This is a genomic window from Sphingobium sp. TomMM15, assembly GCF_055397045.1.
On record NZ_AP027314.1, the window covers coordinates 1,733,184 to 1,848,526 of the forward strand.

91 protein-coding genes, 2 tRNA genes and 6 pseudogenes (2 of these 99 cut by a window edge) are annotated in these 115,343 nt (G+C 60.8%); 33 read left to right on the plus strand and 66 right to left on the minus strand.

Translation table 11 applies throughout. From position 1 onward, the window contains the following. Together ACZ51H_RS08650 and ACZ51H_RS08655 are read right to left on the minus strand one after the other, a co-directional pair. A protein-coding gene (locus tag ACZ51H_RS08650) for a tyrosine-type recombinase/integrase (protein ID WP_464801570.1) crosses the window boundary here: on the minus strand, positions 1–470 show its 5' portion. Its footprint begins 163 nt before the window's first position; 470 of the gene's 633 nt are visible here — the first part of the coding sequence; it begins with the start codon at positions 468–470; its stop codon lies beyond the left edge, outside the window. 279 nt (positions 471–749) lie between these two features. Continuing rightward, a pseudogene (locus ACZ51H_RS08655) lies at positions 750–1,896 on the minus strand (IS3 family transposase). A gap of 160 nt (positions 1,897–2,056) precedes the next feature. On the opposite strand from ACZ51H_RS08655, the gene ACZ51H_RS08660 reads away from it, so the two are divergent. Beyond that, positions 2,057–2,770: a hypothetical protein gene (locus ACZ51H_RS08660; RefSeq protein WP_464801571.1), complete on the plus strand. Its 714-nt coding sequence runs from the start codon at positions 2,057–2,059 to the stop codon at positions 2,768–2,770. Between the two features lie 243 nt (positions 2,771–3,013). Here the strand turns inward: ACZ51H_RS08660 and ACZ51H_RS08665 are convergent. Next, positions 3,014–3,089, minus strand: a tRNA-Thr gene (locus ACZ51H_RS08665). Positions 3,090–3,276: 187 nt separating this feature from the next. Here ACZ51H_RS08665 and ACZ51H_RS08670 point away from each other — a divergent pair. From ACZ51H_RS08670 to ACZ51H_RS08695, 6 genes are all read left to right on the plus strand, one after another. Continuing rightward, on the plus strand, positions 3,277–4,551 hold the full coding sequence (locus tag ACZ51H_RS08670; protein WP_460986596.1) for a PAS domain-containing protein: 1,275 nt from the start codon (positions 3,277–3,279) through the stop codon (positions 4,549–4,551). 175 nt (positions 4,552–4,726) lie between these two features. After that, complete coding sequence (locus ACZ51H_RS08675) at positions 4,727–9,397, plus strand: NAD-glutamate dehydrogenase (RefSeq protein WP_464801572.1); 4,671 nt, start codon at positions 4,727–4,729, stop codon at positions 9,395–9,397. Between the two features lie 344 nt (positions 9,398–9,741). Continuing rightward, on the plus strand, positions 9,742–10,380 hold the full coding sequence (locus ACZ51H_RS08680; RefSeq protein ID WP_464801573.1) for a PepSY-associated TM helix domain-containing protein: 639 nt from the start codon (positions 9,742–9,744) through the stop codon (positions 10,378–10,380). A 19-nt stretch (positions 10,381–10,399) separates the two neighbouring features. Next, positions 10,400–10,924 carry a DUF2271 domain-containing protein gene (locus ACZ51H_RS08685; RefSeq protein WP_464801574.1) on the plus strand — a complete coding sequence of 175 codons (525 nt, stop codon included), beginning with the start codon at positions 10,400–10,402 and terminating at the stop codon, positions 10,922–10,924. Positions 10,925–10,934: 10 nt separating this feature from the next. Continuing rightward, positions 10,935–11,774, plus strand: coding sequence for a DUF4198 domain-containing protein (locus tag ACZ51H_RS08690; RefSeq protein ID WP_464801575.1), 840 nt, complete (start codon positions 10,935–10,937; stop codon positions 11,772–11,774). Positions 11,775–11,872: 98 nt separating this feature from the next. Beyond that, on the plus strand, positions 11,873–12,745 hold the full coding sequence (locus ACZ51H_RS08695) for an FAD:protein FMN transferase (protein WP_464801576.1): 873 nt from the start codon (positions 11,873–11,875) through the stop codon (positions 12,743–12,745). Positions 12,746–12,759: 14 nt separating this feature from the next. On the opposite strand, the gene ACZ51H_RS08700 is transcribed toward ACZ51H_RS08695, so the two are convergent. The 9 genes from ACZ51H_RS08700 to ACZ51H_RS08740 all read right to left on the minus strand — a co-directional run bounded on the left by ACZ51H_RS08700 (position 12,760) and on the right by ACZ51H_RS08740 (position 22,715). Next, positions 12,760–13,443: a Fe2+-dependent dioxygenase gene (locus ACZ51H_RS08700; protein WP_464801577.1), complete on the minus strand. Its 684-nt coding sequence runs from the start codon at positions 13,441–13,443 to the stop codon at positions 12,760–12,762. A 27-nt stretch (positions 13,444–13,470) separates the two neighbouring features. Continuing rightward, positions 13,471–14,238 carry an energy transducer TonB gene (locus ACZ51H_RS08705; RefSeq protein ID WP_464801578.1) on the minus strand — a complete coding sequence of 256 codons (768 nt, stop codon included), beginning with the start codon at positions 14,236–14,238 and terminating at the stop codon, positions 13,471–13,473. 174 nt (positions 14,239–14,412) lie between these two features. Continuing rightward, entirely contained in the window at positions 14,413–16,845 is a 2,433-nt protein-coding gene (locus tag ACZ51H_RS08710) for a TonB-dependent receptor (protein ID WP_464801579.1), read from the minus strand. 68 nt (positions 16,846–16,913) lie between these two features. Then, complete coding sequence (locus tag ACZ51H_RS08715) at positions 16,914–17,207, minus strand: ribbon-helix-helix domain-containing protein (protein ID WP_449474024.1); 294 nt, start codon at positions 17,205–17,207, stop codon at positions 16,914–16,916. Continuing rightward, positions 17,207–17,929: an acetoacetyl-CoA reductase gene (gene phbB, locus ACZ51H_RS08720; RefSeq protein WP_449474026.1), complete on the minus strand. Its 723-nt coding sequence runs from the start codon at positions 17,927–17,929 to the stop codon at positions 17,207–17,209. The genes ACZ51H_RS08715 and phbB overlap by 1 nt, the downstream gene beginning before the upstream one ends. Then, a complete protein-coding gene (gene hemH / locus ACZ51H_RS08725; RefSeq protein WP_464795083.1) occupies positions 17,908–18,930 on the minus strand; it encodes a ferrochelatase in 1,023 nt (340 codons plus the stop codon). Before hemH ends, phbB begins: the two co-directional genes overlap by 22 nt. Positions 18,931–18,938: 8 nt before the next feature. Continuing rightward, the gene (locus ACZ51H_RS08730) at positions 18,939–21,215 is read right to left on the minus strand and encodes a molybdopterin cofactor-binding domain-containing protein (protein ID WP_464801580.1); all 2,277 of its coding nucleotides are present in this window, start codon (positions 21,213–21,215) and stop codon (positions 18,939–18,941) included. Between the two features lie 39 nt (positions 21,216–21,254). Continuing rightward, a complete protein-coding gene (locus ACZ51H_RS08735) occupies positions 21,255–21,689 on the minus strand; it encodes a CoA-binding protein (protein ID WP_464801581.1) in 435 nt (144 codons plus the stop codon). Positions 21,690–21,755: 66 nt separating this feature from the next. Beyond that, positions 21,756–22,715, minus strand: a complete 960-nt coding sequence (locus tag ACZ51H_RS08740; protein WP_464801582.1) for an Mrp/NBP35 family ATP-binding protein — start codon at positions 22,713–22,715, stop codon at positions 21,756–21,758. 73 nt (positions 22,716–22,788) lie between these two features. On the opposite strand from ACZ51H_RS08740, the gene hflK reads away from it, so the two are divergent. The 8 genes from hflK to ACZ51H_RS08780 all read left to right on the plus strand — a co-directional run bounded on the left by hflK (position 22,789) and on the right by ACZ51H_RS08780 (position 32,272). Further along, positions 22,789–23,916: an FtsH protease activity modulator HflK gene (gene hflK / locus ACZ51H_RS08745; protein ID WP_464801583.1), complete on the plus strand. Its 1,128-nt coding sequence runs from the start codon at positions 22,789–22,791 to the stop codon at positions 23,914–23,916. Beyond that, positions 23,916–24,767, plus strand: coding sequence for a protease modulator HflC (gene hflC / locus ACZ51H_RS08750; protein ID WP_449474034.1), 852 nt, complete (start codon positions 23,916–23,918; stop codon positions 24,765–24,767). Before hflK ends, hflC begins: the two co-directional genes overlap by 1 nt. A gap of 136 nt (positions 24,768–24,903) precedes the next feature. Further along, positions 24,904–26,415, plus strand: a complete 1,512-nt coding sequence (locus tag ACZ51H_RS08755) for a Do family serine endopeptidase (RefSeq protein ID WP_460986608.1) — start codon at positions 24,904–24,906, stop codon at positions 26,413–26,415. A 123-nt stretch (positions 26,416–26,538) separates the two neighbouring features. After that, entirely contained in the window at positions 26,539–28,170 is a 1,632-nt protein-coding gene (locus tag ACZ51H_RS08760) for a helicase HerA-like domain-containing protein (protein WP_464793682.1), read from the plus strand. A gap of 25 nt (positions 28,171–28,195) precedes the next feature. Continuing rightward, positions 28,196–28,600: a hypothetical protein gene (locus tag ACZ51H_RS08765; RefSeq protein WP_464801584.1), complete on the plus strand. Its 405-nt coding sequence runs from the start codon at positions 28,196–28,198 to the stop codon at positions 28,598–28,600. Between the two features lie 106 nt (positions 28,601–28,706). Beyond that, entirely contained in the window at positions 28,707–30,011 is a 1,305-nt protein-coding gene (locus ACZ51H_RS08770) for an MFS transporter (protein WP_464801585.1), read from the plus strand. Then, a complete protein-coding gene (cysK, locus tag ACZ51H_RS08775) occupies positions 30,008–30,937 on the plus strand; it encodes a cysteine synthase A (RefSeq protein ID WP_464801586.1) in 930 nt (309 codons plus the stop codon). Before ACZ51H_RS08770 ends, cysK begins: the two co-directional genes overlap by 4 nt. Positions 30,938–30,955: 18 nt before the next feature. Further along, a complete protein-coding gene (locus tag ACZ51H_RS08780) occupies positions 30,956–32,272 on the plus strand; it encodes a cell wall hydrolase (protein ID WP_464801587.1) in 1,317 nt (438 codons plus the stop codon). Positions 32,273–32,611: 339 nt separating this feature from the next. Here ACZ51H_RS08780 and ACZ51H_RS08785 read toward each other — a convergent pair whose 3' ends face one another. Together ACZ51H_RS08785 and ACZ51H_RS08790 are read right to left on the minus strand one after the other, a co-directional pair. After that, positions 32,612–34,336 carry an ATP-dependent nuclease gene (locus ACZ51H_RS08785; RefSeq protein ID WP_464801588.1) on the minus strand — a complete coding sequence of 575 codons (1,725 nt, stop codon included), beginning with the start codon at positions 34,334–34,336 and terminating at the stop codon, positions 32,612–32,614. A gap of 263 nt (positions 34,337–34,599) precedes the next feature. Next, positions 34,600–35,445, minus strand: a complete 846-nt coding sequence (locus ACZ51H_RS08790; RefSeq protein WP_460986614.1) for a cold-shock protein — start codon at positions 35,443–35,445, stop codon at positions 34,600–34,602. 242 nt (positions 35,446–35,687) lie between these two features. Here ACZ51H_RS08790 and ACZ51H_RS08795 point away from each other — a divergent pair, with 242 nt between their 5' ends. The 4 genes from ACZ51H_RS08795 (at position 35,688) to ACZ51H_RS08810 (ending at position 38,483) form a co-directional block, all read left to right on the plus strand. Continuing rightward, positions 35,688–36,305 (plus strand): ribonuclease D, encoded by a 618-nt coding sequence (locus ACZ51H_RS08795; RefSeq protein WP_464801589.1) that lies wholly within the window; start codon positions 35,688–35,690, stop codon positions 36,303–36,305. 21 nt (positions 36,306–36,326) lie between these two features. Next, positions 36,327–36,974, plus strand: coding sequence for an LPS export ABC transporter periplasmic protein LptC (locus tag ACZ51H_RS08800; protein ID WP_464801590.1), 648 nt, complete (start codon positions 36,327–36,329; stop codon positions 36,972–36,974). Then, positions 36,974–37,519, plus strand: coding sequence for an LptA/OstA family protein (locus ACZ51H_RS08805; RefSeq protein ID WP_464801591.1), 546 nt, complete (start codon positions 36,974–36,976; stop codon positions 37,517–37,519). The genes ACZ51H_RS08800 and ACZ51H_RS08805 overlap by 1 nt, the downstream gene beginning before the upstream one ends. 148 nt (positions 37,520–37,667) lie before the next feature. Continuing rightward, the gene (locus ACZ51H_RS08810; protein ID WP_464801592.1) at positions 37,668–38,483 is read left to right on the plus strand and encodes a hypothetical protein; all 816 of its coding nucleotides are present in this window, start codon (positions 37,668–37,670) and stop codon (positions 38,481–38,483) included. A 119-nt stretch (positions 38,484–38,602) separates the two neighbouring features. Here the strand turns inward: ACZ51H_RS08810 and ACZ51H_RS08815 are convergent, their stop codons facing one another. From ACZ51H_RS08815 to ACZ51H_RS08830, 4 genes are all read right to left on the minus strand, one after another. After that, positions 38,603–39,193 (minus strand): histidine phosphatase family protein, encoded by a 591-nt coding sequence (locus tag ACZ51H_RS08815; RefSeq protein ID WP_464802875.1) that lies wholly within the window; start codon positions 39,191–39,193, stop codon positions 38,603–38,605. A 4-nt stretch (positions 39,194–39,197) separates the two neighbouring features. Further along, on the minus strand, positions 39,198–39,959 hold the full coding sequence (locus ACZ51H_RS08820) for a cytidylyltransferase domain-containing protein (protein WP_464801593.1): 762 nt from the start codon (positions 39,957–39,959) through the stop codon (positions 39,198–39,200). Positions 39,960–40,000: 41 nt separating this feature from the next. Further along, complete coding sequence (locus ACZ51H_RS08825) at positions 40,001–41,008, minus strand: KpsF/GutQ family sugar-phosphate isomerase (protein WP_449474053.1); 1,008 nt, start codon at positions 41,006–41,008, stop codon at positions 40,001–40,003. Positions 41,009–41,296: 288 nt separating this feature from the next. Then, on the minus strand, positions 41,297–42,295 hold the full coding sequence (locus ACZ51H_RS08830; protein WP_449474054.1) for an NAD-dependent epimerase/dehydratase family protein: 999 nt from the start codon (positions 42,293–42,295) through the stop codon (positions 41,297–41,299). 191 nt (positions 42,296–42,486) lie between these two features. Between ACZ51H_RS08830 and ACZ51H_RS08835 the strand changes: the two genes are divergently transcribed. After that, on the plus strand, positions 42,487–43,617 hold the full coding sequence (locus ACZ51H_RS08835) for a GNAT family N-acetyltransferase (RefSeq protein WP_464801594.1): 1,131 nt from the start codon (positions 42,487–42,489) through the stop codon (positions 43,615–43,617). Then, the gene (locus ACZ51H_RS08840; protein ID WP_464801595.1) at positions 43,614–44,474 is read left to right on the plus strand and encodes a cupin-like domain-containing protein; all 861 of its coding nucleotides are present in this window, start codon (positions 43,614–43,616) and stop codon (positions 44,472–44,474) included. Before ACZ51H_RS08835 ends, ACZ51H_RS08840 begins: the two co-directional genes overlap by 4 nt. Here the strand turns inward: ACZ51H_RS08840 and ACZ51H_RS08845 are convergent. The 3 genes from ACZ51H_RS08845 to ACZ51H_RS08855 all read right to left on the minus strand — a co-directional run bounded on the left by ACZ51H_RS08845 (position 44,452) and on the right by ACZ51H_RS08855 (position 46,978). Beyond that, positions 44,452–45,519, minus strand: coding sequence for a GNAT family N-acetyltransferase (locus ACZ51H_RS08845; RefSeq protein WP_464801596.1), 1,068 nt, complete (start codon positions 45,517–45,519; stop codon positions 44,452–44,454). The two genes, ACZ51H_RS08840 and ACZ51H_RS08845, sit on opposite strands and share 23 nt — an antisense overlap. A gap of 58 nt (positions 45,520–45,577) precedes the next feature. Then, positions 45,578–45,943: an Mpo1-like protein gene (locus tag ACZ51H_RS08850; RefSeq protein WP_464771260.1), complete on the minus strand. Its 366-nt coding sequence runs from the start codon at positions 45,941–45,943 to the stop codon at positions 45,578–45,580. Between the two features lie 63 nt (positions 45,944–46,006). After that, complete coding sequence (locus ACZ51H_RS08855) at positions 46,007–46,978, minus strand: serine hydrolase (protein WP_464801597.1); 972 nt, start codon at positions 46,976–46,978, stop codon at positions 46,007–46,009. A gap of 85 nt (positions 46,979–47,063) precedes the next feature. On the opposite strand from ACZ51H_RS08855, the gene ung reads away from it, so the two are divergent. Then, positions 47,064–47,756, plus strand: coding sequence for a uracil-DNA glycosylase (gene ung / locus ACZ51H_RS08860; protein WP_464801598.1), 693 nt, complete (start codon positions 47,064–47,066; stop codon positions 47,754–47,756). Between the two features lie 260 nt (positions 47,757–48,016). Here ung and ACZ51H_RS08865 read toward each other — a convergent pair whose 3' ends face one another. Beyond that, positions 48,017–48,688, minus strand: coding sequence for a spermidine synthase (locus tag ACZ51H_RS08865; protein WP_464793696.1), 672 nt, complete (start codon positions 48,686–48,688; stop codon positions 48,017–48,019). A 139-nt stretch (positions 48,689–48,827) separates the two neighbouring features. Here ACZ51H_RS08865 and ACZ51H_RS08870 point away from each other — a divergent pair, with 139 nt between their 5' ends. Beyond that, on the plus strand, positions 48,828–49,277 hold the full coding sequence (locus ACZ51H_RS08870) for a hypothetical protein (RefSeq protein ID WP_464801599.1): 450 nt from the start codon (positions 48,828–48,830) through the stop codon (positions 49,275–49,277). A 299-nt stretch (positions 49,278–49,576) separates the two neighbouring features. Here the strand turns inward: ACZ51H_RS08870 and rpoZ are convergent, their stop codons facing one another. Beyond that, positions 49,577–49,921, minus strand: a complete 345-nt coding sequence (gene rpoZ / locus ACZ51H_RS08875; protein ID WP_449474068.1) for a DNA-directed RNA polymerase subunit omega — start codon at positions 49,919–49,921, stop codon at positions 49,577–49,579. Positions 49,922–50,044: 123 nt separating this feature from the next. Here rpoZ and ACZ51H_RS08880 point away from each other — a divergent pair, with 123 nt between their 5' ends. Beyond that, entirely contained in the window at positions 50,045–51,247 is a 1,203-nt protein-coding gene (locus ACZ51H_RS08880; protein ID WP_464801600.1) for a phospholipase D-like domain-containing protein, read from the plus strand. Between the two features lie 23 nt (positions 51,248–51,270). Here the strand turns inward: ACZ51H_RS08880 and ald are convergent, their stop codons facing one another. Then, a complete protein-coding gene (gene ald / locus ACZ51H_RS08885) occupies positions 51,271–52,386 on the minus strand; it encodes an alanine dehydrogenase (RefSeq protein ID WP_464801601.1) in 1,116 nt (371 codons plus the stop codon). Positions 52,387–52,611: 225 nt separating this feature from the next. Here ald and ACZ51H_RS08890 point away from each other — a divergent pair. Further along, a tRNA-Ser gene (locus ACZ51H_RS08890) sits at positions 52,612–52,702 on the plus strand. Between the two features lie 329 nt (positions 52,703–53,031). On the opposite strand, the gene ACZ51H_RS08895 is transcribed toward ACZ51H_RS08890, so the two are convergent. Together ACZ51H_RS08895 and ACZ51H_RS08900 are read right to left on the minus strand one after the other, a co-directional pair. Beyond that, entirely contained in the window at positions 53,032–53,295 is a 264-nt protein-coding gene (locus ACZ51H_RS08895) for a hypothetical protein (RefSeq protein ID WP_464801602.1), read from the minus strand. Then, a complete protein-coding gene (locus tag ACZ51H_RS08900; protein WP_464801603.1) occupies positions 53,292–53,501 on the minus strand; it encodes a hypothetical protein in 210 nt (69 codons plus the stop codon). The genes ACZ51H_RS08895 and ACZ51H_RS08900 overlap by 4 nt, the downstream gene beginning before the upstream one ends. Positions 53,502–53,695: 194 nt before the next feature. Between ACZ51H_RS08900 and ACZ51H_RS08905 the strand changes: the two genes are divergently transcribed. Then, complete coding sequence (locus ACZ51H_RS08905) at positions 53,696–54,283, plus strand: TetR/AcrR family transcriptional regulator (protein WP_464801604.1); 588 nt, start codon at positions 53,696–53,698, stop codon at positions 54,281–54,283. Between the two features lie 105 nt (positions 54,284–54,388). On the opposite strand, the gene ACZ51H_RS08910 is transcribed toward ACZ51H_RS08905, so the two are convergent. The 7 genes and pseudogenes from ACZ51H_RS08910 to ACZ51H_RS08940 form a co-directional block, all read right to left on the minus strand. Then, positions 54,389–54,745, minus strand: coding sequence for a c-type cytochrome (locus ACZ51H_RS08910; protein WP_464801605.1), 357 nt, complete (start codon positions 54,743–54,745; stop codon positions 54,389–54,391). 11 nt (positions 54,746–54,756) lie between these two features. Beyond that, the gene (locus ACZ51H_RS08915; protein ID WP_464801606.1) at positions 54,757–56,922 is read right to left on the minus strand and encodes an outer membrane protein assembly factor BamB family protein; all 2,166 of its coding nucleotides are present in this window, start codon (positions 56,920–56,922) and stop codon (positions 54,757–54,759) included. Further along, positions 56,919–58,004: a sugar phosphate isomerase/epimerase family protein gene (locus ACZ51H_RS08920; RefSeq protein WP_464801607.1), complete on the minus strand. Its 1,086-nt coding sequence runs from the start codon at positions 58,002–58,004 to the stop codon at positions 56,919–56,921. The genes ACZ51H_RS08915 and ACZ51H_RS08920 overlap by 4 nt, the downstream gene beginning before the upstream one ends. Further along, positions 58,004–59,146, minus strand: coding sequence for a Gfo/Idh/MocA family protein (locus tag ACZ51H_RS08925; RefSeq protein WP_464801608.1), 1,143 nt, complete (start codon positions 59,144–59,146; stop codon positions 58,004–58,006). Before ACZ51H_RS08925 ends, ACZ51H_RS08920 begins: the two co-directional genes overlap by 1 nt. A 3-nt stretch (positions 59,147–59,149) precedes the next feature. Further along, positions 59,150–60,433, minus strand: coding sequence for an MFS transporter (locus tag ACZ51H_RS08930; RefSeq protein WP_464801609.1), 1,284 nt, complete (start codon positions 60,431–60,433; stop codon positions 59,150–59,152). Between the two features lie 265 nt (positions 60,434–60,698). Further along, on the minus strand, positions 60,699–60,878 hold the full coding sequence (locus ACZ51H_RS08935; RefSeq protein WP_464802876.1) for a ThuA domain-containing protein: 180 nt from the start codon (positions 60,876–60,878) through the stop codon (positions 60,699–60,701). A 194-nt stretch (positions 60,879–61,072) separates the two neighbouring features. Beyond that, a pseudogene (locus ACZ51H_RS08940) lies at positions 61,073–61,730 on the minus strand (IS5 family transposase); the annotation flags it as partial. A 37-nt stretch (positions 61,731–61,767) separates the two neighbouring features. On the opposite strand from ACZ51H_RS08940, the pseudogene ACZ51H_RS08945 reads away from it, so the two are divergent. Then, positions 61,768–63,093 (plus strand): annotated as a pseudogene (locus ACZ51H_RS08945) (sulfatase-like hydrolase/transferase); the annotation flags it as partial. Positions 63,094–63,218: 125 nt separating this feature from the next. On the opposite strand, the gene ACZ51H_RS08950 reads toward ACZ51H_RS08945, so the two are convergent. The 3 genes from ACZ51H_RS08950 to ACZ51H_RS08960 all read right to left on the minus strand — a co-directional run bounded on the left by ACZ51H_RS08950 (position 63,219) and on the right by ACZ51H_RS08960 (position 65,728). Next, positions 63,219–64,688, minus strand: a complete 1,470-nt coding sequence (locus tag ACZ51H_RS08950) for a recombinase family protein (RefSeq protein WP_464801610.1) — start codon at positions 64,686–64,688, stop codon at positions 63,219–63,221. A 144-nt stretch (positions 64,689–64,832) separates the two neighbouring features. Continuing rightward, positions 64,833–65,246, minus strand: a complete 414-nt coding sequence (locus ACZ51H_RS08955) for a DUF2924 domain-containing protein (protein WP_464801611.1) — start codon at positions 65,244–65,246, stop codon at positions 64,833–64,835. Next, positions 65,246–65,728, minus strand: a complete 483-nt coding sequence (locus tag ACZ51H_RS08960) for a DUF3489 domain-containing protein (protein WP_464801612.1) — start codon at positions 65,726–65,728, stop codon at positions 65,246–65,248. The genes ACZ51H_RS08955 and ACZ51H_RS08960 overlap by 1 nt, the downstream gene beginning before the upstream one ends. 518 nt (positions 65,729–66,246) lie before the next feature. Here ACZ51H_RS08960 and ACZ51H_RS08965 point away from each other — a divergent pair. Further along, entirely contained in the window at positions 66,247–68,538 is a 2,292-nt protein-coding gene (locus ACZ51H_RS08965; RefSeq protein ID WP_464801613.1) for a TonB-dependent receptor, read from the plus strand. A 367-nt stretch (positions 68,539–68,905) separates the two neighbouring features. Here the strand turns inward: ACZ51H_RS08965 and ACZ51H_RS08970 are convergent. The 16 genes and pseudogenes from ACZ51H_RS08970 to ACZ51H_RS09045 all read right to left on the minus strand — a co-directional run bounded on the left by ACZ51H_RS08970 (position 68,906) and on the right by ACZ51H_RS09045 (position 92,106). Then, a pseudogene (locus tag ACZ51H_RS08970) lies at positions 68,906–70,030 on the minus strand (acyl-CoA dehydrogenase family protein). A gap of 165 nt (positions 70,031–70,195) precedes the next feature. Beyond that, complete coding sequence (locus ACZ51H_RS08975) at positions 70,196–71,905, minus strand: long-chain fatty acid--CoA ligase (RefSeq protein ID WP_464801614.1); 1,710 nt, start codon at positions 71,903–71,905, stop codon at positions 70,196–70,198. Positions 71,906–71,984: 79 nt separating this feature from the next. Next, positions 71,985–73,250 carry an MFS transporter gene (locus tag ACZ51H_RS08980; RefSeq protein WP_464801615.1) on the minus strand — a complete coding sequence of 422 codons (1,266 nt, stop codon included), beginning with the start codon at positions 73,248–73,250 and terminating at the stop codon, positions 71,985–71,987. A 340-nt stretch (positions 73,251–73,590) separates the two neighbouring features. Next, a complete protein-coding gene (locus tag ACZ51H_RS08985; RefSeq protein ID WP_464801616.1) occupies positions 73,591–75,978 on the minus strand; it encodes a TonB-dependent receptor in 2,388 nt (795 codons plus the stop codon). 287 nt (positions 75,979–76,265) lie between these two features. Beyond that, on the minus strand, positions 76,266–77,027 hold the full coding sequence (locus tag ACZ51H_RS08990; protein ID WP_464801617.1) for an SDR family NAD(P)-dependent oxidoreductase: 762 nt from the start codon (positions 77,025–77,027) through the stop codon (positions 76,266–76,268). A 133-nt stretch (positions 77,028–77,160) separates the two neighbouring features. Next, on the minus strand, positions 77,161–78,825 hold the full coding sequence (locus tag ACZ51H_RS08995) for an AMP-binding protein (RefSeq protein WP_464801618.1): 1,665 nt from the start codon (positions 78,823–78,825) through the stop codon (positions 77,161–77,163). Positions 78,826–78,899: 74 nt separating this feature from the next. Then, the gene (locus ACZ51H_RS09000; RefSeq protein ID WP_464801619.1) at positions 78,900–79,844 is read right to left on the minus strand and encodes an alpha/beta hydrolase; all 945 of its coding nucleotides are present in this window, start codon (positions 79,842–79,844) and stop codon (positions 78,900–78,902) included. 27 nt (positions 79,845–79,871) lie between these two features. Further along, complete coding sequence (gene iolG / locus ACZ51H_RS09005; RefSeq protein WP_464801620.1) at positions 79,872–80,873, minus strand: inositol 2-dehydrogenase; 1,002 nt, start codon at positions 80,871–80,873, stop codon at positions 79,872–79,874. A 62-nt stretch (positions 80,874–80,935) separates the two neighbouring features. Then, the gene (locus ACZ51H_RS09010; RefSeq protein WP_464801621.1) at positions 80,936–82,618 is read right to left on the minus strand and encodes an AMP-binding protein; all 1,683 of its coding nucleotides are present in this window, start codon (positions 82,616–82,618) and stop codon (positions 80,936–80,938) included. A 53-nt stretch (positions 82,619–82,671) separates the two neighbouring features. After that, the gene (locus tag ACZ51H_RS09015; RefSeq protein WP_464801622.1) at positions 82,672–84,204 is read right to left on the minus strand and encodes a CoA-acylating methylmalonate-semialdehyde dehydrogenase; all 1,533 of its coding nucleotides are present in this window, start codon (positions 84,202–84,204) and stop codon (positions 82,672–82,674) included. A 191-nt stretch (positions 84,205–84,395) separates the two neighbouring features. Beyond that, entirely contained in the window at positions 84,396–85,220 is an 825-nt protein-coding gene (iolB, locus tag ACZ51H_RS09020) for a 5-deoxy-glucuronate isomerase (protein ID WP_464801623.1), read from the minus strand. Further along, positions 85,217–86,110 (minus strand): myo-inosose-2 dehydratase, encoded by an 894-nt coding sequence (iolE, locus tag ACZ51H_RS09025; RefSeq protein ID WP_464801624.1) that lies wholly within the window; start codon positions 86,108–86,110, stop codon positions 85,217–85,219. Before iolE ends, iolB begins: the two co-directional genes overlap by 4 nt. Beyond that, on the minus strand, positions 86,107–87,942 hold the full coding sequence (iolD, locus tag ACZ51H_RS09030) for a 3D-(3,5/4)-trihydroxycyclohexane-1,2-dione acylhydrolase (decyclizing) (protein WP_464801625.1): 1,836 nt from the start codon (positions 87,940–87,942) through the stop codon (positions 86,107–86,109). Before iolD ends, iolE begins: the two co-directional genes overlap by 4 nt. After that, on the minus strand, positions 87,939–89,870 hold the full coding sequence (locus tag ACZ51H_RS09035; RefSeq protein WP_464801626.1) for a bifunctional 5-dehydro-2-deoxygluconokinase/5-dehydro-2-deoxyphosphogluconate aldolase: 1,932 nt from the start codon (positions 89,868–89,870) through the stop codon (positions 87,939–87,941). The genes iolD and ACZ51H_RS09035 overlap by 4 nt, the downstream gene beginning before the upstream one ends. Continuing rightward, positions 89,867–91,159 (minus strand): serine hydrolase domain-containing protein, encoded by a 1,293-nt coding sequence (locus tag ACZ51H_RS09040; RefSeq protein WP_464801627.1) that lies wholly within the window; start codon positions 91,157–91,159, stop codon positions 89,867–89,869. Before ACZ51H_RS09040 ends, ACZ51H_RS09035 begins: the two co-directional genes overlap by 4 nt. 86 nt (positions 91,160–91,245) lie before the next feature. Next, complete coding sequence (locus tag ACZ51H_RS09045; RefSeq protein WP_464801628.1) at positions 91,246–92,106, minus strand: MurR/RpiR family transcriptional regulator; 861 nt, start codon at positions 92,104–92,106, stop codon at positions 91,246–91,248. A 259-nt stretch (positions 92,107–92,365) separates the two neighbouring features. Here ACZ51H_RS09045 and ACZ51H_RS09050 point away from each other — a divergent pair. From ACZ51H_RS09050 to ACZ51H_RS09060, 3 genes and pseudogenes are all read left to right on the plus strand, one after another. Then, positions 92,366–93,079, plus strand: a pseudogene (locus tag ACZ51H_RS09050) (IS6 family transposase). Positions 93,080–93,786: 707 nt separating this feature from the next. Then, a complete protein-coding gene (locus ACZ51H_RS09055) occupies positions 93,787–94,368 on the plus strand; it encodes a VOC family protein (RefSeq protein ID WP_449474089.1) in 582 nt (193 codons plus the stop codon). Positions 94,369–94,509: 141 nt separating this feature from the next. Beyond that, complete coding sequence (locus tag ACZ51H_RS09060) at positions 94,510–94,692, plus strand: transposase (RefSeq protein ID WP_464793702.1); 183 nt, start codon at positions 94,510–94,512, stop codon at positions 94,690–94,692. Between the two features lie 111 nt (positions 94,693–94,803). Here ACZ51H_RS09060 and ACZ51H_RS09065 read toward each other — a convergent pair whose 3' ends face one another. The 12 genes and pseudogenes from ACZ51H_RS09065 to ACZ51H_RS09120 form a co-directional block, all read right to left on the minus strand. Further along, entirely contained in the window at positions 94,804–95,313 is a 510-nt protein-coding gene (locus tag ACZ51H_RS09065; RefSeq protein ID WP_464801629.1) for a MarR family winged helix-turn-helix transcriptional regulator, read from the minus strand. A gap of 390 nt (positions 95,314–95,703) precedes the next feature. Next, positions 95,704–98,163 carry a TonB-dependent receptor gene (locus ACZ51H_RS09070; RefSeq protein ID WP_464801630.1) on the minus strand — a complete coding sequence of 820 codons (2,460 nt, stop codon included), beginning with the start codon at positions 98,161–98,163 and terminating at the stop codon, positions 95,704–95,706. A gap of 294 nt (positions 98,164–98,457) precedes the next feature. Next, positions 98,458–99,858: an aromatic ring-hydroxylating oxygenase subunit alpha gene (locus ACZ51H_RS09075; protein ID WP_460986736.1), complete on the minus strand. Its 1,401-nt coding sequence runs from the start codon at positions 99,856–99,858 to the stop codon at positions 98,458–98,460. 68 nt (positions 99,859–99,926) lie between these two features. Next, a complete protein-coding gene (locus ACZ51H_RS09080; RefSeq protein ID WP_464801631.1) occupies positions 99,927–100,718 on the minus strand; it encodes a glucose 1-dehydrogenase in 792 nt (263 codons plus the stop codon). A gap of 52 nt (positions 100,719–100,770) precedes the next feature. Further along, positions 100,771–101,310: a VOC family protein gene (locus ACZ51H_RS09085; RefSeq protein ID WP_464801632.1), complete on the minus strand. Its 540-nt coding sequence runs from the start codon at positions 101,308–101,310 to the stop codon at positions 100,771–100,773. A gap of 235 nt (positions 101,311–101,545) precedes the next feature. Then, positions 101,546–101,713, minus strand: a pseudogene (locus tag ACZ51H_RS09090) (transposase); the annotation flags it as partial. Positions 101,714–101,847: 134 nt separating this feature from the next. After that, entirely contained in the window at positions 101,848–103,965 is a 2,118-nt protein-coding gene (locus tag ACZ51H_RS09095; protein ID WP_464801633.1) for a glycosyltransferase, read from the minus strand. A gap of 6 nt (positions 103,966–103,971) precedes the next feature. Further along, a complete protein-coding gene (locus ACZ51H_RS09100) occupies positions 103,972–105,120 on the minus strand; it encodes an HlyD family secretion protein (protein ID WP_464801634.1) in 1,149 nt (382 codons plus the stop codon). 163 nt (positions 105,121–105,283) lie between these two features. After that, complete coding sequence (locus ACZ51H_RS09105; protein WP_464801635.1) at positions 105,284–107,068, minus strand: pilus assembly protein TadG-related protein; 1,785 nt, start codon at positions 107,066–107,068, stop codon at positions 105,284–105,286. 95 nt (positions 107,069–107,163) lie between these two features. After that, positions 107,164–107,859, minus strand: coding sequence for a TadE/TadG family type IV pilus assembly protein (locus ACZ51H_RS09110; RefSeq protein ID WP_464801636.1), 696 nt, complete (start codon positions 107,857–107,859; stop codon positions 107,164–107,166). Further along, positions 107,832–108,503 (minus strand): TadE/TadG family type IV pilus assembly protein, encoded by a 672-nt coding sequence (locus ACZ51H_RS09115; protein WP_464801637.1) that lies wholly within the window; start codon positions 108,501–108,503, stop codon positions 107,832–107,834. Before ACZ51H_RS09115 ends, ACZ51H_RS09110 begins: the two co-directional genes overlap by 28 nt. Positions 108,504–108,865: 362 nt before the next feature. Next, the gene (locus ACZ51H_RS09120) at positions 108,866–109,711 is read right to left on the minus strand and encodes an SDR family NAD(P)-dependent oxidoreductase (RefSeq protein ID WP_464771295.1); all 846 of its coding nucleotides are present in this window, start codon (positions 109,709–109,711) and stop codon (positions 108,866–108,868) included. Between the two features lie 306 nt (positions 109,712–110,017). Here ACZ51H_RS09120 and ACZ51H_RS09125 point away from each other — a divergent pair, with 306 nt between their 5' ends. Together ACZ51H_RS09125 and ACZ51H_RS09130 are read left to right on the plus strand one after the other, a co-directional pair. Continuing rightward, positions 110,018–111,322 carry an NtaA/DmoA family FMN-dependent monooxygenase gene (locus tag ACZ51H_RS09125; RefSeq protein ID WP_449474109.1) on the plus strand — a complete coding sequence of 435 codons (1,305 nt, stop codon included), beginning with the start codon at positions 110,018–110,020 and terminating at the stop codon, positions 111,320–111,322. Positions 111,323–111,565: 243 nt separating this feature from the next. Then, on the plus strand, positions 111,566–112,012 hold the full coding sequence (locus ACZ51H_RS09130) for a nuclear transport factor 2 family protein (RefSeq protein WP_464801638.1): 447 nt from the start codon (positions 111,566–111,568) through the stop codon (positions 112,010–112,012). A 6-nt stretch (positions 112,013–112,018) separates the two neighbouring features. Here the strand turns inward: ACZ51H_RS09130 and ACZ51H_RS09135 are convergent, their stop codons facing one another. Together ACZ51H_RS09135 and bglX are read right to left on the minus strand one after the other, a co-directional pair. After that, positions 112,019–113,884 (minus strand): ABC-F family ATP-binding cassette domain-containing protein, encoded by a 1,866-nt coding sequence (locus tag ACZ51H_RS09135; protein WP_464801639.1) that lies wholly within the window; start codon positions 113,882–113,884, stop codon positions 112,019–112,021. Positions 113,885–114,066: 182 nt separating this feature from the next. Beyond that, positions 114,067–115,343: the 3' portion of a beta-glucosidase BglX gene (gene bglX / locus ACZ51H_RS09140; RefSeq protein WP_464801640.1), read on the minus strand. It continues 988 nt past the right edge of the window; 1,277 of the gene's 2,265 nt are visible here — the last part of the coding sequence; the start codon falls outside the window, past its right edge; its stop codon occupies positions 114,067–114,069.

The window sequence follows — 115,343 nt, forward strand, 5'->3', positions numbered from 1 at the left end:
GTGCCATAATCCTCGCTTGGCAGGCCGATGCCTGTGACCCATTCATCCAGCAGGCGGGCATACTGGCGGGTGCTCATATGGGTCGCGTGATCGGTGCGGCTCGGGAAGGCATAATCCCCCAGGGAGCCTCCCCTCAGCTCCAGCCATCTTAGCAGACTGGCGCGAGCATCGTCCATCAGTTCGAACTGAACTGGTCGTCCAGTCTTTTGCTGAACGACGATCGCCCGCGTCCGAATTTCCCGGTCACAAACGATATCGCTGATCTTGATCTTCACCAGGTCACAGCCGCGAAGCTTGCTATCGATCGCGAGATCAAAGAGCGCACGATCCCGGGTCCGTCCATGCTGATCAAGAAAGAAGTGGATCGCCCAGATCTGGCGGGGCTTGAGCGCGCGCTTTGCGCCGACTTTGCGTTCCGCGTTCCACGACACCCGCTCGCGAGCGGCGGGATCAAATTCTGATAATCCCATGACACACCTCCAGTGGCCATGATGGCCAAGGGGATGAACGTTCAGACGAGTGGGAGGCAGCAAATCGCGCGCCGTTCTGTAAGGGAGACGAAAGTTAGCGAATTTCGATAAACTCACCAAACTTCCCTATAAATAGCCGCTTTCCCGACCCTTCCCGGCCGTTCAGCTGCCAATTTTTGACTGCCAGGTGCGGAACGGCCGCTTTTCGATCTCGGACACTCGGCACTTGTCGATAGGCGGATTGGACATGTAACGGTTTTGTGCCGGTCACTTATCTCATTATGCCACCTTGGCTTCGAAGGCGAGCGGGCTAATGCCGCCCAGATATGAATGGCGACGACGGGCGTTGTAGAAGCCGTTGATGTATTGGAAGATGGCAGCTTCTGCCTGCCGTCGCGTTGGCCAGCGCTGCCGCCAGATGAGTTCCGCCTTCAGGGATTTGAAGAACGTCTCGACGGAGGCATTGTCGTAACAATTACCCTTGCCGCTCATTGATGGACGCAGGCCATAGGCCTGCAGCTTTTTCTGATAATCGTAAGAACAATATTGGCTGCCGCGATCCGAATGGAAAAGGCAGCCCTCTGGTGGCTGGCGCAGGCGTACCGCCATATCCAGTGCCCTGATCGCCAAATCCTTCTTCATCCTGTCGCTGACAGCCCAGCCCACGACGCGTCGGCTATGCAGATCGAGGATGACAGCGAGGTAGAGCCATCCCTCCGACGTCCAGATATAGGTGATGTCGCCGGCCCATTTACGGTTGGGCGCATCGGCGGCGAAATCGCCGTCCAGCCAGTTTGCCGCGACACCCAGGCGATGGTGGCTGTCTGTCGTAACCTTGTGTTTGCGCGTGCGGACCGGCCTGATCCCGTTGATGTTGGCTACGCCGCCCTTCGGGTCATAAGGCGCCCGACCCGGCGCTCACCCACATCGAGCCCCACCTCTTTTAACTCCATCGTCATGCGAGGACGGCCGTAGCTGCCAAGGCTCAGCCTGTATTGTTCGCGGATATGAGCCAACACCTTCATGTCCGTCCGGTCCCGGCAACTGATCGGGCGCGAGCGCCAGGAACGATAGCCGCGTTCACTGACAAGCATGACACGGCAGAGCAGTGCAACGGGCCAGCGATGCCGCCAGCTATGCACGAAAGCGAACTTCACGGCCTTTGGCTCGCGAAGAACTGCGTGGCCTTTTTTAGGATTTCCCTCTCCTCCCGCAGCACGCGGTTCTCAAGGCGAAGCCGTTCATTCTCGCGCGCCAGATCTGCTTGCGGCGCTGAAACCAGATCACTGGGCCGATACTGCGACACCCACTTGTTCAGCGTCGATTTGCCAACCCCCAAATCCAACGCGACCCGCTCCCGCGGCAACCCACTGGTCAGCGCAATCCGCACCGCCTCCTGCTTGAACTCCTCGCTATGTTTGATCATCTCGTCGGTCTCCTTGAACGAGCTTTAAACTCTCAAGTGACCGGCACAAAACCGTTACATGTCCAATGAGCGACGGTTGGGAACCAGGGCCGCTTGCGTCAGCCTCCTGGCAGGCTTGCTATGGGATGGTGTCGGCCGGCGGATGACACCATCTCACGCTGTGAAGCAACACAAGCGTTACCGTTATTATGTCTCGCAAATCGAGAGTCATGACGATGTCTCAATCCCGGCCTGGCGGGTATCGGCGAGTGAGCTGGAGGCGCTGGTTCTGGACGAGCTCAGGACCGTGATAGCGGCAGCCGTACGGACCGCGGTTGCCGGATGCACCCTGGGGAGCGACACGATCGAGGTGGTGCGCGATAGATGCGGTGCCGCGATCGATGCTCTGTCCTCCAACAGCGCCGTCCAACAGAGACGCCATCTGCTTGACGTAGTCAGGCGCATCGACATCGGCGACGGCAGGCTCGTCATTACCTTTTCACTGGAAGCCATCGACCAGCAGCTGGCCGGTCAACAGGAGCTTGAGGTTGGGATAAATATGGTTCGCACCGGTCGTCAGACCAGAATCGTCATTCCTCCGCCCGCAACGCAATCCCCCCGGCCCAATCCATCACTGCTCAAACTGGTAGCGCAGGCCTTTGCAGCCCGGGCCGAGATGGACAAGGGAGGCAGCTTCCTGGAGGTCGCCGCGCGGCTTGGCTGCGGCCGGGAATATCTCGCCGATCTGCTGCGGACCAACTATCTGGCACCGTCGATTATCAAGGCCATTCTCGAAGGGCGCCAGCCACCTATCCTCAGCCGCAAGCAGGTGATGCAGACCAACCGCATCCCGCTGGACTGGCTAGGCCAGGAGTCGATGTTCGGGTTCAGCTGAGATTCGTCAACCGTACCAACGAGAAGCGGTGCCGATCGGCACCGCTTCTCGTTCAGCCCACGTCGTTTTCGGGTCCACCAAAAGGCCCCTTGGAGATATGGCGCCCGATTGCGCCGCCCGTACCGTTCAGAGCGGTCTCCGTTTTCCAGAGCGCATTTTGCGTGCGGGCAAGCCTCGGAAATCACGACCGATTTCCGCCCTTGGCGAGAGCGTCTCCGGTCTATGGGTATATGTAGGAGAGAATGGTGCCGCTTACGTGACTCGAACACGTGACCCCATCATTACGAATGATGTGCTCTACCAACTGAGCTAAAGCGGCGTTGGGTGGGCCAGATAACAGCGGTTGGTGCGCAGGACAAGCGGGCAATGCATCTTCGTGCACCATCTCTTCCGGGGCAAGGGGCGCGCGCGTTGCGTCAGGCCCGCCGCTTCTTCACGGCATGTTTACCATCCCATGGCAGTGTCGAGTCTCAGGAAAGCTTTTCTTCTGGATTAGGACCGACCGGATGGACACTCTGCGGGGGCAGGAAATCTCCAATGAACAGGATGATTTCGACTATGCCGATCACGAGGCGATGGAGCCGCCGTCCAGCGTAGGCTCCGACGAGCGGCGCATGCAGGTGCGCGCCTATAATTATTGGGCGTCCCTGCTGGGCGACCGCACGCTTCCGTCGATCGAGGATCTTTCGCCCGATCATCTGGAGGATTTCGGCCCCAACAGCGTCCTTCTGGATTTCAGCACCGGACTCGATAACCCGGCGGTCGTGTATCTCGGCACCGCGCTACGGCGTGAGTGCGACGTCACCGGCGCCATCCAGTTCATCAACGACGTGCCGTCGCGCTCGCTGTTGTCGCGCCTGACCGACCATTATCTGCAGATCATCGCCAACGCCGCGCCGATCGGTTTCGAAGCAGGCTTCCTCAACCAGCGCGGGTCGGAAATCCTCTATCGCGGCATCCTCATGCCCTTCTCCTCCGATGGCGAGACGATCGATTTCGTGTTCGGCGTCATCAGCTGGAAGGAACTGGCGAGCCAGGCCGTCGCCGACGAGCTGGGCCGTGAAGTCGATGCCGCCCTGCGCAGCAGCGCCGCTCCGCATGCCGTAGCACCGATCTGGGCCGATGGTCCGGCGGCGGGCGAAGATGACGACACGCTCGACCTGTCCGGCATGGAAAGCCCGGCCGAGGACGCGCCGCTCGCCGACTGGCTCGCCCTCGCCCGCGACGGCGCGGAGCAGGCCCGCACCAGCGAAGCCCGCACCCACGGCGCCCTCTACCGCGCCATTGGCCTCGCCTACGACTTCGCCCTGATGAGCGAGGCGTCACCGGAAGATTATGCCGAGATGCTGGCCGACGCCGGCATCAAGCCCCAGGCGCGCAGCCCCCTAACCGCCGTGGTGAAGCTGGTCTTCGGCTCCACCTATGACAAGACGCGCATCACCGAATATGCGACCGCGCTCGAACATGCGAAGAGCGCAGGCCTCGGCCTCGGCGCGCTTGGCGACTATCTCGGCGAATATCCCGGCGGCCTCAAGGCCCTGATCCGGGACGAGCGAGCCCAGCGCCGCTCGCTCCTACCCCCTCGCCCCGACCCCAGCCAGACCGCGCGCGCCGCGATGAAGGCCGCCGCGCCGATCGACCCTGTCGCCATTTCGACCGATGGAGACGGCCTCGCCGTCGTCATCGCCCGGCGGGAAGCGGACGGCACTCTGGCGATAGTCGGCGCCCTTCCCGATGGATCGGACCTTGGTCAGCGGGTGATCGTCGCGGCGGCCGCCTAACCGAACGACAACGCTCATTATATTTCGACGGCCAGTAACTTTATTTCATTTCTCCAATTGAGCCTCACCGGGCGCTAGCGCATAACAAGGCGAGCCGGGGAGTCGCGTGACAACATGCCAGCGTCGTCCCCGTTCAGGGAAAGCGGCATACAGCCGCAGCGGGAAGAGGTTACGCATGACGGCATTGTCCGAGCCGAAGACCGGCCGAGTAAACGTATCGATCCGCAAGGCGCTTGAGGCAGCGCTTGAAAGGGGCGCACTCCCAGGCGAAAGCGAGGATTTCGATCATGAGGCAGCGGTAACCGCAGCCGCCTTCCTCGGCCGCGCCGCCGACGTCCGCAAATCGGGCCAGCTTGCCATTTCCATCGAAACGCTCGGCGAAGGCGCGACCGGCCGCTACATGCGGATCGCCATCGTCAATGACGACATGCCCTTCCTGGTGGACTCGATCGCCAATGCGCTGGCATCGCATGACGTCACCATCTACCGCCTGCTCCACCCGGTCCTCTCGATCGACCGCAGCGAAGCGGGCAAGCTGACCGCCATTCTGGACGACGAAGCCCCCGGCGCCCGCCGCGAATCCATGATCTATATCGAGGCGGATCGCGCCGACGCGAAGGGCCGCCGCGCGCTGGAAAAATCGCTGCGCCAGACGCTGACCGATGTCCGCGCCGCGGTTGCCGACTGGCCGAAGATGCGCGACGCCATGAGCCGGGATGCGGACGCCATCCCCGACGGTGAAGGGGCCGCACTCCTTCGCTGGTTCCTCGCGCGCCACTTCACGCAAACGGGCCACGAACGCCGCCTGCGCAATGGCAAGGCGGAAGATCAGCTGGGCATCTGCACGCTGGATGACACGCCGCTGCTCGCGCCCGCTTCGCTCGAAGCGGCCTTCACCTGGTTTGAAGAGGGCAAGCGCAACCCGCTCATCATCAAATCGAACAAGCTCTCCCGCGTCCATCGCGCCGTCCTGCTCGACCTCATCATCGTGCCAGTGCGGGAAGGGAAAAAGCTGGTCGCTCTCTCGATCCACGCGGGCATGTGGACCAGCGCGGCGCTGTCGGCCAGTCCCGACAAGGTGCCGCTGCTCCGTTCCGCCCTTTCCGCCCTGATGGACAAGTTCGGCTTCGATCCCGGCGGCCATGCGGGCAAAGTGCTCGTTCACGCGCTCACCGCCCTGCCGCACGACATATTGATCGGCTTCGATCATGAAACGCTGGAACGGCTCGCGCTCACCTTCATGTCGCTGACCGACCGGCCGCGTCCAAAGCTGGCGCTCGGCACCAGCGCCCTCCCCCGCCATCTCTATGCCTTCGCCTGGCTGCCGCGCGACGAACTGACCACCGCCCGCCGCCTTGCCGTGCAGGATATGCTCTCGCAGGCCGCCCATGCGCCCGTGCTCAGCTGGTCGATCGCGCTTGAGGAAAGCGGCCTTGCGCTGCTGCGCATCACGCTCGACCTGCGCGATGGTGGCGTGGTGCCTGACGAAGTTTCGCTCGACCGCCAGTTGAAGCAGATGGTGCGCGGCTGGCTGCCCGCCGTCGAGGAAGCGCTGGCCGAAACCGAAGAGCCCGGCCGCGCCGCCGCGCTTGCCCAACGCTATGCGCCCGGCTTTCCCATGGCCTATCGCAACGGCGCCGGCCCGGCCGAGGCAGCGATCGACATCCGCTTGCTCCACGGTCTTGGCGGCCCCGGCGACAAATCGATCCGCATCTACCGCAACGGCGAGGACACGCCCGAGCAGCTGCGTCTGAAGCTCTACAGCCACGATGTGATCGCCCTGTCGGAAGTCGTTCCGGCGTTCGAGAATTTCGGTTTTCGCGTCATCGATGAAATGACGACGGCGGTCGATGGCGGCGCGCAGGGCCACGTCCAGCGCTTCGTCCTTGAACTCCCCACGGGCGGCAGTGGCGAGGCAGTCGTCGCTCGCGCCGCCATAGTGACCGAAGCGATCGCGCAGGTGCTGGAAGGCCGCGCCGAAAATGACCGGTTCAACGAACTGATCGTGACGGCAGGGCTCGCGCCCCGCGCCGTCGTGCTGTTCCGCGCGCTCTTCCGCTATCTGCGTCAGACCGGCATGGCCTATGGCATGGCGACCTTCGCCGAAACGCTGCGCCGGGAACAGGAGATTGCGCGCCAACTCATCACCCTGTTCGAAGCTCTGCATGACCCCGCCGCAAAGGACGGCCCGACCCGCGCCGAACAGGCACAGGCCGCCATCAACGCGGGCCTCGAAAAGGTCAGCGCGATCGACGAGGACCGGGTGCTGCGCCTGCTGCGCGCCGTCATCACGGCTACCCTGCGCACCAATTTCTTCAGCAACGCCGCCGCCGAAGCGCTCGCCTTCAAACTCGACAGCGCGCAGGTACCCGGCCTGCCCGCACCACTGCCATGGCGCGAAATCTGGGTCTACTCCCCCCGCGTGGAGGGCATTCACCTGCGCGCGGGGCCGATCGCACGCGGCGGCCTGCGCTGGTCCGACCGGCGCGACGATTTCCGCACGGAAATTCTCGGCCTCATGAAGGCCCAGCGGGTGAAGAACGCCGTCATCGTGCCGACCGGCGCAAAGGGCGGCTTCTATCCCAAGCAGCTTCCCAACCCGCAGGTCGATCGCGACGCATGGATGGCGGAGGGCACCGAAAGCTACCGCATCTTCATCCGCGCGCTGCTGTCGGTCACCGACAATATCGTGAAGGGCAAGGTCCGCCACCCCGCGCAAACCGTCATTCACGATGGCGACGATCCCTATTTCGTGGTCGCGGCGGACAAGGGCACGGCCACCTTCAGCGACGTCGCCAACGCGATCGCGCTGGATCGCGACTTCTGGCTGGGCGATGCCTTCGCCAGCGGCGGATCACATGGCTATGATCATAAGGCGATGGGCATCACCGCGCGCGGCGCGTGGATCAGCGTCCGGCGGCACTTCGCCGAAATGGGCATCGATGTGCAAAGCGAGCCGGTCAGTGTCGTCGGCTGCGGTGACATGTCGGGCGACGTATTCGGCAACGGCATGCTGCTGTCCAAATCGATCCGGCTGCTCGCCGCCTTCGACCACCGCCACATCTTCCTCGATCCGGACCCCGATCCGGCGAAGAGCTGGAAGGAACGCGACCGCCTGTTCCAATTGCCCCGGTCCAGCTGGGATGATTATGACAAATCGCTGATCTCAAAAGGCGGCGGCGTCTATCCCCGCACCTTGAAGAGTATCCCGCTAAGCGCTCAGGTTCAGGCGATGCTGGGCGTCACGGAAACCGAAATGGAACCGGCGGCTCTCGTCAGCGCCATACTCAAGAGCCCTGCTGACCTGTTGTGGTTCGGCGGCATCGGCACCTATGTGAAGTCCGCTGCGCAAAGCCATGGCGATGTGGGCGATCCCGCCAATGACCGCTTGCGCGTCAATGCGGAGGATCTGCGCGTCAAGGTCGTCGGTGAAGGCGCCAATCTCGGCGTCACCCAGGCTGCGCGCATCGTCTTTTCGCTTCGCGGGGGCCGCATCAACACGGACTTCATCGACAATTCGGCGGGCGTCGATTGTTCGGACAATGAAGTGAACATCAAGATCGCGCTCAACCAGGAAATGGCGGAAGGCCGTCTGGCCTTCGACGCGCGCAACAAACTGCTCGAAAGCATGACCGATGCCGTGGCCGACATCGTGCTGGAGGATAACCGCCTTCAGGTGCTGGGCCTGTCCATCGCCGAATCCGGTGGAACGGCGGACCTCGCCAGCTATGTCCGGCTGATCGAAACCTTCGAGGAAAGCGGGCGGCTCGACCGGCAGGTGGAGGGTCTTGCCGCCAATGACATGCTGCTTCGGCGTGGACAGGATGGCCTTGGCCTTACCCGTCCCGAACTGGCCGTCCTCCTCTCCACGGCCAAGCTCGCGCTACAGGATGCCATCGAACAGGGGCAACTTGCCCTCGACCCCAGCATGGGTCCGGAACTCGCCGCGGCCTTCCCGCCCGCCATGCAAAAGAAGGAGGCGGACGCCATTGCCGCCCACGCTCTTGCAAAGGAAATCGTCGCGACCAAAGTCGCCAACCGCATCGTCAATCGCCTCGGCCTCATCCACCCCTTCGAACTCGCCGAAGAGGAAGGCTGCTCGCTCGCCGATCTGGCCAGCGCCTTCCTGATTGCGGAGCGTCTCTATGACATCGGCACGCTCTGGGCCGACATCGACGCCGCCGTTATGTCGGAGGCGGCGCGCCTCGCCCTGTTCGCCGACGTCGCCAATGGCGTACGGATACAGATTGCCGACATTTTGCGCAGCCTTCCGACCGGAACGCTGCCCGGCGCCGGTCACGCCCTGCTTGCCAGCGGCGTCGAAAAGCTGGCCCGCGATGTCGATGACCTCCTCACCAGCGAAGCCCTGCGCCGCACCAATGCCGTCATCGACCGCCTCCTCGCACTGGGCGCGCCAGAGGATCTCGTGCGCCGCACCGCCGGTCTGTTCAAGCTGGACGGCGCCGTCGGCATCGCCGCGCTTGCGGTGCGGCTAAAGGTCGATGAAGTCGCCCTTACCCGCGCCTTCACCCATCTGGGCGAAACGGTCGGCATCGACTGGGTGCAGTCAACCGCCGCCCGCATGGCCCCCAGCGACCCATGGGAAAGGCTGCTCATCTCCGGCGTCGCCCGCGACATGCAGCAGGTCCGCCTGGACTTCCTGGAACAGGGCGGCAAATCCAACGGCAAGGACATCCTTGCCCATGTCGACGCATGGCTCGCCGACAAGCAGCCCCGCATCACCCAATTCCGCGCCCTGGTCCACCGCGCCAAGGCGGCTGCGGCACCCAACGTAGCGATGCTCGCCGAAATAGCGGGGCAAGCAAGGGGGCTATTGGGGCGCTAATAGCGCCCCCCCTCAACAGCATTTCATCCCAGCCTCTACCGTCATCCCAGCGAAAGCTGGGATCTCGTGCCCCGCCACGCGCCCTAGAGCTTCGTGCTTTATATCGGCTCCACCCCTATTAATGCCGTTCGCCCTGAGCCTGTCGAAGGGTTCTACTTCTTTTTAGGAAGATGAGGGCTTCGACAAGCTCAGCCCGAACGGGGCTGGGCGATTCAGATTAAAGGCCCGATGCCCTATCCCGCCCCAACCCCTACACTTTAATACAATTTCCTCCCTCTCGACGTTTGCAATTGCGAGTCGTTCGCGTTATCCGGTCCACCTCATCATCAGGACCGACCCTCCCAATGCACGCCCCTGCCCGCCTCCAGCCCAAGAAAAAGAAGAAGACCTTCTGGCTGAAGCAACTGCACAGCTGGCACTGGATCAGTTCCGCGATCAGCCTGATCGGCCTCCTGCTCTTCGCTTTCACCGGCATCACCCTCAACCACGCCGCCGATGTCGAAGCCTCACCGCAGACCATCGAACAGTCCGCGACCCTCCCCGCCCCGCTCCTGAAACAAGTCGCTCCCGACAATCGCCCCGACAGCAAAAAGCCGCTCCCCGCGCCCATCGCCACCTGGGTCGAAAAGGAAATCGGCACTCGCGCAGCGGGCGAAGCTGAATGGTCCGCCGACGAAATCTACCTCGCCCTCCCCCGCCCCGGCGGCGACGGCTGGGTCTCCATCGACCGGCAGAGCGGCGCAGTGACCAGCGAAAGCACCAGCCGCGGCTGGATCAGCTATTTGAACGACCTCCACAAGGGCCGCAACACCGGCACCGTCTGGAAATGGTTCATCGACATCTTCGCCGTCGCTTGTTTCGTTTTCGCAATGACCGGCCTCCTCCTCCTACAGCTCCACGCCGCCAAGCGCCCCAGCACCTGGCCCATCGTCGGGGCAGGCCTCATCATCCCAACCGTTTTAATTCTCCTTTTCCTTCATTAATTCAGGGGACCAGCAGCACATGCAAAGCCGCTACAAACTCATCCTCGGCAGCAGCGCCGCCTTCGGCGCCGCGGCAATCCCCGCCACTGCCCAGACGCTCAACGTCAACGTCACCATCCCGCGCCTCTCCGTCGCCGAATATCACCGCCCCTACGTCGCCATCTGGCTGGAAAAGGAAGGCGCCACTCCCCGCACCCTGTCGGTCTGGTATGATGTCGATAAGGCGAAGGGCGAAGGCACCAAATGGCTCCGCGACCTGCGCCAATGGTGGCGCGTCTCCGGCCGATCGCTGAAAGTCCCCGCCGACGGCATCACCGGAGCAACCCGCGCTCCGGGTGACCAGAAGGTCGCCTTCTCGCCAGGCAAAGGCCCGCTCGGGCAACTCGCACCCGGCAACTACACGCTGGTCGTAGAGGCGGCGCGCGAAGTCGGCGGCCGCGAACTGCTACGCTTGCCTTTCAGCTGGCCAGCAAAGCCAGGCACCGTGGTCCGCGCAAAGGGCAACAATGAATTGGGGCAGGTCAGCCTCAGCGTCAGCAAATAAGGGGACTGTCATGAAAGCCAAATATCTGATCGCAGCAACCCTCGCCGCGCTGATGACCACCAGCGCTGCCCAGGCCCACCGCCAGTGGATGCTCCCGTCCTCGACAACCCTGTCCGGAACGGACAGCTGGGTCACCGTTGACGCGGCGGTCTCAAACGACCTCTTCTACTTCGAACATATGCCCATGCGTACCGACACGGTTGCAGTGACGCAGCCCGATGGCTCGGCTGGCCAAATAGAAAACGCCGCGACCGGCAAGTATCGCTCCACCTTCGATGTTCACCTGACGCAGCCCGGCACATACCGCGTCGCCAGCGTCTCGACCGGAATCATGGGCAGCTACACCCTCAACGGCGAAGTAAAGCGCCTGCCCCGGGGCACGACCAAGGAGAAATTGGCCGAAGCAATCCCGGCCGGAGCCACCAACGTCCAGACGGTCGAAGCCACCAACCGAAACGAGATCTTCCTGACACTGGGCGCGCCTACCACTACCATATTCAAGCCGACCGGCGTTGGCATCGAATTGGTGCCCGTCACGCATCCGAATGATTTGGTGGCAGGCGAAGCGGCGACCTTCCAGTTTCTCCTCGATGGAAAGCCCGCTACGGATCTCAAGGTAACGATAATCCCCGGCGGTATTCGCTACCGTGACACCTTAGGCCAGCAGGATCTGGTCACCGGCAAGGACGGAAAAGTTTCGATCAGCTGGCCGCAGCCTGGCATGTACTGGCTGAACGCCACAGTCGGTGGAAATCGCGAAGGCGGCGAAGGCGCTCAGGCGACGTCGCCCGCTACTCCGGCACCACGCCGCGCATCCTATGTCACCACCTTGGAAGTGCTGGCCCCCTGACCGGCGTTCGCATCGCCATTCCTGACATGCCGCCCCCGCAGCTCCCGTCGGCTCAGCGGGGCGGATCGGGATATATTACAGAGCTTTCCGGACCGACCATGGGCACAAGCTGGTCGGCTCGGATCGTCGACGCTCCGCCCGACTGCGCGAACGCAATCGATGACGCACTTTCTCGCGTCATCGCCCAGATGAGCAACTGGGAAGCACATTCCGACATCAGCCGCTTCAATGCACTGCCGATCGGGACTTGGGCAACGCTTCCCTCCGATATGATGACGGTGCTAAAAGCCGGGTTGACCATGGCTCGCCTATCCGGCGGCGCATTTGACCCAGCGATCGGACAGATAGTCGAACGCTGGGGCTTCGGCCCATCGGGCCTAACAGGTCCGGAAATAGTGCCTGCGCATCCTGCATCCTGGACCATGGTCGAGATCGCGGATCAGAGCGCCCGCCGCCTTGCTGACGTGAAGTTGGACTTTTCCGGCATCGCAAAGGGTTTCGCAGTCGATGCGGTTTCGGAAGGTCTCCGCGATCTGGGCGCTCGCCATTTTCTGGTCGAGATCGGCGGGGAATTGCGTGGCGATGGCTTCAAGCCCGATCATCAGCCCTGGTGGGTTGATGTAGAGGCGCCGCCGGGTCTCGCAGTGCCTACCCTCCGCATCGCCTTGTGCGGCCTGTCTGTAGCTACGTCCGGCGACTATGTGCGCTTCCAGACCAAGGACGGTGCGAACCTGTCTCACAGCATCGATCCGGCAACGGGCAGACCCATCACCAATGATGTCGCGTCTGTCACGGTCCTGCACGAAAGCGCCATGCTGGCCGATGCCTGGGCGACAGCCATCACGATCTTGGGGCATGAACGCGGCATGGCGTTGGCGACACGTCTCGATGTTGCCGCACGCCTTATTCTCCGCACCGAAGACGGCGCCAAGGAATATATAACGCCTGCCCTAGCCTCGATGCTCGATTAGGCAAGCCAGCCGTTTCAGGCGTCTGCCCACCGCCGTAGCAGATTGTGATAGACGCCCGTCAAGCGGATCACCTGGGCATTGTCATGGCCAAGATCGACCGCCAGAGCCTGTATGCTGCTGTCCAGGTCGAACATCATCTGACGCGCAGCATCGTCCCGCACCATTGACTGCAGCCAGAAAAAGCTGGCGATCCGTCGCCCACGCGTGACCGGCTCCACACGATGGAGCGACGACGAAGGGTACAAAACCGCATGGCCCACCGGTAGCTTCACCCGCTGCACGCCGAAGTTCGTCTCGACGGTCAATTCGCCGCCATCATAGCTTTGTGGGTCTTCGAGGAAGATCGTAATCGAGAGATCAGACCTGACTCTTAAGCCGGTGCCTGCCTGCACCCGGACGGCATTATCCACATGCACGCCGAACGCCTGCCCGCCTTCATAACTGTTGAACAGCGGCGGGAATATCTTGAGCGGGAGTGCAGCAGCGATAAGTAGTGGCGAGCGTCCCAATGCTTCTAAAATGATTTGCCCCGCCTGCCGCGCCTCGGGCGCGTCCTCGGGAAGCTGCATGTTGCGCTTGGCAAGTGCCGACTGATGACCTGAGGTCACATTGCCATCGATCCATTGCGCAGCGTCGATGAGCGTCCGGACGCGCTGCACAGTGGCAGGATCGAGCAAGTCGGGGATAACGGTCAGCATATCGGAAACTCTATCAGTGCCGGTTGTTCACGTATCTGCGCTGCGCAGGACGAAGGGGATTTCAACGACGCCCTTAACCCGCACCGGCTGGCCGTCCCGGACCATCGGCTTCCACCGCCAGCTTCGCACCGCTTCGCGCGCCGCAGCGTCCAGACGGGAAAAGCCGCTGCTCTGTGCTATAGTCAGACTTTCAACGGCGCCATCAACGCCCAGCGTCAGAGACAGAATGACGGTTCCCTGTTCACGCTTGCGACGGCTTTCGATCGGGTAGCGCGGCGGCTTGCCCGCCACCATCTGCGTCGCTAGGTCGCCCCCCTGAACGGTACTCGGCGAGGCAGGAACCGTCGGCGCGGCAAGCACAGGCGCCCGGATTACAACAGGCGTTGGAGGGACCGGGACCGGAAAAGGATCAGGCGCAGTAGCGATCGGCGCCGGCGGAACTGGCACTTGAACCAGCGGCGGAGGCGCCACTAACGGAGGCGCAGATGGCGGAGGCGGTGGCGTCTCCGCAGCGGGTGGCGGTGGAGGCGGCATCAAGTTCACGACCGACAGGCGGGCTTCGCGGACGTGCTGAATATGTTGTCGGGCGTGAATGAGCGCGAAGATCAAAACACCGTGAATGAGGATGATGAGCAAGATCGTGGGCAAATTGATCTGGCGTCGTTCACCATAGCGCGAAGCATCGGCTGCCGGAACCTCCGGCACCTGGCTGCTGGGAGATGGTGTCGGGCTAAGTGGCGGAGAAACGGAAGATGCAGCATCATCTGCAATGTACCGCTCCGCTGCATCGAACATGCCACTTTCCCTTTCACGGCGATTCCCCGCAGAACAGGCACATAACGCCGGTCCTAATGCGAATCAATCGCACCCCTCTTATTTCTTCAGCAAGGGGCGGATGGCGATCCGAGGAGGAGTGCATCGCCATCCGCCTTTCCCCCGGCAAGGGACGATGCCGGGGGAGGGTGGTCATTAGAAAGTGTAGTTCAGGCTCAGCACTGCGGATCGGGTCGCTGTGGGCTGCGCCCAGCTGCCGTTCACATTGTTGCGCACAGTCGTCACATACTTCTCGTTGGTGAAGTTCTGGACGTTGAGCTGCGCCTTAAGATTTTCGGTGATCGGGTAGTTCGCCATGAACCGATGGATGGTGTAGCTCGGCACATGATAGCCGACATAGTTGCCTGCCACGAGCTGCGCCAGCGTCGGCTGGTTCAGCAGGAACTTACCCTGGTAGGTTATGCCGTAACCCAGTTCCAGACCGAAGCCGAAGCGATAGGTGGTGAACAGGCTGCCTGAATGCTTGGGAGTATTCGTAAGCGAATAGCCACGAGTGGGATCAAGGAAATCGGCGTTGTTGGCGCAATTGCCTGCCGTCGTGCTGGTCGATCCCGGATTGTCGAGGCAGAAGTCGGACACGCCCTGCCGGATCTTGCTCTTCAGATACATGTAGTTAGCGGAAATCGTCCAGTTGCTGGTGATATTGCCCGATGCGCCCAACGAAATGCCCTCGACCCGCTGGTGACCATCGGTCGCCTGATCGGGAAGGAGGACATTGCCCGACACCACCTTGATCTGGTTACGATCGTTGCGGAAGGCCGCAGCGGTCAGCAGCAGTTTGGCGTCGAACAGGTCAGCCTTGACGCCGATCTCGTAGTTCTTGGTCGTTTCCGGCTTCACGTTGCAGGTCCCGCCCCCGGTGCCCGTGTCGATGGCGCAGGAGCCGTCAACCGACGCCTTCGAAGGCAGCTTCGAATTGCCATAGGCGACATAGAGGCTGGTATTGGACGTGGGCTTCACGACCAGACCAACCCGATAGGACAAGAGGTTATCGTCAAATTTCGCCGGGGCCGATACGCCGGTCGGGTTACCCAGGGTGGCAGAACCAGCAACCGTATCGAAGCTAACGTTCTTGCTGCTTCCCTTCACCTTCTCATAACGGATACCGCCGTTGAGTTCGAGCCAATCCGTGAACTTCATCGCATCGAACAGATAGGCGGCGTAACTTGTCTGCTCACCCAACGCCCTCGTCGCCCGGATGAAGTTGATGGGGCCGACATAGTTGTTGCTGCCATAGACGAAGCCTGCCGGACCCTGCACCACTTCACCGGGGTTGGAGATGCTGACGAGCGGATAGGAGGTCGCGAACGGGTTTGTGCCATCGGCCGCACGCAGGCTGTTTCCGGCAAGCTGGTTATATTTTTCCCACAATGCAGACGCACCGAGGACCAGCGTGTGTTCAATCCCGCCCGTCGCGAAATCTGCGCTGAGATCAATCTGGTTATAGGCAGTTTCGTTGTTGATGAAGCGTGTATTGCCTCGCCCGTTGCCGCGGTTTGGCATGAAATAGCCGGGGGCGACCGTTGCCGCACAAGCGGATCCATCAGGTTGTACGCCCGAAGACAGGCAGAAGTCGCCTGTCGGCTGGCTGGTGATGGTATTCTGGCTGATCTTTTCATATCGCGTCAGGTTACGCACCTTCAAGCTGTCGCTGAACGCATGGCTGAAGATCGCCTGCAACGACTTGGTCTTGCTGTCCTGCTTGTCGATATTGGCAAAGCCATAATAGCCCGAGCGGTCAAACTCATCCAAGATGCCACCCTGCGCCGGATAATAGCGCAGCCCATATTGCGGCATCGCATCGTCATCCAGATACTCGCCCTGCAAGGTCAGGCTGGTCGGACTGTCGATGCCGATCGTGATCGCAGGCGCGATGCCCCAGCGCTTGTAATTTTCGACGTCGCGGCCAGGCACGTCATTTTCATGATACACCGCGTTGATGCGCACCGCGATCAGGTCGTTGATGCGCTTGTTCGCATCCACCGTCGCACGGTAATAATTGTCGGTGCCGATCCCCGCGTTCAGGATCGTCTGGTCATCCGCCAGCGGCCGCTTGGTCACGAGGTTAATCGTACCCGCAACCGAACCGCCGCCGTTCATCACGGAGTTCGCTCCGTTGGTGACTTCGACCTGCTCGATATTATAGACTTCGTTGCGGTTCAGGAATGCGCCCGATCGGACGCCGTCGACGGTAACGTCGTTCTTCGCGTCCTGACCGCGCATGATGATGCGGTCGCCATAACCAAAACCGCCCTCGCCAGCACCGAAGGTGATGCCTGGCACGGTCGACAGCACGTCACGCAGGGTGAGCAGATTCTGCTGTTGAATCGTTTCCTTGTTGATCACTGTGATCGTCTGGGGCGTGTCCAGCAACGGACGCACATATTTGGGGGACTCCGCGCGTTCAACCTTGATCTCCGAGGCATCGATTGCGGTGTCCGTCACAGTCATCCCGCCCAGCTTGGGTGCGGGTGTACCGTCTTGCGCGTGGGCGGCCGAAGCAAAGGCGATTGCGCTCACGCAGCCAAGCGCCAGGAAGGACGGGATCGATTTGGAACTGCTGGACATCAAACGAAAACCCCTTTTCTCACTAATCGTCAGGGGCCAGCTATTGCGAATTGTTCGCAGAGTCAACGCTATTGCGAATAATTATTATTGTCGGGCACCGCATTAGCGAAGAGCCAGCATCGTATGGCGCTGGCCAAATTAGGCGGGCTTGGAGCCGCCAGCCGCGCAAGATCAATCTGTGCGATTAAGGCATTGAGAGGCAAACTCTCTCGCACAGCGACCGTGCGGAGAGCCTGCCAGAATATGGGTTCAAGACTGATGGCAGTCTGATGCCCCGCGATCGTCACGCTTCGCTTGACGGGAGGTGAGAAGGGCGACCCGGTTGGCGGCGCCGCGCCTTCACTGTGGTCGCCCTGCGCCATCAATACATATGCTGCCCGCCGTTGATCGACATCGTGCTCCCCGTGACGAAGCCCGCCTCTTCGCTGCACAAAAAGGCTACGCCGCGTGCGATCTCTTCGGCCTGGCCGAGGCGGCCGACAGGAATCTTGGCGACTATCTTCTCCAGAACCGGAGCAGGCACTGCCGCCACCATGTCGGTGTCGATATAGCCCGGCGCGATCGCGTTGACGGTAACGCCGAACTTCGCCCCTTCCTGCGCCAGCGCCTTGGTAAAGCCATGGATGCCGGACTTGGCGGCGGCATAGTTTACCTGCCCATATTGGCCAGCCTGACCGTTGATGGAACCGATATTGACGATCCGCCCCCATGCTCTTTCCCGCATGCCCCCGAAGGTCGCCTTGGCCATGTTGAAACAACCGCCAAGGTTGATGCGCATCACCTCATTCCAGTCGTCGAAGCTCATCTTGGCAAGCACGCCGTCGCGGGTGATGCCCGCGTTATTGACGACGATATCGACGGGCCCCAGCCTTTCGGCAACCGCTGCACAACCGTCCAGACAAGCCTGATGATCTCCCACATCCCAGCGGAAGGCTTCAATGCCTGTCCTCTCCGTGAAGTCCCGCGCCTTTTCATCGTTTCCGGCATAATTGGCCGCGACTTTGCAACCCAGTTGCTTGAGCGCGAGGCTAATCGCTTCCCCGATGCCGCGTGTTCCGCCCGTTACGATGGCAACTCTGTCCATAATCCCCTCCCATGTTGAACTGGACGAAACGCTTCCTGAACCCAACCAGCCAGTTCGCGGCCGATCAGTTCGCGGTAAAGAATGATAGCTTCTGGCGATGCGTTCAAACAGCGCAAATGGGTGAACGCCTGGCCTCCAGCCGCCAAAAATTCTTCCTGCCCCCGGATAGCGATTTCCTCCAACGTCTCCAGACAATCGGCCGAAAAACCGGGGGTAAGCACAGCAACGGATCGAACGCCCTGCCCGGGAAGCTCCCGCAACGTCTCATCCGTTGCTGGACCGAGCCATTTCGCTCGCCCGAATCGTGATTGGAACGATAGCCTCACTTCTCTGCCAAGCGCTTCCTGCAGCAGATTAGCGGTGGCACGGCACTGATCATAATAGGGATCACCCAAATCGCGCGTTCGTTCAGGCATTCCATGGAAGCTGGCCACGAGCAGGTCCGGTTTGAAGTCCAGTTTAGCCAGTTGGCTTTCGGTCGAACTGCGCAGCGCCTCGATATAGGCTGCTTCCGCAAAATATGGAGGCAATGTGCGGATGGCTGGCTGGGCTCGCAGGTCAGCCAAAGTGGCATAGCAGGCGTCCAGAGCGGTGGCCGTCGTCGCCGCGCAATATTGCGGGTAAAGCGGAGCCAGCAGGACGCGGTCGCATCCGGCGGCGATCATCGCATTCAGCCGTTCGGCGATGGACGGTGATCCATAGCGCATGGCCCAATCCACCCTAACCTCCGACCCGGTAATTTTCTGGAGTGCGGCAGCAGTTTCACAAGTATAAACGGCGAGCGGCGACCCCTTGTCTGTCCACACTTCCTGGTAAGCCTTCGCGGACTTGGCCGGGCGCGTAAGAAGGATAGGACCGCGCAATATCGGCTGCCACAGAAGCTGAGGGATTTCCACCACCCGCGGGTCGGACAGAAACTCACCCAGATAACGCCGCACGGACGCCGCGTCCGGTGCGTCGGGCGTACCGAGATTGATGATAAGGACGCCGATATTTTCCATATTCAATGTCATGTCCGCGCCAAGATCGGCAGCTGGCGGAATCGCTGCCCTGTAACTGTAAAAAGAGCGTTCGCTATGGCCGGAGCAATCGCAGGCGCCCCAATCTCGCTGAGCCCGGCCGGGGGTGCAGTGCTTCGGATCAGTTCCACCGTGACCTCTCCTATATCCTGCAACTGAGGAAGGCCCATCCGGGAGATGATCGAGCGCGTGGGCATTCCCTTCGCATAAGGCACCGAAGCACCCATTGCGGAAGCCAGGCCATAAATTATGCCACTTTCCACTTGTTGACGTGCGATGTCCGGATTGACCTGCTCCCCGCCATCTACCGCAGCGATGATCCGCCCAACCTTGAGCCTGCCACCCTCGATCGCTGCCTCGACCATGACGGCGATATAAGCGCCGTCTATGACATGCGCCGCCAGACCTTGACCGCTCCCCTCGATACCTCCCTGCCATCCCCCCATCGATCCGACGGTCGTCAGGCAGTGAGCCAGTCGCGGGTTGCCGCCCAGCATCTGAATGCGGAAAGAGAGCGCCTCCATCCCGGCAAGATGAGCCAGTTCATCAATGAAGCTTTCCGTAAAGAAGGCGCCATGAAGATGAGCATTGCCGCGTGCAAAGCCTAGCGGCAGTCCAACATCGGCGGGGAAATGATCGACCGCCCAATTCGGCAACGCATATGGCAGTTCCATCCCCGCCACAGCGAGACGGCTGGAAGCGTTGGCAGTGTCACGGCTTGCTTCATGCGGTAATTTGCGATCGGCAATCCGTTTCCACGTCTGGGTCATGGCGCAAGGAGCCGCCACTTTCGCAAGCCATCCTTCAATCGCGCCGTTGCGGCCGAGCTTTGCCGCCATACGGGCATGGGCAGGAGCACTGGGACGATCCTGGATCACATCTTCCAGCCTTGACCAGAGCAGTTGAACGGGCCGCCCAACGTCTTTCGCTATCGACGCAGCCTGGACGCCCACCTCAAAATCCATCTTCCGGCCGAAAGAGCCCCCGGCATGCAGGGGGTATAGCACCACCTGCTGCTCATGCAGATCGAGAGCATCCGCTATCGCGCTACGCGCGAGTGCAGGTGCTTGCGCGGGCATCCATATCTCGGCGAGGCCGTCGGTCACACGCGCCGTCGCGCAAGGAGGCTCCAGCGCCAGATGCAGCCCCGGAGCAACGGTAAACTCGCTGGCGAGGATGGTGGCGTTGTCGAAAAGCGGCTTGAGATCGCCGCGCAAATAAAGCCGCCGACCATCCGAACCCGAAAAGGCGTCTTCGAGCGAAGCATCAATGCTGGCGCTGCTGACTGGCGCGCTCGACAATTCAAAAACCGGATCGCTTAGATCAAGCGCCTTGTTGGCGGCCCACCAGTTGGTTGCGACGGCGGCCACCCATCGGTCGGTGCGCACCAGTTTGATAAAGCCGGTGACGGACTTTGCAGCCTGCTCGTTCACCCTTGTGAGCACAGCATCGCCGATTGGCCCCTGCCGGATGGAAGCGAAAACCATGTCCGGCAGCCGGACATCAGCAGCGAAGTTATGGCTGCCATCAATCTTCGAAGGCGTGTCGAGGCGCGGCAAATCCTGTCCGAAGAGTCGGTCAACCTGATTTTGGCGGAACGGCAATATCTCGGGCAGCTCGAATTCCGCTGCTTCAGCCGCTACCTCGCCGATCTTTAACGTGCGCTGGCCGCCATCAGAAATGATGCCGTTCTGAATGTCGCAACTTTCCCATGACACATCCCAGCGCGCCGCAGCAGCCTGACACAAGAGCACGCGCGCGGCGGCACCCGCTTCCTTATAGGCTCTGTGGAACATCGGCACGGACGTCCCCGCGCCGGTCAACATCAAAGCACGCCGCGTCGCATATTGCTCGATCGCCCAATTGCCGGCGCCACCCGCCAGCCTCGACCAGTCGCTCGCAAGCCACTCGCTGGCTAGCAACGTGTTTGCATAGAGCGGACTGATGGGCGCGCTTTGCACACCCACGGTGCGCCAGTCCGCACCCAGTTCATCCGCCAGTATCTGTGGCAGCAGTGTCGTCACGCCCTGCCCCGTCTCGGCTTGCGGCACGACCACGAGTACCCTGCCTGCCTTATCGATCTTCAGAAAGGCATTGAAGACGGTTTCGCCGGACGCGGTATTCAGATTTGGGCGGTAGCTGCGCGGCCATGCGCCCCAGGCCAGCAGCAGGCCAGCCGACGCTCCAGCGCCTACTAAAAGCGTACGCCGATCAAGCCTCCTTGCCGTGCCGTTATGATTTGCCTGCCTCCGCAGTGCGCGCGTCATGAGGACGTTGATAAAGAGGCTTGCGGCAGCTGGAAAGCGCTAAAGCGTGTGGACCTGCGGGATATTGAAACGAGGAATGTCGATAGCGGGGCAGCGATCCATGACGACCTTCAATCCGGCAGCCTCCGCGCGCTGAGCGGCGGCCTCATCAATTACCCCCAACTGCATCCACACCGCCTTGGCCCCTGCGGCGATCGCATCGTCCACAGCCTCCCCCGCTGCTTCACTGCGACGGAAGATATCCACCATGTCGATTGGAACGCCGATGTCGGCTAGGCGTGCCCAGACAAACTCCCCATGCACATGCTCTCCCGCAATCTGCGGATTGACCGGCAACACGCGATAACCATGGTCCTGCAGGAACTTCATGACGCCATAGCTTGGACGGCCGGGTTGATCAGAGATGCCAACCAAAGCGATGGTCCGCGTTTCCCTTAAAAGGTCGGCAATTTCGTGCGGCAGCGTCAGCGGCATGTCCTTGTTTCCTTCTCGGCCATCCTAAAGACGCGGCATGCGATGAACCGTTCCCAAACGCCACCTTTAGCCCCGCAGCCAGGCCGCCACTTTACTCGCGATTGCAAGAAAAGCCTCGCCAGAGGCATCTTCCGTCGCTGCTGGAGGGTCGCCCGCATCCGACCGGCGCCGAATGTCTATCGCCAAAGGAATACGCCCGAGGAAGGGCATGCCCATGGCTGCGCCAGCCGCTTCCGCCCCACCCGCGCCGAAAGGATCGGATATCTCACCGCAATGCGGACAGCTATACCCGGCCATATTCTCCACCAACCCGATCAAGGGCACCTGCGTCTGCTCGAAAAGGCTGACCGCGCGCGTGGCATCGATCAACGCCAGGTCTTGAGGCGTCGATACGATCACAGCGCCCGCAGGCTTATGCTTTTGCACCATCGAAAGTTGCACATCCCCGGTCCCCGGCGGCATGTCCACGACCAGCACCTCAGTCTCGCCCCAATCGGCATCGATCAGCTGCGAAAGCGCATTGCCCGCCATAGGCCCGCGCCAGGCCAGCGCCTTGCCGGGTTCGACCAGGTGCGCCATCGACAGCATCGGAATGCCTAATGGGCTTTCGACGGGGATCAGATGTTTGTCGCGCGCTTGGGGCTTTTTATCTTCGCTGGCCATCAGTCTGGCCTGCGACGGTCCGTAAATATCGGCGTCCACCAGACCTACCGCAAAACCCATTCGTTTGAGACCAACGGCAAGATTTGCCGAGAGGGTGGATTTGCCCACTCCGCCCTTGCCGGATGCAACGGCAATGATGCGGAGAGCCTTTCTTTCGGCTGTCATGGCGATCCGGACATCCTGCACACCTGCCACCGACAGCCCTCCTTCCCGGATCGCCGCAGCGACGGCATCCCGCCGTTCGGGGGAAAGACCGCCTACATCGAGCGCCAGGCTCATGATTCCATCCTTGATCCGGGGCGTGCTGGCGCGGCCATCGGTCAAGGTCTTCAGGCGGGCGGCGAAACTCTCAAGATCGGTCATGACAGCGCCTCCTAGGCAATAATCGTTGCGAAGGGCACTGTTTTTCGCGACCCAGCCTTCCTATAGAGACGGAATGAAGAGATTTTTCGGGTGGATGCCTGGCATCGCTAGCGCAATGGTCCAAGGCCCTTGGGGCGGCAAAAGCGACGGCCCGGGTGGCGATGAAGGTCCGGGCAAGGGAAGCGATGGCGGCCCCCGGAATCCCTGGATGCAACCGGGGAAGACCTCAGGCGGCAAGGGGCCTTCCGCGATTGAAGAACTGCTGCGCCGCAGCCGGGAAAGCTTCGGCCAGGGCGGTGGCGGCGGGTTTGGCAACCTCCCGCCTCGACCAACCGGAAAGACGCTTTGGCCCGCTGCCGTCGGCATCCTCATCTTGCTGTGGCTCGTGCTCACTTGCTTTCACCGCGTCGGCCCGCAGGAGCGCGGTGTCGTGACGCTGCTCGGCAAATATAGCCGGACCTTGTCGCCGGGGATCAGCTTGACGCTGCCCGCGCCCTTCGAGAATGTAACTACGGTCGATGTGGAGGAAATCCGGGCCATCGATATCGGTTCACCCAGCGCCCAGAGCGAAAATCTGGTACTGACCGGCGACCAGAATATCATCGACCTTGCTTACTCGGTTCGCTGGAATATCCGCAGTCCTGAGCTTTATCTGTTCCAGCTGTCCGACCCTGACGCAACGGTTAGGGAAGTCGCCGAAAGCGCCATGCGATCGGTTGTCGCCAGCGCCAGCCTGGACGACGCGTTGGGTGCTGGGCGCACTGAAATCGAGCAGCAGGTCGAACAGCGGATGCAGGCGATATTGGACGGATACAGATCCGGTATCCGCGTACAGGGCGTCGCGATCAAGCAGGCCGATCCGCCGACCGCAGTCAATGACGCGTTCAAGGCGGTTTCTGCGGCGCAACAGACGGCTCAGACCTATTTGAACGAAGCGCGTGCGGCCGCTCAGCAGGTTACCGCCAAGGCCCAAGGCGAGGCTGCGGCGTTCGACAAGGTGTATGAGCAATATAGGCTGTCGCCCGACGTGACGCGCCGCCGCATGTATTACGAAACCATGGAGGGCGTCCTGTCCAACGTCGATAAGACGATCGTCGAAAGCGGCAATGTCACCCCGTTCCTGCCGCTACCGGAATTGAAGCGGCGCGCGCAGGGAGCGTCCGCTTCTTCCGGCTCCGCCGCTGCGGAAGGGGGCCAATAATGCCGACGCTTATTCGCCATCCCGTCGCTTTGGCGCTATCCGTCATAGCTCTGCTGCTGCTCATCGGCAGCACCGTTGCCATCGTGCCCGAAACCAAGCAGGGCGTGATCGTGCGCTTTGGCGATCCGAAGAAGATCGTGAACCGCTATCGCCCCAACGAAGAGTTCGGCAAGACCGGCGCGGGCGTCATATTACGCTGGCCGTTCATCGATCAGATCGTCTGGATCGACAAGCGCGTCCTGTCGGTCGAAATGGAAAGACAGCAAGTGCTGTCGACGGATCAACTCCGGTTGCAGGTCGACGCCTTCGCGCGTTATCGGATTGTCGATCCGTTGCGCATGTATATTGCGGCAGGGAATGAGGAGCGCGTTTCCGATGCCCTGCGGCCGATCCTGGGTTCGGCGCTTCGGAATGAGCTTGGCAAACGTCCTTTCGCTGCGTTGCTGTCGCCCGAGCGCGGTCAGGTCATGGACAATATTGAGGCCGGTCTCAATCGCGTGGCACGTCAATATGGGGCGCAGATCGTCGATGTACGGATCAAGCGGGCAGACCTGCCCGACGGCGCTCCGCTGGAAAGTGCTTTCACCCGGATGCGCACCGCCCGTGAGCAGGAAGCGCTGACGATCAGGGCTCAGGGCGCGAAGCAGGCGCAGATCATCCGCGCCGAAGCCGATGCGAACGCGGCGCGCATTTATTCGGAAAGCTTTGGCAAGGACCCGCAATTCTACGATTTTTATCGGGCGATGCAGGCCTACAGGCTGACCTTTGCACCCGATCGGCCGGGCTCGACGACGATGGTGCTGTCGCGCGACAATGAGTTTCTGAAACAGTTTCAAGGCAAGGATCGATAACCGTGAAATGCGGAAGAGGGTTGTAGATCATTTCGGAACCAGCTTCATTCAATGAGGGTTAAGGCTAGGCGGCGCATCCGACTCTACCCAGAGTCCCGCCTTTCCTTCGCCAAAGTTCACGAGAGGACCGTCACGAGTGCGTTACGCTTATGCCCTTACCGGCGCCCTGCTGCTTGGTGGCACCGCCATCGCCGTAACCTCCAGCCCGAATGTCGGCGCGCAAGTCGCGCAAAATGAGGGCATGCAGGCCGCCGCGCCCGCAGGTGCCCCTGCCAGTCTGGCCGACATGGTCGAAAAGTTGCAGCCCGCCGTCGTCAATATTTCCACCCGACAGCGCGTCCAGGTTCAAAACCCATTCGCTGGCACGCCCTTTGGCGATCTGTTCGGCCAGGGCCAGAGCGGCAAGCCGCAGACCCGCCAGGCCCAATCTCTCGGTTCGGGTTTCATCATCTCGGCTGATGGCTATATCGTCACCAACAATCACGTGGTGTCCGCGGGCGCCGAAGGCGCGTCGGTGGATGCGATCACGGTTACCCTCACCAATCGCGAGGAATATTCGGCGAAGCTGATCGGCCGTGACCCGGCGACCGACATCGCGGTGCTGAAGATAGAGCCGAAAAAGGCGTTGCCGTTCGTCAAGTTCGGCGACAGCACGAAAGCGCGCGTCGGTGACTGGGTCATCGCCATCGGTAACCCGTTCGCCTTGTCGGGCACCGTGACCGCAGGGATCATCTCTGCCGTCCATCGCGGCACCGGCGGCACCTACGACAAGTTCATCCAGACCGATGCGTCAATCAATCAGGGCAATAGCGGCGGCCCGATGTTCGACATGCGCGGCAATGTGATTGGTATCAACAGCCAGATCCTTTCACCCTCTGGCGGCAACGTTGGCATCGGCTTTGCGATTCCGTCCGAACAGGCGGCGCCAATCGTCGATACCTTGCGCAGAGGGCAGAGCGTCAAGCGCGGTTATCTGGGGATCCAGATCAGTCCGCTGGGCGAAGACCTCGCCGATTCCCTGGGTCTTGCGAAAAATCGCGGCGAATTCGTTCAGGGCGTGGAACCGGGCAAAGGTGCCGACCGCGCCGGTATCAAGGCGGGCGATGTCATCGTCAGCGTGGCCGGGCAGGAAGTGACGCCGGACCAGAACCTCTCGTCCATCGTCGCATCGCAGCCGATCGGCTCCCGCGTGCCGATCGTTCTGCTCCGCAATGGTCAACGTCAGACCGTAACCGCCATCGTCGGCCAGCGTCCATCTGAGGATGAACTCAACAGCTTCGCCCAGCAGCAAGATGATGACTTCAATCAACAGCAGGATGACCAATCTAGCGGCGGACAGGCGACGCAGCAGTCGTTGGGCATTTCGGCCATTCCGCTCACGCCCAACATCGTTCGCCAGTTGGGCATTGCGGCGGATACGCGTGGAATCGTGATCACCGCAGTGGATTCTTCGACTGACGCAGGAGCAAAGGGCCTGCGCCGGGGCGATGTGATCATCACCGCCAACAACCGGCCCGTGGCTAGCCAGGCAGAACTGGACGCAGCCGTGCGTCAGGTGTCGTCGCAAGGACGTAACGCCATCCTGTTGCAGGTTCTACGTCGCGGCCAGCCTGCCGTATTCTTGCCTGTGCGCCTGCGGGACAAATAACCCGGCAACAGCGCATCGGACGACCATAGCGGGTCGCGCTTGCCGGAAGTCCTGTCTCGCCTTTAAGATGGCAAGACAGCACTTCCGACGGGCGCGGCCCGCCGCTTTTGGGGAGCATGACGCATGAGCGACGGCATTTTCATCGGTCTTGGCGCGGCGGACAAGGATGGCGGCATTCCACAGACGCTCAACCTGCGCCGGGCCAATCGTCATGGACTGATTGCAGGCGCTACCGGAACTGGCAAAACAGTAACGCTACAAGGTATCGCCGAAAGCTTTTCCGCACTGGGTGTCCCGATCTTTCTCGCCGACGTGAAGGGTGATCTGTCGGGCATCGCAATGGCAGGTTCGCCGACCGCGAAGAACGCCGACAAGCTGGTCGCTCGCGCAAAGGAGATCGGCCTCGAAAATTATAGCTATGCCGACAATCCAGCGATCTTCTGGGACCTGTATGGCGAGCAGGGGCATCCGATCCGCACCACGGTCAGCGAAATGGGTCCACTGTTGCTGGCCCGGCTTATGGGCCTGAACGAAACCCAGGAGGGTGTACTCTCCATCGCGTTCAGATATGCCGATGATGAAGGGCTGTTGCTACTTGATCTCGGCGACCTCCAATCCATGCTGGCCTATTGCGCAGAAAATGCCGACGAATTGTCCAGCCGCTATGGCAATGTGACCAAGGCGAGCGTCGGCACCATCCAACGCCAGTTGCTGCAACTGGACAGCCAGGGCGGCGGCCATTTCTTTGGGGAACCGGCGCTCGACATTCACGACTTCCTGAAAGTGGATGATCAAGGGCGCGGCTATGTCAACATTCTGGCCGCCGACAAACTGATGCAGAGCCCCAAGCTCTACGCGACCTTCCTGCTCTGGCTCCTGAGCGAGCTTTTCGAGACGCTTCCCGAGGTCGGAGACCCAGAAAAGCCTGTTCTGGTTTTCTTCTTTGACGAAGCGCATTTGCTTTTTGACGACGCCCCCAAGGCCCTGACGGACAAGATCGAGCAGGTCGTCCGGCTGATCCGTTCCAAGGGCGTGGGCGTCTATTTCGTGACCCAGAACCCGATCGACATTCCCGAAGACGTGGCAGGACAGCTCGGCAACCGCGTTCAGCATGCACTGCGCGCGTTCACCCCGCGTGATCAAAAGGCCATAAAGGCCGCAGCCGAGACATTCCGCGTCAATCCGGACTTGGACGTTGAAACGGCGATTACGGAATTGAAAGTCGGCGAAGCGCTAGTCTCGCTGCTTCAGGAGGATGGCTCGCCCGGCATCGTCCAGCGCACCCTGATCGCCCCGCCCCGTTCACGTTTGGGGCCGGTAGACGCAAAGGAACGGGCGATCATTCAATCCATCTCCCCTTGCGCGGGCAAATATGATGACGCGATCGATCGCGAGTCCGCTGAGGAGATATTGGCCGCCCGCGGTCAAGCCGCCGCTGCTGCCTCGCAGGCCGCCAAGGCGAATGCTGAAGCAGACAAGGCCGCCGCCGTGCAAGCAAAATTGGAGGCCAAACAGCGGGAAGCAGAACTCAAGGAGCAGGCAAGGCGCGACGCGGCCTCCGCGCGTGAGGCGGCCAAGCCCTCTGCCCTCGACCGAGCTGTTCAATCAGCCACCCGTTCGGCTGCCTCTTCGGTCGGGCGGCAGGTTGCCAATGAGCTCGGCCGGGCGGTATTTGGAGGAACCAGCCGCCGCTCCTCGTCAGGCGGCTTGGCGGGACAACTTGTGCGCGGCATATTGGGTAGCCTTTTCAAATAAAGGCCAACCGCAGAGGAGGCATGATATGCATATCGGTAACATGGCTATTTGCGCCATCAGCCTGACAATTACCTTGCCTGCCCACGCGCAGGATTATCGCGATCTGCACCGTGCGGCCGATGCAGCAATTGTCAGCGATATCGTTCGTGACGGGCAGGAGGAACGTGACGCGAGGCGGCAACCTTATGCCTCTCCTCGATATGGCTCCATCCATAGCGCAGCCGCAGCGCGCAATGCCTGCGCGGCCAAGGCCCGTCAGGAAGCAGGTCCGGGTGCACGCATATTGGGTCGCGTCGAAGCGAGATCCATGTCGACTGGATGGGAGGTCGAAGGAGCGGTCGGCACGGCTGATGACCGCCGGTCTGTTCCCTTTATCTGCTCGGTTCGCAATGGGTCGGTGAGTGGGATCCTGCTGGACCCCGACCGCTAAAACAACGAGGGGGGACGAAAGCGAGAGTTTCGCGGCTGCAAAAACTGCTTTTGCCATTCTCTACCGCTGTAATTGCGTAATGCGGTGCAGGCGGTAAGGAAATCATATGAAGGCCCCCGCCGACTCCCGCCACCCGCTGCGCTTCGGCGATTTCCGCGCCTATCTGATGGGGCGGCTGGCGGGCGTATTGGCCCAATATGGCATGATGACCGTGCTTGGGTGGCAGGCGTACAATATCGCACGCGAAAGCATGAGCACGTCGGGCGCCGCCGCTCAGCTCGGCCTGATCGGGTTGGCGCAGTTCGTGCCTCTTTTCTTTCTGACACCGCTTACGGGTTGGGTCGCGGACCATTTCGACCGTCGCGCCATTGCGCGCCTGACCTTGGCACTGCTCATGGCGGCGTCGGGCCTGCTGGCTTTTGCAACCTATGAAGGGTGGGTTAGCCTGCCCCTGATTTTCGGCATTGCAGGCGTGGTCGGAATCACGCGCGCGTTCAACGGACCTGCCTACAGCGCATTGGCGCCCAACCTGGTGCCGCGCGACGTGCTGCCCAATGCGATCGCGCTGTCCAGCGTTGCATGGCAGGCAGGGATGATCATCGGTCCCGCATTGGGCGGTTATGTCTACGCCATGACGCCTTGGGGCGCCTATGCTCTTACATCGCTTCTGTTCGCGATTGCCCTTTGGGGCATGTTGCTGATCGGTCCAGTCAAACAGCCGCCGCGCGACACAAGCCGTCACCCGGTCCGGCAGATGCTTGACGGCTGGACTTATATGCGATCGAACCGTCTCGTACTGGCCACCATCACTCTGGACCTGTTCGCGGTGCTGCTGGCAGGAGCGACGGCGCTTTTGCCCGTCTACGCACGCGACATATTGAAGGTTGGATCGGCGGGACTGGGGCATCTGGCCGCGTCTCCCGCTATCGGAGCGGCCATCGTCGCGCTTTTCTTCTCATTTCGACCCATGCGATCAGAGGTCGGATTGAAGATGCTGGGCGCCGTCATGATCTTCGGGCTGTCGACGATCCTGTTCGGCGCCACTGCGTTCATTCCCCGCAATATTGCGATGGAGATCGGCATCGGCGCGCTGGTGCTGCTGGGCGCTGCGGACATGGTGTCTGTTTACGTGCGCCAGTCGCTGATCCAGCTTCACACGCCCGATGCGATGCGGGGCCGGGTATCCAGCCTTTCACAACTCACCATTTCGGCATCGAACGAATTGGGGGAAGCGGAGTCAGGCTTCCTCGCCGCGCTGGTTGGCCCCGTTGCGGCCGTGATTGGCGGCGGGATAGGCGCTATAGTCATCACAATTTTATGGGCGCGGCTCTTTCCCGAATTGCGCCTTGCACGTACCTTTGACCCACCCGACTTAAGGGAGGCCGAGATTAGCCAGGAGAAGGCCAAATGAAAGCTGCCAATATTCTCGAAACCATCGGCAACACACCGCATATTCAGGTGAGCCGCCTGTTTGCAGACGCGCCTGAGGGCACCGAAGTCTGGATCAAATCGGAACGCTCCAACCCGGGCGGATCGATCAAGGACCGTATCGCGCTTGCGATGATCGAAGCCGCCGAGGAGTCGGGCGATCTGAAACCCGGCGGAACCATCATCGAGCCGACGTCTGGCAATACGGGCGTTGGCCTGGCCATGGTCGCGGCGGTGAAGGGGTACAAGCTCATCCTCGTCATGCCGGAAAGCATGTCGGTGGAGCGGCGCCGGTTGATGCTGGCTTATGGCGCATCCTTTGACCTGACCCCTCGCGAGAAGGGCATGAAGGGCGCGATTGAACGCGCGCTGGAGCTGATCGAGCAAACGCCCAATTCTTGGATGCCGCAACAGTTTGAAAATGCCGCGAATATCGACGTGCATGTTCGCACGACCGCGCAGGAGATCGCGACAGATTTTGCGGACAGCCCGCTTGACGCTCTGATTACTGGGGTCGGTACGGGCGGTCACATCACGGGCGTTGCGGAGGTACTCAAGAAGCTGTGGCCCACCCTGAAGGTCTATGCGGTTGAGCCTACCCTTTCGCCAGTGATCAGCGGTGGACAGCCGGGTCCCCACCCCATTCAAGGTATCGGCGCTGGCTTCATCCCCGCGAACCTGCACACGCAGTTGCTGGACGGCGTGATTCAGGTCGACCCGGCCGATGCCAAGGAATATGCCCGCCGCGCGGCGCGAGAGGAAGGCATGCTTGTCGGCATCTCGTCCGGCGCAACACTGGCCGCGATTGCGCAGAAGCTGAAGGAGCTTCCGTCCGGCAGCCGCGTTCTGGGCTTCAACTATGATACTGGTGAACGCTATCTGTCGGTGCCTGACTTCCTGCCCGAATAGGACGGCGCAGGGTCAGAAATGATCGACGCTTCTATCAGCAGCCAGCCACATCGCGCGATGTGGCTGATCTGGCTCCTGCTGTTCGCCGGTTTGCCTGCGCTGGTCGCGCGGTGGGATGCACGGGCGCCTGCTGCCGGTGCGGCACGGGCGGCACTGGTTCAGCGCGCGCTGATGAAGCGGCCGACCACAGCGGCACCCGTTGTGCAGCCGGTGGAGCTTTATACGCTGGATCAGGATCAGGCGCGGGCGTTCAACGGGGCTGTGCCTTTCTCGCGGCTCCCCAATCCGGCAGCGCGGCCATTTGTGTTCACTGGCTCGGAAAGCGACCTGGCGCGGGCCACGGACTGCCTGGCGGCCGCGCAGCTTTACGAAGCGGGCGATGACGCGGTGGGCGAGCGCGCGGTGGCGCAGGTGGTGCTGAACCGGGTTCGGCATCCCGCTTTCCCCAAAACGGTGTGCGGGGTCGTGTTTCAGGGGCAGGAACGATCGACCGGCTGTCAGTTCACTTTCACCTGCGATGGCGCGATGGCGCGGACGCCGGGGGAAGAGGCATGGAACAGAGCGCGGGAGATTGCGAAGGCCGCGCTGGCGGGCAAGGTGTTCAAGCCGGTCGGCTATGCCACCCACTATCATACGGATTGGGTCGTGCCCTACTGGAGCGGCAGCCTGGACAAGATCACGGCGGTGGGGACGCACCTTTTCTTCCGCTGGCGGGGATGGTGGGGAACGCCGCCCGCTTTCCGGTTGGCGCGGGATAGTGTGGAGCCGGTGGTTGCGCGCATCGCCCGACTGTCGATGGCGCATCAGGACGGGGACAGCGAGGGGTCGGGCGTTCTGGCGCCGGGTGGGAGCAGTCTGGCGGCTTTGACGGCCAAGCCGCAAGAGGCGATCGGCGCGGACTCGCTGGGCCGGATAATGGGCGGCGTAAGGTTGATCGCGATCGCGCCGGGCGCGCGGAGCTTTCTGGTGGAACTTGGCAAGGGGACGGCGCCCGACAACTGGCCGGTGATGGCGCAGACTTTCTGCGCGGGGCGGCCGGAGTGTCGGATCATGGCTTGGCGGGCGGGGAGCGCTCCGAGTGGGTTTCCGCTGTCGGGCGATCAGATGGAAAGCATGAGCTTTGCCTATATTCACAATAGCGCGACGGGATTGCAGCGGGCCTTGTGGAATTGTGGGCAGACGGCGCGGGAGAACAAGGGAGAATGCATGCGGCAGCGGGTGCCGGTGGAGCAGGTGAATGTTCCGCCGCCGCTGAACGGAGTACGGCGGAAGGAGCGGTTTGAGACGGTGACGATCGTGCCGCCGGTCAAAGTCATGAATGAAATGGCGAATTAAACGCGTTTTCGGGGGTTTCCTATTTTTCCTATTTTGGGAGGGGCCTTCCCTGCTCTCCCTCCCGCGGTGGGGTGGGGATTGGGGGCCGCCTTTCTTCCTACGCACCTGACAAGCGGGACGCATGACCGGCTGCTATCCGATACCGTCAGGATGCATGCTGCCCTCCGGGCAGCGGGCGTCGAGGCTGATATTTACGTTGCAGAAGCCATGCCCCACGCGGGTTTTGGCCGGCAAACGCTGGAAGATCGAGCAGTGCTGAACGACAGCCAATGGCCGATTGCGGAATGTCGGCTTTCCGCCTCACCTTGGCAAAAACTCTCTTACGACGATCTCAATCCGTCAGTGCGGCATACCGCGACGTTCAGGGTCATCGATCCAGAGACGGGCTGTTTCGATGAACTCCCATACGTCGTCGTCTCCCGCATTGACATAAAACGCGTCGTCAGGATCGGCTCCCATTGCTTCAAACATAGCGAACAACCAATTTTTCTTTGACACCTGTTCTTGCATTTGCGATTTTAGCCAACACTCTAATTCACCAACTGGCACAAACATTATACCAAAAGATGCAAATTTTTTAAGCAAAGCGATTGCATCGATCTTATCGATATCTAACGCATTAACACCAAGTTTTTTGCAATTAGCGCGTCCAATATTTTCCATCGCAGCTTTGATTGATGCTCGTTCATTTTGCATAATATGCAGGTCGGCCACGTCCAGATTCACTAGAGACCAAATTGGTCCAAATTCGTCGCTCATAAGAACATCGAAATCGAATATTGCGAGCGCGGGCACGCCTAAACGTCGCAGAGGCTCAACCAACCTAGGTATCGTTTGCCAGTTCTGCGCGTTCATAAAGATACAATCTTCGATACCTCGCTCGGCAGCACTCATGCGCGAATTGATTTCTTCGTAGAACGCCCGGTCCGCATCGGCTTCGCAGACAATTGCGCCGCGATGAAAAAGCGCCCTTAAACTGTGCGCGGAGCGAAGAAGCGGATCATTCATCAACTGGCGGATTTCCGCGGGGTCGAGGGAACGCGCGCTTGCCAATCCGCCGGTATAGGTCAATCTCACAATCCGAAGATTGGGTTCAGATTGCATGCAACCTAGCAACAACTCTGAGCTATGGCTCGCAATGATCAATGAGGCATCGCGATCTCGGGCCGCTTTTGCGAGCACTTTGCCAACACGCCGAGCGAGGGTTGGATGCAGAAATGCCTCGGGTTCGTCGATCAAAATAATTCTATCCGGCAACGCTAAGACAGCGGCAACAAGTCCTACTGAAGTTTGGACGCCGTCACCAAGCGACTGGATGACTGGTGCATCTCCGTGAAACCGACGGGCGTTATCATCGACCGCCTGCTCCTCCGTTTCGTTTGCAGGCGCTCGGTTGCTTAAGCGGACACGGAAAGTAGTCATGGCCGTTGGATCAACGACAAAAAATTTTCCGAAAGCCTGTTCGGTGAATTTGCGAACCGCTTCGCGAATAGGCTTGGACATGAAAAGATGCCACAGTAAATTCTCAGGCGTCTTCTCAAGGTCTCCTGTAGGTTTTGGATCAATCAGTTCAAATCTAGTTCGACCGTCTAGGCGCGTTGTAAAGAATCGGACGAAATACTGACGAAGAGCGTCAAAGTTTCCATCGTTATGCCAATCAACGAAACTTGTTTTTGGTATCTGAATTCGGAGTTCTTGCTCGTTATTTCGCGAGCGGGGGCGAAAGAACCAGATATTTCCGGGCTGCATTCCTTGCCCTTGCGGAGCTTCCGTCTGGTATATCTTCATCATTCGATCGACGGCCTCGCCGTCCTGAGGCATAGTAATTTCAATTTTTTCTAGAAGCGCGGATGGCGCTTCCAAGCCCGAGCAATGAGCCTCAATTTCGCGCAGAGTCTGACTTTTTCCCGCGCTGTTCGGTCCAACCAATATAGTGACATTCGGACATTCAATTTCGAGAGGGGGCTGGCTAGGAGCACTACCCGCTGCAAATCGAAGACGACCAATCCGTAAAGTATCTTGCATTTGGCTTTCCCACACTATCCGGCTTGCATAGATCATCATCTATAGAGCGTCGCCAACAGTCTTGGTTTCCAAGTTTCCAAATCACAAATTTTTAAAAAGATGACAGTTTGCGAGGTTGGCGGCAGGCAGTTCAACGACAGCAAATGGCATCCTCGGGAATGTCCGTTTATGGGAGTGGTGATTGGGACGCCAAGCGACCGCAAATGGCGCAAAGCCACCGCACCCCCTCCCCACAACAAAAAAGGGGCCGCCGGGCAGGCGACCCCTTCTATCCTCTCCGCTTATGCGGGCAGAGTTATGTGTCAGTCGGCCTTCGACTGAAGGTTGACGGCTGCGTGCTTGCCGCGGCGGTCAACTTCGAGTTCGAAGTCCAGGCGGTCGCCTTCGTTGAGGGCGGACATGCCTGCGCGTTCGACTGCGCTGATGTGCACGAATGCGTCGGGCTGGCCGTCGTCGCGCTGGATGAAGCCGAAGCCCTTCATGGCGTTGAAGAACTTGACCGTGCCGCTGGCGCGTTCGCCGGTCAGCTGGCGCTGCGGGCCACCACGATCGCCGCCGCCGAAGCCGCCACGGTCACCGCCGAAGCCACCCGGACGGGGTTCGCGGGGTTCACGCGGACGATCGACGACCGGAAGGGGCTCGCCCTCGATCTTGAGGTCGGTTGCCGAGATCTTGCCGCCACGGTCCACCAGGGTGAAGCCGAGCTGCTGACCTTCGGCAAGGCCAGTGAGGCCCGCCTGCTCAACGGCGCTGATGTGGACGAACACGTCTTCCGCGCCGTCATCACGAACGATGAAGCCGAAGCCCTTTTGACCGTTGAAGAACTTTACAACGCCGGTGCCTTCGCCAACGACCTGGGCCGGCATGCCGCCGCCGCCGCCACGGCCGCCGCCGAAGCCGCCACCACCGCCGCCGCCGCCGAAGCCGCCGCCACCGCCGCTGCGGAAGCCACCGCCGCCGCCGCCACCGCCGAAGCGATCACCGCCGCCGCCGAAGCCGCCGCGATCACCACCGCCGAAACCACCACGATCTCCAAAACCACCGCCGAAACCGCCACGATCGTTACCGCCGCCGTAAAAATTGTCGTCGCCAAAACCGTCGCGCTTGTCCTTGCCGCGCCCGCCGCGGCGACCTCTATCAAAACTCATGCCCTGTTGGTCACTTTCGCTTCGCCCCCGACTAAATCGGACAAACATGCCGGGCGAAATGACATGCAGAATCCACCGCACGTATGCGGGTTTGAGAATCACTATATCAACTTTTCAGCCATGCGCGAATGATTTTAGCCCGATTGCCGCCGCATTTGCCCGAATGAACCAGCGTGGGGCATTTTGGCAGCGCAGAAAAAGCGTCGATTGAGTTACCGCCGCTTTCGCCATAGAGGGGTTGGATGACAGTATATTTCCACGAAGAGGACCTGCCCGCAGACGTCCTTGCCCCCGGCCCCGTCGCCGTCGATACCGAAACCATGGGCCTTATCACGCCGCGCGATCGCCTGTGTGTCGTGCAGATCAGCGATGGCAAGGGCGACGAGCATCTGGTGCGATTCATGCCGGGCAGCGATTATGCTGCGCCGAACCTGCGCGCGGTGCTGGCCGATCCGGCACGGTTGAAGCTGTATCATTTCGGGCGTTTCGACATAGCGGCGATCAAGCATTATCTGGGCGTGGTGGCAGCGCCCGTCTATTGCACGAAGATCGCTTCGCGCCTGATCCGCACCTATACCGACCGCCATGGGTTGAAGGAACTGGTGCGCGAAGTGCTGGGGCAGGAAATCAGCAAGCAGCAGCAGTCGAGCGATTGGGGCTCCCCCACCCTGTCGGACGCGCAGAAGGATTATGCGGCGTCGGACGTGCGCTATCTGCATGCGTTGAAGGCTGAACTCGACAAGCGATTGATCCGCGAAGGACGGATGGAACTGGCGCAGGCCTGTTTCGATTTCCTTCCTCACCGGGCCGAGCTGGACCTGGCGGGATGGCCGGAGATCGACATCTTCGCGCATATGTAAGGGGCTTAGAAGCGCTTTCCCATGTCCATACAGGCCGATCAGCAACGTCATGTCAGGCGCAATTGGGCGCGTCCGGGCGGCAGCCATGACAGGCTGGTCGCGCGGCTGAAAAACTGGTTGCCGGTGCTGGTGGGCGTGCTGGCGGCGTTGCTGGTGATGGCGCCCTTTACCGGCGGGGACAAGGTGAGCTTCGTGCTCGACAAGAACAAGGTCGAGGTGGCGAAGGAACGGATGCGGGTGAGCGAGGCGCTGTATCGGGGCGAGGACAGCAAGGGGCAGCCCTTTTCCTTGCGCGCCGGGAGTGCCGTGCAGAAAAGCTCTCGCGAACCGATCGTGGACCTGAATGACATGTCGGCGCGCATCCTGCTGTCCGAAGGGCCAGCCGTGCTGAACGCGCGCAAGGGGCGCTATGACATGGACAAGGAGCGCGTCGCGGTGGACGGCCCGGTGCAGTTCGAGGCGGCGGGCGGATACAGGCTGACGACGCGGGACGTGGGCATCGACCTCAAGACCCGGCGCATGCGCAGCGCGGGGCGCGTCGATGGCCGGATACCCATCGGCACGTTCAGCGGCGACCATCTGGACGCCGACCTGAACGCGCGGACGGTTACGCTCAATGGCAGGGCAAGCTTGCGCATCGAACAAAATGGCATCAAAGGGCAAAAGTGATGAAAAGATCGCTGATCCTGCTGTCGAGCGCTGGCGCCATGGGCGCGGCTATGGTTTTCGCGGGCGCCGGGGCGCAGGTGCTGAAGAATCATGACAGCAACGCGCCGGTTAATTTCACCGCCGACCGGATCGAGGTGCAGGACCGCGCCGATCGGGTGGTCGTTTCCGGCAATGTCCAGGTGACGCAGGCGGGCATGACTCTGAACGCCGCACGGATGACCGTCGCTTACCGCAATGGCACTGGCGGGAATGGCGTGGAGGTCGACCGGATCGACGCTTCGGGCAATGTCGTCGTGACCAAGGGGAACGAGACGGCGCGAGGCAATGTGGCGATTTATGACCTTAACAGCCGCCTGATCACGATGCTGGGCAATGTGACGTTGACGCAGGGGAGCAACCGGCTGACCGGCGGGCGGTTGGTGATTGACCTGACCAGCGGGCGGTCGACTGTGGACGGACGCGCTTCGGGCGGCGTGCCGGGGGTTTCGGGCGGATCGGGGGGCCGGGTTTCGGGCACCTTCACCGTGCCGCAGCGGAAGAACTGACGCTTTTAGCAGCGCTGAATGCGGGCGTGGCGGGGTGCTTTTTCGGGCGCTGGGCTGGCTGATGTCCATTAATAAATATGGCATTTTTGGGGCAGAATGCTATCATCGGGATCAGCGGGTCGCCTCTTTCGATTCTGCGAGGTCCATCATGTCACGGTTGCAGATGGCGGCGGTTGCCGCCTGTGGTTTCGTTGCGCTTTCTTCCGGCCAGATAGCTGCCTCCACCCCCGGCCCGTGCTGGCAACCCTATGAGATTGAAGCGGCTAAAGTCCGGGATTTGCACGTGATGCTGATGCTGGGCGCTCTGCGGTGCAAGGGGGTGAATAAGGAGATAGAGGCGAAATATGCCGCCTTTGTCGATAAGAAGATCGGGCTGCTGAGCAGTTATAATAATGTGCTGAAGACGCGCTTCATGCGGGTGAACGGCATCGCCGAAGGGCAGCGTGCCTATGAGCAGTTCAACACGAAGCTGGGCAACAGCCATTCCGGACTGGTGCAGGCCGGAAGCTATTGCCCGATGACCGACACGCTGTTGACTTTGGCGACCGAGGCGCAGGACCGGGAATTGCCGCAGCTGGCGACGAACTTTTCCGAAAGCGCGCTGGGGATTGATGCGGTGTGTGAGGCGCAGCCGGTGGTGACGGCGGCGGCGGTAACCCCGGCAGCGGTAGCGGCTCCGGCGGTCGGTGCGGCGGAAGCTGGAGGGACGAAGCAGGTCGATGCTCCGCATGAGGCGATCACAGCTGCGGGAATGACCGTCGCGAAGGCAGCGGAACCGGCGGGGCAATCAAATTCCGCGGCGGCAGCGCTGGAAGCGGCGGCGGTCGCTTTGCAAAATGCGGCGGCGAGCCTGAAGGCGCAGGCTGCGGCTCCGGAAGCGGCGGCGGACAAATCTGTTGCAGCGCCCGAGGCGAAGCCTGCCGTGCTGCAACCTGTGACGGCCAGCTCAACGCCCGTGGGGTGAGCGGCCTGGTTTGACAGGAGCAATCGGAATCCGGGGAGAGCGCCCGCCCCAACCCTTCAAACGAGTCACGTGCCTCGTTTGAACCTGAAGGGGAGAGGCTTTTTGGGTTGTGATGACGTTTAGGGCCGTCGGTCCCAGTTGCAGAGGGTAACGGCGCCGTCAGGCGCGACGGTCAACTCGCCATAGGCTCCGGTGCGCAGCTTGAGCGAGGCGGGTGAGAGGCCGAGGGCGAGCAGGGCGAAGCGGGCGGCGCCGTTGCTGGTGACGAGCAGGTCTGTCCCCTCCCCGCTTTGCGCGAAATAGCTTTGCCAGGCGGCGATGCGGGATGGCGCATTCACGATCCAGCCGGGGGGCGGGATGGCTTGTTCGTCCCATTGGGCGAGCGCCTGCCCACCGATGCGGGCGAGGACTTCGGCTTCGGGGCGGCCTTCGTCGGGGCCGTGGTCGATTTCGTCTAGCCAGGGGAGCGTGCCGGTGACGGGCTGGTTGAGCGCGGCGGCGATGCAACTTGCGGTCTCGCGGGCGCGGCTGAGAGGGCCGCTGTGGATGTGGCAGGGGGCGAGACCTTGCGCGGCGAACCATTGGCCGAGGCGGTCGGCCTGCGCGCGGCCGCTTTCGACGAGGGGCAAGTCCGTGCCCGCGCCGATGCGGCAGGCGGTGGCGCTGCTTTCGAAGGTGTTGCCGTGGCGGATGATGAAGATGCGGCGCATGAGGTCAGGCGGGCGTGGGGTCGCCATGGGTGGCGATGAGGGCCTCTACGCGCTGGATGTCGGCCTCTGTGTCTATGCCGGAACTGTCGAAGATGGGCGGATCGACCGCGACGGTGGTGACCGGGATGCCAAGTTCGAGGAGGCGGAGCTGTTCCAGGCCCTCCAGCTGTTCAAGCGTGGTCGGGGGTGTTTGCTCGAAACGGGTCAGGGCTTCGAGCGTGTAGCCGTAGAGGCCGACATGGCGCCAGACGGGCGAGATCGGCTGGCTGTCGCGCAGGGCCTGTTCGTCGCGGATCGCGGGGATGATGGTTTTTGAGAACCAGAGGGCGCGGCTATCGGGTGCGCGGGCGCAGGTGGTGCCGCTGAAGGGCGAGCGGAGCTTGTGATCGCGCAGGGCGTCGAGCGCTTGCCAGTCAAGGGCGATGACGGGGGTCGCGACCTCAGCGCCTGCGTGCAGCGCGCCGATGACGGCGCTGAGCGCGCCTTGGGGCTGGAAGGGAGAGTCGCCTTGCAGGTTGACGATAAAGCACGGGGGCTCCGGGCGCTGGAGGGCGGCAGCGAGTGCGCGGCCGGAACCTGTCGCGATGGCGCTGTCCGTCATGGCGGCGACGCAGCCAACGGCGTGAGCATGATCGGCGATTTCGCGGTCATCGGTCGCCACCACCAGTTCCGCGTCGGCAATGCCCGAGATGGCGGCGCGCGCCATGGCGATGGTCCGGTGCAGCAGCGTACGCCCGGCGATCAGGCGCAGGGGCTTGCGCGGCAACCGGGACGAGCCCGCCCGCGCCGGAATGACGATGATGCTGTTCAGGCGACCCCGGCGTGCAGCAGGTCGTGCATGTGGACGGCACCCGCCAGCCGCCCGCCTTCGCAGACGAAGAGCAGCGTGATGTTATGCATGTGCATCAGGCGCAGCGCTTCGGAGGCGAGATCGTCAGGCCCCACGGACAGCGGCGGCACGGTCATGAACTGGCCGACGGTTTCGGTCAGCTGCCGCGTATCGGTGAGGGTCCGCCGCAAGTCGCCATCGGTGAAGGCGCCAATCAGTTCGCCAGCGCTGTTGACGACCGCCGTGCCGCCAAGGCGCGCGCGCGTCATTTCGATGGTGGCGTCGAGCAACGACGCGTCTTCGGCCACGCGGGGGACATTGTCACCGGCGGCCATCAGATCGCGAACCTTCAGCAACTGCGCGCCAAGACGGCCATTGGGATGGAATTTGTGGAAGTCATCGGCCGAAAAGCCACGCATTTCCATGAGCGCGATGGCAAGCGCGTCGCCAAAGGCCATCTGGACCGTGGTGGAGGTGGTGGGCGCCAGTTCGTTGGGGCAGGCTTCCCGGACGGCGGGCAACAGCACGCAGACGTCGGAAGCGCTGGCGACGGTGCTGTCCGCGCGGGCCGTGAGGCCGAGCAGCGGAATGCCGAACCGTTTGCAATATTGAATGATGGGGCCAAGTTCGTTGGATTCGCCCGAATGGGACAGCATCAGGACGATGTCGTCAGGCGTCACCATGCCAAGGTCGCCATGACCAGCGTCAGCCGGATGCATGAAGAGCGCGGGCGTGCCGGTCGAGGTCAGGGTCGCCGTCATCTTGCGCGCGACGATACCGCTTTTCCCCATGCCGGTGACGATCAGGCGTCCACGCGCGCTCATGATCATGCCAGCGACGCGAAGGAATATCGCGGCGAAATCACGATCGGAGAATTTCGCCTCCAGCGCGTTCAGTCCCTGGGAAGCGACGGACAAGGTTCTACAGGCGGTTTCCACGATCCGGCTGCCAGAACCAAAAGGCACAATTTTTGATAATGTCGACACAAGTTCGCCCTTTTTTCCATGACGCACGGCAGGTTTTCCTGATCGATGCGGCATGGCGGCAGCCGCCATTCCGGCGCTCCGCCCTAAACCTCGTTTTAAGCGACCCATTTCGGCTCGAAGCCGTCCCGGTGACGGGAATAGAACCGTTAACGGCAGAATGGCAATTCAATTTGCCAGCATGAGCGAAGATTTGCGCGCCTTTATTGCCACATATCCCGCAAATTATTGCTTATATGTTGAGGGCCGGAACTTTCCCCCGAGGCGCGCGTAGTGCCGTGCTTTTGTCGGTTATCCTGCGTGATAGTCGCGATACCAGGACACGAAGCGCGGCACGCCGACCTCTATGCCGGTGGTCGGCGCGAAGCCGATATCCTGGGCAATCGCGCTGATGTCCGCGAAGGTGGCGGGCACGTCGCCCGGCTGCATGGGCTGAAAATCAATCTCAGCCTTGCGCCCGATCGCCTGTTCCAGCACCGATATGAGATGCATCAGCTCTTCGGGCCGATTATTGCCGATATTGTAAAGCCGGTGCGGCGAACGGCTGCCGCCCGCCTTTAGCGATCCATCATCCGCAGGCGCGTGATCGAGGCAGCCGATCACCCCGGTCACGATGTCGTCGATATAGGTGAAGTCGCGCTGCATCCGGCCATGGTTGAACACGGGGATCGGCTCCCCCGCCAGGATCTTTTTCGTGAAGATCCACATCGCCATGTCCGGGCGACCCCAGGGGCCATAAACGGTGAAGAAGCGCAGGCCCGTCATGGGAATGCGGAAGAGATGGGCGTAAGTCTCGCTCATCAATTCATCGGCGCGCTTGGTCGCGGCGTAGAGCGAGACGGGATGGTCGGCGCGATCCTCCACGCGGAAAGGCAGGCTGTCATTGCCGCCATAGACCGAGGAGGATGAGGCATAGACCAGATGCCGCACCCGCCGTTCGCGGGCCAGTTCGAGCATGTTGACATGGCCCGCGAGGTTGGAGCGGACATAGGCATGCGGATTGATGAGCGAATACCGCACGCCCGCCTGCGCGCCGAGATGAACGATCGCCTCCACCGTCTGCCCCGCGAGCGCGGCGTGCAGCGCGTCCATGTCGGCAAAATCCAGTTCGGCGAAGGTGAACAGCTTTCCATGCCGCTGTTGCAGCGCCGCGATCCGGTCGCGCTTCAACGAGACCTGATAATAGTCGTTCATATTGTCGATGCCGATCACCGCCCGCCCGGCGGCGAGCAGCTGGTCGGCGACGGCCATGCCGATGAAGCCGGCAGCGCCAGTGACGAGAATGGTCATGCGGCCACCACGCTATGTGACAGGATCAGGTGGGTCGCCATGGGAATCTCTTTCAGCCGTCGCGGGTTAGCCCCATCGTTAACAGACAATCCGGCGCGCGATGTAAAGGGCTTTCCCCCAAAGAGGCGGCCTGCTGCCCCAAATGAGGCAGTTTAGTCATTCCCTAATCATTGAAGTTTATGCGCTTTGCCATGGACATGGCATCGCATCCCCTGCCCAACGGCACCCGTGCCTATGGCCCCGCGCAGCGCGCCCGCTGGACCGCTTTGGCGGCGGAGGCGGCCGAGGCGAACGCCTTTTACGCGCCAGACATGCTGTGCGCGGCGCTGGATCATCTGGCCGGGACACCGGGCGTGCGGATGGTCGAGGCGCATGCGGGAGGGGATCTGATCGGGTTGTTGCCGGTGACGGTGGCGGCGCGGCACGGACGCCTGCCGCTTTCCTGCGTTACCAACTGGATGCACGAGCATTGCTTCTTTGGCGCTCCACTGATCCGGCGAGGTGATGAGGTGGCGGCGTGGCGGGGATTGCTGGCGCAGTTGGATGACGCGCATTGGGCGGCGGGATTTTTGTATCTGCGGGGACTGGATGCGGCGGGGGCCAATGCGGCTGCGCTGGAGGCGCTGTGCGTCGAGCAGCGGCGAGGGCGGCGCGAGGTGCATCGTTATGATCGCGCCATGCTGCGATCCGATCTGGATGCCGATGCCTATTGGGAAACGCATGTGCGCGCCAAGAAGCGCAAGGAGATCAGGCGGCTGCAAAAGCGGCTGGCGGACCTTGGCACGGTGAGCCAGCACCTGCTGGTGGATCGGGCGGAACTGCCGCATTGGTGCGCCGATTTTCTGGCACTGGAGGCTTCGGGGTGGAAGGGGCGCGAAGGGTCGGCGCTTGGCTGTTCTCCGCAAGACGCGGCCTTTTTCCGGGCGGCTTGCGCGGCGGCTTTCGATGCCGGGCTGTTGCATTTCCTGCGCATTGACCTGGATGGGCGGGCGATCGCGATGCTGGCGAATTTCCGCCATGGCGAGGGCGCCTTTTCCTTCAAGATCGCCTTTGACGAGGAGATGGGGCGCTTTTCGCCCGGCGTGTTGATCGAGCTCGCCAACCTGCATGCGGTGCAGGGTGATCCGGCAATCGGGTGGATGGACAGCTGCGCTGCGCCTGATCATCCGATGATCGACAGCCTGTGGGCCGAGCGGCGGACGATCGTGCAATATCGCGTGGCGCTGCATGGGAGCGGGATCGACCGGATCGGGCGGGCGGCGGCTTTCGCGCTGGCCAATGGGGTGGAGACGATCGCCAGCCATATGAAGGGACAAGGATGACTGCTCACTTGCCGATCAGCGCGCAGGTTTTCGATGAGGAGGCGCGGGGGATATTCGCGGGCGCCTATCCGGATGCGTCGGTGAAGTTGCATCATGGGCTTGTTGGGCACCCGCTGCTGGCGATCGAGGCATTGGCCGGATTGGCGGAGCGGATGCCTGCGGCTTCGGTCGAATATAATCTGGGCAAGCTGCCTTTGGGCGTGCGGCCCGAGGATACGCCGTCCAACGGGCTGACATTGGGCGAGACGATCCGGACGATCGAGAGCAACGGTAGCTGGGCGGTGCTGAAGAATGTCGAGCGGGATGCGGCCTATGGTGCGCTGCTGGACGCGGCGTTGGCAGAATTGGAGCCGATCGTGGATGCGCGGACGGGGCCGATGCTGAACCGGGAGGCGTTTATCTTTCTGTCGTCGCCGGGGAGCGTGACGCCGTTTCACATGGACCCGGAGCATAATATTCTGCTCCAGATCATGGGCGAAAAGGTCATGACGGTCTTTCCGGCTGCTGATCAGGAGTTGGTGCCTGCGGTGCAGAGCGAGGCATTTCATGCGGGCGGGCATCGTAACCTGAATTGGCGGGATGATTTTCGCGGGCGCGGGACGGCGGTAAGGTTGCTGCCCGGCGATGCGATCCATGTGCCGGTGAAGGCGCCGCATTTCGTGGAGAATGGCGCGGGGGTGTCGATCAGCCTGTCGGTGACTTGGCGATCGGAGCGTAGCGTTGCGGAAAGCGAGCTGCATGGGCTGAACGCGTTGCTGCGGCGGCGGGGATTGCCGGTGGGGCGGATTGGTGCTGCGCCGGAGCGGCAGGGGGCGCGGCGGCTCGCTTATCGGATCATGCGGAAGCTGGGCGTTTAAGCAGGCGTCGGAGCAGCGCTTCGGCTTCCAGGCGGGGCGAGAAGCGTTCGAGGAGCCACCATTCGAGCGCCTCTTCGCGGGTGGCGAGGCTTTGCTTGTAGCGGTCCTTCCCTGCGAGGAGGGAGTAGAGTGCCAGTCCGCACTCTGCATAATGCGCGACGGCGGCGGTGTGGCACAGGAGGCCGGGCTTGTCCTTGGCCGTGCGGGGGGCGGCGAAGGCGGACTGGTAGTTCAGCGCCTGGCCCCGATGGATGAAATTGACGAGCAGGCCAACTGGGCCGCCATCATCGGTGAAGCGGAGGAGTTCGACTTCGCCGCTGGGGATGCCTTTGCGCGCGAGGGTCAGGAGGAAGCGGCGGAAGGCTGGATCTTCCCAAGCATTGTCTGCGTGGCGGCCTTCGTTGAGGACGCGCATTTCTTCCAGCCATGTGGCGGCTTCATCTGCGGTGGCGGCGGTGACGGTGGGGAGGCCGTTATGGTCCTTGATGGCGCGGCGGATCTGGCTGCGGGTGTTGGCGCTGAGCAGGGAGAGATAGTCGTTGTTCGCCGCGCGGACGGCTTCGAGATCGGCTTGATAGACGGGTGAGCGGTCTAGGCGGGTGGCGCGGTGGGTGCGCAGGCCGAACAAAGGAGAGCCGGGCGTGATGCCGCTAAGGCGCAGGGCGCGCCAGTCGGTGCGGCGTTGGAGGGCCGTATGGAAGGCTTGGACGGATTCGGCCTCCCGGCCCCGCTGGGCGAGGAGGCCGTTATATTCGACATAGGGACGGTCGGCGGCGGGATTGCCCGACTGGTTGAGCGAGAGGGTGGCGCAGCGGCCTAGCAGGCGCGGCTGTTGCGCATGGCCGGTGAGCGCTAGGGCGACGTCCCTGCCCTCTTCATCGGTAACGCAGAGCATGTCGGGGCGGACGGCGTAGCTTTCGAGCCAGCTGCTGGTCCAGGTCCAGCCGAGGAAGAAGGAGGCGTCCGATGCTGCCTCCAGCACTTGCCAGCGTTGGGCCAGCGCGGCGAGATCGGGCAAGGGGGAGAAGTGGGCGGTAAGGGCCATCGCCGCCCCTTGTGGCACAGCGGCGGGGGCGGTCAAGTCACTGGCGTGAGGGGATGCCTTAGAGGTTGAGGCGCTTGGCGGGATCGACCGATCCGTCGGGGCGGACGCCTGCGCGGGCGAGATCGCGGCGCATGCGTCCGGTGAGGAAGCGGAACCACATGCGGAAATCGGCGCGCAGGGACCAGAGGGGATGGCGGAGAGTGGCGGGCTGGTTGCGTTCGATCAGGGCGTGGGCGGCCCAGGCAAAGCCGTAACCGGCGACAGGCAGGGCCGGAAGCAGCCACCAGCGGCCGGTCAAGGGCATCACGCCGAGCAGCAGTACGACCGTGCTCGTCCCCGCATAGTGCATCGCCCTTGTCGCGGGGCGTGCATGTTCCTGAAGATAATAGGGCCAGAAATCGCTGAACGCCGCGACATCGCGCATGCCATCCTCCCGCTGCGGACGACAGGGCTAGAGCCAAGTTCAATCCATGTTAAGAGCGATGCGTCAGGCCGTGCGCGATTCAGGGGCGAAAAGGAAATAGTCATAGGCCGCTCGCGCCACTTCGGCCATGATGCGGTCGCGCGCGGCGTGGCCGCGATGATCCTTCATGACAAAGACGGAAATGGCGATCGGGCGACCGTCCGGCAGGGTGATGATGCCCGTGTCATTGCCGAGGCCATTGAGCGTGCCTGTCTTGTGCGCGATCGGCGTGCCGGGCGGGAGCATGGCGACGAGGCGCGCCTTGCCCGTCTTGCAGCGGGCCATGATGCCGAGCAGCATGGCCGTGCTGCCCTTCTTCAATGCCTTGCCATGTTGGATGGTGGAGAGGAGATCGTTCATCGCGCGGGGCGTGGAGGTGTCGCGGGGATCGGCGGCGAAGGCGATGTTGGGCATGTCTCGCGCATCCCGCGCGCGCGATGACAGGGAGGTTTCGACCTCGTCCCCTGCCCCGCCTGCCCCCACCTTCGCGCGGGCGAGCAGTTGGGCGGTGTTGCTGTCCACCCGCTGGCCGCGAATGCCGAGCGACTGGAGCCAGCCATTGACCGCCTGCGGGCCACCTGCGCGGGCGACGAGCGCGTCGGTCGCTTCATTGTCGCTGCGGGTGAGCATCAGGTCGAGCAAGGTCGTGACCGGCATCGGCGTGCCAAGGCGCGGGAGCTTTTCATCGAAGCGCAGCGTACCCGCATCGGCGAGCGACAATATCTTGCCCGCCACCGCGACCTTGTAGGTGCTCGCCATGGGGAAAAGCGTGTCGCCATTCAGTTCCAGCGTCTCGCCATTGCGCAGGTCGCGCACCGCTATGCCGACCGTCCCGTCGCTGAGCGCGGCGAAACGGGTGAACTCGCCGAGCAGACGCGATTGCGCCGTTTGATGCACCACATTGGGCTGGGGGCCGAAGGCGTCAGCCGTGGGCAGGGGCGCGAGAAACAGGGCAATGCCCGCCACAAGGGCGGTGGTGAAGGAAAGGCGCGGCATGATTTTCCTTTCCCTCATTTTAAGGCGCGGAGCAAGGCCGCCCGTGCGGTTGACAGGCCGTTGCCGGGCAGGTCATCAGGCGATCATGACCGCAACGATCAAGCTCGACGAAAGCTGGCGCGCGCCGCTGCACGAGGAATTCGACCGCCCCTATATGCAGGCGCTCAAAACATTTCTGGAAGAGGAGAAGCGGCAGGGCAAACGCATATTCCCCAAGGGCAGCGAATATTTCCGCGCGTTGGACCTGACGCCGCTGGGCCATGTGAAGGCGGTGATATTGGGGCAGGACCCCTATCATGGCGAGGGGCAGGCGCATGGACTGTGCTTCAGCGTGCAGCCGGGGGTGCGGACGCCGCCGTCGCTCAAGAATATCTACAAGGAATTGAAGAGCGACCTGGGCATCGACGCGCCGCGTCATGGGTTTCTGGAGCATTGGGCGCGGCAGGGCGTGCTGTTGTTGAACAGTGTGCTGTCCGTCGAGATGGGGCGCGCCGCTTCACACCAGAAACGCGGCTGGGAAGAGTTTACCGATGCGATCATTCGGCTGGTGAACCGACAGGAGGAGCCGGTCGTGTTCCTGCTGTGGGGTGCTTATGCGCAGCGGAAGGCGGCGTTTGTGGATCATACGCGGCATTTGGTTTTGAAGGCGGCGCATCCCTCCCCGCTGTCAGCGCATAACGGGTTTTTGGGGTGTCGGCATTTTTCGCAGGCTAATGCGTTTTTGGAGGCGAAGGGGCGTGGGGGGATTGATTGGGCTTTGCCGGAATGTGAGGTTTGATCGGCATTGAGCGCCACTGATCGTCATGCCAGCTGAGGCTGGCATCTCGGGAGGTAGCGTTTGGCCTGGTGGCTTGAGATCCCAGCGTTCGCTGGGATGACGGAGTTTTCGGGAAGGTGCTGTCCTCCCCATCGGGAGATGGGAGGGGGACCAGCCACAGGCTGGTGGAGGGGGAATGCGCAGGTTGTGCCATTTCCCCTCCACCACTCGCTTCGCGAGCGGTCCCCCTCCCCACGCTTCGCGCAGGGAGGATTTTGGTCTTATCGTTTCTGGGCGAACCAGATGACGTGGCGGGGGCCTTTGCCGTTGTCGCGGGCTTTGACCGCTACCTCATCGACCAGAAAGCCCGCGTCGCGGAGGCGGCGGGTGAAGGCGGCGTCGGGGGCAGCGGACCAGATGGCGAGGATGCCGCCGGGCTTCAGCGCGGCCTTGGCGGTGGAGAGGCCAGCGGAGGAATAGAGCCGATCGTTGGCGGGCGCGGTCAGGCCGTCGGGGCCGTTGTCTACGTCGAGCAAGATGGCGTCATAGCGTTGCTGGCTGGCGGCGATCTCTGCCGCGACGTCGCCTTCGATCAGGGTAACGCGCGGGTCGTCCAGGCAGCCGGCCGCCAGTTCGACCATCGGCCCCCGCGCCCATTCGATGATCTTGGGCACCAGTTCGACGACCGTGGCGCGGCCGTCCTGCCCCATTCCCGCCAGCGCCGCGCGCAGGGTGAAGCCCATGCCGTAACCGCCGATCAGGAGATGCGGCGCCTTCCGCCCCTTCAGGCGCTCAAGCGACATGACGGCTAGCGCCTTTTCCGAACCGCTCATGCGGCTGCTCATCAGCTCGTTGCGGTCGAGCACGATCATGTGATCGCTGCCCCGGCTATAGAGCTTCAATTCCTGTCCGCCCGGCACGGCGGCGGTGTCGATGAGTATGCGAGGAGTCACTGGCAGGTCCTTGTGTCGATGGCCCCGCATGGCAGCTTGCTTGAACCGAGGCAAATCATCAAAGGCTGGCGCAAGTGGCGCCCTGCCCCTATCTCGCGGGCAGTCCCCTTCCCCACTTCCAGCAGGCAGTCCTTTTTTCATGCGCTATTTCCTCGACACCGAATTCAACGGATTTGCAGGCGCGCTGATCAGCGTCGCGCTGGTGCCGGAATTTGGCGACGATGAATTTTACGTGTCGCTGCCGCTGGCGGAGGAGCCGCATGGCTGGGTGCAGCGCAACGTCATCCCCTATCTGCGCCATGTGCCGCCGGGGATCGACATGGAGTTGGGCCGGGTGGAAGCCGCGCATCATCTGGCCGATTATCTGGCGGGCGATCCGGAGCCGGTGATCGTCGCCGACTGGCCGGAGGATTTGGCGCATTTCTGCGCGCTGCTGGTGACCGGGCCGGGGCAGATGGTGGATATGAACGGGTTGCAGTTGCAGCTGGTGAATGCGGCGGGGTTTAGTGCGGCGGCGAATAGCCGGATACCGCATAATGCGCTGCATGATGCGCGGGCTTTGCGGGATTTTTGTTTGGGGAAGAATTAGCTGGCTTCACCCTGCTCCCGCTGGCGGGAGAAGGATACGCAGCCTTGCCAGCTTGCTGGTTAGGCGGAGTTGGATGAGGGTGCTTGCGTCCACGTTGCGATCCCCTCTCCCGCCTTCGCTTCGCTCGGCACCCTCTCCCCTGAAGGGGAGAGGGGAATTTAGACACCTCGTGCTCACAGCGAAAGCTGGGATCTAGTGAGGCTGGGGCGCGCTCTTCGGCATGCCGCCCCAAAACGGATCGAGGCCCGGTCCTGCTTGCGCAGGCCGAGCCTCATTCCCTCTCCGAACCGATGAACGGATCAGCCGTCGTAGTCGCCGCCGACATTCTGGTTGCGCGGCGGGGCTGCGGCGGTGAGGCGCAGGGCCTCTGCCGATTGGGCGATCGATCCGATTTCGTCCGGCGTGTCGTCGTCGTCGATCTGCACCTTTTGCAGCGACCCAACGAGCGAATCATGCAATTCGGCCGGGAAAACGGTTTCTTCAGCGATCTCGCGCAGGGCGACGACAGGGTTTTTATCGCGGTCGCGGTCCAACGTCAGTTCAGCGCCGCCGGAAATCTCACGGGCGCGCTGCGCCGCAAGCAGGACGAGGTCAAAACGGTTGGTAACCTTGTCGACGCAGTCTTCGACGGTAACGCGGGCCAAACGGGCGCTCCTGGCAAAATGATGGAAATCGTGAGGGCAGCGCCTATCAGCGGGCGGGCAGGGAGTCAATGAAAAGCCCATAAAGCCGTGGCGCATAGCGGCAATTAGGCGCATGAACGGGATATGGCGACCAACCGGCAGTCCCCAGCGAAGAGCGACGAGGCCGGGATCGGCCTGTCCATCCGGGGGCACCGGCTGGACGTGATCGAACATGGTCCCGCCCTGCGAGAGACGTTGATCGGCCTGATCGATGGCGCGCGGGACAGCCTGAAGCTCTATTATTATATCTTCGCCGCCGATGAGAGCGGGCGGATGGTGCTGGACCGGCTGATCGCGGCCCGAGGGCGCGGCGTTGCCGTGACGTTGATGATCGATGCGTTCGGATCGGCCGACACGCCGGTTACTTTCTTCGACCCTCTAATCAAGGCGGGGGGACGGTTTGGCCGATTCGGCGCGCGGCGGTCGACCCGCTATCTGATCCGCAACCATCAGAAGATGACCATCGCGGACGACCAGCGGCTGCTGCTGGGCGGGTTCAATGTGGAGGATGCCTATTTCGGATTGCCCGAAGAGGATGCCTGGGTGGACCTGGGCCTTCTGATCGACGGGCCGCAGGTCGCGGCGATGACCAACTGGTATGGGCAGCTGTGGCGGTGGGTATCGACCAGCAAGCAGAGTTTCCGCACAATGCGGCGGATGGTGCGGCATTGGCACCCGTCGCTGCGCCATGACCCCGATGATCCGATGCGATGGCTGATCGGTGGGCCGACCCGGCGCTTAAGCCCCTGGGCACAGGTGGTAAAGCATGACCTGGAACATGCGCGGCGGGTGGACATGGTGGCCGCCTATTTTTCGCCCGGACGCGGCATGCTGAAACGCATTGCGCGCGCGGCGCGGCGAGAGGGTGCGCGGCTGATCCTGCCGTCCCGGTCGGACAATGGCGCGACGGTGGCGGCGGCGCGGCTGCTGTACGGGCCGCTGCTGCGGCGCGGGGTGGAGATATGGGAATATCAGAAGCGCAAGCTGCACATGAAGCTGATCGTCATCGATGACGCGGTCTTCATCGGATCAGCCAATTTCGACATGCGCAGCCTGTTCCTGAATCTGGAGATCATGCTGCGGATCGAGGACAAGGCGCTGGCGGACGAAGCGAGGGACTTCATTAGCCGTCGCGCAGAGGAAAGCCGACAGATCACGCTGAAACGCTACAAGGCCCAGCGCGGTGTGCTGACTTTGGTGAAGCAGTGGATCAGCTATTTCCTGGTCGGAGTGGTGGATTACACCGTCACCCGGCGGTTGAACTTCCGCAATCCGGACGCGGATTAAGAGGGGTCGCTCCGGGGCGGCCGTCAGGCCAGCGCTTCCTCCGCCGGGGTAAAGGGCAGGTCCAGCGCCTGAGCCACCGCATGATAGGTCACCTTGCCGTCCCAGACGTTGAGACCCGCGAGCAGATGCGGGTCGGATTGCAGCGCCTTCTTCCACCCCAGATCGGCGATGCGCAGCGCATGCGGCAGGGTGACGTTGTTGAGCGCGTAAGTGCTGGTACGTGCGACCGCGCCGGGCATGTTGGCGACGCAATAATGGACAATGCCATCGACGATATAGGTGGGATCGGCATGGGTCGTGGGATGACTGGTTTCAAAACAGCCGCCCTGATCGATCGCGACGTCGACCAGTACGGAGCCTTTCTTCATGGTCTTGAGCATGTCGGCGCTGACCAGCTTGGGCGCGGCCGCTCCGGGGATCAGCACGGCGCCGATGACGAGATCCGCCTCCGCCACGCATTCGGCGAGATTGGCGCGATTGGAAAAGCGGGTCTTGGCCCGTGCCTCGAAATAGATGCCGAGCCGTTCGAGCACTTCGGGGCTGCGGTCGAGGATGGTGACGTCCGCGCCAAGGCCCGCCGCCATCTGCGCCGCGTTGAAACCGACGACGCCACCGCCGATCACGCAGACCTTGGCCGGGAGCACGCCGGGCACGCCGCCCAGCAGCACGCCCCGGCCGCCATTCGCCTTTTCCAGCGCCGTCGCGCCCGCCTGAATCGACATGCGTCCGGCTACCTGGCTCATGGGCTTTAGCAGCGGGAGGCCGCCGCCTGCGTCGGTGACGGTTTCATAGGCGATGCAGACAGCGCCCGACGCCATGAGGTCTCGGGTCTGGTCCGGGTCGGGGGCGAGGTGCAGATAGGTGTAGAGTATCTGGCCCGGGCGCAACATGGCGCGTTCCTCGGGCTGCGGCTCCTTCACCTTCACGATCATTTCGGCCGCTTCGAACACGTCGCGCGCGCTGGGGACGATCTCGCCCCCGGCACGGGCATACAGCGCATCATGCGCGCCAATCCCCTCCCCCGCGCCGCTTTCCACCAGCACCCGATGGCCATGCGCGGTCAGTTCATGCACGCTCTCAGGCGTCAGGCCGACGCGATATTCGTGATTCTTGATCTCCGTGACCGTGCCTACAATCATACTCAGCCTTTCCGTTCCGGAGAGATGCCGCATCTGGATAGGGTATCGCCGGAAATGTAGCTATTGTTCCTGAATGTAGGTTGCGGCCGGACATTTGCCTATCCGTCACGGTCTACGTAGCGCGACGGCGGGTGAAGTACCGCCGCGAAATTGAAGCAGGAAAGTCGCGGCATCCCCTTGCCACCCGCCGCGCCGCACGATAGGGAGCCGCCTTCCAGTGCATGCGGAGCGGTGGCCGAGTGGTCGAAGGCGCTCGCCTGGAAAGTGAGTATACGTCAAAAGCGTATCGAGGGTTCGAATCCCTCCCGCTCCGCCACCCAGTCTCAACATATTGCAAACATTAGAGAATTTGCCAAAAAGCGGCGCAAATTCGCGCGCGTTCAGTTCAGTTCGGTACTGCAGAGAGTCAGATGCGAGCCAAATCAGCTATCTCTCACCATGATAACTCGATAATCCCATTAAATTTTCATCATTTTATTGAACGCTGAGCCAAACATGCGGAATGCCAATAACAGGTCAAAACAGGCGCCGTTTTCTGGATAAAAGCCAAAAAAATGGCGGTAAAACAGGCAGATATCACCTGTTTCACCGCCATCTGAAATTCTGCTTTATCCCCTGTATGAGACCCCGCAAATCCAGGGGTTTTCAGACCCTTCTGATGCAGTTGAACTCTTCAGGCGACATTCGGGCCGCCGTCATCACCAGCGCGATGAAATCCTCACACATGAGACGCCTGCGGCAGCGGGGGGATGCCAGCTCGATAAGTCGCGCCCTGAAGAGACTGACGGTCCTGCGCTTCCCGTCCGGACAGAGCATCCTCACAGGCGTGTTGGCTAGCTCCAGAATGGCGCTGCGGTCATCCTTCTGCTCGCCTGCTTTCCATTCGCCATTGCGCGCCACCTTCTTCATCGGTCGTCCTCATCGATGTCGGGGACGCCCTGCCCCTGCTCCCTGAGATACCGACGCTGCTGCTTCAGACGCTCTGACTTCGCCCAAACCGCCTGGCGCGTGAGGTTGATCGCATATGCCGCGGCCAGCCTGTTTTCAGACTTGCCAGTCGCCACACTAAGCACCGTTGCCCTGAACAGTGTCACCACCTCTTCGCCAGCGGTCAAGCGCAGCGTCCGCCAGCGCTTTGCTGCTTCTGCAGTACTGAGGTTGGCCTGGACGAACTTGACCCCGCCGATCGGCCCAGAACCTTGGCGCCACCGCTGATGGCCACGCGCTTGCCTGCAAACTCGGTCGGATCAGCCTTGATCGTCATATCGTGACCTTGTGTTTTCAGTGACGCTGCTGTTACGAGCACAGAATGAAAAGGCGCGGACCATACGCGAAAGGACAGGAACGGCGGGACGAAATCCTGCGTGCCGCCGTCGAGGTCATCAGCCGTGATGGCTATCGTGGGGCGTCGCTAAGCCAGATCGGACGCAGCATCGGAATCGATGGCGCGCACATCATCTACTATTTCTCGTCGCGCGAAGTTCTGCTGCAGGAAGTGCTGCGGATGTGGGACGAGGGCAATGTCGCCAGCCTGACAGCTGACAAGGATATCTTCGCCTCGCTGGTGGAAACGGCCCGACGCAACACGACGACGCCAGGCTTGGTCCAACTCTACACCGCCTTCGCGGCCGAAGCTGCCGATCCGTCACATCCGGCGCACGACTTCTTCGGCGCTCGTTTCACCGCGCTGCAGGGATACATCGCAGATGAAATCCGCAAGCGGCAGGCAGCGGGCACCGTCACGCCGACGCTCCACGCCGATCATGCCGCAATGATGCTGATCGCGCAGTCAGATGGCTTGCAGGTGCGCTGGCTGGTTGATCGGTCGATCGATATGGCGGCAGCGCTGGCAACCGAGATCAATCTGCTCCTTGGAAATGCGGACGGACGGCGATGAGCGACCCGTCCCACCCATTGTCCGACGTCAACACGCTCGTCGGACGGCTGGCAACCACAATTCATTCGAAGCGATAATCTTTCTCAGTGCAATGCGGTCCGACGCTTATTTTATCGTTCTGAGATAAGCGATCAAAGCTGCCCTGTTTGCCGCGTCGGCCACATTCATCGGCATGCGTGTGCCCGGCGCGAATTTGACGGGAGCCGCAAGGAAGGCGTCCAGATTCTGCACCGTCCACTTGTCCCCTTGCTTGGCCTTTAGAGCGCTGGAATAAGTAAAATCGGGCCGGCTCGCAATCTTGCGTCCCACCACATCTTTCAGTGCGGGTGCCAGCGGTGTGCTGACCGCAGGCTTGTGACACATCGCGCACTGGGACTGAAACAGCTTGGCGCCATCGGCCGCAAGCGCGGGTGAGGCTACAGCAACGAGGGACAGGCTGATCAACAGGGTATAAGGTGACATGCGGCCTTCTTTCATTTCGTGGGCAACGCAAAGGCGACATAGGCCGAGCCCTGCCGCGCCTTCGGATTGCGCTGGTTACTTGTGGCGATCACGATGAACTGGCGACCGCCGGACATGAATGTCGTAGGCGTGGCTACACCGGCATAAGGCAGCACGGTCTGCCAGAGCAGGCGCCCGGTGCGGCTATCGAAGGCGCGGAATTTGCGATCATAGATCGTCGCCCCGATGAACAAGACGCCGGAACTGGTGATGAGCGGGCCGCCATAATTTTCGCTTCCGGTCGGCAGCTCGCCTTTGGCGACGAGTTCGGGATATTCGCCAAACGGTATCTTCCAAAGATATTTGCCGCTGTTGAGATCAATGGCGTTCAGTGTCCCCCAAGGCGGCGCGACGGCGGGGTAGCCGTCGATGTCCACGAACTTGCGGTAACCGGTGAGATAATAGGGCGAACGCGCGGGCTTCGCATCGGCGGGAGCGGCAACCTCCCGCTTGTCCGAGGCGCCGGCCTGTCCCTGTTCGCCGAGCAAATAGGAAGTGATCGCGCTACGATCGGCAGCGGATATCTGCGGGAAGCCAGGCATACGTCCCCGCCCCTGCTGGATGATCTCGTTGATTTTGGTCGCCGAAAGCTGCTTGCCTACATCAACCAGGCCCGGGAAAGCGGGCGGCGAACCCTTGAGATCCTGACCATGGCAAGCCGCGCACTGCTCCTGATAGAGTCCGGCTCCTCGGGCTGGGGTTGCCGTTGCGACGGCAGGCGTCGCCTTTCGGGCCGCAAGCTGGCCGGTCCAGGCAACATCATTGCTGTTGATGAACAGTATACCCCGCTTACGATCAATGGCGGGGCCACCCCATTCGGCGCCGCCGTCAAAACCGGGGAACATCACGGTCGGCGCCTTCGCCGTGAACGGGATGAACGGTCCCTCGCTCCGCATCTTCGCAAAGGCTTTCACAGCTGCCTCGTGCGCCTCTGGCGTGCGCTTGGTCAGCATATCGGCTGTCAGGCGTTGCCGCGCAAACGGCGCGGGCGTCGTGACGAACGGCTGCGTGGGAGAGGCGAACTCGCCCGGCATGTCGCTGGCCGGAACGGGGCGCTCTTCAATCGGAAAGACCGGCTTTCCGGTCACGCGGTCGAGGATATACAGGAAGCCCTGCTTGGACGGCTGCACAACGGCGTCGATGCGCCGTCCGTTCCGCGTAACGGTCACCAGTGCGGGCGGGCTGGACAGGTCGCGGTCCCACAAATCGTGATGAACGGCCTGGAAGTGCCAAAGCCGCTTGCCGGTACGCGCGTCGAGCGCCAGCAGCGAGTTGGCGAAGAGATTGTCGCCCTTGCGGTCCGCGCCGTAAAAGTCGTCCACCGCCGATCCAGTCGGCACGTAGACGATCCCGCGCTTTTCATCGAGCGCCATCCCGGCCCAAGCATTGGCGCCGCCTGCATCTTTCCACGCGTCCTCGGGCCAGCTGTCATTCCCCACCTCCCCGGGGTGGGGAATGGTATTGAAGGACCAGCGCAGCTGCCCGGTCCGCACGTCATAGGCCCGTATGGTCCCGGGCGCGGCAGGGCGCGTTTCCGATGTGCGGAAACCGACGATGATGAGGTCGCCGAACACCATCCCCGGCGACGTCAGGAAAGTCGCCATCGTCTCAGGATCGCGCCCCAGATTCTCGCGCAGGTCGACGGCGCCATCCTTGCCAAAACCCGCAATCGGCTTGCCACTATCCGGGTCGAGCGCGATCAGCGTGCTGCCGAGGGAAGAAAAAAGTCGGCGTTCCGACCCGTCCTGCCAATAGGAAAGGCCGCGGACCGGCTGCTGGCCCCGCACCGCCGCGCTGGACTTCCAGATTTCGTCGCCGGTTTCGGGGTCCAGCGCAGCGACCTGCTGGGTTGGCGTGACAATATAGAGGCGGCCGTCGCGAAACAGCGGGGTCGTCTGCAGTCCACCCGCGCCGGTTTCATAGGTCCATGCAACTTGCAGCTGGGCGACGTTGGCGGGCTTGATCTGATCGAGCGTATAAAAGTGGTCGCCCGCTTGATCCTGCCCCAGCGATACCCCGGACCCTTGCGTGGACCCTGTGAGGGTGGCGACGCCTCCGGTGGCGCAGGCGGCGAGACCAAGGGCGCCAAGGATCGCCATTTTTGGCGACAGGCGCTTTGTAGTAGCGAAAAGGTTCACGCCCTCCCCCCATTCTCCGCGGAGGCGCGTGCCAGGCCGAGCAGTTGCCGATTGCGGTCCGCGTCAACGCCGCTTGCGGCAAAGTCGTCGAACGCACGATCGGTCACGCGGATGATATGGTCGCGAATGAACGACGCGCCCTGCCTTGCCCCTTCCTCCGGGTGAAGGAGCGCGCATTCCCATTCCAACACCGCCCAGCCGGGATAATCGTTCGCTGCCATCTTGGAGAAGATGGCGTCGAAATCGACCTGCCCATGGCCGGGTGAGCGGAAACGCCCGGGCCGATCGACCCAGCCCTGATAGCCGCCATAGACGCCCGACCGGCCATCGGCACGAAACTCGGCGTCCTTCACATGGAATGCGCGGATGCGCTCATGGTAAAGGTCGATGAACGCCAGATAGTCCAGTTGTTGCAGGACGAAATGGCTGGGATCGTAAAGGATATTGGCGCGGCGATGACCGCCTACCGCGTCCAGGAACCGCTCGAACGTCGCGCCGTCATGCAAATCCTCACCGGGGTGGATTTCGTAGCAGAGATCGACCCCGGCATCCTCGAACGCGTCAAGGATCGGATGCCAGCGCTTCGCCAGTTCCGCGAACGCCTCCTCGATCAGCCCAGCAGGGCGTTGAGGCCAGGGATAGACATAGGGCCAGGCCAGCGCGCCTGAGAAACTAGCGTGCGCGTCAAGGCCCAGCCGCCGGCTGGCCGCGGCGGCGGCGCGCATCTGCAACACGGCCCATTCTTGCCGAGCGGCCGAATTACCCCTTACTTCCGGCGGCGCGAACCCGTCGAACAGCGCGTCATAGGCCGGATGTACTGCCACCAGCTGGCCTTGCAGATGGGTGGAAAGCTCCGTGATCGCGAGTCCGCGATCCGCCAACATGCCCTTCACATCGTCGCAATAAGTCTGGCTTTCGGCGCCCAATGCGACGTCGAACAGTCCGCCCACGCCGGTGGGAATTTGCAAACCCACATAGCCAAGATCGGCGGCCCAACTGGCGAGATTTTCGAGCGTATCGAACGGCGGCTTGTCACCTACGAACTGCGCCAGGAAGATGCCCGGTCCCTTGATGGTCTTCATTACGCGACGTCTCCGATAGAAACCCAAGTCGACCCGTTGCTGCTCGAACGCACCGCCGCTGTCACGAAAGCGAGGCTCCGTACGCCATTGTCGATGTCCGGCAACGGCACGCTGAGGGGCCGTCCTGCGATCAGGTCGGCGAAATCACGATAGAGTGTAGCGAACGCCTCGATAAAGCCTTCAGGATGGCCGGTCGGCAGGCGGGACGCCGCCAGGCTCGACCCGCCAAGATAGGGCGCGCCACTGTGCAAAATCTGCGTGGAGCCATCCGCCGGGTTGACGATCAACCGATCGGGCTGTTCATGGCTCCAGTCCAGCCCCGCCTTTTCGCCATAGACGCGCAGGCGCAGCCCGTTGCGGTCACCGGTCGCGACCTGTGATGTCACCAGCACGCCAGGCACGCCGCCCTCCAGCTTCAACAACGCGTTGCAGTCATCGTCCAGCACCCGCCCCTCCACCAGGGCCGACAGGCTGACGCACAGGCTCTCGACCCGCATCCCGGTGACGAACTCCACCAGATCAAAGGCATGGACGCCGATGTCGCCGCTGCATCCGCCCGCACCTGCGAGATGGGGGTCGACGCGCCACGCGGCCTGCTTGTTGCTCGCATCGTCGCCCGTGGCGAGCCAGCCTTGGCTATATTCCACGACCACCTTGCGCACCCGGCCGATGACGCCCCGCTCCACCATCTCCCGCGCCTGACGGATCATGGCATAGCCGGTATAGGTGTAGGTCAGCGCATAATGCGCGCGCGCCGACCCGACGATGTCCCGCAACTCCAGCGCCTCAGCCAGGGTCGCCGTGGCGGGCTTGTCGCTGATGACATGCAGTCCCGCCGCCAAAGCCGCCCGCGCGACGGGCAGATGCAGGTGATTAGGGGTGACGATCGCCACAGCCTCCACCCCGTCCTCGCGGCCTGCCTCCTGAGCGATCATGGTCTGAAAGTCGGGATATCCCCGCGCCTCGTCCAGCGCCCAGCCTCGCGCAGCGCTCCGCGATTTTTCTGCGTCACGGCTAAACGCGCCCGCGACAAGGCGGAAGCGGCCATCCAGTTCGGCAGCCATCTTGTGAATCGGGCCGATGAAGGCATCGGGGCCGCCTCCGACCATGGCGAGGCGGATCGGGCGTGTTGCACCGGTCATGAGTCAGTTATCCTCCGATTTCGCCACCGGCGCGGGGCCTCGCTGAGCGGGGCGAAAAGCTACCGCCAGCAGTAGCGCACCAAACAAAGCAAGCCCCGTCGGCACCATGAACAGGGTCGAATAATCGACCTCGGGCGGGACCAGCGCGGTTCCCGGACGGATGGTCAGCCGCGCGACCAGCATCGGGAACAGGAAGCTGGCGACCACATTGCCGACGCCCAGGATCAACAGGTTGAAAAGCCCCTGCGCGCTCACCCGCACATCCTTTGGAAAGGCGTCATCGACGAAGATGTATACGGTTGCAAAGAAGAAGGCGTAGCAGACGCCATGCAGCAACTGAACCGCGACCACCGCCGTCACGCTGTCAGGGAACAACGCAAAGACACCGAACCGCGCGGCATGGCCCAGAATGCCGACAATCATCGTTGTGCGCCAGCCTAGTCGGGCAAGCACGACCCCCAACACGCCCATCGTCACCACCTCGGCCACCTGGCCGAGGCTCAGCACGACCATCGACAGATTGCCCGCAATGCCCACCCGGTTAGTCAAAAAGGCGTCGGACACGACGAAATAGCCGTTGTGGACCACGGAATCGATGAAGGTGACGATGAACAGCACCAGGATCGCGGGCTGCCGGAGCAGGCCGAATGTTTCACGCCATGCGAGCGAATCGGAATTACGGTCCCGACACGGCGGCGTATGAGGCAGCGTCAGGGAATACAGCGCCATTGCAAAGGACGCGATGGCCGATACGACCAAAATCCACCGCACCTGCGTCACGTCCGCATGGGCGCTCAACAGGAAGATGAACGGCCAGCTGGCAATGACCCAACCGACGGTGCCGCCCATGCGTACCTTGCCAAAGTCGCGAGCCGGATCGCGCAGGTTGGCAAAGCTAATCGTGTTGGCGACCGACAGCGTCGGCACATAGAGCAGGCTGTACCCCAGGAAGAACAGGAAGAAGGGAAGGAACGCAGTCGAGAAGGCCGCGCCCAACAGACAAGCGCCGCCGATCGCATGGCTAAACGCCAGCATCCGTTCTGCCGCGAAATTGCGGTCGGCGAACTGGTTGGAAAAGAAGATGCCGAGGATCGACGCGATGCCCCAGCAACTGCCGACCAGCGCCTGCTGGCTCGCGGTGAAGCCGAGCATGGTCATATAGGGAAACAGCTTGGGCGCCCAAGCGCCCCACACCGCCATTTGCAGCGCCATCATGATGAACAGGCGCACGCGTAGTCCTCGCGCCCCGGCCACGGGGACATTGGTTATGGGCAGTACCGCGTTCATATGTGCCATCCGCACGATACCTCGCTGCCGCAGCAAACGCTCTTCACTACACTATCCACGGCCACCCCCGCCCCCATCGATGAAAAGGCGCAAATCTATAGACGGGTGAATTTTTAAGGCAACTAAATTTCATACTGATCGATGATGCCGATCTCGCATCAAAGGTCGGCCGCTACGGCGCACATTGTGTGCGGTCACAGCGTGCGCCGTTTTCTGAGAGATATTGCAGCAGGTTCACGGCGACCAGCCGAGCGGCATTCCGGCATCACCGCTGTCCAGCCGCGCTGCAGCCATGTTTCCGCCCCTTAGCCGTCCAGCCGACCGCATTTTGGAGCAGCGTTACATAGCGCGGGTCCGAATAGGTTTGGGGAAGATGACCGATGGCAGAATAGAAAACGCGTCCCCGTCCGACACAGCGTGTCCATGCGATCGGATGATCGCCCAGCGTAGATCCCGCCCGGGCATCCCGACCGGATCGTAGCTTTTTTCATCAAGCGTCGCGAGGATGGTTGAGCCGGTGGCGCGAGGGTTGCTGGTGAAGGAATACCATTCATCGGCTATCTGCCAGCGCTTAGCGCGATCGCACCGCCTGCGCCCCGGGGCTGATTGCGCACGACCGGTTCTAGGGCCGATCGACATTCAGCGTAGCCAGATCATGGCAGCGGCGAGATGTACGAAGCCGGCAAAGTGGGCGGTGCGCCGATCGTAGCGGGTAGCGAAGCGTCTGAAATGCTTGAGTTGCGGTGCTTGTAGATAGCGGTGTCATGCGGGATGAAGACCTTGCGATTTCGCTTCGACGGGATCACCGCCTGCGCCTTCATGTCGGCGATATGTTCGCGTAAATCATTGCTGTCATAGGCTTTATCAGCGAGTACGGCCCCGGCCTTCTGGCCTTCCAGAAGATCGGGAGCGGCGGTGACGTCGCTGGCCTGCCCGGGCGTGATGCGAAAGCGCAATGGCCGACCGAACGTGTCCGCCAGCATGTGGATCTTGGTCGTCAGTCCACCTCGGGAACGCCCCAGCGCCTTGTCCTTGCCCCCCCTTTTCCGGTCGCTGCCTGTTGGTGGGCGCGGACGATGGTGCTGTCGATCATCAGATATTGGTTGTCCCGGTCGGCGGTCAGCGTGTTGAGCACCCGTTCCCAGACACCCGCATGGCACCACCTGCTGAAACGCCGATGGACCGTCTTCCACCGACCGTAGCGCTCCGGCAGGTCGCACCAGTGCGCGCCCGAGCGCAGCACCCACAAACATCCGTTCACGAACAAGCGGTTATCCGATCCCGTCCGCCCCGGATCGCTCGCCCAGGCGCTCAAACGGCATGGCTACGCGACCTGGGCGATTGGCAAATGGCACCTCATCCCGATGCGTCAGCTACTTAACGATGCACCCAAGGATGGCTGGCCGCGCCAGCGCGGCTTCGACTATTTCTACGGCTTTGCGCGGGGCTGGACCGATCAGTACAAGCCCGATCTGGTCGAGAACAACGCCTACATCAAACCGGACCTGCCAGAAGGCTATCATCTGTCGGCTGATCTGGCGGACCATGCCATCGCGCTGATCGAGACGCATACCGACAGGAAGGACGCCGCCCCTTTCTACATGAACCTGGCTTTCGGCACTGCCCATGCGCCCATCCAGGTCGCGCGAGAATATTCCGCGCCCTATGACGCCATCTACGCCAAGGGATGGGACGCGATCCGTAAGGAGCGGTTCAAGAGGATGAAGCGCATGGGCATCATCCCTGCCAGCACGCAATTGCCTGCGCGCGCCGAGCGCGACCGCGCCTGGGCCGACCTGAGCGAGGATGAGAAGGCCGCCTTCACGCGCTACATGGCCGTCTATGCCGGGTTCATCGAACATTGCGACCAGCAGATCGGGCGCGTGCTTGATACGCTGAAGGCTCGAGGTCTGGACCGCAATACCTTGATCGTCCTGCTGTCGGACAATGGCGCAGCGTCGGAAGCCGGTCAGGCAGGTGAGTTTGATGGTCTCTACCGACCCAACACGCTGTCCCCTGCCGAGCAGCGCGCACGGATCGATGAACTGGGCACGGCCAAGACCCAGGCGGAATATCCCCGTCCCTGGGCGATGGCCAGCGTGACGCCGCTCCAGCGTTACAAGCTGTGGCCCTATTCGGGCGGCACGCGCACGCCCATGATCCTCCACTGGCCGGGCCATGTGTCTGATCCGGGTGCGATCCGACATCAATTCGTGGATGTGATCGACATAGCGCCGACTCTTCTGGAGGCGGCGGGGACGCGCTTCGACAGCGTGGTTGACGGGGTCGCGCAACTCCCTGTGGCGGGACGGTCTTTCCTACCGACACTGCGCAGCGCTAGGGCGCCGGGCCGCGAGGTGCAATATTTCGAACTGCGCGGCAATCGCGCAATCACCAGCGGACGGTGGCGCGCAATCGCCATCCATGATTGCAATAAGCCGTTCGAAGAGGATCGATGGGAACTCTATGATCTCGATACCGACACTGCCGAAAGCCGAAACCTAGCGGAGCGTTATCCCCGAAAACTGGCCGAACTTAAGGCCCTATGGACCGCCGAATGGAGCAAATATGGTGCCGGGCCACTCCATCAGCCCCCCGCTGTCGCCTGCACCGTATTCGACATGTTTGACCGCAATCCGATAGAGGCCCAGAGGCAGTGAGTGCACCGGAACTTTCTAGGAAAGAGACTGCGCATCCGAATAATGTTTTGCGGGCCTGCTGAGTGGACTCATCGCCTTGGCTACGACCTCCAGCGCGCTGGCAGACACGAACAAGAGCGAGCGGGTTAACTACCCCAGTCTCTGTCTGCTCTCGGGCAAAGCTCGGAGGCGGCTGAACGGTGCAAGCTGGTCGCATGCCAGCCAGCCGGTTTCTCCCCGCAACTCCAACGGTGAAAATCGGAGCGAGCGGCCGCTTTCGGGAAGGGAAAATTAGCCCCTGATCGATACGAGGAGCCTGGCTCCTGGGCATCCCAACCCGGGTTGATCGCTCCTCGGGCAAGCAGCAGGCCGCCATCCACATCCGCTTTCTGGCGGCCTGTGAGTATCGCCTCGGTAACCGCTGGCGAGAGGAAAGCGAGCCGCAGAACGCGGGTCATCCAGGAGGCGCTCACCTTTCCCCGGGCAGCGAGGGTTTTGACGTCAACGGGCTCGGTACGAAGGATGCGCCACCAGTGATGCGCCCTTGCGACCATGCGGATGAGCGAGGGGTCGATCCGGGCTGACGCCGATGCGCCGCCATCCTGTACGAGGCGCAGCGCGCGGCCCGAGCGTGTCAGGCGAACAGGCGAGCGCAGGATGACGTCATTTGCCTCGTCATCAGCAGAAAGGTCCAGGAGTTCGATCAGCGCAGGGAGCCTGCATCGGAGAGCGACCCCTTCCCCCGTCACTTCCACGGCTTCCACCAGGGAGAGCAGGACCTCGCGCTTCCTCTGACGGATACAGGCCGCACTGCGCTCCGTCGCGTCCATGATCCGTGAGATATCGTGACCGTCGATCCGGACACCGGCCTGCGCGACCAGGTCGAGCGGATCGTCAAAAGCCTGCACCAGCCGGTCCACTACAGCCGTCTCCAGCTCGCGTGCGGGGATGCGCATGCCGTCCCCGCCCTTTCGGGTCTGCAGTGCCCTGCTCACATAATAGCGATACCGCACCTTCCCCTTTGTAGCATGCACCGGGATGAGTGGTTCGCCCGCTTCATCCCGCACCAGTCCGGCGAGAAGGCTGGCCTGCTGCGCGTTTTTGCCCGTCCGCCTGCCCTGTCGGTTCTGCTCCAGCAGCGCCTGCCCCCTGTCCCACAGATCCCTGTCGATGATCGCGTCATGGAGCCCGGGATGGACCTTCCCATGATGGCTGATCTCGCCCGTATAGGTGCGGCAGGCGAGCATGAGGTACAGTTGCCCCCGGGTGAACGGACGGCCGCCCATGCTCTTGCCGGTCGCCGTGGTGCGAATGGGCGCCAGTACTCCCTCCTCGCGCAGCGCTTCAGCCAGCAGCCGGACATTGCCGATCGCGAGATAGCGCCGGTAGATACTGTCCACGAGGACCGCCTGTTCCGGCACGATGGCGAGGCTGCGGCCGTCGGGGCGATAGCCCAGCGGAGGAACCCCGCCCATCCACATGCCCCGCGCCTTTGATGCCGCGATCTTGTCGCGGATCCGCTCGGCGGTCACTTCCCTTTCGAACTGGGCGAAGGAGAGCAGCATGTTGAGCGTCAGACGCCCCATGCTGGTGGTGGTGTTGAACGACTGGGTCACCGAGACAAAGCGGGCTCCAGCCCTCGCTCGCCTGCGAGAGGATATAGGCGGCGCAGGCCTCCCGCTGGGCATGCAGCGAATTGAAGTCCTGTTCCAGCCCTTCCTCGCTCGACTTCCTCGTGTAGATGGCACAGCGGACCGGCTTCATGCCGCAACCTTCTGCTTCAGGCCAGAGAAGGCGGGGCCCGACCAGCGGGTGCCGGTGATCGTCCGGGCAACCTCGCTCAGCGACCGCCATTCCCGGTCGTTCCAGCGGATGATCCGGTCCTCCCCGATCGTGACCACATGGGCCACGCCATTCCATTCACGGGTCAGGCGCATGCCCGCCTTCGCCGCTGCCGTGCGGCTCTTGCCCCCGGCGAGCTGTGCCAGTTTCTGCTGCGTCGTGCGTGGCAGACCGCCCAGCGCTCTTGCCTGATATTCCCAGGCAAGGGCCAGACGCATCATCGCCGGGCTGATGCGGGGCGGAGCCGTCCCGGCAAGGCGCCGCCATTCAGCCTTCAGCGCCGATGAGGAGAGGTTTTCAAGGGCAGCGATGCGCCGCTCCACCTCGCCCATCAGCTGGTGCTCCAGATCCGGTAGCAGCTCTGGCCCTCACGAACGCTCCGCCCGATCGCATGTCCCTTCCTGCGCAGGCCCGTCAGCGCCGCCCGCACCGTGTGGGGCAGCCACCCGGTCGCTTCGATAAGGTCTGCCATCACCGCACCTTCCGGCCGCTCGACCAGGGCAAGGAGCATACCCGTCTTCGTCGTCCGGACATGGGATGTGGCAGGTTCAGCTTCGCTCACGCCCTCCCCCTTGTCCGGGGCATCAGCTTCAATGCCGATCGCCCGCAGGCCGGCGGGCGTGATGTGGATGTGCGCCTCTCCATCTGAACCCGCTACTATCCGCTGCTCGACAAAGCCGCGGCGCAAGAGCGCGGCTACCGCCTTTGCGCCGCCCCATGGGTCCACGCCCTCTGGCCAGGGACGAATCTGTCCGTTCTCCCGCCGGGACGCAGTGGACAGCAGCATGGATTGCAGATCGCTCAGTCGGGTCATGGGTGGTTCTCCTTCGAAGGAGCCGCGCAACGCCGCTCCCACCACCCACAGCCCCGACCATCGGCAGGTCGGGGCAGGTCACCGCGCCATCAGGTACGCAGCGATTCAGCGCTCATGCTGTTCGCTCTGTTTGAAGGTGAAGTCGAGCACATTGTCAGCCCGCTTGCCGCAACTCAATGATTGGTCGCCAACGCACCCTTCTCCAGCAGCCGTCTGCCCTAATTAGAATGTGTATTCTTAATATCATATTAGGAAAACAGAATTTTCATTACGAAATCTGCTTGTCCTCGGCAATATTGTGCCTTGCTCGATAAATCTCGACTAATGGGGGAAGCTTTCGGGATACGGCTAAGGCTGGCCGGTGCCGCCCGTCGCAGAAGACATCGATCTTCGTGGCCCGCCCAAATGCTGAAGGTGCCCGCAGCCTTCCAGCCACAACGATGATCATTCTATAATTTGTATTTACGGAATATAAATTCCATTGTATAGCGGTTAGATATAAAAATGGGAGAGGGTTTATGAGATTCCGTACTAGCATTTTATGCGCTGCCGCGACCGGAGCCTTATTTCCAACATTCGCAATGGCGGGGCCAACATCTTCAAGCACGGAGAGTTGGGCTCCAGAAGCCCAAACAACTACCGCCGCTGCAAATCCCTACGCGTCGAGTGCAGACATCATCGTAACCGCCAACAGGCGTTCGGAAAGGCTTCAGGATGTACCGATCACCGTTACCGCCGTCACCGGAGAGGCGCTGCGCGAGCGCGGCGTCAAGAATCCAGAGGATCTGAGCCGCATTTCACCCAGCCTCGTTACTCAAAACAACGCGGCGAACGCCCAGGGCACCAATTTTTCGATACGCGGCGTCGGGACGTCCAGCTTCCAGCGGTCGGTCGAGCCCAGCGTGGCTGTCGTTCTGGACGATGTGACCCTGATTCGTTCGGAACTGGGGGTCATCAATTTCACCGATCTTGCGCAGGTCGAAGTTCTTAACGGTCCGCAAGGCTTTCTATTTGGCAAAAACGCGTCCGCCGGGCTTATCAACATCCGTACCAACGATCCCGTGATCGGGACCAATTCGGGTCGCATTTTTTCGGAATATGGCCAGTTGGATAACGCCAACGACACATCATTATTTCGTGTACAAGGCATCGCTAATCTAGCGCTGTCTGACAGCGCGGCTGCGAGGATCAATGGCTTTTACGTCAAGAATTCGTCGCTTCAGAAAAATGTCGTGGCCAATCCCGACTTTGATGGCGACCTGCGACAAGTCGGCGGATCTGCGAAGCTGCTGTGGAAGCCTACAGAACGGCTGACGGTGTTGCTGGCGGGCGACTATCTGGATTCCCGCGGCGCCGGCGGCGGCGTAGCGAGTTTACGGGTCGTCACGCCAACGAGTCCTCTCGCCCAACTACTCCCCACACTTGGCATCACGCCGGGCCCTAACAATTCCAATAGCGCCTATGATGGGCCGACTTTCTACAATCTCAAGGTGGGCGGGGTTCAGGCCAAGATTTCCTATGAACTGGATAGTGGCCTGACCATCACGAACATTGCGGCCTACCGGGGGTTCAAGACGTCCCAGCAGTTTGACGCCGATTATAGCCCCCTGCCCCTGGTGCAGGTTTTCGGCGGGGGCATTATCACCGATCAATTTTCCAATGAGCTTCGACTGGCTTCGCCCGTGGGAGGAAAATTCGATTACCAAGCCGGGCTGTTCCTGCTCAAGGCGCGGGTCCGGGAAGACAATCTTCTTGCTGCGTCTCTGGGACAAACGCCCCCCCCAGGCTTCACGACTGTCCTGGGAAGCGACAGCTTCTGGCGCCAAAAGCTTGGCAGCTATGCCGCCTATGGCCAGGGGACCTATCGCTTCACGGACAGGCTGCGCCTGACCGCGGGCGCGCGCCTGACCCATGAAACCATCAATATGCGTTATGAAAATACTGCGGGCGGTGGCGCGCTCTCCTTGCTGCCTGTTTCTCCTGACCGACAGGAGGCCCGTCGCGAAACCAACTTTTCCTGGCGCACGACGCTGCAATATGACTTGAACAATGACTGGATGGTCTACGGCACTGCCGCGCGCGGCTACAAGGGGCCGGGTTATGCGCAATATTCCTTCTCTTACGTAAGGCCGGAAATTTCGACGCATTTCGAGATCGGGACCAAGGCCCAGTTTCTCGATCGCAAGTTGACGGTAAACCTGTCAGCTTACAACACCGACTTTAAGGATTTCCAGGCGCAGAGCATCGACTTCACGACACTGTCGTTCCTGCTGCAGAATGCAGGAAAGCTACGCACGCGCGGCGCTGAACTACAGGTCATCGCGCGGCCCACATCACGCCTGACATTCAACGCCAGTGTTGCCTATACAGATGCCCGCTTCATCTCGTTCAAGGGGGACACCTGCTATGTCGGGCAGATTGACTGCGTGAACGGCGCGACCGACTCCTCTGGCCGGAGACTGCCAAACGCTCCTAAGTGGAAGGCGATCGCAGACGTCAGCTACGAGCAACCACTGGGCGACAATTTCGCGGCCATCTTTAATATCGGTGTAACGTCACAATCATCTTACAATTTCCTGTCCAACGGCGACCCCAGTTCGGTACAGAAGGGTTATACGGCGCTTGACTTGGGCGCCACCTTGACCCCGACCGCGCGCAACTGGAGCCTCCGGGCCTTCTGCCGGAACTGTACAGACCGCCGCTACGTCGCTACAGTTCAGGGCCATCCGTTTTTCGCTGGCGATTATATCCAGAACTTAAGCTACGGGGGCTTTCGCCAACTTGGTCTTGCGCTCGACGTAGGCTTCTAAGCCTCGAGAGCATTTGAATAGTCGTTCATTCGTGACCTGCTAGAGCGCGGCGCGCCAGATGGTCGCCGCGCTCTTTTCCTTTGTTCGGCCAAAATTCTTTGGATTTGGTCATCACGCCGGGCGAAAACAACTTCGCCTGAGGGTAAGGCTGTATCAAGCACCTGGTTTGGACGTCCTCCAGCCCCACCGCGTCTGCCGAGCTTCAATCGCCTTCGGCCCAAAAGCGGCAAACAAAGACAATGGCGAGGATCAGTAACAGGAATTCGGGCGAGCGCGGCAACGACACGCGACCTGCCCCCCTTGGGCCATGGGCGTCCGGGCATAGCCTGCGATGACGACAGGATCTTGTGACATGGTTCAATTTCCTTCAAAGGCTGCGCGCAATGACCACGCGCTGAATGTCGGATGTGCCCTCGTAAATCTGGCAGACACGCACATCGCGATAGATTTTGGCGATGCCGAATTCCTCCAGATAGCCATAGCCGCCCAGCGTCTGGATCGCGCCAGACACCACCGCTTCAGCCGTTTCGGAAGCGAAGAGCTTCGCCATGGACGCCTTGGTCAAGGCGAGCTGTCCTGCATCCTTCATGGCGGCTGCGGAGAGGACCAGCTGTCGCGCGGCCTCCAGCCGGGTGGCAAGGTCGGCTAGGCGGAAGCCCACTGCCTGATGGTCGATGATCGCCTTGCCCATCGAGCGGCGGTCCTTGGCATAGCCCACCGCGACTTCCAGCGCGGCCTGTGCCATGCCGACAGATTGCGCGGCGATGCCGATCCGACCCGTCTCAAGGTTCGCCAATGCTATGCGATAGCCTTGCCCCGGCTCGCCCAGCAGCAGGTCATCTTCCACGAACAGATCTTCGAACCGCAGCGCACACGTGTCGGATGCCCACTGCCCCATCTTGTGCTCGACCTTATCGACGACATAGCCCGGCCGATCGGTGGGGACCAGAAAAGCCGAAAGTCCTCTCTTCCCCGCTTCCGGATCAGTCACCGCGATGACCATGGCAAGGCCGCCCACCCTGCCCGAAGTTATGAACTGCTTTGCACCATTGAGGTGCCAGCCGCCTTCCACCCTGACTGCCCGGGTACGGATCGCCGCGGCATCAGACCCCGCATCCGTCTCGGTCAACGCAAAGGCGCCGATGGTCCGCCCGGCGATCAGGTCAGGCAGGAAGCGCTGCTTCTGCGCCTCGCTACCATCCTTCAAAAGTCCACCAACCATAATGCTATTCTGGATCGAGACGATGGTGGACAGCGCTCCATCGGCCGCCGCAATTTCCATCAGCGCCAGAGCGTAGGACACAGCATCCGCTCCCGCTCCGCCATATATGTCGGGCGCAATCATGCCCCATAGGCCCAATGCGGCCATTTCCTCGAACAGAGCACTGGGGTAGCCGCCTTACTTTTCGAAGCGCGCGCTATGGGGCCGGATTTCCGCTTGGGCGAAACTCCTCACCATATCCCGGCTCGCCAACTGATTTTCGTCTAACATCATTTAATGGGCACCTTGCTGGGCATCGCGATTGCCGCTGCACGAGGCAGTTCGACGCGCTATTTCCTTGAGAAACTTGACCGTGTCTCGTTCGCCTCTTCTGACCAGCTCTTGCCGTCTTCCACGACAATAGCTCACTAGCGCCATTCAAAAAGCGGCGGATCATCAGCACTCACGGTCTACTGATTGGTCCTGATGTACGGATCCAGCAGAAGGAGAATAGCGTTGCCGAAGCGTTTTCTTGTCCAACTTGCCTACGCTTGTCTTTTCCAGCGAAGTTTGAAACATCACTCGCTCGGGCACAGCCCATTGCGAGATTTGTCCGCGGTCGGAAAATGTTTTGACATGCGCCTTAACCGAGCACTCCGTAAGGGCCTCAAAGCCAGCCTTTGGGACCACGATTGCCAGAGGACGTTCGCTCCATCTTGGGTCTGGCACTCCAATGACGGCCACTTCACTAACGCCTTCAAGCTGCGAGATGATATCTTCGATTTCTAGCGATGAAATCCATTCACCACCCGTCTTGATCACATCCTTGATGCGGTCGGTGATCTGCAGCACCCCGTCGGGATGGAGGACGCCGACGTCGCCGGTATGCATATATCCCCCTTCCCAGAGCATCTCGGAAGAGTGCGAGTCACTTAGATATCCTTGCGTCAGCCAAGGAGCGCGCACGACAATCTCCCCTGCACTTTTCCCATCGCGCGGAAGGGGATTCATGCCTGAGTCAACGATGCGCAGATCGACAAGAGGCACCGCCGCACCCGCACGCGTGCGGGCCTCCACCTCTTCAGCCGACCCGTCCGCCAATTGCTCCGCCGTCATCTGTGCTATGCTGAGAACGGGGCAGGTTTCCGACATGCCGTAGCCTGCAAAAATGTCGATGCCCCGGGCGAGCGCAGCATGGACGAGCCCTTTGGGCAAAGCAGCCCCGCCGATCACGATCTTCCACCCTGTAAGGTCAGCGTCAGCCGCTTCGGCAGAGGTCAGCAACATGTGCAGCAAGGTCGGCACGCAATGGGAGAAGGTGACCCCCTCGGACTGTTGCAGCCCCAGCAGGGTCGCGGCGGCATAGCGCCCCGGGTAAACCTGCTTCAGTCCGAGCATCGTTGCGATGAATGGCATGCCCCAGGCATGGACGTGGAACATAGGCGTGATCGGCATATACACGTCGGCGCGATGCAGGCGCCCTTGAGCCTGGGAAGCTGCCATCGCACCTGCCATCACCAATGAGTGAAGAACAAGCTGGCGATGGCTGAAGAACACGCCCTTTGGCGAGCCGGTGGTGCCTGTAGTATAAAAAGTAGTGGCGCGGCTATTCTCGTCAAAATCCGGGAAATCGTAATCCGGCGCGGCGCCTGCCAGCAACCCTTCATATTCGGTAATGACCGGGAGCGTCGATACCGGCACTTCTCCCGTGTCGGTAAGGACTATGACGGTTCGAACACGCTTGATCCGATCCCATATCCTTTCAAGCAGCGGAAGGAAATCGACATGCACTAGGAGGGCATCGTCGCGTGCATGGTTGATTGTATATAGTATCTGCTCCGGCGACAGGCGTATGTTCACCATGTGGAGCACCGCCCCCATTCCCGGAACGGCGAAGTAACTTTCCAGATAGCGGTTGCTGTCCCAATCCAGCACGCCGACCGTGTCGCCGGCCTTTATACCAAGGTTCGAAAGACCATTGGCCAGCCTCCCAACACGGTTGGCAAATGTTCGATAATTGAACCGTGCCACATCGCGGTAGACGATCTCCTGTTCAGGCGCGCGTGCGAGACCTGATGCCAACAAATGCTTCAGAAGAAGCGGAAACGCATAAGCCGAGGGAGCCGGTTCATCCGCTCGGCAGATCGCCTGTTGTCCGGTCATCATCAAGGCCTCACAGAAAGGGTATCGTCGTGCGTCGCGTCACAGAACTAAAGTCCTCGCCAGGAGGAGCGCACCGGCGCCATCACCGAAGCCTGATGAAGGCCACGCACAGACCTCCAATAAAAGCTACCCCTGCGCCAAAGAGGAAGAGCGCAGGATAGCCGCTCGCCGCGATGATCGCGCCTGCAACTGCGGGGGCGATCACTCCGGGCGCCGAACCCGCAGCAAGCAGTATCCCAAGATCCCTGCCTGCGGTCTTTTCGTCAGGCAGGACAAGGGTGGCGAGCTTCAGGTCCAAGACGAAGTAGCTGCCAAACATGAGGCCGGTTCCAAGGCCGAAGAGCAGGAAGATGGTCCAGCTATTCGATAACGCCGGCAGCAACGTCACGACGCCCGCCAGGATAGACACGGTAGCAACAATCAGCACAGTTCGCTGGAAATGGCTGGCGAGCCAACCTGTCAGGAGGGTGACGAAAAGCCAGGCAGCTGTCATGACGCTGGAGAAGATGCTGATCCCGGCGCTGAGGCTTCGATAGGGAAGCCATTCTTGCCCGACATAGTCCTGAAGCAAAAAGAATATATAGCCGGTTATGCTGAAGTAGCAGAGGAAGAGCAGCGCCCTTGATATCGCCGCGAGCGAGTAGTTGCGGTGCGAGAAACTCGCAAATTGTGCCCGGCACCCCTTCCAACTGAAGGGTCGCCGTTCTTCTACCGGCAGTCCGAGAGAAGACGCTTCCGGTTCCACCAAAATAAAAGCACAGGTCAAAATGGTCAGTGGGACCGCAAGAAGCACATAGCCCATCATCGTCGTGGAAGCTATTGTCGCGATGTTGACGCCGACTAAAATTCCCACGGGCGCACCCAATCCAATCGCTGCCGAAGCGAAGCTCAAATCATGTGCAGGAATTCGGTCGGGCAAAGCGGCCAGCAGTACGGACTGATAATAGTTAAGCGTGAACCATAATAGCGGCAGCAAGATCGTCAGCTGCGCAATGGAGGTTGCGCTTCCGACCAAGGGCATCAAAGCGATGCTCGCGAATAAGGTTACGAGGAGGGACGGAGTCCGCTTTCCCCAGCGGGATCTCGTGCGATCAGAGACTGCGCCCCCAGCGAAAAGCGCAATGACCGATGCGATCGCCGCGATCGTGGAGAGGAATGCCAGTGTACCCACCTTGGCATCGGGGGCCAGTCTTGCAACAACCGGCGGCAGAAGAACATTCAAGATGCCCTGGAAAACAGCGATCAGAGAAGCGTATGCAAGGAATAGGAGAACCGCGAGACGTCGCGAACTCCGCATTCCTGACACGCCGGGGATATCCGCTTCCACACAGGTTTGTTCAACAGCCACTCCGTCCATCCTTCGTATCAGTCGACCGGTCCCCATTCCGACATTGCCATCGATCATAGCGGCCCGCTGACGAGGTTCGGCACATCTTCAAGGCCCCTGCTGCATTCGTGATGCAACGGGAATTCGGGCATACTGGCCGCCTAGTCAGCGTGGGGCCGCATTGGCGCTTCAAAGCGTTAGGGCTTTTACCCTCGGCCTCCTGCTTCGACACGGCGACCCTATCGCCTGAGTAGATCCAGTGAAGAGGTTCCTCAGCCTCGGCTGAGGAACCGATCTCTATTCTGTGATCATATACTTTCAGATTGATGCGCACCGCTTATGCATGGCTGCGGCATCGAGCTCACATCTTATAGTTCAAGCTCACTCCAATAGTCCGGAACGAGTTTGGTCCAAAGCTCTGCCAATAGTTGCCCCCAAGCGCTGCGTCGCTTTGGCCGGAAGAACCGACATAAAAGGCAGACACCGGATCGGCGAAGATATAGCTTGGAACCCTCTTGTCGAAGAGATTACGGACGAAAGCGGAGATTGAAAGCTTGTCATCCGCTGTGTGAACCCCCGCCGACAAACCTGCGATCGCATTCGCGCGGACCCGAAGCTGGGGATCACGCGTCTGGCTGAAACTGAAGGCGCTACGGTGGTAAACATCGCCTTGCAGGAATCCAACCCAATTGCTGGACACAGGATGCTCATAACGCGCAGTAATCGTCGTGGTCCATTTTGGCGCGTTTTCAAGCTGGTTTCCGCTCACATCGGTCGTGCCGTTCGGCAAGCACACATTTGTGCCGCTAGTCCCCGCAGGCTGCCCAGTGTAGCAGGGCACACCGGAAAGGTTGCGGTATTCCGTCTCATTATATGTCGTACCACCACTGATCGTCAGCCCTTCGAACGGGAGAGCCGTGAATTCCAATTCCACCCCGCGGGACTTCAGCTGTCCTGCATTGAGGGTCGTGAACCCGGCCGCAGTTCCCGGCCGCTGTGCCTGGGTCTGAAAGCCATCGAATGTCGTGTCGAAAAGGGCGACGTTAAGACGAAGCTTGCGATCAAACAGCGTCGATTTGACGCCGACCTCAAAGCTCTTCGGAATTTCTGGAGCCACAGGCGACCCGGACAGTTGATCGAAGGTCGGTCCCTTATACCCTCTGGTATAAGTGAAGTAGGCAAGTACGTCCGGATTGATGCTATAGTCCAGGCCAACTCGATAAGAGAAGTTGTTCTTTTTGACTTGCCGATCGAACGATATGTCAGGCCCGTAAAGCCCAATCACTGCTGCGGGATTTGTTAGATCGATGCCGTAACGGATGTCATCATGAGTGTAACGGCCGCCAGCGGTGACGCGCAGGCTGTCGCTGATCTTATATTGCCCTTCGAAGAATCCAGCATAGCTCTTCGTTGGAGAAATACCGTCCGCATAACCTCCGAAGTTGGAAAGTCCCGGAACCAGTATAGGAATCCCCAGATTTGCGCCTTGCAACAGATATTCCCGGGCGACGAGGTCCAAATAGAAGAGACCAACTTGGTAGCTGAAGCGTCCGTCGCTTGGCGATGTAAGCCGCAACTCTTCGGTAGTCTGGCGCCGCGTAAGTCCACCGGTATTGACGTTGAAAAGATCTGCGGTGGTGGTGTCCGTATCGATGGAGGTACGCATGCGCGATCGCCGATGGGCCAGCACGTTGGTCAACGTGTACCCTCCGCCAATGTCCCACTCTGCCTTCAGAGACACACCGTATACAGTGGAATCGTTCGTGTTCCGGACGTCACTGGCCAACAGCGTATTGTTTGGCGACGCAACGATCCCGTTCGCCCCATCGATGCTCTCGATCAACCCGCCTGGCGCATTAAATCGCCGCACAAGCACGCCCTCACCCGGACCATTCGAATGCTGATAGTCGCCGGCAATTGTCAGACGCAACGCGTCACTAGGTTCCCATAGAATCTTGAGCCGACCGCCATATGCGGTATTTCCCAAATTCTGGCGGAGGGCGATGTCTTTCGTAAATGCATCTTGGCGCGTCACGAAGGCAGAAAGCCGGAGAGCGGCATTAGAGCTAAGCGGCGTGTTGCCTGCAACTTGCAAGGTTGCAAGATTGCCCGAGCCAGGCGCAGTCGTGTTGCCATAAAGAATATTGGCGAGGAATTCCGACTGATTTAGTCGCGGCTGCGCTGTAATTATGTTGATCAGGCCTGCCGCTGCGTTCTTGCCGAACAGCATGCCCTGCGGCCCACGCAGAACTTCGACACGGTCGAGATCGAAGAACTGCACATTACCGAGCTGAGGACGGCTCATCACGACATCATCGATTACGATGCCAACACTTTGCTCGATCTGAGGTCCGAATACGGATGTTCCGACGCCGCGGATCGTGAAGTTGACAGCACCTGCCTGCTGATTGGTCGATCGCGTCTGCAAGCTCGGGGTCAGATTGACGAGTTGATAGGCGTTGAGAACTTGATGCTGTTCCAGCGACTCCGCCGATGCGACGCTGACAGCAACGGGCACAGTCTGCGCGCTCTCGCTGCGGCGGCGAGCCGTTACGATGATGTCCTTCAGCCCTTGGCCCGATGCCTCAACCTGCGCACCTGTTGGCGCCGAATTAGCAGACGCCGCGACGGATTGCGCGATCTGCGGATTCGGATCACCAGCAGCGTCTTGCGCTTGTGCATATGTCGAAAAAGCAGGCATCGCGACCAAGCTGGCAACGGTACCAAGCAAACAACCCCTCAAGTGCATCCTATCTCTCCTAGAATGGGACTGTCATGCTGCCCCCCAGCAGCATGCCCCTTCTGACCATTTTATAAATGGAATTTGAATTTCGTCAATTTATATTTTGGAACGAAATGTTTGTTTTATGGGTGAGCAGGTCCAACCGCCTCTGGTTGTGCAGCGTCTATAAGAGAGGACGAAAAGCAACGGCGCCTCCCGCTTTTGAGCGAGCGCGATCTCATCCTGTGTCAGGCGGGGCCGATCCGATACACTCGCAGCCCGACCTAACCGTACATGACGCCCCGAAGGCTTAATCAGCGCGGCGCCATCCGGATTGCACCATCCAGTCGGATCACTTCGCCATTCAACATGGGATTGCGGATTATGCTTTCCACCAGCTGCGCATATTCGGTCGGCTTCCCCAAGCGGCTAGGATGCGGCACCTGCGCACCCAAAGCATCCTGAACCGCCTGGGGAAAGGACTCCAGCATCGGCGTCAGGAAGATACCAGGAGCGATCGTCATTACTCGGATCTTATGCTGGGCGAGGTCGCGCGCGATCGGAAGGGTCATGCCGACCACCCCGCCTTTCGACGCGCTATAGGCTGCCTGGCCGATCTGCCCGTCATAGGCGGCGACCGACGCGGTGTTTACGATGACGCCTCTTTCGCCGTCAATCTCGTCCGCCGCAGCGAGCCGGGCGGAGAATTTGGCGATGACATTGAAGCTGCCGATCAGATTGACCGTCACCGTCCTGACAAAAATGTCCAGCGGATGCGGCGCATTTTCGCTGCCTACTGTCTTTACAGCCGGAGCGATACCAGCGCAGTTGACGAGGATGCGCGCCACGCCATGCGCACGCTCGGCAGCTTCCAGAGCAGCCGTTACGCTGGCGTCGTCGGCGATGTTGGCTGCGACGAAAATACCGCCCAAGGCTTCGGCAGTTGCCCGTCCCGCTTCCTCGTTCAAATCGAAAATTGCAACCTTTGCGCCCTGCTCGGCCAGCATATGCGCCGTCGCCTTCCCCAATCCGGACGCGCCGCCCGTGACGACGGCGGCCATTCCATTGATGTCCATGCTCAATCTCTTAATTCTATCGGTTGTTAATCGCGTGTCGCGCCCACCACTCTCCAGGCCCATGGGATCATGCAATGTGGTTTGCAGAAGCCGGGCCAAGACGCCTCTCCATGAAGCGTCCGATCTGGAAACGTCAGCTGTTTGCCTGTCGCTGTTTGGCGACTTCCTCATTTCGGAGCAGGAAACGCTGTAGCTTGCCGCTTGGCGTCTTGGGCAAGGACTCCACAAATGCGATCTCGCGCGGGTAGGCGTGGGCGGACAACCGCGTTTTTACATAGCGCTGGATCGAAGACGCCAAATCCGGGTCTTCCGCCCCATAGCCCTGGTTCAATACGATGAACGCCTTGATAATTTCTGTCCGTTCAGGATCGGGCTTACCGATCACTGCGGACTCCATCACCGCCTCATGTTCGAGCAGCGCGCTCTCGACGTCGAACGGGCCAACACGGTAGCCAGAGGTGGTGATGACATCATCGGCCCGACCGATAAATGAGATGCTTCCATCTTCATTCTGCTCCACCGTGTCACCGCTCATATAATAGTCGCCGACGAACGCCGCGGTTTCCCGTCCCAGATAGCCGGAAAACCACATCATTGGCGATGCCTTGCGGTCCAGCGCGAGTATCCCCGGCTCTCCTTTAGGCAGTTCCTCTCCTTCGGGCGAGCAGACGACGACGCGGTGCCCAGGCGAAGCAAAGCCAGCCGATCCGATATGGATGGGATGATCGATGGCGTGATGATTGCACAACACCATGCCGATCTCGGTCTGTCCATAATGATCATAGATGGGGGCATGTAAATGCTCGCCGAACCAGCGAATGATCTCGGGGTTGAGCGGTTCGCCCGCGCTGCTGACGGCGCGAAGCTGGTCTTTCACTCGCTCGGCTTTTTCCGGGCCGCCAGCGAGCAGCAGCCGGTAAGCTGTTGGTGATCCCGCGACATTGGTGATGCCTAGGTCGGCGATTGTGTCATAGGCATCGTCGACGTCGAAACCGCGCTGGTTGAACGTCGTGGCAATCCCGAGCGCAAGCGGGCCGGTCACAGCGTAATAGAGGCCATAGGCCCAGCCCGGATCGGCAAAGTTCCAGAAACGGTCATCTGGGCGCAATCCCACCGCATCGCGCATATAGGCGGCGAAGGCAGCAATCGCCCTCACCGGAACCAGCAAAGGCTTGGCAGGTCCGGTGGTTCCAGAGGTGAACATGATGAGAAAGGGATCGTCCAAGCCACAAGGCACAGCAGGATGACCTCCCTCCTCGCCTTCGATCATGCTCCAGAAGTCGCGCTGGGCACTTGCTTCTCCGGCCCCCACCACAATCTGCGCGATCGACGAGGGAACATCGGCGATCTTGGAAAGATTATCCTGATCGGCCACGATCAAGCGAGCGTTGGCCACCTCAAGCCGATATTCGATCGCCTTGGACCCGAAGGCCGTAAACAAAGGCTGGTAGACCGCTCCGAGCCGCCAGGTCGCGAGGATCAGGATCAGCAGTTCAGGCGAGCGCGGCAGCAGTCCGGCAATCCGGTCCCCTTTGGTAACCCCTAAGGACGCCAGCGCGGCTGCGAGCCTGGCGCTATCATGGGACAGCCGCGCGAACGTCCACTCCTGCGTAACCCCATCAAGCCCACGGTGGCGCAAGGCGACTCGCGACCTGTCCGCAGCGTACCGATCGCAACATATCACCGCCGCATTGGTGTGGCCGGTATCGTCCAGATCCAGAACAGCCAGCGGCTGTGACAAATCAAACGTGGAACCATTGCTGCTGGGCAGGCCCTTATATTGTGCCCCGTCGTCCATGAAGGACCTCCTCAACGAGAATATCGTGTCTTCAATCGACACAGGTTTTGCATATTTACTGCCGGTATGGCGTTTCAGCCGTGGGCGGTTCGGGCCAACAACTTCTTGAGGCGCTGCCCAACCACCTCTGTGGCCTCGGCCGCAGCTGGAACCAGTGCGGACAGATTGGGGAAACCATGAGTTAGATTATCGAACTGCACCAATTCGACATCGACGCCCGCTTCTCGCAGCCGATCGGCATAGGCGATTGCTTCGTCGCGAAGCGGGTCGACCTCCAGCACGACGAGAACCACGGGCGGTGCCGCATCCAAACGTTCGGAAGTGATTGGCGAAAGGCGGGGATCCGCTGGATCATGCTCACCGCAATAATCCTTCATCATCTGAGGCAGCGTTCCCGTGCGAAGCGTCGGATCTGCATTGGCGATCCGGGAAGGATAATTCGCCGATTCCTTTCGCAAATCGACCGCCGGGAAGAAAAGCAATTGAGCGTCGAAATTCTCGCTACCCGTTCCTGCAAATTCCAGGGCCACTGCGGTCGCCAGATTTGCTCCGGCGCTCTCTCCCGCAATTACTACCGGGTTTCCGGCACCCCCGAGTTCAGCCGCATGCTCTATGGTCCAACGCGCAGCGGCCAAGCAATCATTGAACCCGGCGGGAAAGGGATTTTCAGGAGCGAGCCGATAACCACTTGCCACGACAACCATCGAGAGGTTTCGGGCAAGCCGCCGCGCCAACGGCTCGATGAATTCGATGCTGCCGAACGCCCAACCGCCGCCGTGCAGAAGATGCAATGTTCCGGTAGGAGCTGCCAGGGGGCGAATGATGCGAAGCGGTACCGGCCCGTCCTCGCCATCAATAGCCACATTCTCCACCGACGCAGCCTCGATGGGACCGTCCGGCCCGTAGAAGAGCGGGATCAAAGCTTCCATATCGCGGCGCATTACTTCGTGGTCGATCTTGTCGGACGTGGGCAAGGGAAGTTGCGCTACGATCTGCTGCAATACGGGGTCTAAGGCCATATCAGTATCTCCTTCATTGTGCTTCCTTCAGCGGTCCGCAGAGCGGGCCAGCTTGACGACCGACCCGCTGCGAGCTGACTGGTCCGCGGCTTCGGCAAGGATGAGCGCCTTGATGCCGTCGCTTTCATCGGCGACGGGCGTTGCCTTGCCCTCGATGATGTCGGCAAAGTGCTCGACCTCGATGGCGTAGGCTTCGGCGTAACGATCGAGGAAGAAATTCTGGAAGCAGTCCGACCGTGCGCCCCCCTCAGTCCAGGTCTGGACGCTGCTTTCCAGCTTGTTCTCGGCCCGGATCATGCCCTTCGACCCGAAGGCTTCGATGCGTTGGTCATAGCCATAGCCGCTGCGGCGGCTGTTGGAGATGACGCAGATCTTGCCGCTGACCGTGCGCAGCAGGATTTTGGCGGTGTCGAAATCGCCCGCCGCGCCTATTTCAGGATCGATCAGCACAGCGCCCGAAGCAAAGACGCTTTCGATCTCTTCATCCAGCAGCCAGCTGGCCATGTCGAAATCATGGATCGACATGTCCTTGAAGATGCCACCGGACACAGCGACATAGGATGCAGGCGGCGGCGCTGGATCGTGACTGATTATATGCAGCGTCTCGAGCGCGCCGATCTCGCCCTGCTTCAAGCGTCGCTGCAGGCTGGCGAAGCTGGGATCGAAACGCCGGTTGAAGCCCAGCAGGACGTGCCTGTCGCTCCCGGCGACTGCCTGCTGGACACGCGCGGCGCGGCCCGCATCCTCGTCCAGCGGCTTTTCACAAAAGACGTGCTTTCCAGCGCGGATGGATTCCAGCGTATATTCTAGATGGGTGTCGGTCGCGCTTGCGATTACGACGCCGCTGATCGCAGGGTCGGCCCAGACTTCGTCCACCGTCGATACGCGGGCGCCGTAGCGCTCGGCCAGTTCTACCGCCCCACCGAACGGATCAACGATGCGCGACAACGTCAAGCGAGGATTGGCGGCGATGTTCGCAGCGTGGATCTTGCCAATCCTGCCAGCGCCAATCAGAGCGATTTCAGACATGGAATACCTTTCCTAAAACAGGATATTGTTGTTTGCGCGCTGAAACAGAGCGCTCATTTTCTCTATTGGCGGGCTTTCGCCAGCTCATCCTCCATCATCTCGCGCAGCCGGGCCTTCTGCACCTTTCCGGATACGGTCATGGGAAAACTGTCGATGAAGCGCACGTAGCGCGGCACCTTATGATGGGCCACGCGCTCCCGGCAGAATGTGATGATCGATTCAGCATCTTCCTGCTCGCCATGGCAGAGCTTCACACAGGCCATTACCTCTTCGCCGAACCGATCATCCACGATGCCGACGACCTGCACGTCCAGCACGGATGGGTGGAGGTAAAGCAGCTCTTCCAGTTCGCGCGGATAGATATTTTCGCCGCCACGGATGATCATGTCCTTGATCCTGCCGACGATCCGCGCATAGCCCGCGTCATCGATGGTCGCCAGATCACCGGTGTGCATCCAGCCGTCGCGGACTGCCTCCGCCGTCTTTTCAGGCTCCCCCCAATAGCCGAGCATCACGGAATAGCCGCGAATACAAAGCTCACCCGGTTCGCCGCGCGCGACGATCTCGCCGGTTTCGGGATGGACGATCTTGGCTTCGATATGGGGCTGAATGCGCCCGATCGTTGCGACCCTGGCTTCGACCGGATCGTCCAGCGAGGTCTGAAAGCTCAACGGGCTGGTTTCCGTCATGCCATAGCCGATGCCGATGTCCCGCATGTGCATCCGCGTCATCACCTTACGCATCAGTTCTTCTGGACAGGGCGAGCCCGCCATCAACCCGGTTCGCAAGGAGGACAGATCGAAGCGCGAGAATTCAGGCTGCTCCAGTTCCGCGATGAACATCGTGGGCACACCGTGCAATATCGTGCAGCGTTCTGCTTCCACGGCTTCCAGCACCGCGAGCGGATCGAAGCCTGGTGAGGGATAGACCATGGTGACGCCATGGAGCATGCTCATAAGGTTGCCCATCACCATGCCAAAGCAATGGTAAAGCGGCACCGCTATGCAAATGCGCTCGCCTGGCACCAGGCCCATCTCACGGCCACACATGAACGCGTTATTGAGAATGTTGTGGTGCGAAAGGGTCACGCCTTTTGGCGCCCCTGTGGTTCCACTGGTGAACTGGATGTTGATCGGATCGTCAGCCTTCAGCGTTGCAGCGATGCCGATGAGTTCCGCTTCCGAAGCTGCCGTCCGCAGGTCCGCAACCTCTTTAAAATCCAGCCAGCCCGGGCGCGGATCACCGCCGATCTTGATGGCATAGCGGAACGCTGGAAGGCCAACCGACACAATCTCTCCCGGTCGCCCGCCAAAGTGCGTGACGAACGTCTCCGTCATGGCCAGATAATCACTGGTCTTGAACGAGGCCGCGCAGATCAGCGCCGTCACTTCCACCTTGGCCAGCGTATATTCCAACTCCGCGACGCGATAGGCCGGGTTGATATTGACCAGGATCATGCCCGCACGGGCAGTCGCCAGTTGCGCGATGGTCCATTCGGCGCAGTTAGGCGCCCATATGCCAACCCGGTCGCCCGGCCTCACCCCCAACGCCAGCAGCCCAGCGGCGAAGTCATCCGTGGCGGCCTTCAGTTCCGACCAGCTGTAGCGAACATTGCCATGCCGCGCGACGAGCGCATCCTCATCGGGCCAGCGCTGTGCGGCGCGGTCGAGCGCCTCGCCGATCGTATCGTCACGCAAGCAAGGTTGCGAAGCTCCGGCAACTTGGCTGAGTTCTTGCGTGGTCATGAGAAGCTGCTCACCTGATTGCCGACCCGGCGTGAACCGGACCGGCGGAAAAATCATTTCATCGTCGGGATCATGAAGGCATCGGACAGCGACGATCCCGAAGCGGCGCCCGATGCGTTCGGCCAGCGCTGCGTCACGGTCTTCACCTTCGTCCAGAAACGGACGCCCTCTTCGCCATGCTGGTTATGGTCGCCAAAGCCCGAGCGCTTCCAACCGCCAAAGCTGTGATAGGCGACCGGCACCGGGATCGGCACGTTGATACCAACCATGCCGACATTCACACGTGCCGCAAATTCCCGTGCGGCATGACCATTGCGCGTGAAGATGGCAACGCCATTGCCATATTGATGGCTGGACGGGAGAGCCAGCGCGTCTTCAAAGCTGTCGGCCCGCACCATCTGCAACACGGGGCCGAAAATCTCCTCCCGGTAGGCGCTCATGTCCGGCGTCACATGATCGAACAGGGTCGGGCCAACGAAAAAGCCGTCCTCATGCCCCTGAAGCGAGAAGCCGCGCCCATCGACGACCAACTCCGCGCCCTCATCCACACCGGTCTGAATCCACTGTTCGATGCGCGCCTTGTGCTGCGCGGTCACCACAGGACCATAATGCGCCTCCGCATCAGTGGAGACGCCCACGCGCAGAGCCTCGATGGCGGGGATCAGCTTCGCCTTCAGCCGCTCGGCTGTGTCCTGCCCAACCGGAACCACGACCGGCAAAGCCATGCAGCGCTCGCCCGCCGACCCAAAGGCCGCTCCGCAAAGATCAGCTACCGTCTGGTCGAGATCGGCGTCGGGCATGACGATGCCGTGGTTCTTGGCGCCGCCCATCGCTTGGACGCGCTTGCCGTTGTCGACGCCGCGCTTGTAGACATAATGGGCGATGTCGGAGGAGCCGACGAAGCTGACCGCGCTGATCGCCGGATGATCAAGGATGGCATCCACCATTTCCTTGTCACCCTGAACGACCTGGAAAATGCCCGCAGGCAGCCCGGCCTCCATAAAAAGTTCCGCCAGGCGGATCGGAACGGACGGATCGCGTTCCGAGGGCTTCAGGATGAAGGCGTTGCCGCAGGCCATCGCGACGGCGCTCATCCAAAGCGGGATCATCGCCGGGAAATTGAAGGGGGTGATCCCTGCGCCGATGCCGATGGGCTGGCGCATCGAATAGACGTCGATCCCTGGGCCTGCGCCCTGCGTATGTTCACCCTTAAGCAAATGAGGAATGCCGCAAGCGAACTCCACGACATCAAGGCCGCGCTGAATGTCGCCCTTGGCGTCGGCGACCACCTTGCCATGTTCGGACGCCAGCAGGCGGGCAAGTTCGTCCATGTCGCGTTCGACCAGCCGCTTGAACTCGAACATGACGCGAGCCCGGCGCTGAGGATTGACGGCCGCCCATGCGGGCTGCGCCGCTTGAGCGGCATCGACCGCCTGCTGCAATTCGCTGGCGGTTCCCAGCCCCACGCGCGCCTGCACCTGTCCGCAATTCGGGTCGAACACATCACTGGTGCGAGACGCGGTAGCAGTCACCGCACGCCCCCCGATGAAGTGGGGAATGTTTCGCGTTTCGGCTTCTACGGTCATGGTCAAATCTTCCTCATCATCTTTGCACAACGCCGTCGCGTAGATTGAGGGCGGGGATGCTCCCGCCCTCACGGGCGCCCAGCCGCCGCCATGGATAAAGTGCAGATCTCCACCGGCGGGGCTGGACAGGCGATAGACGTCAAAACTTTTGGTTCACTTCGTCCGGCAAGCGGACGAACGAAGGCAGCAACTCATTCTCCCGTGTCAGGCCCTGACGGCGCGCCGCGCGCGATCCACTCATGCGCGGGGTCATTGGCGAACACCCAGTCGCGACGTGGGCCAGCCATGACGTTCAGATAATAAAGGTCGTAGCCGTGCGGCGCGCCGACGGGATGATAGCCGCGCGGCACCTGCACCACGTCACCATCCTCAACGGCCATGGTCTCGTCGATCGAGCGATCGTCGGTATAGACCCGCTGAAAGGCAAAGCCCTGCGGCGGCGACAGGCGGTGATAATAGGTTTCCTCAAGGAAGGTTTCCTGCGGCCAGGCGTCTCGATCATGCTTGTGCGGCGGATAGCTTGACCAATGACCGCCAGGAGTGATGACTTCCACGACCAGCAGGCTTTCCGCATCGCCAGCATCATCCAGGATGTTGCGCACGAAACGCTGGTTTGTGCCCTCCCCCCGCGTCTCCAACCTTACGTCTTCGGGCGCGATGACACGCGGACGACGGGTGCCACCGCCCGGAGCAGTGCAGATCGCGACTTCCGCATCGCTCGCTGCCCGGATGCTGTAGAAGGTCCCTGCGGGGACATAGGCCGAGGTCGCAGGTCCGGCGAATACATCAGCCCGCCCACCAATCCGCTCGAAGCACTCCTCTCCGGCGGTCACATCAACGATGCCGGACAGGATGACCAGGCATGCTTCGCGGCCCTCTTCACCCCCATCATGGACTTGCCCCGCGGCGAGACGGACAACCTTGAAACCAACATAGCGCCATCCAGCGCTTTCCGGCGTGATGTCGAGCACCACGCCCTGCGCATCGGGTTCATGGCTGCGGACCTTCAGGCTCATGCCGCCAGCCCTACTTCAGCCGCAATATTCCGCAGCGTGCGCAGGCCAAGCTGCTGATAGGTATAGGGATTGGCGACGGCCGGATCCTGCTCTGCCTCGATGACGATCCAGCCGTCATAGCCAACGCTAGCGAGAGCACCGAGGAACGGCTCATAATCATAGACGCCATCACCCGGTGCGGTGAACATTCCGCTGACCACGCCATCAAGGAAGCTCGCGCCGCCAGCCCGGAGGCGATTGTACCGGTTCCGCCGCACATCCTTGCAATGGACGTGGCTCACCCGCTCGGGCCGTTCGCTTATGACCTTCAGCGGATCGATGCCGCCGCACAGAGAATGACCCGTGTCGAGCGTCAGGCCGACATGATCGCCCGTAACTTCGAAGAAGCGTCGCAATTCATCGCCTGTCTCCACCACCGTGCCCAGATGATGATGATAGGCAAAACGCAGCCCGCGCTCATTCACATAGGCGGCGACCGCGTTCAGCCGCGCTCCAAACTGTTCCCACGCCTGATCGTCGATTCGGGGATGGGCGTCCAGCGGCCGGGAGCGATCGCAGTGGATGGCGTTGGATGTTTCAGCGGCGATGAAAACCTGCGATCCCATCGCTTCCAGCAGGGCGAGGTGATCGGCCATCGCCTCGATCTCGGCTTCGGCGTCCCGGACCAGCAGATTGGTGGAATACCAGCCGCCGATGATGTCCAGCCCGTGCGATGTCATGATCGGCTTCAGGGTGGCGGCATCACGTGGAAACTTGCAGCCAAGTTCCACCCCCTCGAAACCGATCTGCCGCACTTCGTTCAGCAAAGTGTCCAGCGTGATGTCGCCCCCAAGCTCGGGCATGTCGTCATTCGCCCAGGCGATCGGGCTTACGCCCCAGCGTATCGTCATGGCATTTGCCTCTTCTTCATATCCTCATAGCGGGCACGCGCCTCAACGACTTCCGCCCGAGACGACACCTGCGGCACCGCGACATCCCACCAGTGCCCCCCCGATTGCGTCGTAATTGCGGGGTCGGTTTCCAGCACGATGACATAGCTGCTGCTTGACGCGGCGGCGCGACCCAGCGCCTCTTCCAGCGCCGCGATTCCCGACGCCTTTTCCGCCTGCGCGCCAAGGCTCCGGGCATGGGCGGCGAAATCGACAGGCGGCAGAACCTCTTGCCTGGAATCAGCGAGCAGATTGTTGAACGGCCTGCCGCCAGTCGCCTGTTGCAAGCGGTTGATGCAGCCATAACCGCCATTGTCCAGCAGCACGACGGTGATCTTCATCCCCAGCATGACCGAAGTCGCGAGCTCGGAATTAAGCATCAAATAGCTGCCATCGCCAACGAGTACGAAGACCTCCCGGCTTGGATCCGCCATCTTGACGCCCAGCCCACCCGCAATCTCATAGCCCATGCAGGAAAAGCCATATTCGACATGATAGCCGCCCGGCTTGCGGACGCGCCACAGCTTGTGCAGCTCACCCGGCAGGCCCCCGGCGGCGCAGACCACCACGGCGTTTTCGGAGGCATTGCGGGTAACAGCGCCGATCACCTGCGCATCGGAAGGCAGCGCGTCCGATGGCGCCATGACAGCATCCGCCGCATGGTTCCATTCGGCCCGCGCGGTTTCGTTGGCCTGCTCCCAAGCCTGTGGCACACGCCACTTGCCCAGCGATAATGCCAGCTCCTCTATCACTTCACGCGCATCACCCACGACGCTCTTGGCCCCATGCTTGTGCGCATCGTGCGCGGCCACATTGACCTGGAACAGTTGGGCCGGGAACAGCGTGCGCGATCCGGTGGTGAAATCCTGCAACCGGGTGCCAAGGCCAATCACCAGATCAGCCTCCCGCGCCGCGCGATTGGCGGCGCTGGTGCCGGTAACGCCGATCGATCCCAGCGCCTGAGCGTGGCTGGCGACCAGACTGCCCTTGCCCGCCTGAGTTTCCGCGACCGGAATGCCGGTGGCTTGCGCCAGCGCCGCGAGCGCCTCTTCAGCCCGGGAATAAAGAACGCCGCCGCCCGCGACGATCAGCGGCCGCTGCGCCGCGCGGATTGCCTGAACCAGCGCACTGAACTCGCCCACGTCCGGATGGAGCCGCCGCTGCCGCCAAACGCGCGGCTCAAGGAAGCTGAGCGGGCAGTCGAAAGCCTCCGCCTGAACATCCTGGCAAAGCGACAGCGTGACGGGGCCGCACCGTGCCGGGTCCATCATCACCGCCATGGCACGCGGCGCAGCGTCCAATATCTGTTCGGGCCGGGTGATGCGGTCGAAATAGCGACTGACCGGGCGGAAGCAGTCGCTTGCGCTCACCGTTCCGTCACCGAAATCCTCGATCTGCTGAAGCACCGGATCGGGTAGGCGACTGCCATAGACGTCACCGGGCAGGAACAGCACCGGCAGACGGTTCACATGCGCGAGCGCGGCGGCGGTCACCATATTCGTGGCGCCCGGCCCGATCGAAGTAGTGCACGCCATCACGCGCTGGCGGCGGTTGGCCTTGGCAAAGGCGATGGCGGCATGCGCCATCCCCTGCTCATTATGCGCGCGATAGGTGGGAAGGGCGTCGCCGATCTCCGCCAGCGCCTCTCCCACGCCCGCGACATTGCCATGTCCGAAGATCGCCCACACCCCGGCGAAGAAGGGCTGTTCTGTGCCGTCAATGTCGACGCGTTGCGCCGCCATCCACCGGACGAGCGCCTGCGCCATCGTCAGCCTGATGGTTTCTCCGCTCATGATGCTGGGTCCTGCCTTGCGTCGCGCCATGCCCGCGCCAGCACGCTGAAGCTGGACGCCATCTCGGCAATGGCCGTGTCGTCGTCAATCTCGTCCTTGAACCAACGCATGGCGGGCTCCGCCCATATGGTGCGGCCAACGGCAAAGCCCTTGACCATCGGACTGCCGACCGCTGCGGCAAAGCCGGCCAGCAGCGACTTTTCATCAGATGCCAGTCCCAGCAGCAATATGCCCCGGCAATAGGGGTCGTTCGCCGCTATGACCTTTTCAATCGCCGTCCAGGTGGCAGGATCGACCGCCGGTTCCAGCTTCCACCAATCGGGATAAACGCCCAAGCCGTAGATGTGTTCGATCACCCGCGCCATGGTATCAATTCCGACCGGGCCGTGCTTGGACGCAATGATTTCCAGCAACAGCTCATGACGGGTGGCCCGGCACGCTTCGAACAGGCTCAATATCTGCCGATCCTGTTCGGCGCAAAGGTCCGCCGGATCGTCGGGATGATAGAAGACCAGACATTTGACGACATGGTCGAGTGGCCAGTCGGCAAGGATCGTCGCGGCTTCCCGCCCACCTTCGAACCGGAGCGGCCTCGATCCCGGCAGCTCGATCGGACGGCCGATCCAGTAGCGGCCACCAGCGGCCTTCTCCAGCGCGGAGCGACCATAGCGCCCGTCAGCAAGCAGGCCGAAGCCGTCTTCGCCCTCCGCAACCTGAGCCATGGCGCGCAACGCCAGTTCCTTGAACTCGGTCACGCGATCCAGATTGTTGGTACCAAGCTCTTCGATTAGCTCATCGAACTGGGCGCGATGGTCGATCGCCAGCACAGTCAGCTTGTCATAGCCGGTCAGACGATTGGTCGCCCAATGGACATGTTCCAGCGCCGCGCTGTCGCGTAACCGCAGCGGCCAGTCATTGCGGGAGAGAAACACGCGCAGTTCCTCCGCGCTCGGCTGGGCCGGAGCGCAGCCATGGCGTGACACCACGATGGCGCCGCACGCATTGCCATAGGTGCAACACTGCTCAATGCTTTCGTCGCGCAGCCAGCCGCGAAGGAACCCAGCCATGAACGCGTCCCCCGCGCCCAATACGTTGAAAACCTCGATCGCAAAGCCCTTGCCGACAACACCTTGATCCAACTGATCGGGCACCGCCGCCGGGAAAGCGACGCATCCATCGGGACCTCGCTTGCACACCAGAAGCGCGCCGCTGTTCTCGCGGATCTTGCGCAAAGCGGCGACCGTGTCGGTCGTTCCGCCCAGGATATGGATTTCCTCTTCCGTTCCCACGATCAGATCGCACAACGGCAGGATTTGCTGAAGCTCCTGTGTGACCTGCTCGCTGGAAACGAAACGGTCCTCGCCATTATCCTTCGTCGCCAGCCCCCACAGAACCGGGCGGTAATCAATGTCGAAGACGACGCGCCCGCCCACATCCTTTATCGCTCGCACTGCCTTTAGCGTCGCGGCCCGGACATTGGGTTGCGACAGGTGGGTGCCGTTAATCAGCAACGCCCGGGCAGACGCCACATAGCCAGGATCGATATCCTCCTCACACAACGCCATGTCGGCGCAATTTTCACGATAGAAAATCAGCGGGAATCTTTCCGGATCGCGGATGCCCAAAATGACCAGCGCCGTCAGCCGATCCGGATCATCGACGACGCCGGCAACGTCGACGCCCTCCGCCTCCAGCTGATGACGAATGAAACGCCCCATATGATCCGAACCGACCCGGGTGATGATGCCGGTATCCAACCCCAGCCGCGCTGCGCCAATGGCGCTGTTCGTCGGACTGCCGCCCACATATTTGGCGAAAGAGCCCATATCCTCGAGTAGGCCGCCGACCTGCTCGCCATACAGGTCCACCCCCGATCGGCCGAGAGTGATAAGATCCAGAGCGCGCACTCTGTTAACGGCGCGGCTCATTGCTGACCTTCCAGAATATCGGCGACGATCCCACGGCTTTGGAATTGAAGGCCCAGCCGCTCTGCGTCCGTCAGCATCTGGATCATGCACACGAAAACCAGGTCGTTCTGCGGATCCGACCAGAACCAGCAACCTGCCGCGCCATCCCAGAAATAGGTGCCCCTTCCAAGACGAACATCCGCCTTTTCCGGATCAGTGATCGTTATGCCGTTATAGGCATATTCGTAGCCGGGTCGCAGCGAATGCGGCGCAGTGCCAAATCCCCCCGTCAACAGATGGTCAGGGGTGTGGCTGCGCATCATCAAGCCAGCTGCTTCACGGCTGATGATCCGGGCGCCGTCCAACTCTCCCTGGCCCAGCAGCATCCGACCGAAGCGAAGATAATCGCCAGCGGTCGACGCAAGACCGCCCCCACCAGATGCCAGCAACGGCTCATTGTCATAGGGAGGGATCAAATCGCGAGGCGAAAGACCAGCGACATTGTCATAGTTCAGTCGCTCGGCGTCGCGGTCCATTTCCACCAGCGTGTCGTCCGACAGCGAATAAAGCTTGGCGAGCCGATGACGCATATCTTTGGGGACAAGGAAGTCGGTGTCGACCATCCCCAGCGGCTCGAAAATCCTCTGACGCATGAATTCACGCAGACTCATGCCGCTAAGGCGTTCGATGATGACGCCCTGAAGATCCATGGACACACCATATCGCCAGCCTGCTCCAGGCTGAAAAGCCAGGGGCACTCGCGCCAGCCGCGCCAGATACTCCTCTGCGCTGAGATCATGCGGAATGACCGGCACCCCCGCGGCGCGGAAAATCCGGTCCACCGGTTCGTCCGTAAAGCCGTAGGTGAACCCGGCCTGATGCGTCATCAGATGTTCCAGCGTCGGCTGGTCGGCGACGGGAACAAGCACGGGAGCCTCTGCGGTTGATCCGCGCTCTAGGACCTGAAGACCCGCAAGTTCAGGGAAATGATCGGCTATCAGATCAGACGGCGACCATTTGCCCTCGTCCCAAAGGATCATCATCGCGACGGCGGTGACCGGCTTGGTCATGGAATAGAGCCGGAATATGCTGTCATGCCGCATTGGATCGCGCGCTGCTACATCCCGCCAGCCCAACGCCGAACCATGCTCAATCACACCGCCACGGCATACCGCCATCACAGCGCCACTAAGCCACCCCCGCCCTATAACATTCTCAAACAGTGCGTCCATCGGCCGCCACGCAGGCGCCCGGGCGGGTCCATTTCCACCACCCGCAAAATCGGCGCTTGCGCTAACCGGCTCGCTCACCATTCCTCTCCTATGGAAATTACATTCCATCATATATCTTTACAGAACAGCTTATGCAAGCTCCCAAATCGAAGGTGCAGAACCTTTCAAGACTGCTCCGCGGCAGACGCCACCTCATCCCGGCGCGCAGCGGTCCCGATCGCCAGTGATTGAACAAGACACATGGACGCTGCCAGGGATCGGAACCCACGCACCTCCGATTCGCGTACCTGAAGAATCAGGTCCGCCTCTTTAGCGATAGGGCCGATGACGCTGTCGGTGATCGCGATCACGGGGCATTGGCCTTTCGCCGCCTCGACCAGGCTCAGGGTTTCGTGGCTATAGGGCAGAAAGCTGATGGCGAGCATCAGATCACCAGCGCGAAGGCCGCCGACCTGTTGAATCTGCAAGCCGGCTAGGCCATCCACAAGAACGGTTCGCTTGCCTGCCTGGCCCAACATATAGGCAAGGTAGGTCGCCACCGGAAAAGAACGGCGAAACCCGGCGATGAACACCGTATCCGCCTCATGGAGCATCTCGATTGCTTCGGACAACTCACGTGAACCAAGGGCGTGATTTAGATTTTCCAGCGCCAGGACGTTGCCCTGAACGAACTCCGACAGCAGCTCTCGGGGGCCTTCCGGTTCTCCGGAAGCACCATATCGATGCTGGCGGATGCGCTCGGCATAGCCAACCGAGCGGTCTTCACGCAGCAAACCGTCACGTACCAATCGCTGCATCGGGCTGGCGCCGGAAAAACCGAAAGCCTGGGCAAAGCGGACGATGGCGGACGGCTGCACATTACTGCGCTCCGCAACTACCGCCAGGGTTTCGAATGCAATGTCATTGGGCTCATCAAGAATATGGCGCGCGATGCGTTGTAGGCGATCGCTCAGTTCCTCGTAGCGGGCGCGGATCGCCTCCAGAAATTCCTCCAGATCGCGCGGCTGTACTATATTGTCCGGCATTGCACCTCTCCTTTTGCTAACATCATCGGATTGGCTGGAACTTGGACAAAACAAGCCAGCCCCTTGCACCTGGCTTGGAAACTACATTCCTCAGCATAAAAAAACAATTCCAGCGCTCATGAGGGCGCTGTCCGATCAAATACACCGGTCGTTAGGATGGCGTTGGTAGGCAGGTTCCATGCCCCGCCTCCGCAAGCCCGCCAGCCGGTGCTGTCAGAGCAAAATGGCGGGCGACTGAATCAAGTGCTACACTCGTGGCATGAGCCGCTCCGAGCCTGATAATCCGTTCCGCTACTTCAGCTCGTCGCCCGAGGTGATCCGGCTGGCGGTGATGATGTACGTGCGGTTCCCGCTGAGTCTCAGGAACGTGGAAGATCTGCTCTTCGAGCGCGGTATCGACATCAGCCACGAGACGGTGCGCTACTGGTGGAACAGGTTCGGCCCGCTGTTCGCAGGCGACATTCGCCGGCAGCGGATCAGCCGCATGCGGGGATTTCGCCACTGCCGCTGGCACCTCGACGAAATGTACGTCAAGGTGAATGGGGAGATGGTTTATCTATGACGCGCCGTCGATCAGGAAGGCGAGATCCTGGAAAGCTATGTCACCAAAACCCGTGACAAAATGGCTGCGCTGACCTTCATGAAGAAGGCGCTAAAGCGCCATGGACCTCCCGAAACGATCACCACCGATGGCCTCCGCACCTACGGCGCGGCAATGGATGAGCTTGGCAACCGGGCGAAGCAGGACATCGGGCGCTGGGCGAACAACCGCGTCGAGAACAGCCACCTTCCCTTTCGACGACGAGAGCGAGCGATGCTGCGCTTCAGACAAATCAGGTCGTTACAGAAATTCGCATCCGTACACGCCAACGTCCACAACCACTTCGCACTGGAACGCCACCTCGTCGATCGACAGACCTATAAGGAGAGACGCTCAGCTGCGCTGGCTGAGTGGCAGTCTCTCATGAACTGATCTCCTACCCTCCCGATCCCAAGTGCATCGTGTGGAGAGCAGTTCGCCTTTGTCTGACAGCACCGTGCGATCCTGTCGTCCTGCGCCGCGCCATCGTCGGCCGTGTCGGTATAAGCATAATTGGCGAGGAGCGAGAAGGCAGATCTCGGTTACCACAGCAGATCGGCCTCCACCCCGCATGCGCGCTCTGGATATGGACGCCCAAATCGGCGAGGACGGCAAAGATGACGTTTCGTGCGTGTGCCGAAATGCTGCGATCGTGCCCGAAAGACCTCTCTTCGGTATGGCGAGATTGATTCCGGCCTCGATATTAAAGGAGATTCCGGCTTTGGCTCCTGCACACGACAAGCCAAAGGACGCGCGGAAGGCCGTCCCATAGCCAGCGAACAGCGCGATGCCGGGCGCGCACCTCTGCCGATGCCTGCACCGCCGCGGAACAAGCGCCCGCCGCCGTTGCAATTCGGGCCTGAGACACTCCTTCTAGCTGGCATTTTCAGCCGCCGATAGGCCGTGGGCGGCAGCGATTCATTACGGCGGATGTCGCTGTCATTGTCTTCCCATTTGGTCTGCCACAGCTCGCCACCACCAAGCTAAATCTGTGGCCAGATGCACCAGAACAGTCCGGCCGGGCGGCCCGGGGATTTTCGTCCTACGCATGCTTATCTGCCATATTTTATAAGTTGGTTCATCCCGAGCTACCTGATAGAATGCTTGCATATGATTACCTGACTTATCAAGATAGATGGAAGGTCAATACTATTATGGTGCTCAAGCCTTGGGGGCGGCTCAACCAAATCGCCTATATGGTGCCCAACTTAAACAAGGCGATCGATTGGTGGACCGAGGTGATGGGCGTGGGCCCCTTTTTCATCTTTCCCGCTTTCGAGATGGTTCGAGGCGATTATCGCGGTAAAGAACATTTCGCACAGTACGGCGCGGCGATCGCATTTTCCGGGGACCTGATGGTCGAACTTATCGAACCGCGAGGCCCGTCGATCTTCCAAGAGTTTCTGGATGCGGGCCGTAAAGGCGTCCATCATCTATGCGCTTTCTCCGACAGCATGGAAGATGCGGAAGCCTGGGTCGCTGAACACGGCGGCACGCGACTGCAAGGAGCTGAGTTCGCAGACGGGTCCCAGATCGCCTATTTCGCGATGGATGCTGAGGAAAACAATATCCTGGAGATCGGCGTGTTGAAGCCCGAGGTCCAGAGCCTTTTCGACATGATTCAGCAGGCTGGCGCCAACTGGGATGGCAAGGCAAAGATCTTCAACCCGACGGCGGGCTGAGGATTATTGGGCGGGTGGCACTGACAAGCGAGTCAGCCATCCGACAGATCAGTCGCCGGTGAAGTTCAGCTCCACACGGACGCCATTGGGATCGGTGCCGAAGATTTGGCGTAGCCTGATCGATTCAACGATGTTGACATCATGGGACATGCTCATCTCCGCCAATACCTTCGTAATGGCGTCATAGCCAAGCACCGCAACCGGATCGAGCGATGCTTTGGTCGCCTCAAGCATTTCAGACGCTTCGCTACCCGCTACGATCGGCGCACCGCTCACTTTGCCGACTTCGTACATCTCGCCGCTGCCATGATCTGGCTACGCTGAATGTCGATGCGGCCTAAGTGATGGGAGTGTTTCGCTAGGACTTTGTTGAGCCCGCGAATGCGATGATGGGGTAAGCAAAGCACGTTGAGCGAAAGACGGGTCGGACCCGGCCTACCGCTGGCCAAAACGGAAGTGTTCGGCAAGGTCCGCTAAACTCTTTCGCAATGCCTCTTCCCTCTCAGCACCCAAAACTGACCGGATTTCGTCATTGAGGACATCGCCTTCCGCACGTAGCGGCGCGCACACTTCGCGGCCTTTACCAGTAAGCCTCACGCGCACCTGCCGCGCGTCAACCTCAAAAATGCTTCGCTCAACGAGACCTCGCTGCTCCAACCGCTTGAGTGTCTGTGATACTGTCGCATGCGCTATCGAGAGCCGCTTGGTCAGTTCGGAATGCGAAAGAGGCTCTTCTTGATACAGTTCAAGGAGAAGAAAGGCCGCAGCCTGACTCACATCGGCTTCGGCGGTCCTGACGGCATAAAGATGAGACTGGAGGCGCGCCACCATCGTGATGAGATAAGGTGTAGTGAGCTTGGCGTCGAATTCCGAGGGCGCAACCCACTTCTCGTCGAATCCTGTCCGAACCGGGGGCCGCGCGCGATGTCTGGGTGATTGCTTCATCCGCTGTCCTTATGGGAGAGTCGTCATAAAGCCACATAAAAACAGCATTTGTCATTCCGCAACAACACAACGAGGGGTCGCCAGGCGCTTACGGCGCCCGCTTGCGGCTCTCCTGTCTAAAGCCGTGAGGCACAAAGCTTGAGGCCTGTTTTCCCCAGTCTTTGGTGTCATCCACATCCATACGTAGATCATCTTCCCCGTGCGCCGCTAAGGTCGTCGAGCGACCGACTCCCTATGGATGAGAAGGGGCCGCGTCGGACTCGCATCCGGGGGTAACGGTAAGTCGAAACAGTGCCATGATTCGACCGGCTTGTTCCGTTCGCTTGCAGGATATTTCAAGATATGGACGACCGACACTGTCGACCGCCGCCGTCATCATATATCTGAAGTTCAGAACTTGAATATCAGTTCACCACCATAGGTGCGCGGAGTGCCTGGAGCGCTCGAAAAGGCCGAGCCGGAGTCTTGAGCATAATAGTTGATGTTGAACTTTTCACCCGTGATGTTCTTCATCCAGAAGCGAAAGGTCAGATGCTCCGCAGCGGCTGGCGTGAAGGAAACAGAGCCGTCCAAAAGGAGGTGCGAGGGTTCCTTGATGACGTTGTCGGCATCCCAGTTAAATTTATCCGACCAGTTAACATTCACGTCCAGAGTAATCTTGCTGTCGTCGGCGAAGTTGTGATCGTAGCTGAAGCCGCCACTAAATTTCCATTTTGATGCGTAGGGCATATAATTGTCAGAAGCATCCACCACAATGCTGTTTAAATTACCCGGAGCAAGCGGCATGTTAGGAGTGAGCGCCTGACATGTGACTGCATCCACCTGAGGATTAGGGCAGTAGGAAGGGGCATCCGGGAAGTCACGGAACTTTGCTATCAAATACGTCCCAGCCAATCGAAGCGTCAGGCCTTCGGCCGCGACGGCGGTCAGGTCCAACTCGGCGCCCCTGGTCCGCGCAGAACCGGCATTTTTAAGGAAAACCAAACCATTGCTCTGTGCCTGCACCTGCGGATTGTTAATGTCGTTCCAGAACAGGGCACCGTTCAGGCGAATACGACGGTCAGCCAGTTCCGTCTTGAACCCGATTTCATAGGCATCAACCACTTCAGGCGATAGCGGCTCCGCCTGGTCTAGCGGCAGCGTGTTGAACGTCCCTGCTTTGTAGCCACGGCTGTAATTGGCATAAACCATTATGTCGTCGGAGAACTTATGATCGATCGAGGCCTTCCACGTCCACTTCTTGAACGTCTTGCGCGCAACACCACCCCCCGGCACATTGTCAACGGGCGTCTGGGCGCCGGCCACAACGGCATTGGCTGTCGTTGTGTCGAAGACGGTTCCGACCGGCGCACCGAATGCACCCGCGACCGCAGGGACATTCTGAAGCAGGAACGGCAGCTCCGGAATGAACAATGTCGTGGTAGTCCCGCGGCCAGCAACCCTGTCGGTCGTGTAACGCAGGCCGCCCGTCACATTGGTGTTATCGGTGATGGGATAGGTCAGCTGGCCGAAGGCAGCATAGGATTTAACGTTCTGCTCACCCCGGATGTTGATTGAGTCGACCAGCAGCGCATGTATACCCGGCCCATAGATCATGGTCGGGTCGAAACCGCCATCGGCGTTCAGATAATAAAGGCCGGCGATCCAGCTGACGGGCGAACCTGCCTTGGACTTCAGTTGAAACTCTTGGGAGAACTGATTGTCTACAATATTGAGATCGTAACGTGCCCAGTCGTAAGGTGAGTAATTTCCTGCAGAGGCGTACAGCTCGATATTTTTACGATAGGCAGTGATACTGACGATATCGGCGAATCCTAGTTCATAATCGATACGGCCGGAGAAGCCATAGCCTTCCGACTTGTCATACATCTTCTGTGTGCTGCCCAAAGCGACGTCATAGAAGCCGAGCGACGGCAACTCCTGCGATGGCACCGGGAAGTTGCCCGAATTGCCAAAGCCAGCATGCACCGGGTCAGGCGACCCGCCCACCGTCCCAGGGAAAGGACGTGCGTATATTCCTATCTGGTTCCAGCTATTCTGATAATAACCAATCAACTTGACCGAAAGACCATCGACAGGATCCCACAAGATCTTTCCGCGTGTACTGAAGCTACGGCCCTTCCAATAATCATCATTGCTCGGTAAATATCCAAGCGACGTATTGAAAGGATCTAAAAGCGTTCTATTTTTACCCCAACCTTTGTCCTGATTGTGATAACTGGCGGAAATATTCGCTGCTAAATTTTCCGTGATCGGCATGTTCAAATAAAATTTGGCGTCTATGGTCTGATAATTGGCATAACCCAGACGCGCTTCAAGCTCAGCGTTTTGACTCGGATCCTTCGTGTAGATAGAGATCACGCCGCCTGATGCGTTGCGGCCAAACAGCGTTCCCTGAGGCCCTTTGAGAACCTCGACGCGTTCCACACTGGCAAGGTCGAAGAAGGGCACTGCAGCGCGGATAAAGTAGACGTCGTCGATATAGACCGGCACGCTTGCTTCGTTACCGGCGGTAGCGACAGGGTTGCCAATTCCGCGAATGAAGGTGGTGGCGGTGCCCGCCGCCTGGCCAATTTGCAACGCGGGGTCGACGCGATTAAGTTCCTGGACGGTGGTGATGCCAACGGACGTGAGTTGATCACCTGACACCGCAGTCACAGAGAGCGGCGTATCCTGAACATTCTGAGCCCGCTTCTGCGCAGTGACGACGATGTCCTGAAGCTGATTTTCCTGGGCTTGAGCCATAGAAATCATAGTCGTACCACTGATGGCAGCACAGGAAAGAAGCCGAACCAAGCGCGACTTGCGAGTTGAATAGACTAAAAATTTAGACGTCTTAAACATCATCATCCCCATTTCAATAACATCTATTACATCAATACGGACCCGGATATTTCCTTGGGGTCATTCACATTTGAGATGAGCTATGTGACCAACTCAATATGGCGCAAGATGTCTGTTCGTTCTCATCGTCAACAACCGCCGACGACATCGTTTACCATTGTTGCTTCGCCTCGCATGAACTCGTCCACCTGCCATTGCGCCGTCTCACCAGGCGCGGCATCGGGCGCACGGGTTTTAGTCAATGTGTGTTGGTGTCGCGCTTCCACAATCTATTGGTTGCGTATCGCGCTGAGGCTCCAGCTATTTAAGGCAAGAGTCCCGGTCCAGATATTCCATCAAAGTTTTATGAAGGAAACGAATGCGGACTTCCTGATAACGGCTTAACATGACGTCCTTCACCCCACCTGCCTTCAGGCCTTGCTGTTGCAGCGCCAGATTTTGGCAGTCCTGATCATAGATTAGCCCGTGCCACGGCTGAAAAGCGCCGCTGGCCGCATAAGTATCGTCAGGGCCAAGGTCGATTTGATTGACCTCTGGAAAATCGGATCCGTCTTGCGGTTTTGGCCGGAAGATCATGAAATCGAAGCGTGTACGATCTGGACTATTGTCGATCGGAACGAACCGATAGGCGAATGGATAAGGCAATCCCTTGAATAGGAGAAAGTTGGGGAACAGCGAATATTGAATGGGATCACATGCTTCTGCGTCCGTCAGATGGCTGAAGTCCTGTCCGTAGACCTTGCCCAGTTCAGTACGGTTCATATCTGCCAGATAGCCCCGCGCAGTTTTGCCCTCCGGCAGTGGCGGAGCGTTATCAGTATTGCCAGTGACGGCGCCGAACGTTGCTTTCCATATCTCGGCTTCGGTAATCGGCTGTGGGTATTGGTCGCTGGGAATTCCGGTGGGAGCACAAAAACGACTAACATGACCATTGTCGGCCCAGACGTCATATTGCGTGCTGGCGTCGCCCCCAAAAGGAAGAGCTTGCGAGTGAAGTTCCGCGACATGGAATGCTTCGATAAACCCTTCCATGCAACACTTCCAGTTCGCCTCCATGACCTTGGTTACGCGGGTGTCCAGATAGACGTCGTCCCGCGACCAGTCGGCAAATTCCGCGATCAGCGGACCCAAATATGTTTCCAGCGATGGTGATGCGGGATCGCGGTTGACGAATACGAAACCTCCCCAGAGGCCAACGCGCGCTTCTGGTAAAGCGAGTTCGGAATCTTCGACCGGATCGAAATCCCAGCGCGCAGGTAAATTCTGAAGGGAGCCGTCGAGGTTCCAAGTCATGCCATGATAGGGACAGCGTATCTTGTTTACGCTCGTGTCCGACGCGCATAATTTCATGCCGCGATGCAAACATCCATTATAGAAAGCTTTGATCACGTCCGGAGCACTGCGCATGATGATCAGCGACGCACCGGGCGAGTCATACAATACGCAATCGCCAACTTCCCTTACCTCTTCGACACGGCAGGCGACTTGCCACGTCCGCGACCACATCCGTTCCTTTTCCAAGTCAAAGAAAGTCTGGCTGGTATAACGCTCGCGAGGGACGCGCGGCATTTCGATATGCGTGGGATGGATTTGGCGTAAACTCGCGGGTGCCTCAATGGGGTCGCGCGCAATCACTTGCTGATATGTCGGAGCAGGGCTGTCCCGGTAATCGGGTGCGCCGTTGGTATCGAAATGAGTCATGGTTCAATCTCCCATCTTGGGCTGGGTCAATCCAAGCTGGCTATCCAGCGTAGCTCTCGCGGGCCACATCACCCCGCTGGGATCGCACCCGTCAGCAAATAGCCGCCTTCAACAGGAAGCGCGTGACCGGTGACCAATGAAGCTGCGTCCGAACTCAACCAAAGAATGGCAGCAGCCAACTCGTCGGGGCGTCCGAGACGTTTTTCCAGATTGGCGACCTGTTCGATCATGGACCGCTTCGCCCCCACAAGATCCATTTTACACGCCAACATCGGTGTGTCAGTCACGCCAGGGCATACCGCGTTGATGCGGATCTTGCGCGACGTGTAAGCCAAAGCCGCGCTTCGCGTCATGGCAAGAACAGCGGCTTTCGTGCCATCGTAAACAGCACTGTCCGGCCGCGACCTGAGTGCATTCATTGAGGCGACATTCACGATCGAGCCGCCACCCTGATCGAGCATTTTGGCGATCTGGCGTTTCATGCACAAAAATACGCCCATGAAGTTGATATCGACAACGCGGCGGGCCTGCTCATCCTGCACATCGGCAAGCGCAGTATCCTCCAGTTCCACTGCCGCGTTATTGCAGGCGAAATCGAGACGTCCGTAGGTGGCAATGCAAGTGTCGATCAGTGAATCGACGTCTTCGGATGACGTCACATTGGAGCGGACGAAAATGGCCGTGCCACCAGCCGCCGTGATGGCGTGTGTCGTTTCCTCACCACCTTCCGCTTGGATATCAGTGACAACCACATTCGCACCAGAAGAAGCGTAAGCGATTGCCGTCGCCCGACCGATACCACCGGCTGCTCCTGTGACCAACGCTGTTTTGCCCGCGAAATTATAGGTCAAATCGGCCATATACTCAGAATCCTCGTATTTTTTTCGGTCGGGAACTTGTTTTCGATCGCTTTTACATGAGGGAAAAATCGCGGACCGGATCGGCGCCGTCGAAATTCACGGACGCGCTCTTGACCTGGTGATAAACCGACAGGAGCGGTATCGACGGTTCGTACAATTCGACGAAGTGGCCGAATTGTTTGGTCGCATCCATCATCGCAAATCCGGACCCCGGTTGGACTTCGCCGTAAAAGCCCTCCGGAAATCCCGCAGCTTCGAATTCCTTCATGGCCGCGGGCAAGTCGTCGATGATCAGCGCGATGTGATGGAAACCGGTCCCACCATTCGGAAACAGGTCTGAAAAGACCGAGGGTTCGGAACTATGGACTTGAACCATTTCGATCATGACATCACCCCATTGTCCGTAGGCGGAGGAATGATCGAAAACGCCAGGCTTGCCGCGGTAACGCGCCAAACTCATGGGAATATGCTCCATGACGAAGTAAGGGCCTGAACCGAAAGCCTCCGCATGCTGACGGGCAGCTTCGCGCACATCGGGCACATAAAATGCGACCTGCCGGATCGGATAGCGCATGAACATCTTAGTGAACATTAGGGATACTCCTGCAAGCACGATCAGGCAGGGAGGGGGCGATCACCTGGCCGATATTGCGACAGGTGGCGGCGCCAAGCACGATGGCCACTTTTCCATCAAGCCGCATCTAGATCCCCTCCTTATTGTTAGCATGCATCCTAACTCGACAACGGCTCGCCCGTCAATATATTTAGGCGACATAATATTAACCTGACTGATCGCCCTGTGGTGCTGATCAATCTGTGGCCGTTAAAATGAAGGTGCGTAGCGGATCGGCATCGTAGGCGGCGTCTGCAATGACATGGCCGACGCCCTGCAAGCCGGACAGGAGGGCTTGGGCCTGTGGGCAATCGCCATATTGTCCTGGCGTTGGATGAATGCGCAGCGGCAAGCCGATCGCATCGACGGCGGCGGAAATCCGCCATAAGCGGTTAAAATGGTGTTGTTAGAAATGCACCGCTCTTCGCGGGCGACGTTCGGCGCGGGAGTCAGGCTTAGCGTAGGTTGTACCGCCGAATGTGATCCTGTTGGACAACCCGTTCTCGCGTGGATCTATCAGGCTGCCCGAGTTACCCTGTCGTTGCCGGACATATCGCGCTCAGGCGCTTTTTTAGGGGCTTGGACCGCAGATGGGACGACACGCGTCGTTGCGCTTAATTTCTCGGGTGCCAGATCGCTGTTGGCGATACGGGAATCCACTTCAGTGGTCCGAAGATCCGCCAGCCAGAGGCGTTTGGCGACAGCCAGAGCAGCGGCGGCCGCAGAGGGGCGAACGGCATTGATCTGGATTTCGTTCGTGAACAGCGCGACGATCAGCCGGTCACGGATTTCCTCTGAATGAAAGTCGAATTCAATGCCGAGGCGCCTGCCCGAACGGCGGACAAATCCGCGCAACAGGCCGACGTCCGGCAATACGACCTCGACGCGCTCGCCGACACTCAGGTCCGCCGGTTCACCAAGCTCCAGCCCAAGACCGGAGATGGAAATGTCGCCCTTATCTGACCGGATCATCTGCCCCTGCGCGCTCAGGATCGTCACGGCCTGTCGCAGCGCGAAGCGCTCCTCACCCCGGACACGCGGCTTTTCCAGACACATCATGGCGACCAGCAGCAGGATGAACATATTCACGATCGTCCAGAAGGTCACCATGGGCAGCAAGCCGACCTGCGACACGACCCGATATTCCGGCGTAACATTGATCATCAGGCCAGCGAAACTGAGCGCGAGGAGGCCGAGCGCTACGAATAATATCGTCCTCTCCCATGGATTTCCGCCCGCGTCGGACCCTTTGGGCGTGACCTTGAAGACAAGGCCTTTTGGACGAAACAATGTTTGCAGGGCAACCGGCAGAATGCGGAAGGACTGGAACAGCGACAAAATTTGCGCGGCAAGCGGGTAATAGCGCCCCGGCGCCAGGAGCGTGATGCCGCTCAGCATGGCGACGATCAGCGGCAGGACATAGTGAATGACCGCCTCCAGATCGATGCCGACCATCGGAGCCAGATTGAACAGCATGAAGCAAATGGGCGTCAGCACGGTGAACATGGATTGGAGGCCCTGCGTGATCCATGCGCTGGGCAGGAACAGCAGGCGATAGCGCAGTTTCAATCCTGGCCCCAAAGGACCTTCCTTCAGGTACAGGATCTGGATCGCACCCTGCGCCCAGCGTTGACGCTGAACAAAAAAGGCAGCCGTGCTTTCCGGAGCGAGGCCAAAGGCCAGAGGCTCATTCAGATAGCGGGTGACATAACCCTGCCGCAAACTCGCCAGCGTCAGCAACATGTCTTCGGTGATCGATCCTTCCGGCAGCCCTCCGCCGATCGATTCAAACAAGGTCCTGCGCGTCACGGAGTTCGATCCGCAGCAAAAGGCGGCGTCCCAACCGTCTCGTCCCGGCATGATCGCTTCGAAGAAAAATCGCTGATCGTCCGGCATGGCCTGTTGCAGGCCCAGATTGGTCTGCATGGGATCATGATTGTAGAAGCTGTGCGGAACCTGGACGATGCCGATCCGCTCAGACTCGAAAAAGCCCATGGTCCGCAGCAGAAAGTCTCGGCGTGGCACGAAGTCCGCATCAAACACCGCCACGAACGGCGCGTCCGTGACCGTCAGCCCGTGATTGATATTGCCAGCCTTCGCACCTTTGTTGTCCGGCCGGTTAATATAGCCAGCCCCCTTTGCCATGCACAGATCGCGCACCCAGGGCCGTCGGCCATCGTCCAGAACCCATATGCGCGCGTCCGGCCAGTCGAGGGCAAGACAGCCGAGGATGGTTTTTTCCAGCACTTCGCGCGGTTCATTATAGGTGGCTATGAAAACATCCACCGGGGGTAAATTCAGCGGGTCTTCTTCCCATGCAGCGCGCAGCCGTGCCTCCCCCGCATCAGCCTCCGCCGACCGGTCGCGCGGCCGGGAGAGGATCGCCAGCAAGATTGCGCCATCGAACAGCGCGGCACTTTCCACCAGCAGACAGGTCAGCGGCCACCATAGCTTGCCCGCCCCCTCGCCCCAGGGAATCGTCTGTGAGATCCGCCACTGCAGATAATAGACAATGGTGCACCCAATCGTCGCGACCAGCCCCGCACGCCAAGGCCATATCTTGCCGAAAAGCAGCAAGAAACCCACCAGCAAGGCCAGCGGCGCGAAGGGCGCGGTGGTGGCGATGCTGGACATGTGCCGTCAGAGCCTGCGGCTGAACCGGACCTCGGCCAAACGCCCAACATCGCATTTGCGCGCGGCATCGACCCCACGGGGTTCGGGCGCCGGCAATGCGACGTCGATCAGAATCTCTCGATCTTCCGGCAAGGAATAGGTGGATGCGGCCAGCAATTCCTCCCTGCGCCGCCCCGCCGCGCCGGTGATGTTCACGACCTGCCCCTTCAGCCACTGATCGGAACCGATCATACGAACGTCTGCGGGCGTGCCGGGACCAATCACTTCAGCCTTCCGCTCTGGAAGGGCGACCTGGACGAAGCGCCGACGGCAATCGATCAGGTCGAGCACCGGCTCACCTGCGCGAATGGCGGCGCCGGGACTGGCGGCCGCCGCCCATACCAAAGTTCCCGCCGGAGCACGATAACTCGCCCGGGCCAACGCGTCCTTCAATCTCAGACTGGCCTGACGGTAACGAGCAGTCGCGTCGCTCAACGTCTTTTCGACCGCCTGCTTCTGCAAGAGCAGACGATCGCCCTGCTGCACCGCATAGGGCGCGTCATTATAGCTGTCGCCGATAAACACCCCGGCTTCCGCCGCGCTACGCGTAACCTGAATGGCCCGCAGCCTGGCGGCAGCGCTGCTGCAATTGCTGCTCTTGAGCGATGCGGCGGCTTCCGCCTTCTGCACCCCGGCGGGCGATATGAAGCCCCGCGCCGCCAGAACGCGCGTGCGGGCAAGATTAGCGGCTTGCTCTGCGCGTTCGGCCTGGCATCCCGCGAGATCCGCCTGCGCGGAGTCGCGATCAGCGGTAAGGCGCGTTGCCATCGCGCCGGAAAAAAGCGTCGCGCGCTGCTCCAATCGCTGACTTTGGCCATTCAGTTCGGCCAGTTGCCGTTCGCTGAGCGCCATTTCCGTCTGCGCCATCTCGGCTTGAGCCTTCAATTCGGCGACCTCGCCCGTATCCTGCGACAGGTCCAACAAATGTATTCCGGTGGCTTTGTCGAAATAGTGGCCGTTCGCCGGGAGATCGGCGACTGTTCCATCGGCGGCGGCCGTCAGCCTGATCAGCGGAGCATTGATCGCCGCCTGGGTGGAAACGTCGTTCAACACATAGGGCGCGAAACCCATGGCCCCGCCACCGATCAGGGCGGTCGCCAATATGATACGCGTCATTCGCGCGCGCAAAAGATTTTGAATATCAATCATTTTCGCCGCTGACCCGCTGCCTTTTTAACAATCCTCCGAAGCGTAACATCGGATGGTTAGCAGCGCGTTAATGACGTCTCGCGAGTGCCCTCTTGTGCCGTTTCTACTCGGCACCGTCGATTTGCGATCGCTATTGAACCAGTCGAGCCGTCTGGAGGGCTGTGGAGAATAGTTGCAGCAGGGCCGTGGTGATACTGTCATCGGCTGTCACGGTCTGCACCAACGGAGAACCATTGACGCCGGATGACGCGCAACTTTGCAGCGCGGTCAGAACCTGATCGGAGCTCCCGGCCTTTCCTGCCGGATAGGGCGAAGGAGGAGGCGGCAAAAACGGAGCGATATTCGTCTGCGACCAGCTGTCGCCGGAAAGAGATTCCGGCAGATATTGCGTATAGAGGATCGCGATCTTGATACCCTTGGCCTTGATAGCCGTGCATTCGGTCAGGTCGCTGCTCCGCATTGGTCCGAAATATCGGCCGCCGCCATTTGGCTGATCCAACATGCCGTCCGTAATGATGAACAATATCTTTTGTGGCGTCGCTCCGGGCGCACCCGTTCCCGCATTGGGAATGAGGTTTTTCATCGTAGTGAGCATGTTCGTTACTTCGGTGGCTTTATCGTCTATATTGCTCCCACTCGTCGGCATAGAGTTCTTCCACCAATAATCATCCGCCGGAAACAGGGATGTTGCCGAAAATCCGCTGCCGTAGGACGCGACATTGTTCAAACTATTGAGCGTCCTGACGGGTGTAGTATTGCCGGATCGCGTCCAGTCGAATGAAAACATCTGCGCCCGATAGGTAACCTGATATTGCGATGCCTGGTTGGCCGCGAAAGGGATCAACTGCGATGCGGCCAAAACCATGTCATCCTTGCGCAGCGTAATGCTGGCGGGACTGCCATAGATCCGCCCGTAATTATGTGTGAGCCAATAACCGTCAGCCCAATATCCGGTGTCGTAGATGAAGTTCGCTGGCGTGCCCGTAGTTGTACTCGTGGTAGTGGTCGAAGCACCCCCGTTGGTCGGCGTCGAAACCTCTATCGTAGTCGTGGTCGGCGTCACTTTTTTGTAGACGGTAGACGCGCCGCTAGAACTGGAGGTAACCGTATAAGTGGTGACGTTATAAGTGCTGACAGTGGTGTCGATGTTCCGCTTTTTGTTCCCCGATCCGGATGTCGTCCGCGTAGGCCCCGTCACCGTCGGCGTCGAGGATGACGTCATGAGATTGCCTGCGCTGTCATAGACCAGGTCGGCAGATGAATCCCACCTGTAGAAGACATTCTGGGTCGTGGAACCAGACGTATAATATCCTGCCGATAGTAATATATGACGGCTTTGCTGATCCTTGACGTAAATATTGTCGGTTTTCGGAAGCATCGCATGGCATGCAAAGGCGCAGCCGTTCGCATTTTCGCTCGTCTTGGTGGCCGCGATTATCTTGCTCACTCCATCCGAAGTCGCAGGCAGGAGCATTGATGGCGAATTGTCCATCGCAAGGTAAAAATCGACATTGGGCGGTTGCGCAGCGCTTGCCGAGGACGTTCCGCTCACCGTCAGGGTGCCTGCCCCCAAAATGCCACCGAATACATTGACCGACTTGGCCGTGTAGCTGACGGTAGCCTTGCGAAGATAGCCCAGTGCGCCGCTGCCGCCGGAGGTCCCGTCCGTAATCGTGGGGGTCACCTGAAGGTTCTGGTAACCGCTCAGGAGACTTGCCTGTGCACTGAACATAGTACGCGCGGCAGCAGTCGCCTCGCTGTTCGACTGAAGGATCATCGATGGTCCGACAGCCGCAAGCGCCGCTGCGTCGGCGGCGGCGTTCAGGTGCGTCTGGAGGCTCATGGCGCGAGAATAATCGATGCCAAACCCGGTGACGAAGGTCAACGGAATGAGCGAAAATGCCATGATCATCATGGCCCCGCCTTGCTGATCGGCCTTTAGACGAGCAGCGAGGCTGGCCATCGCTGCCGAAGAACGGAGACAAGAGAGTTTTGTCATCGGTCAAGCACCTAGTAAAGACGAGGAGTCATGTAGATGGTGTGGGTGAGCGCCGTGGTCCGGATAGGTATATAACTGACCGATGGCGTGAAATTGTAAGTGATCTTGCCCATGTACAGCCAGCCGCCGGCAGTACCGACCTGGGTCTTGTTGGCGATGCCGGGAACAAGATTTTGACAAACATTCGATCCGTCCGGCGACGTCGGCACCATAGTGGAATTGATCATATCGGCCGGGATCGAGATGACGGCATTAGCCGACTGCGTCTCAATAGTTGGAAGCGTACCCGCAGTATGTTCCGAAGTTGTGGGCGTGACGACGCTGCCATCGACATTCTGCGTCTGTGCCTGTGTCCATACGACATAGGCATGCGTGGCGTCGCAGATACGCAGTAGCGAGACCTGCTCGGTCGCATTGTTGAGCTTGTAAGGCGACAGGACAACCGCACTGGCGCTGAGATAGGATTTCGCATTGGCGCTCTGCGGCGCGTTGTAGATGACCGTGGGGGACATGGTTCGGCTGGTAAGATCGACCAGCGAACGGGTCGCTATCGTCACCTTGCGGTTGCAGGCGATCATGTCCGACAGGCACACGCCGCCCGTGTACATGAGCACGAGCACCGGCAGACAGATCGCGAATTCCACGATGACTGCGCCGCGCGCATCCTGCTTGAAGCGCTTCAGCATGAGCTTTGCGATGCGTTGCATGAATAATCTTCCGTCGTGAACACCGACGTCGCCACAAGCTGGCGATTGCCATTGGGCTGATTTATCAGGTTCAAGCCTAGCGGCCCTTTTCCTGTCGGCCACAAATACACCAGCTGAAGAACGACGATGCGGTTTTTGCCGCTACCGCCCGACTGGTAGATGTAGCCCGTCCCCGTCGAGGTCAGCACGCCATTGCTGTCATAGGTGAATGTGGGCGCAGACGTGCTGCCCACATTATAGCCGCTTGCGGTAGTAACGTTGACCGTGAGCCGAGCGCAGGTGAGCATCGCGGGCAGGAGCGATGGAACGCTGACGGCCTGCCCGCTCGAATTGGTGCCGGAGTAACCATTGCAGATGGCGTCTTTGAAGTCATCGGACGTCATGCCCATGTGGCCATTGGCCATCTGGGTCGTTTGGGCTGAGCCAGTCAACAGCAGGCGTCCTGCGCTTTGAGCCGCAGTCTCCAGCATCTGTTGCGCCAAATATATCATCATCGTGTATAGGATCGCGAATAGCAGCGCGAGCAAAGCCGGTGCGACGATGGCGAATTCCAGGGCAGCCGTACCCTTCCTGTCTTTCGACAGGTTCGTACCGAAGCGGCGAACCGCTTTCAGTGGGTAATAGATACTGCGTAAAATCGCCACGCGAGGGCATCCTTAAAGCTATATCAAAGGCTATATCACCGATCGGCGTTCAGATTTCGTAAACGGCCTAGACGGATGGGCGTGATCGAGATCCGCACTCTGGGCGGTCATCGACGCCAGTTCCGGATATTGCTTTTGTAACGCTTCGCATCACGAGCATTGTGTGGGCGGGCAGCAGCCCTGCATGGCCCGCCTTCACGGAGGGACGATTCTTTCGTGCCACCCATGTGCAAGTGCTGATGCGCTTCGACGATCGAGTACCCGAAATCGGGCGATGATTTCCTACCTGACAAAGCCTTAGAGATCAGTTCGCGCGGGCATTCCGGGACGAGTGAAGGGTGCGCCAGATCGGCAGGCCAGGCTCAGTCGCCGGGGAAGCGCGGAACGATGCCATTATCCTCGAAGAAGGTGGGCGCCTGGTACAACGTGGGTCCGGCATAGGCTGGCGCGTCCGGAGAAGCCATCATCCAGGCGACCGTGCGTCCGGTATCGGCGGGCGTATAGGACGGCAGTCCGCCGCCAAACCCCTTGGCGGCTTCGCCATACTGCGCCGTCATGGCTTCGGTGATGGTCAGGCCTGGCTGTATGTGAAAGCTCGCAATCCCCTGATCCCGATATTCCAGATCGACAAATTCCGCGAGTTTGCTGAAAGCGGCTTTTCCCGCCGCATATAGCAGGCCCCAGCCGCCCTCGGTCAGCTTTCGTTCGCAAAGCATGCTGCCCGCGCCACTGGTGATGAAGACGATACGTCCGCCGCCCTGTTTCAACATGGGTTCAAGCGCGCGCTGCGTGATGTGCAGTTGATTGACCATCATCCCACGCATGGCCGCTTCCGCAGCATGCGCATCGATTGCGGAGATGGGCGACATGATGGCGGGTGACTGATAGATAGCGTTGTTGAACAGGCCGTCGATCCTGCCCCATTTGGCAAGCACCGCATCCACCGCGGCATCAATGGATGCGCGGTCCAATATGTCCATCGGGATACCCAAAGCCTCGCCGCCAGCGGCTTCGACCTCATCTACGGTGGCTTCGATGCTGCCGGGTACGGCAATAGCCTCCGACGCGACGGAACTCGCCAGTCGTCCTTCGCCTTCCCGCCGGGTACGACCGGTAACCGCGACGGCGAATCCACACTTTGCGAGTTCCAGTGCGGCTGCCTTGCCGATCCCGCGCGTTGCGCCCGTTACTATTGCCACCTTGCGCATACCCAAAGCTCCTGATGATCGTAGGACGTCGGGTTTTTGCCGATCGCCAGCCGCCCTTGTTCCGGGAAATCGGGTCCGCCGCAAGCCAGATCATGATGTCTTTCAGCATCGAGGGATGCTCGAAACGCTGCTTTTTTGAAACGCCTCAAACCGGAATTGCTTCTACCACTTGACAAAGGTTGATATTCGTCAACTATTAGGAGCAGATGGCCGTGTAGTTGCGCCTCAGCAGATGATCTGCCGTGGGCGCCGCTGGCCACCGTTTGAAAATGCTAATGAGATAAACCTTAGAGAGAGTATCAGGCTATGGCCCACACGAAGTTCCACCTTGGCTATTTCACGAAGTTCGGCGCGACTTCCTGGCCGGGCGATGGCAAGGAGTTTGGCTCGCAGTGGGCGGATGGTTCCTATCACAAGGAACTGGCCAAGATGCTGGAGGCGGCTAAGTTCGACTTCGTCTTCTTCGAAGACAGCCTGATCGTTGGCGATCGTTACGGCGGCTCGATGGAGCTGGACCTCAAGAATGCGACGCTGTCGCCCAAGCTCGACCCCATGCCGCTGCTGCCGGTGATGGCGCAGGAAACATCGCACATCGGCCTGATCGCGACGGCTTCGACGACCTTCTATCCGCCCTATATCCTCGCGCGGTTGCTTTCGACGATCGACTCCCTGACGAAGGGACGCGCGGGGTGGAACATGGTGACGTCGAGCGAGAAGAACGCCGCGTTGAACTTCGGCATGGAAAAGCTGCTGCCGCCGAACGAGCGGTACGACATTGCCGATGAGTTCGTCGAGCTGGTCAAGAAGCTGTGGGATAGCTGGGAAGAGGGCGCGCTGGTCGCGAACACGGAAACCGGCGTCTATGTCGATCACACCAAGGTCCACACCGTCAATTTCGAGGGCAAGCATTTCCGTTCGCGCGGGCCGCTGAACACGCTGCGTTCGCCGCAAGGCTATCCGGTTCTGGCGCAGGCGGGCGCGTCCGAGCGTGGACGGCAGTTTTCGTCCAAGAATGCCGAAGTCGTGTTGGGCATGATGACAGGCGGCGTTCCGGGCATGAAAGCCTATCGCCAGGACATTCGGGACCGCGCCGAAGCGCAGGGCCGCAATCCTGACGATATCAAGGTCTTCTTCCTGACGCCGGTGGAAATCTTCCCCGAAGGCGGCGAGCGGCCCGAAATGAGCGAGGCCGAAAAGCAGGCTTCGTTCGAGCATAATATCGTGATGGCTTCGTCGTCACTGGACGTGGACTTCTCGCTCTACGATGTGGATGCACCCGTGCCGCAGGATATTGTGGCAGGCGGCCACACCAGCGCCCTTGAGTATATGAAGAAGGCGGGCCGGGAAGAGGGTAAATCCCTCCGCGACCTGTTCTCCGTCGGGAAGGGCGCGAGCGGCATGGACTTCAGCGGCACCGTGGAACAGGTTGCCGAAAAGATGATGGCGGTGATGGACGAAGTGGGCGGCGACGGGTTCCTGATCGAAGGATCGGGTTATAACCATCAGCTTGCAGATCTGGTCAACGGCGTCATCCCTACCCTTCAGAAGGCAGGCGCCGTGCGCACCGAATATGAGGGCACGACGCTGCGCGAAATCCTGCGCGAATTCTGACGCGATTGGCGTGGAGCGATTGCGCTGCTCCGCGCCCTCCTCAATCTTGAAGCTGGAGCGCGCCCGCACATCGCGGCGCGCTCCAGTTGTTTTGGCAATGTCCGGCTTCGTTGGTTCACGCGGGGCCACAGCCGCGAGCCGCTGTTAGCGCGGTCGCAAAAGGCTCGCTTGGAACGCGCCCGCCCCTGCATTAGGGTCCCTTCCAGACGGCCAGGAAGTCGTGGGTAAATGGGAGAGGAACGTTTGACTGAAACTTACAAGATCGCTGCGACTTTGGCGATATATGCCCTGAAAGCGCGCTACTTCCGGTCCATGGACAATAAGGATTGGGCCGCGCTGGAGTCGGTCTTTGCGCCCGACCTGGTCGCAGATTTCCGCGATGCCGCGGGGGAACGGGACGAGAGCATGCTGATCCACGGCGCTGCGCCTTATATGGCACGCTTGGCGCCGATGCTGGAGCAGGTCACAACCGTTCATCACGGCCACATGCCCGAGATTCACATCGAAACGGACAGCCAAGCCAGCGGCATCTGGGCGATGGAGGACAAGCTGTGGGTGCAGGAAGGCTCACCCCTGCCCTTCCGCTGGATGCATGGCTATGGCCATTATCATGAACGCTATGTGCGGCTGGCCGACGGCTGGCGCATCAGCGAGATCCGCCTGACACGCCTGCGCATCGACGCAGGCTGACGGCCGTTATAGCTCCTCCAGCGCCGCGCTCGCTACGATCCAGCTTTCCTCGATCGTACCCAGCTTCTTTTCGACCGAGGCGCGGCGGACCATGAGGTCGGTCGTGGTCATTTTCGCTTCGGCGCCCGTCGCTGCCTTCGGGTCGAACAGCGCCTGGTCGATGCGGCTGCGTTCGGCCGAGAGCGTCGCCATCTCCTTTTCCGCCTTGCTGATTGCCGATTTTAGGCTCTTCTGCTTTTCGCGCCATTCGGCGGCATTACGCTTCTCCGCCTTGCGGTCCTTGGGCGCGTCACCACCGCTGCCGCCGCTGTCGGCTTTGCGCAATATGATGTCGGTATAGTCTTCCAGGCTGCCGTCGAACGGCTGGGCCGTGCCCCCATCCACCAGGACGAGGCGATCGGCCACCAGTTCGATCATGTGACGATCGTGGCTGACGATCACGACAGCGCCCGAATATTCATTGAGCGCCTGCACCAGCGCTTCGCGGCTATCGACGTCCAAGTGGTTGGTCGGTTCGTCGAGGATCAGGAGGTGCGGCGCATCGCGGGTGATCAGCGCCAGCGCCAGTCGCGCGCGCTCGCCGCCCGACATGGAACCGACCTGCTGCGTGGCGCGCTCACCCGAAAAGCCGAAGCGGCCAAGCTGCGCGCGGACGGCGCCCGGCGTCGCGCCCTTCATGACGCGCGTCATATGCTGGAGCGGCGTATCGGAGATGTCGAGCTCCTCCACCTGATATTGGGTGAAATAGCCGACGTTCATCTTGGCCGAGCTGTTCATCGACCCTTCCATCGGCGCTAGCTGCGCCGCGATCAGGCGGGCGAGGGTCGTCTTGCCGTTACCGTTGCGGCCGAGCAGCGCCAGCCGATCATCGGGATCGATGCGCAGGTTCACCCGGCGCAGCACCGGCGTGTCGCCATAGCCGACCGCCGCCATGTCCATGGTAATGAGTGGCGGGCGCAGTTCGGGCGGGCTGGGAAAGGCGAAGGACAGCGACGGGTCCTCGATCGCGGCGGCGATGGGCTGCATCTTCGCCAGCGCCTTTGCGCGCGACTGGGCCTGCTTGGCGGTCGAGGCGCGGGCGGAGTTGCGGGCGACATAGTCCTGCAACTTCTCGCGCTCGGCCTGCTGCTTTACGCGCGCGGCCTCCTGCTGGGCGAGGCGTTCGGCGCGCTGCCGTTCGAACGCATCGTAGCCGCCGGGATAAAGGGTGATCTTCCCGCCTTCCAGATGCAGGATATAATCGACCACATTGTTGAGCAGGTCGCGTTCATGGCTGATGACCACCACGGTGCCGCGATAATTTTTGAGGAAGCTTTCCAGCCACATCGTCGCTTCGAGATCGAGGTGGTTGCTGGGTTCGTCGAGCAGCAGCAGGTCGGGTTCGGAAAAGAGCAGCGCGGCGAGCGCGACACGCATTTTCCAGCCGCCCGAATAGCTGTCAAGCGGACGCCCCTGCATTTCATCGTCAAATCCCAGACCGACCAGAATGCGGGCGGCGCGGGCTGGCGCGGTATAGGCGTCGATCGCCATCAGCCGCTCGTAAATATGGCCGAGGCGATCGGGGTCATGGGTCGCTTCGCTCTCCGCCATCAGGGCGGCGCGTTCCTTGTCGGCGGCCAGCACGGTTTCGAAGGGCGTCGCCGTGCCGGTGGGCGCTTCCTGCGCGATATAGCCCAGGCGCGTATCGCGCGGCATGTCGCAACCGCCATCGTCGGGGTCGAGTTGCCCGATCATGACCTTCATCAGCGTGGACTTGCCCGCGCCGTTGCGGCCGATCAAACCCACGCGGCTGCGCGGCGGCAGCGCGGCACTGGCGCGGTCGATGATGGTACGGCCACCCAGCCGCACGGTGATATCCCTGATATTCAGCATGGCCGCGCCCCTAGCAGTTGTTGCGGGGTTTGTCAGCGGTGCAGACGCAATCGGATGGGCAGAGACATCGTGCCATAACCGAACCCCGTTCAGGCTGAGCTTGTCGAAGCCCTGCTCTTGAAAAGAAGTAGAGCCCTTCGACAGGCTCAGGGCGAACGGTAACGGGACAAAGCCCTAATCTTCTATCGCTGTTCTTCCGCATAAAGCGTGAACTGGGCGTGCAGACCGCCGTCCGACGATTGGCCAAGCCACAGGTCGAACAGGCCAGGTTCAGCGATGATCCGATTGCCCTGCCCCACAAATTGCAGGTCGGTGCGGGACAGGGAGAAGCGCACGGTCTTGCTCTCTCCCGGCCCGAGCGTGACACGTTCGATTCGCTTTAGCTCGCGGACGGGACGGGTGCGGCTGGCCACGCGATCGCGGATATAAAGCTGCACCACTTCGCTACCGCGCCGGTCCCCCTTGTTGGTGAGTCGAGCGGTTACCTCGATCGCGCGGTCCCAGCGCAAGGCGGTGTCGGATAGCTTCAGATTGTCGAGCGCGAATGTCGTGTAGCTGAGGCCATGGCCGAAGGGATAGCGAGCACTATTGTCCGTCGTCATGTAGCGCGCGCGATATTCGGTGCGGTTGTCGATCACCGGGCGGCCTGTGGACTTGCGGTCGTAGAAGAAGGGTTCCTGACCCGATTCCCACGGAAAGCTGACCGGCAGCTTGGCGGAAGGATCGACCCGGCCGAACAGGATGTCGGCGATGGCATGGCCCGCTTCCGATCCCAGAAACCAGGTGGCGAGGACAGCCTGCGCGCTCGCGACGGACCCATGCAGCGCAAGAGCGCGGCCGTGACGCAACAGCACGATGATGGGCTTGCCGGTGGCCGCCACCGCGTCGGCCAGCATCTGCTGGGGCGGCGGCAATTCGATAACGGTGCGCGACTGCGCCTCTCCCGACATGTCCTGCGATTCGCCAAGCGCGAGCAGGATGATGTCCGCCGCCTTCGCCGCCTCGACCGCCTGCGCGATGCCGCCGTCGATCGGCGTCATGATGTCGCAGCCCTTGGCTATGCTCAGTTGGGCCGGGTCCGGCATAGCGGCGCGCAGCCCGGCGGCTATGTCCACGCCCTTCCCCTTGTCGCCGTAAAACGCCCAAGGGCCGTAGATATTGGCGCGATCCTCACCGAACGGGCCGATCAGCGCGATCTTCTGGCGCTTGGCGAGGTCGAGGGGCAGGACGCCGCTATTCTGGAGCAGGACGATCGAGCGTCCGGCCGCTTCCCGCGCCAGGGCGCGATGGGCGGGCGTGGCGATGCGGGTGCGTTCGGCCTCTTCGCTGATGGAGCGATAGGGATTGTCGAACAGGCCTATCGCCATCTTCACATAGAGGATGCGGCGCACGGCGACGTCGATCGTCTCCATGGGCACCGCGCCACTCTTCACCAGATCGGGCAGGTGGCGGATATAGA

Excerpts from the sequence above, each read along its gene's own strand:
- ACZ51H_RS08670 (WP_460986596.1), top strand. The coding sequence starts at position 3,277 with ATGGACACTCTGCGGGGGCAGGAAATCTCCAATGAACAGGATGATTTC.
- ACZ51H_RS08675 (WP_464801572.1), top strand. The coding sequence starts at position 4,727 with ATGACGGCATTGTCCGAGCCGAAGACCGGCCGAGTAAACGTATCGATC.
- ACZ51H_RS08680 (WP_464801573.1), top strand. The coding sequence starts at position 9,742 with ATGCACGCCCCTGCCCGCCTCCAGCCCAAGAAAAAGAAGAAGACCTTC.
- ACZ51H_RS08685 (WP_464801574.1), top strand. The coding sequence starts at position 10,400 with ATGCAAAGCCGCTACAAACTCATCCTCGGCAGCAGCGCCGCCTTCGGC.
- ACZ51H_RS08690 (WP_464801575.1), top strand. The coding sequence starts at position 10,935 with ATGAAAGCCAAATATCTGATCGCAGCAACCCTCGCCGCGCTGATGACC.
- ACZ51H_RS08695 (WP_464801576.1), top strand. The coding sequence starts at position 11,873 with ATGGGCACAAGCTGGTCGGCTCGGATCGTCGACGCTCCGCCCGACTGC.
- ACZ51H_RS08700 (WP_464801577.1), bottom strand. The coding sequence starts at position 13,443 with ATGCTGACCGTTATCCCCGACTTGCTCGATCCTGCCACTGTGCAGCGC.
- ACZ51H_RS08705 (WP_464801578.1), bottom strand. The coding sequence starts at position 14,238 with ATGTTCGATGCAGCGGAGCGGTACATTGCAGATGATGCTGCATCTTCC.
- ACZ51H_RS08710 (WP_464801579.1), bottom strand. The coding sequence starts at position 16,845 with ATGTCCAGCAGTTCCAAATCGATCCCGTCCTTCCTGGCGCTTGGCTGC.
- ACZ51H_RS08715 (WP_449474024.1), bottom strand. The coding sequence starts at position 17,207 with ATGGCGCAGGGCGACCACAGTGAAGGCGCGGCGCCGCCAACCGGGTCG.
- phbB (WP_449474026.1), bottom strand. The coding sequence starts at position 17,929 with ATGGACAGAGTTGCCATCGTAACGGGCGGAACACGCGGCATCGGGGAA.
- hemH (WP_464795083.1), bottom strand. The coding sequence starts at position 18,930 with ATGGAAAATATCGGCGTCCTTATCATCAATCTCGGTACGCCCGACGCA.
- ACZ51H_RS08730 (WP_464801580.1), bottom strand. The coding sequence starts at position 21,215 with ATGACGCGCGCACTGCGGAGGCAGGCAAATCATAACGGCACGGCAAGG.
- ACZ51H_RS08735 (WP_464801581.1), bottom strand. The coding sequence starts at position 21,689 with ATGCCGCTGACGCTGCCGCACGAAATTGCCGACCTTTTAAGGGAAACG.
- ACZ51H_RS08740 (WP_464801582.1), bottom strand. The coding sequence starts at position 22,715 with ATGACCGATCTTGAGAGTTTCGCCGCCCGCCTGAAGACCTTGACCGAT.
- hflK (WP_464801583.1), top strand. The coding sequence starts at position 22,789 with ATGAAGAGATTTTTCGGGTGGATGCCTGGCATCGCTAGCGCAATGGTC.
- hflC (WP_449474034.1), top strand. The coding sequence starts at position 23,916 with ATGCCGACGCTTATTCGCCATCCCGTCGCTTTGGCGCTATCCGTCATA.
- ACZ51H_RS08760 (WP_464793682.1), top strand. The coding sequence starts at position 26,539 with ATGAGCGACGGCATTTTCATCGGTCTTGGCGCGGCGGACAAGGATGGC.
- ACZ51H_RS08765 (WP_464801584.1), top strand. The coding sequence starts at position 28,196 with ATGCATATCGGTAACATGGCTATTTGCGCCATCAGCCTGACAATTACC.
- ACZ51H_RS08770 (WP_464801585.1), top strand. The coding sequence starts at position 28,707 with ATGAAGGCCCCCGCCGACTCCCGCCACCCGCTGCGCTTCGGCGATTTC.
- cysK (WP_464801586.1), top strand. The coding sequence starts at position 30,008 with ATGAAAGCTGCCAATATTCTCGAAACCATCGGCAACACACCGCATATT.
- ACZ51H_RS08780 (WP_464801587.1), top strand. The coding sequence starts at position 30,956 with ATGATCGACGCTTCTATCAGCAGCCAGCCACATCGCGCGATGTGGCTG.
- ACZ51H_RS08785 (WP_464801588.1), bottom strand. The coding sequence starts at position 34,336 with ATGATGATCTATGCAAGCCGGATAGTGTGGGAAAGCCAAATGCAAGAT.
- ACZ51H_RS08790 (WP_460986614.1), bottom strand. The coding sequence starts at position 35,445 with ATGAGTTTTGATAGAGGTCGCCGCGGCGGGCGCGGCAAGGACAAGCGC.
- ACZ51H_RS08795 (WP_464801589.1), top strand. The coding sequence starts at position 35,688 with ATGACAGTATATTTCCACGAAGAGGACCTGCCCGCAGACGTCCTTGCC.
- ACZ51H_RS08800 (WP_464801590.1), top strand. The coding sequence starts at position 36,327 with ATGTCCATACAGGCCGATCAGCAACGTCATGTCAGGCGCAATTGGGCG.
- ACZ51H_RS08805 (WP_464801591.1), top strand. The coding sequence starts at position 36,974 with ATGAAAAGATCGCTGATCCTGCTGTCGAGCGCTGGCGCCATGGGCGCG.
- ACZ51H_RS08810 (WP_464801592.1), top strand. The coding sequence starts at position 37,668 with ATGTCACGGTTGCAGATGGCGGCGGTTGCCGCCTGTGGTTTCGTTGCG.
- ACZ51H_RS08815 (WP_464802875.1), bottom strand. The coding sequence starts at position 39,193 with ATGCGCCGCATCTTCATCATCCGCCACGGCAACACCTTCGAAAGCAGC.
- ACZ51H_RS08830 (WP_449474054.1), bottom strand. The coding sequence starts at position 42,295 with ATGACCATTCTCGTCACTGGCGCTGCCGGCTTCATCGGCATGGCCGTC.
- ACZ51H_RS08835 (WP_464801594.1), top strand. The coding sequence starts at position 42,487 with ATGGACATGGCATCGCATCCCCTGCCCAACGGCACCCGTGCCTATGGC.
- ACZ51H_RS08840 (WP_464801595.1), top strand. The coding sequence starts at position 43,614 with ATGACTGCTCACTTGCCGATCAGCGCGCAGGTTTTCGATGAGGAGGCG.
- ACZ51H_RS08845 (WP_464801596.1), bottom strand. The coding sequence starts at position 45,519 with ATGGCCCTTACCGCCCACTTCTCCCCCTTGCCCGATCTCGCCGCGCTG.
- ACZ51H_RS08850 (WP_464771260.1), bottom strand. The coding sequence starts at position 45,943 with ATGCGCGATGTCGCGGCGTTCAGCGATTTCTGGCCCTATTATCTTCAG.
- ACZ51H_RS08855 (WP_464801597.1), bottom strand. The coding sequence starts at position 46,978 with ATGCCGCGCCTTTCCTTCACCACCGCCCTTGTGGCGGGCATTGCCCTG.
- ung (WP_464801598.1), top strand. The coding sequence starts at position 47,064 with ATGACCGCAACGATCAAGCTCGACGAAAGCTGGCGCGCGCCGCTGCAC.
- ACZ51H_RS08870 (WP_464801599.1), top strand. The coding sequence starts at position 48,828 with ATGCGCTATTTCCTCGACACCGAATTCAACGGATTTGCAGGCGCGCTG.
- ACZ51H_RS08880 (WP_464801600.1), top strand. The coding sequence starts at position 50,045 with ATGGCGACCAACCGGCAGTCCCCAGCGAAGAGCGACGAGGCCGGGATC.
- ald (WP_464801601.1), bottom strand. The coding sequence starts at position 52,386 with ATGATTGTAGGCACGGTCACGGAGATCAAGAATCACGAATATCGCGTC.
- ACZ51H_RS08895 (WP_464801602.1), bottom strand. The coding sequence starts at position 53,295 with ATGAAGAAGGTGGCGCGCAATGGCGAATGGAAAGCAGGCGAGCAGAAG.
- ACZ51H_RS08905 (WP_464801604.1), top strand. The coding sequence starts at position 53,696 with ATGAAAAGGCGCGGACCATACGCGAAAGGACAGGAACGGCGGGACGAA.
- ACZ51H_RS08910 (WP_464801605.1), bottom strand. The coding sequence starts at position 54,745 with ATGTCACCTTATACCCTGTTGATCAGCCTGTCCCTCGTTGCTGTAGCC.
- ACZ51H_RS08920 (WP_464801607.1), bottom strand. The coding sequence starts at position 58,004 with ATGAAGACCATCAAGGGACCGGGCATCTTCCTGGCGCAGTTCGTAGGT.
- ACZ51H_RS08925 (WP_464801608.1), bottom strand. The coding sequence starts at position 59,146 with ATGACCGGTGCAACACGCCCGATCCGCCTCGCCATGGTCGGAGGCGGC.
- ACZ51H_RS08930 (WP_464801609.1), bottom strand. The coding sequence starts at position 60,433 with ATGAACGCGGTACTGCCCATAACCAATGTCCCCGTGGCCGGGGCGCGA.
- ACZ51H_RS08955 (WP_464801611.1), bottom strand. The coding sequence starts at position 65,246 with ATGGGCGAGGTGGAGCGGCGCATCGCTGCCCTTGAAAACCTCTCCTCA.
- ACZ51H_RS08960 (WP_464801612.1), bottom strand. The coding sequence starts at position 65,728 with ATGACCCGACTGAGCGATCTGCAATCCATGCTGCTGTCCACTGCGTCC.
- ACZ51H_RS08965 (WP_464801613.1), top strand. The coding sequence starts at position 66,247 with ATGAGATTCCGTACTAGCATTTTATGCGCTGCCGCGACCGGAGCCTTA.
- ACZ51H_RS08975 (WP_464801614.1), bottom strand. The coding sequence starts at position 71,905 with ATGATGACCGGACAACAGGCGATCTGCCGAGCGGATGAACCGGCTCCC.
- ACZ51H_RS08985 (WP_464801616.1), bottom strand. The coding sequence starts at position 75,978 with ATGCACTTGAGGGGTTGTTTGCTTGGTACCGTTGCCAGCTTGGTCGCG.
- ACZ51H_RS08990 (WP_464801617.1), bottom strand. The coding sequence starts at position 77,027 with ATGGACATCAATGGAATGGCCGCCGTCGTCACGGGCGGCGCGTCCGGA.
- ACZ51H_RS08995 (WP_464801618.1), bottom strand. The coding sequence starts at position 78,825 with ATGGACGACGGGGCACAATATAAGGGCCTGCCCAGCAGCAATGGTTCC.
- ACZ51H_RS09000 (WP_464801619.1), bottom strand. The coding sequence starts at position 79,844 with ATGGCCTTAGACCCCGTATTGCAGCAGATCGTAGCGCAACTTCCCTTG.
- iolG (WP_464801620.1), bottom strand. The coding sequence starts at position 80,873 with ATGTCTGAAATCGCTCTGATTGGCGCTGGCAGGATTGGCAAGATCCAC.
- ACZ51H_RS09010 (WP_464801621.1), bottom strand. The coding sequence starts at position 82,618 with ATGACCACGCAAGAACTCAGCCAAGTTGCCGGAGCTTCGCAACCTTGC.
- ACZ51H_RS09015 (WP_464801622.1), bottom strand. The coding sequence starts at position 84,204 with ATGACCGTAGAAGCCGAAACGCGAAACATTCCCCACTTCATCGGGGGG.
- iolB (WP_464801623.1), bottom strand. The coding sequence starts at position 85,220 with ATGAGCCTGAAGGTCCGCAGCCATGAACCCGATGCGCAGGGCGTGGTG.
- iolE (WP_464801624.1), bottom strand. The coding sequence starts at position 86,110 with ATGACGATACGCTGGGGCGTAAGCCCGATCGCCTGGGCGAATGACGAC.
- iolD (WP_464801625.1), bottom strand. The coding sequence starts at position 87,942 with ATGAGCGGAGAAACCATCAGGCTGACGATGGCGCAGGCGCTCGTCCGG.
- ACZ51H_RS09035 (WP_464801626.1), bottom strand. The coding sequence starts at position 89,870 with ATGAGCCGCGCCGTTAACAGAGTGCGCGCTCTGGATCTTATCACTCTC.
- ACZ51H_RS09045 (WP_464801628.1), bottom strand. The coding sequence starts at position 92,106 with ATGCCGGACAATATAGTACAGCCGCGCGATCTGGAGGAATTTCTGGAG.
- ACZ51H_RS09055 (WP_449474089.1), top strand. The coding sequence starts at position 93,787 with ATGCTTGCATATGATTACCTGACTTATCAAGATAGATGGAAGGTCAAT.
- ACZ51H_RS09060 (WP_464793702.1), top strand. The coding sequence starts at position 94,510 with ATGGGACATGCTCATCTCCGCCAATACCTTCGTAATGGCGTCATAGCC.
- ACZ51H_RS09065 (WP_464801629.1), bottom strand. The coding sequence starts at position 95,313 with ATGAAGCAATCACCCAGACATCGCGCGCGGCCCCCGGTTCGGACAGGA.
- ACZ51H_RS09070 (WP_464801630.1), bottom strand. The coding sequence starts at position 98,163 with ATGATGATGTTTAAGACGTCTAAATTTTTAGTCTATTCAACTCGCAAG.
- ACZ51H_RS09075 (WP_460986736.1), bottom strand. The coding sequence starts at position 99,858 with ATGACTCATTTCGATACCAACGGCGCACCCGATTACCGGGACAGCCCT.
- ACZ51H_RS09080 (WP_464801631.1), bottom strand. The coding sequence starts at position 100,718 with ATGGCCGATTTGACCTATAATTTCGCGGGCAAAACAGCGTTGGTCACA.
- ACZ51H_RS09085 (WP_464801632.1), bottom strand. The coding sequence starts at position 101,310 with ATGTTCACTAAGATGTTCATGCGCTATCCGATCCGGCAGGTCGCATTT.
- ACZ51H_RS09095 (WP_464801633.1), bottom strand. The coding sequence starts at position 103,965 with ATGTCCAGCATCGCCACCACCGCGCCCTTCGCGCCGCTGGCCTTGCTG.
- ACZ51H_RS09100 (WP_464801634.1), bottom strand. The coding sequence starts at position 105,120 with ATGACGCGTATCATATTGGCGACCGCCCTGATCGGTGGCGGGGCCATG.
- ACZ51H_RS09105 (WP_464801635.1), bottom strand. The coding sequence starts at position 107,068 with ATGATGATCATGGCATTTTCGCTCATTCCGTTGACCTTCGTCACCGGG.
- ACZ51H_RS09110 (WP_464801636.1), bottom strand. The coding sequence starts at position 107,859 with ATGCAACGCATCGCAAAGCTCATGCTGAAGCGCTTCAAGCAGGATGCG.
- ACZ51H_RS09120 (WP_464771295.1), bottom strand. The coding sequence starts at position 109,711 with ATGCGCAAGGTGGCAATAGTAACGGGCGCAACGCGCGGGATCGGCAAG.
- ACZ51H_RS09125 (WP_449474109.1), top strand. The coding sequence starts at position 110,018 with ATGGCCCACACGAAGTTCCACCTTGGCTATTTCACGAAGTTCGGCGCG.
- ACZ51H_RS09135 (WP_464801639.1), bottom strand. The coding sequence starts at position 113,884 with ATGCTGAATATCAGGGATATCACCGTGCGGCTGGGTGGCCGTACCATC.